Source organism: Pseudomonas sp. NFACC56-3 (genome assembly GCF_900100025.1).
GTDB lineage: Bacteria > Pseudomonadota > Gammaproteobacteria > Pseudomonadales > Pseudomonadaceae > Aquipseudomonas > Aquipseudomonas fluorescens_AA.
Genome location: NZ_FMTK01000002.1, coordinates 169751 through 285093, shown reverse-complemented (window position 1 = coordinate 285093; position 115343 = coordinate 169751). Strand labels below are relative to the sequence as shown.

94 protein-coding genes, 1 other RNA gene and 3 pseudogenes (2 of these 98 running past the window's edge) are annotated in these 115343 nt (G+C 61.6%); 48 read left to right on the top strand and 50 right to left on the bottom strand.

All coding sequences use genetic code 11. The features are described from left to right. Positions 1 to 1058, bottom strand: the 5' portion of a protein-coding gene (locus BLO80_RS04305; protein ID WP_256574109.1) for a hypothetical protein. It extends 457 nt beyond the left edge of the window; the window shows 1058 of its 1515 coding nt (coding positions 1–1058); the start codon lies at positions 1056 to 1058; the stop codon falls past the left edge of the window. 221 nt (positions 1059 to 1279) lie between these two features. Between BLO80_RS04305 and BLO80_RS04300 the strand changes: the two genes are divergently transcribed. Then, positions 1280 to 2299, top strand: coding sequence for a quinone-dependent dihydroorotate dehydrogenase (locus BLO80_RS04300; RefSeq protein ID WP_092197458.1), 1020 nt, complete (start codon positions 1280 to 1282; stop codon positions 2297 to 2299). Between the two features lie 311 nt (positions 2300 to 2610). Here BLO80_RS04300 and rmf read toward each other — a convergent pair whose 3' ends face one another. Continuing rightward, complete coding sequence (rmf, locus tag BLO80_RS04295) at positions 2611 to 2826, bottom strand: ribosome modulation factor (protein WP_003223300.1); 216 nt, start codon at positions 2824 to 2826, stop codon at positions 2611 to 2613. A 532-nt stretch (positions 2827 to 3358) separates the two neighbouring features. Here rmf and rlmKL point away from each other — a divergent pair. Together rlmKL and BLO80_RS04285 are read left to right on the top strand one after the other, a co-directional pair. Then, a complete protein-coding gene (rlmKL, locus tag BLO80_RS04290; RefSeq protein ID WP_092197456.1) occupies positions 3359 to 5629 on the top strand; it encodes a bifunctional 23S rRNA (guanine(2069)-N(7))-methyltransferase RlmK/23S rRNA (guanine(2445)-N(2))-methyltransferase RlmL in 2271 nt (756 codons plus the stop codon). A gap of 143 nt (positions 5630 to 5772) precedes the next feature. Further along, positions 5773 to 8157: a sensor domain-containing diguanylate cyclase gene (locus tag BLO80_RS04285; protein WP_092326980.1), complete on the top strand. Its 2385-nt coding sequence runs from the start codon at positions 5773 to 5775 to the stop codon at positions 8155 to 8157. Positions 8158 to 8323: 166 nt separating this feature from the next. On the opposite strand, the gene dacB is transcribed toward BLO80_RS04285, so the two are convergent. Further along, entirely contained in the window at positions 8324 to 9790 is a 1467-nt protein-coding gene (gene dacB / locus BLO80_RS04280) for a D-alanyl-D-alanine carboxypeptidase/D-alanyl-D-alanine endopeptidase (protein WP_092326979.1), read from the bottom strand. A gap of 49 nt (positions 9791 to 9839) precedes the next feature. On the opposite strand from dacB, the gene BLO80_RS28840 reads away from it, so the two are divergent. Both BLO80_RS28840 and BLO80_RS04275 read left to right on the top strand, forming a co-directional pair. Beyond that, complete coding sequence (locus BLO80_RS28840; protein ID WP_139196908.1) at positions 9840 to 10034, top strand: hypothetical protein; 195 nt, start codon at positions 9840 to 9842, stop codon at positions 10032 to 10034. After that, positions 10024 to 10368, top strand: a complete 345-nt coding sequence (locus BLO80_RS04275; RefSeq protein ID WP_092326977.1) for a YggL family protein — start codon at positions 10024 to 10026, stop codon at positions 10366 to 10368. Before BLO80_RS28840 ends, BLO80_RS04275 begins: the two co-directional genes overlap by 11 nt. A 169-nt stretch (positions 10369 to 10537) precedes the next feature. On the opposite strand, the gene BLO80_RS04270 is transcribed toward BLO80_RS04275, so the two are convergent. Continuing rightward, on the bottom strand, positions 10538 to 11728 hold the full coding sequence (locus BLO80_RS04270) for a benzoate/H(+) symporter BenE family transporter (RefSeq protein WP_092326976.1): 1191 nt from the start codon (positions 11726 to 11728) through the stop codon (positions 10538 to 10540). A 331-nt stretch (positions 11729 to 12059) separates the two neighbouring features. Between BLO80_RS04270 and BLO80_RS04265 the strand changes: the two genes are divergently transcribed. Beyond that, entirely contained in the window at positions 12060 to 12824 is a 765-nt protein-coding gene (locus BLO80_RS04265) for a GntR family transcriptional regulator (RefSeq protein WP_003183531.1), read from the top strand. A gap of 122 nt (positions 12825 to 12946) precedes the next feature. On the opposite strand, the gene guaD is transcribed toward BLO80_RS04265, so the two are convergent. The 4 genes from guaD to xdhA form a co-directional block, all read right to left on the bottom strand. Then, positions 12947 to 14251 carry a guanine deaminase gene (guaD, locus tag BLO80_RS04260; RefSeq protein WP_092326974.1) on the bottom strand — a complete coding sequence of 435 codons (1305 nt, stop codon included), beginning with the start codon at positions 14249 to 14251 and terminating at the stop codon, positions 12947 to 12949. Positions 14252 to 14270: 19 nt separating this feature from the next. Continuing rightward, complete coding sequence (gene xdhC, locus BLO80_RS04255; RefSeq protein WP_092326973.1) at positions 14271 to 15113, bottom strand: xanthine dehydrogenase accessory protein XdhC; 843 nt, start codon at positions 15111 to 15113, stop codon at positions 14271 to 14273. 124 nt (positions 15114 to 15237) lie between these two features. After that, positions 15238 to 17637, bottom strand: a complete 2400-nt coding sequence (gene xdhB / locus BLO80_RS04250; protein ID WP_092326971.1) for a xanthine dehydrogenase molybdopterin binding subunit — start codon at positions 17635 to 17637, stop codon at positions 15238 to 15240. Then, complete coding sequence (gene xdhA, locus BLO80_RS04245) at positions 17630 to 19084, bottom strand: xanthine dehydrogenase small subunit (protein WP_092326970.1); 1455 nt, start codon at positions 19082 to 19084, stop codon at positions 17630 to 17632. Before xdhA ends, xdhB begins: the two co-directional genes overlap by 8 nt. A 396-nt stretch (positions 19085 to 19480) precedes the next feature. On the opposite strand from xdhA, the gene BLO80_RS04240 reads away from it, so the two are divergent. From BLO80_RS04240 to BLO80_RS04210, 7 genes are all read left to right on the top strand, one after another. Continuing rightward, on the top strand, positions 19481 to 20140 hold the full coding sequence (locus tag BLO80_RS04240) for a GntR family transcriptional regulator (RefSeq protein ID WP_092326968.1): 660 nt from the start codon (positions 19481 to 19483) through the stop codon (positions 20138 to 20140). 1 nt (position 20141) lies between these two features. Further along, complete coding sequence (smc, locus tag BLO80_RS04235; protein WP_092326967.1) at positions 20142 to 23630, top strand: chromosome segregation protein SMC; 3489 nt, start codon at positions 20142 to 20144, stop codon at positions 23628 to 23630. A 258-nt stretch (positions 23631 to 23888) separates the two neighbouring features. Beyond that, positions 23889 to 24734 (top strand): cell division protein ZipA, encoded by an 846-nt coding sequence (gene zipA / locus BLO80_RS04230; RefSeq protein ID WP_092197434.1) that lies wholly within the window; start codon positions 23889 to 23891, stop codon positions 24732 to 24734. 135 nt (positions 24735 to 24869) lie between these two features. Further along, positions 24870 to 27233, top strand: a complete 2364-nt coding sequence (gene ligA / locus BLO80_RS04225; RefSeq protein ID WP_092326965.1) for an NAD-dependent DNA ligase LigA — start codon at positions 24870 to 24872, stop codon at positions 27231 to 27233. Between the two features lie 123 nt (positions 27234 to 27356). After that, a complete protein-coding gene (locus tag BLO80_RS04220; protein ID WP_092326964.1) occupies positions 27357 to 28517 on the top strand; it encodes a zinc-binding metallopeptidase family protein in 1161 nt (386 codons plus the stop codon). Positions 28518 to 28806: 289 nt separating this feature from the next. Further along, positions 28807 to 28903, top strand: an RNA gene (gene ffs, locus BLO80_RS04215) — signal recognition particle sRNA small type. Positions 28904 to 29217: 314 nt separating this feature from the next. Continuing rightward, a complete protein-coding gene (locus BLO80_RS04210; RefSeq protein WP_092326962.1) occupies positions 29218 to 29868 on the top strand; it encodes a Pr6Pr family membrane protein in 651 nt (216 codons plus the stop codon). A gap of 105 nt (positions 29869 to 29973) precedes the next feature. Here BLO80_RS04210 and BLO80_RS04205 read toward each other — a convergent pair whose 3' ends face one another. Beyond that, the gene (locus tag BLO80_RS04205; RefSeq protein ID WP_053120652.1) at positions 29974 to 30288 is read right to left on the bottom strand and encodes a helix-turn-helix domain-containing protein; all 315 of its coding nucleotides are present in this window, start codon (positions 30286 to 30288) and stop codon (positions 29974 to 29976) included. Positions 30289 to 30626: 338 nt separating this feature from the next. Here BLO80_RS04205 and BLO80_RS04200 point away from each other — a divergent pair, with 338 nt between their 5' ends. Then, complete coding sequence (locus BLO80_RS04200) at positions 30627 to 32375, top strand: putative bifunctional diguanylate cyclase/phosphodiesterase (RefSeq protein WP_092326961.1); 1749 nt, start codon at positions 30627 to 30629, stop codon at positions 32373 to 32375. On the opposite strand, the gene BLO80_RS04195 is transcribed toward BLO80_RS04200, so the two are convergent. Further along, on the bottom strand, positions 32321 to 33091 hold the full coding sequence (locus BLO80_RS04195) for a substrate-binding periplasmic protein (RefSeq protein ID WP_092326959.1): 771 nt from the start codon (positions 33089 to 33091) through the stop codon (positions 32321 to 32323). The genes BLO80_RS04200 and BLO80_RS04195 overlap by 55 nt on opposite strands. Positions 33092 to 33233: 142 nt before the next feature. Here BLO80_RS04195 and dnaX point away from each other — a divergent pair, with 142 nt between their 5' ends. From dnaX to recR, 4 genes are all read left to right on the top strand, one after another. Next, positions 33234 to 35309: a DNA polymerase III subunit gamma/tau gene (dnaX, locus tag BLO80_RS04190; protein ID WP_092326957.1), complete on the top strand. Its 2076-nt coding sequence runs from the start codon at positions 33234 to 33236 to the stop codon at positions 35307 to 35309. A 64-nt stretch (positions 35310 to 35373) separates the two neighbouring features. Beyond that, a complete protein-coding gene (locus BLO80_RS04185; RefSeq protein ID WP_003183512.1) occupies positions 35374 to 35712 on the top strand; it encodes a YbaB/EbfC family nucleoid-associated protein in 339 nt (112 codons plus the stop codon). A 288-nt stretch (positions 35713 to 36000) separates the two neighbouring features. After that, positions 36001 to 37035 carry an NADP-dependent oxidoreductase gene (locus tag BLO80_RS04180; RefSeq protein WP_092326956.1) on the top strand — a complete coding sequence of 345 codons (1035 nt, stop codon included), beginning with the start codon at positions 36001 to 36003 and terminating at the stop codon, positions 37033 to 37035. 66 nt (positions 37036 to 37101) lie between these two features. Further along, positions 37102 to 37704 carry a recombination mediator RecR gene (gene recR / locus BLO80_RS04175; protein ID WP_060743061.1) on the top strand — a complete coding sequence of 201 codons (603 nt, stop codon included), beginning with the start codon at positions 37102 to 37104 and terminating at the stop codon, positions 37702 to 37704. Between the two features lie 125 nt (positions 37705 to 37829). Here recR and BLO80_RS04170 read toward each other — a convergent pair whose 3' ends face one another. From BLO80_RS04170 to ccoN (BLO80_RS04085), 18 genes are all read right to left on the bottom strand, one after another. Then, positions 37830 to 38378, bottom strand: a complete 549-nt coding sequence (locus BLO80_RS04170; protein WP_003183509.1) for an adenine phosphoribosyltransferase — start codon at positions 38376 to 38378, stop codon at positions 37830 to 37832. Positions 38379 to 38454: 76 nt separating this feature from the next. Beyond that, the gene (fnr, locus tag BLO80_RS04165) at positions 38455 to 39189 is read right to left on the bottom strand and encodes a fumarate/nitrate reduction transcriptional regulator Fnr (RefSeq protein WP_072407872.1); all 735 of its coding nucleotides are present in this window, start codon (positions 39187 to 39189) and stop codon (positions 38455 to 38457) included. A gap of 94 nt (positions 39190 to 39283) precedes the next feature. Continuing rightward, on the bottom strand, positions 39284 to 40666 hold the full coding sequence (gene hemN / locus BLO80_RS04160; RefSeq protein WP_092326954.1) for an oxygen-independent coproporphyrinogen III oxidase: 1383 nt from the start codon (positions 40664 to 40666) through the stop codon (positions 39284 to 39286). 182 nt (positions 40667 to 40848) lie between these two features. Beyond that, positions 40849 to 41532 carry a sulfite exporter TauE/SafE family protein gene (locus BLO80_RS04155; RefSeq protein WP_092326952.1) on the bottom strand — a complete coding sequence of 228 codons (684 nt, stop codon included), beginning with the start codon at positions 41530 to 41532 and terminating at the stop codon, positions 40849 to 40851. Next, entirely contained in the window at positions 41525 to 41743 is a 219-nt protein-coding gene (ccoS, locus tag BLO80_RS04150) for a cbb3-type cytochrome oxidase assembly protein CcoS (RefSeq protein WP_092326950.1), read from the bottom strand. Before ccoS ends, BLO80_RS04155 begins: the two co-directional genes overlap by 8 nt. Positions 41744 to 41767: 24 nt before the next feature. Further along, positions 41768 to 44218: a heavy metal translocating P-type ATPase gene (locus BLO80_RS04145; RefSeq protein WP_092326948.1), complete on the bottom strand. Its 2451-nt coding sequence runs from the start codon at positions 44216 to 44218 to the stop codon at positions 41768 to 41770. Positions 44219 to 44387: 169 nt separating this feature from the next. Beyond that, positions 44388 to 44927: a FixH family protein gene (locus BLO80_RS04140; protein WP_092253024.1), complete on the bottom strand. Its 540-nt coding sequence runs from the start codon at positions 44925 to 44927 to the stop codon at positions 44388 to 44390. 11 nt (positions 44928 to 44938) lie between these two features. Further along, the gene (ccoG, locus tag BLO80_RS04135) at positions 44939 to 46354 is read right to left on the bottom strand and encodes a cytochrome c oxidase accessory protein CcoG (RefSeq protein WP_092252714.1); all 1416 of its coding nucleotides are present in this window, start codon (positions 46352 to 46354) and stop codon (positions 44939 to 44941) included. 205 nt (positions 46355 to 46559) lie between these two features. Next, positions 46560 to 46982, bottom strand: coding sequence for a type II toxin-antitoxin system VapC family toxin (locus BLO80_RS04130; RefSeq protein WP_092326946.1), 423 nt, complete (start codon positions 46980 to 46982; stop codon positions 46560 to 46562). Continuing rightward, complete coding sequence (locus tag BLO80_RS04125) at positions 46982 to 47236, bottom strand: type II toxin-antitoxin system Phd/YefM family antitoxin (protein ID WP_060738429.1); 255 nt, start codon at positions 47234 to 47236, stop codon at positions 46982 to 46984. The genes BLO80_RS04130 and BLO80_RS04125 overlap by 1 nt, the downstream gene beginning before the upstream one ends. Positions 47237 to 47383: 147 nt before the next feature. Next, positions 47384 to 48367 carry a cytochrome-c oxidase, cbb3-type subunit III gene (gene ccoP / locus BLO80_RS04120; protein ID WP_092197387.1) on the bottom strand — a complete coding sequence of 328 codons (984 nt, stop codon included), beginning with the start codon at positions 48365 to 48367 and terminating at the stop codon, positions 47384 to 47386. Beyond that, entirely contained in the window at positions 48364 to 48549 is a 186-nt protein-coding gene (locus BLO80_RS04115) for a CcoQ/FixQ family Cbb3-type cytochrome c oxidase assembly chaperone (protein WP_003183474.1), read from the bottom strand. The genes ccoP (BLO80_RS04120) and BLO80_RS04115 overlap by 4 nt, the downstream gene beginning before the upstream one ends. A 5-nt stretch (positions 48550 to 48554) precedes the next feature. Next, positions 48555 to 49163, bottom strand: coding sequence for a cytochrome-c oxidase, cbb3-type subunit II (ccoO, locus tag BLO80_RS04110; RefSeq protein WP_092197385.1), 609 nt, complete (start codon positions 49161 to 49163; stop codon positions 48555 to 48557). Beyond that, the gene (gene ccoN / locus BLO80_RS04105) at positions 49163 to 50605 is read right to left on the bottom strand and encodes a cytochrome-c oxidase, cbb3-type subunit I (protein ID WP_092197383.1); all 1443 of its coding nucleotides are present in this window, start codon (positions 50603 to 50605) and stop codon (positions 49163 to 49165) included. The genes ccoO (BLO80_RS04110) and ccoN (BLO80_RS04105) overlap by 1 nt, the downstream gene beginning before the upstream one ends. 481 nt (positions 50606 to 51086) lie before the next feature. Continuing rightward, positions 51087 to 52040 carry a cytochrome-c oxidase, cbb3-type subunit III gene (gene ccoP / locus BLO80_RS04100; RefSeq protein WP_092326944.1) on the bottom strand — a complete coding sequence of 318 codons (954 nt, stop codon included), beginning with the start codon at positions 52038 to 52040 and terminating at the stop codon, positions 51087 to 51089. Next, complete coding sequence (locus BLO80_RS04095; protein WP_060743060.1) at positions 52037 to 52237, bottom strand: cbb3-type cytochrome oxidase subunit 3; 201 nt, start codon at positions 52235 to 52237, stop codon at positions 52037 to 52039. The genes ccoP (BLO80_RS04100) and BLO80_RS04095 overlap by 4 nt, the downstream gene beginning before the upstream one ends. A gap of 5 nt (positions 52238 to 52242) precedes the next feature. Continuing rightward, entirely contained in the window at positions 52243 to 52851 is a 609-nt protein-coding gene (ccoO, locus tag BLO80_RS04090) for a cytochrome-c oxidase, cbb3-type subunit II (protein WP_092326942.1), read from the bottom strand. 10 nt (positions 52852 to 52861) lie between these two features. After that, complete coding sequence (ccoN, locus tag BLO80_RS04085) at positions 52862 to 54286, bottom strand: cytochrome-c oxidase, cbb3-type subunit I (RefSeq protein WP_092326940.1); 1425 nt, start codon at positions 54284 to 54286, stop codon at positions 52862 to 52864. A gap of 96 nt (positions 54287 to 54382) precedes the next feature. On the opposite strand from ccoN (BLO80_RS04085), the gene BLO80_RS04080 reads away from it, so the two are divergent. Next, positions 54383 to 55075, top strand: a complete 693-nt coding sequence (locus tag BLO80_RS04080) for an alpha/beta family hydrolase (protein ID WP_092326938.1) — start codon at positions 54383 to 54385, stop codon at positions 55073 to 55075. A gap of 161 nt (positions 55076 to 55236) precedes the next feature. Here BLO80_RS04080 and BLO80_RS04075 read toward each other — a convergent pair whose 3' ends face one another. From BLO80_RS04075 to acnA, 3 genes are all read right to left on the bottom strand, one after another. Then, entirely contained in the window at positions 55237 to 56802 is a 1566-nt protein-coding gene (locus BLO80_RS04075) for a methyl-accepting chemotaxis protein (protein ID WP_092326937.1), read from the bottom strand. Between the two features lie 78 nt (positions 56803 to 56880). Further along, the gene (locus BLO80_RS04070) at positions 56881 to 57669 is read right to left on the bottom strand and encodes a CPBP family intramembrane glutamic endopeptidase (protein ID WP_092326935.1); all 789 of its coding nucleotides are present in this window, start codon (positions 57667 to 57669) and stop codon (positions 56881 to 56883) included. Between the two features lie 327 nt (positions 57670 to 57996). Further along, a complete protein-coding gene (gene acnA / locus BLO80_RS04065) occupies positions 57997 to 60738 on the bottom strand; it encodes an aconitate hydratase AcnA (RefSeq protein ID WP_092326934.1) in 2742 nt (913 codons plus the stop codon). A 171-nt stretch (positions 60739 to 60909) separates the two neighbouring features. Here acnA and rlmM point away from each other — a divergent pair, with 171 nt between their 5' ends. Together rlmM and tusA are read left to right on the top strand one after the other, a co-directional pair. Continuing rightward, on the top strand, positions 60910 to 61983 hold the full coding sequence (rlmM, locus tag BLO80_RS04060) for a 23S rRNA (cytidine(2498)-2'-O)-methyltransferase RlmM (RefSeq protein ID WP_092326932.1): 1074 nt from the start codon (positions 60910 to 60912) through the stop codon (positions 61981 to 61983). Positions 61984 to 62170: 187 nt separating this feature from the next. After that, positions 62171 to 62422 (top strand): sulfurtransferase TusA, encoded by a 252-nt coding sequence (gene tusA, locus BLO80_RS04055; RefSeq protein ID WP_003183455.1) that lies wholly within the window; start codon positions 62171 to 62173, stop codon positions 62420 to 62422. Here tusA and BLO80_RS04050 read toward each other — a convergent pair. Further along, the gene (locus BLO80_RS04050) at positions 62419 to 63822 is read right to left on the bottom strand and encodes an MATE family efflux transporter (RefSeq protein WP_092326931.1); all 1404 of its coding nucleotides are present in this window, start codon (positions 63820 to 63822) and stop codon (positions 62419 to 62421) included. The two genes, tusA and BLO80_RS04050, sit on opposite strands and share 4 nt — an antisense overlap. Before the next feature lie 285 nt (positions 63823 to 64107). Between BLO80_RS04050 and pdxB the strand changes: the two genes are divergently transcribed. Continuing rightward, positions 64108 to 65250 carry a 4-phosphoerythronate dehydrogenase PdxB gene (gene pdxB, locus BLO80_RS04045; protein WP_092326929.1) on the top strand — a complete coding sequence of 381 codons (1143 nt, stop codon included), beginning with the start codon at positions 64108 to 64110 and terminating at the stop codon, positions 65248 to 65250. A 180-nt stretch (positions 65251 to 65430) separates the two neighbouring features. Here the strand turns inward: pdxB and BLO80_RS04040 are convergent, their stop codons facing one another. Beyond that, a complete protein-coding gene (locus BLO80_RS04040; protein WP_003199629.1) occupies positions 65431 to 65610 on the bottom strand; it encodes a PA1571 family protein in 180 nt (59 codons plus the stop codon). Positions 65611 to 65868: 258 nt separating this feature from the next. Between BLO80_RS04040 and BLO80_RS04035 the strand changes: the two genes are divergently transcribed. Further along, positions 65869 to 67641 (top strand): ABC transporter transmembrane domain-containing protein, encoded by a 1773-nt coding sequence (locus tag BLO80_RS04035; protein ID WP_092326927.1) that lies wholly within the window; start codon positions 65869 to 65871, stop codon positions 67639 to 67641. Between the two features lie 154 nt (positions 67642 to 67795). On the opposite strand, the gene BLO80_RS04030 is transcribed toward BLO80_RS04035, so the two are convergent. After that, positions 67796 to 69724, bottom strand: coding sequence for a transglycosylase SLT domain-containing protein (locus tag BLO80_RS04030; RefSeq protein ID WP_072407830.1), 1929 nt, complete (start codon positions 69722 to 69724; stop codon positions 67796 to 67798). Positions 69725 to 69937: 213 nt separating this feature from the next. On the opposite strand from BLO80_RS04030, the gene BLO80_RS04025 reads away from it, so the two are divergent. Beyond that, positions 69938 to 71854, top strand: a complete 1917-nt coding sequence (locus BLO80_RS04025; protein WP_092326926.1) for an ATP-binding cassette domain-containing protein — start codon at positions 69938 to 69940, stop codon at positions 71852 to 71854. A gap of 122 nt (positions 71855 to 71976) precedes the next feature. Here BLO80_RS04025 and BLO80_RS04020 read toward each other — a convergent pair whose 3' ends face one another. Further along, a complete protein-coding gene (locus BLO80_RS04020; protein WP_060738415.1) occupies positions 71977 to 72417 on the bottom strand; it encodes a universal stress protein in 441 nt (146 codons plus the stop codon). A gap of 101 nt (positions 72418 to 72518) precedes the next feature. Between BLO80_RS04020 and BLO80_RS04015 the strand changes: the two genes are divergently transcribed. The 7 genes from BLO80_RS04015 (at position 72519) to BLO80_RS03985 (ending at position 81061) form a co-directional block, all read left to right on the top strand. Continuing rightward, a complete protein-coding gene (locus BLO80_RS04015; RefSeq protein ID WP_092326924.1) occupies positions 72519 to 72956 on the top strand; it encodes a hypothetical protein in 438 nt (145 codons plus the stop codon). Positions 72957 to 73540: 584 nt separating this feature from the next. Then, complete coding sequence (gene fadB / locus BLO80_RS04010) at positions 73541 to 75688, top strand: fatty acid oxidation complex subunit alpha FadB (protein WP_092197357.1); 2148 nt, start codon at positions 73541 to 73543, stop codon at positions 75686 to 75688. A gap of 30 nt (positions 75689 to 75718) precedes the next feature. Further along, the gene (fadA, locus tag BLO80_RS04005; protein ID WP_024618393.1) at positions 75719 to 76894 is read left to right on the top strand and encodes an acetyl-CoA C-acyltransferase FadA; all 1176 of its coding nucleotides are present in this window, start codon (positions 75719 to 75721) and stop codon (positions 76892 to 76894) included. A gap of 108 nt (positions 76895 to 77002) precedes the next feature. Further along, entirely contained in the window at positions 77003 to 77239 is a 237-nt protein-coding gene (locus BLO80_RS04000; RefSeq protein WP_092326923.1) for a DUF1653 domain-containing protein, read from the top strand. 115 nt (positions 77240 to 77354) lie between these two features. Then, entirely contained in the window at positions 77355 to 79967 is a 2613-nt protein-coding gene (gene topA, locus BLO80_RS03995; RefSeq protein ID WP_092326921.1) for a type I DNA topoisomerase, read from the top strand. A gap of 229 nt (positions 79968 to 80196) precedes the next feature. Then, positions 80197 to 80721: a DUF6586 family protein gene (locus BLO80_RS03990; protein ID WP_092326920.1), complete on the top strand. Its 525-nt coding sequence runs from the start codon at positions 80197 to 80199 to the stop codon at positions 80719 to 80721. Positions 80722 to 80827: 106 nt separating this feature from the next. Next, on the top strand, positions 80828 to 81061 hold the full coding sequence (locus BLO80_RS03985) for a hypothetical protein (RefSeq protein ID WP_003183419.1): 234 nt from the start codon (positions 80828 to 80830) through the stop codon (positions 81059 to 81061). A 71-nt stretch (positions 81062 to 81132) separates the two neighbouring features. On the opposite strand, the gene sulA is transcribed toward BLO80_RS03985, so the two are convergent. Both sulA and lexA read right to left on the bottom strand, forming a co-directional pair. Further along, entirely contained in the window at positions 81133 to 81606 is a 474-nt protein-coding gene (sulA, locus tag BLO80_RS03980) for an SOS-induced cell division inhibitor SulA (RefSeq protein ID WP_060738408.1), read from the bottom strand. 10 nt (positions 81607 to 81616) lie between these two features. Further along, entirely contained in the window at positions 81617 to 82225 is a 609-nt protein-coding gene (lexA, locus tag BLO80_RS03975) for a transcriptional repressor LexA (RefSeq protein ID WP_003199651.1), read from the bottom strand. A gap of 241 nt (positions 82226 to 82466) precedes the next feature. On the opposite strand from lexA, the gene BLO80_RS03970 reads away from it, so the two are divergent. Then, a complete protein-coding gene (locus tag BLO80_RS03970) occupies positions 82467 to 83174 on the top strand; it encodes a TetR/AcrR family transcriptional regulator (protein ID WP_013692622.1) in 708 nt (235 codons plus the stop codon). Between the two features lie 183 nt (positions 83175 to 83357). Further along, complete coding sequence (nagZ, locus tag BLO80_RS03965) at positions 83358 to 84356, top strand: beta-N-acetylhexosaminidase (protein WP_175459450.1); 999 nt, start codon at positions 83358 to 83360, stop codon at positions 84354 to 84356. A 152-nt stretch (positions 84357 to 84508) separates the two neighbouring features. Here nagZ and BLO80_RS03960 read toward each other — a convergent pair whose 3' ends face one another. From BLO80_RS03960 to mfd, 3 genes are read right to left on the bottom strand one after another with little or no spacing between them, the layout of a single operon-like run. Next, positions 84509 to 87202 (bottom strand): DEAD/DEAH box helicase, encoded by a 2694-nt coding sequence (locus BLO80_RS03960; protein ID WP_092326917.1) that lies wholly within the window; start codon positions 87200 to 87202, stop codon positions 84509 to 84511. 11 nt (positions 87203 to 87213) lie between these two features. After that, entirely contained in the window at positions 87214 to 87780 is a 567-nt protein-coding gene (locus BLO80_RS03955; protein ID WP_092326916.1) for a CsiV family protein, read from the bottom strand. 10 nt (positions 87781 to 87790) lie between these two features. Further along, entirely contained in the window at positions 87791 to 91240 is a 3450-nt protein-coding gene (mfd, locus tag BLO80_RS03950) for a transcription-repair coupling factor (protein WP_092326915.1), read from the bottom strand. A 168-nt stretch (positions 91241 to 91408) separates the two neighbouring features. Between mfd and BLO80_RS03945 the strand changes: the two genes are divergently transcribed. Continuing rightward, positions 91409 to 92872 (top strand): glyceraldehyde-3-phosphate dehydrogenase, encoded by a 1464-nt coding sequence (locus BLO80_RS03945; protein WP_092326913.1) that lies wholly within the window; start codon positions 91409 to 91411, stop codon positions 92870 to 92872. A gap of 170 nt (positions 92873 to 93042) precedes the next feature. Here the strand turns inward: BLO80_RS03945 and BLO80_RS03940 are convergent, their stop codons facing one another. Continuing rightward, positions 93043 to 94341, bottom strand: a complete 1299-nt coding sequence (locus tag BLO80_RS03940; RefSeq protein WP_092326912.1) for an MFS transporter — start codon at positions 94339 to 94341, stop codon at positions 93043 to 93045. A 254-nt stretch (positions 94342 to 94595) separates the two neighbouring features. Here BLO80_RS03940 and BLO80_RS03935 point away from each other — a divergent pair, with 254 nt between their 5' ends. Both BLO80_RS03935 and sthA read left to right on the top strand, forming a co-directional pair. Beyond that, entirely contained in the window at positions 94596 to 95585 is a 990-nt protein-coding gene (locus BLO80_RS03935; RefSeq protein WP_092326910.1) for an FAD:protein FMN transferase, read from the top strand. Positions 95586 to 96193: 608 nt separating this feature from the next. Continuing rightward, the gene (sthA, locus tag BLO80_RS03930; protein ID WP_092197335.1) at positions 96194 to 97588 is read left to right on the top strand and encodes a Si-specific NAD(P)(+) transhydrogenase; all 1395 of its coding nucleotides are present in this window, start codon (positions 96194 to 96196) and stop codon (positions 97586 to 97588) included. A gap of 42 nt (positions 97589 to 97630) precedes the next feature. On the opposite strand, the gene BLO80_RS03925 is transcribed toward sthA, so the two are convergent. Together BLO80_RS03925 and BLO80_RS03920 are read right to left on the bottom strand one after the other, a co-directional pair. Further along, positions 97631 to 98353 (bottom strand): glycerophosphodiester phosphodiesterase, encoded by a 723-nt coding sequence (locus tag BLO80_RS03925; protein ID WP_092197333.1) that lies wholly within the window; start codon positions 98351 to 98353, stop codon positions 97631 to 97633. Continuing rightward, the gene (locus BLO80_RS03920) at positions 98350 to 98946 is read right to left on the bottom strand and encodes a PilZ domain-containing protein (protein WP_092326908.1); all 597 of its coding nucleotides are present in this window, start codon (positions 98944 to 98946) and stop codon (positions 98350 to 98352) included. The genes BLO80_RS03925 and BLO80_RS03920 overlap by 4 nt, the downstream gene beginning before the upstream one ends. 94 nt (positions 98947 to 99040) lie before the next feature. Here BLO80_RS03920 and BLO80_RS03915 point away from each other — a divergent pair, with 94 nt between their 5' ends. The 3 genes from BLO80_RS03915 (at position 99041) to BLO80_RS03905 (ending at position 102290) form a co-directional block, all read left to right on the top strand. Further along, positions 99041 to 100291, top strand: a complete 1251-nt coding sequence (locus tag BLO80_RS03915; protein WP_092166585.1) for a lipoprotein-releasing ABC transporter permease subunit — start codon at positions 99041 to 99043, stop codon at positions 100289 to 100291. A 7-nt stretch (positions 100292 to 100298) separates the two neighbouring features. Further along, on the top strand, positions 100299 to 100982 hold the full coding sequence (lolD, locus tag BLO80_RS03910; protein ID WP_175459445.1) for a lipoprotein-releasing ABC transporter ATP-binding protein LolD: 684 nt from the start codon (positions 100299 to 100301) through the stop codon (positions 100980 to 100982). 63 nt (positions 100983 to 101045) lie between these two features. Further along, positions 101046 to 102290 carry a lipoprotein-releasing ABC transporter permease subunit gene (locus tag BLO80_RS03905; RefSeq protein ID WP_092326905.1) on the top strand — a complete coding sequence of 415 codons (1245 nt, stop codon included), beginning with the start codon at positions 101046 to 101048 and terminating at the stop codon, positions 102288 to 102290. A 179-nt stretch (positions 102291 to 102469) separates the two neighbouring features. On the opposite strand, the gene BLO80_RS03900 is transcribed toward BLO80_RS03905, so the two are convergent. Further along, a complete protein-coding gene (locus BLO80_RS03900; RefSeq protein ID WP_092326903.1) occupies positions 102470 to 103822 on the bottom strand; it encodes a heavy metal sensor histidine kinase in 1353 nt (450 codons plus the stop codon). Then, positions 103819 to 104499 carry a heavy metal response regulator transcription factor gene (locus BLO80_RS03895; RefSeq protein ID WP_092326901.1) on the bottom strand — a complete coding sequence of 227 codons (681 nt, stop codon included), beginning with the start codon at positions 104497 to 104499 and terminating at the stop codon, positions 103819 to 103821. The genes BLO80_RS03900 and BLO80_RS03895 overlap by 4 nt, the downstream gene beginning before the upstream one ends. 188 nt (positions 104500 to 104687) lie before the next feature. Here BLO80_RS03895 and BLO80_RS30160 point away from each other — a divergent pair. Beyond that, positions 104688 to 104771 (top strand): annotated as a pseudogene (locus BLO80_RS30160) (copper-binding protein); the annotation flags it as partial. A gap of 100 nt (positions 104772 to 104871) precedes the next feature. Then, positions 104872 to 105702, top strand: a complete 831-nt coding sequence (queF, locus tag BLO80_RS03890) for an NADPH-dependent 7-cyano-7-deazaguanine reductase QueF (RefSeq protein WP_092326900.1) — start codon at positions 104872 to 104874, stop codon at positions 105700 to 105702. Positions 105703 to 105888: 186 nt separating this feature from the next. Here the strand turns inward: queF and BLO80_RS03885 are convergent, their stop codons facing one another. Then, the gene (locus BLO80_RS03885) at positions 105889 to 106152 is read right to left on the bottom strand and encodes a DUF4404 family protein (RefSeq protein ID WP_092326898.1); all 264 of its coding nucleotides are present in this window, start codon (positions 106150 to 106152) and stop codon (positions 105889 to 105891) included. A gap of 109 nt (positions 106153 to 106261) precedes the next feature. Then, entirely contained in the window at positions 106262 to 106882 is a 621-nt protein-coding gene (locus BLO80_RS03880; RefSeq protein WP_092326896.1) for an HAD superfamily inactivated hydrolase PcrP, read from the bottom strand. A 201-nt stretch (positions 106883 to 107083) separates the two neighbouring features. On the opposite strand from BLO80_RS03880, the gene BLO80_RS03875 reads away from it, so the two are divergent. The 3 genes from BLO80_RS03875 (at position 107084) to rssC (ending at position 109783) form a co-directional block, all read left to right on the top strand. After that, the gene (locus tag BLO80_RS03875; protein WP_092326895.1) at positions 107084 to 107773 is read left to right on the top strand and encodes an MlaA family lipoprotein; all 690 of its coding nucleotides are present in this window, start codon (positions 107084 to 107086) and stop codon (positions 107771 to 107773) included. Positions 107774 to 108119: 346 nt separating this feature from the next. After that, positions 108120 to 109301 (top strand): two-component system response regulator RssB, encoded by a 1182-nt coding sequence (gene rssB, locus BLO80_RS03870; protein WP_053120765.1) that lies wholly within the window; start codon positions 108120 to 108122, stop codon positions 109299 to 109301. Continuing rightward, a complete protein-coding gene (gene rssC, locus BLO80_RS03865) occupies positions 109301 to 109783 on the top strand; it encodes an anti-sigma factor antagonist RssC (RefSeq protein WP_025212773.1) in 483 nt (160 codons plus the stop codon). The genes rssB and rssC overlap by 1 nt, the downstream gene beginning before the upstream one ends. A gap of 206 nt (positions 109784 to 109989) precedes the next feature. On the opposite strand, the gene tal is transcribed toward rssC, so the two are convergent. Beyond that, the gene (gene tal, locus BLO80_RS03860; protein WP_072407787.1) at positions 109990 to 110916 is read right to left on the bottom strand and encodes a transaldolase; all 927 of its coding nucleotides are present in this window, start codon (positions 110914 to 110916) and stop codon (positions 109990 to 109992) included. A 177-nt stretch (positions 110917 to 111093) separates the two neighbouring features. After that, a complete protein-coding gene (dusA, locus tag BLO80_RS03855; protein ID WP_092326893.1) occupies positions 111094 to 112113 on the bottom strand; it encodes a tRNA dihydrouridine(20/20a) synthase DusA in 1020 nt (339 codons plus the stop codon). 157 nt (positions 112114 to 112270) lie between these two features. Between dusA and BLO80_RS03850 the strand changes: the two are divergent. Both BLO80_RS03850 and BLO80_RS03840 read left to right on the top strand, forming a co-directional pair. Next, positions 112271 to 113304: pseudogene (locus BLO80_RS03850) on the top strand (tyrosine-type recombinase/integrase). A gap of 324 nt (positions 113305 to 113628) precedes the next feature. Next, positions 113629 to 114078 carry a hypothetical protein gene (locus tag BLO80_RS03840; protein ID WP_092326890.1) on the top strand — a complete coding sequence of 150 codons (450 nt, stop codon included), beginning with the start codon at positions 113629 to 113631 and terminating at the stop codon, positions 114076 to 114078. Positions 114079 to 114111: 33 nt separating this feature from the next. Here the strand turns inward: BLO80_RS03840 and BLO80_RS03835 are convergent. Next, a pseudogene (locus BLO80_RS03835) lies at positions 114112 to 114373 on the bottom strand (pyocin activator PrtN family protein). Positions 114374 to 114623: 250 nt separating this feature from the next. On the opposite strand from BLO80_RS03835, the gene BLO80_RS03830 reads away from it, so the two are divergent. Beyond that, positions 114624 to 115076, top strand: coding sequence for a MarR family winged helix-turn-helix transcriptional regulator (locus BLO80_RS03830; protein ID WP_092326888.1), 453 nt, complete (start codon positions 114624 to 114626; stop codon positions 115074 to 115076). Continuing rightward, positions 115073 to 115343 carry the 5' end (the start) of an NAD-dependent epimerase/dehydratase family protein gene (locus tag BLO80_RS03825; protein WP_092197308.1) on the top strand. The gene runs 545 nt beyond the window's last position, so 271 of the gene's 816 nt are visible here — the first part of the coding sequence; its start codon is at positions 115073 to 115075; its stop codon lies off the right edge, out of view. Before BLO80_RS03830 ends, BLO80_RS03825 begins: the two co-directional genes overlap by 4 nt.

Genomic DNA, 115343 nt, shown 5'->3' with positions numbered 1-115343 from the left:
TCCGCCCAGGCCGAAAGTTGAAAGGCAAAGCTTTCCGGTTCTGAGGCCGGGGGCGTGCTGCCTTGCGCCATGACGTAACCGGGCCCGGAGTGCGGCGCGGTGTAGTTCATGCCGGTGAAGGACAGGAATTGGAACATGCCGTTCAGCGCGCCTGCTGCGGCCGTGCCGCCGGGGTTGGGTTTTGCATTGTCGCCCGTGGGAAAGAACAGGCCCACCAGGTCCTGGGCAAACGTGTAGAACGCCATTTGCGAGCTGAAGGATGCCAAGGCCGGCAGCGCGGTTGGCACGATTATGGCGGCTGTCAGGGCCAAGGCCGAGACCGCGAGGGTGATGGAGCGAGCCATGCGTGTTTCGGCGTTCGCGGTGCCATTGCACTCGTCCCTGATGGCGCCGAGGATGTTCAGCAAGGGGCCGATGCTCTGGGCAACGACGCCGATCACACTGCGGGTCAGTGGCGAAGCCGCATTGGATTGGAGGGTTTTCTCCAGGGCGAAGCCGACCAGTTGCCTGATCACTGTGAGGGTGCCGGTGACCAGGCCGGTGCGCAGGCCGGATATGGTCAGGTTGGCGGCCCAGCGCCCGAGATCGCCTTCGAATTCGTTGTTGAGCAGTTTGCCCAGTTGTTCGCCGAGGTATTTCAGGATGATTTGGCCGCGCTGTATGAACGAGTCCGAACCTGACGAGTGATTTGAGTTTTCGAAAAGCGCCAGATCAATGACCAGACAGGAATCGGCGATGGACGCTGAGTCCTCGGCCTCGCCGCTCATCTGCATTGCGATGCCGTCGACGAACTGCTGAGTGGCGTTGTCGGCGCTATTCAATTGCTCGGTAATGATTGCATTGAGCGCATCCTCGACGCTCATCAGCCCGAGCGTCGCGTCTTGTGCTGAAAGCGGGCTTCTCTGCTCGGCAGGGATGCCTTCGCAGAGCATTTCTATAAGGGTGTCGGTGTCGGTTGAGTGCCTTTCGATATCGATGACGGTGTCCGGTTTCTGAGCGCGAACGGAGTCGTTTGGCGTGTATTGAGCTACGGAGGCGCCTGAATGTAAGGCAATCATTTTTTGATCCTGCGTGACGAAAGGGCTATTGGGTTGCTGCCGTTGCAGCTGCATCGCTCTTTTGCAGGCTTTTGGCGCTTGCAACTATCAAATAACGCTCCGAGGCAAAGGGGCGCGGCGCGTCGGCGCAAAGATGACGCCCGGAATAAGCGGTTCTCGCCGCTGACGCTCCTGCTCGGTATAATCGCGTCACTTTTTATTCCCCAGAGTCAAACCCACCCATGTACACCCTGGCCCGTCAGCTACTGTTCAAACTTTCCCCGGAAACCTCCCACGATCTGTCCCTGGACCTGATCGGCGCGGGCGGACGTTTGGGCCTCAACGGTTTGCTGTGCAAGGCGCCGGCGAAATTGCCGGTGACGGTCATGGGCCTGGCGTTTCCCAACCCGGTCGGGTTGGCGGCGGGCCTGGACAAGAATGGCGCGGCCATCGACGGCTTCGCCCAGTTGGGTTTCGGTTTCGTCGAAATCGGCACCGTGACCCCACGACCACAGCCGGGCAACCCCAAGCCACGGATCTTCCGCCTGCCGCAAGCCGAGGCGATCATCAATCGCATGGGGTTCAACAACCTGGGTGTCGACCATCTGCTGGCTCGCGTCGCAGCGGCCAAGTACCAAGGCGTGCTGGGCATCAACATCGGCAAGAACTTCGACACGCCGGTGGAGCGCGCCGTCGACGATTACCTGATCTGCCTGGACAAGGTCTACGCCCACGCCAGCTATGTCACCGTCAACGTCAGCTCGCCGAACACCCCTGGGCTGCGCAGCCTGCAATTCGGCGATTCCCTCAAGCAATTGCTGGCCGACCTGGCCCGGCGTCGCGCGGAACTGGCGTTGACCCACGGCCGGCATGTGCCACTGGCGATCAAGATCGCCCCGGACATGACCGACGAGGAGACCACCCAGGTGGCCCAGGCCCTGATCGAGACGGGCATGGACGCGGTGATCGCCACCAACACGACCCTGGGGCGCGAAGGTGTCGAGGGGCTGGAACACGGTGACGAGGCGGGTGGTTTGTCTGGTGCGCCGGTGCGTGACAAGAGCACCCACACCGTGAAGGTGCTGGCCGCTGAATTGGCGGGGCGCTTGCCGATCATCGCGGCGGGCGGGATTACCGAAGGCAAGCATGCCGCCGAGAAGATCACCGCCGGGGCGAGCCTGGTGCAGATCTATTCGGGGTTCATCTATAAAGGGCCGGCGCTGATCCGTGAGTCGGTGGATGCCATTGCGGCGTTGGGTTGACTTAAGGCTGGGTGGACCCTTGTGGCGAGGGAGCTTGCTCCCGTTGGACTGCGCAGCAGTCCTGAAACCGGCTGATGCCATTTGCCTGGCTCACCGTGCAATGGCTTTTTGGGGCTGCTGCGCAGCCCAGCGGGAGCAAGCTCCCTCGCCACAAAGGTGTTCGCAGCTCAGGCAATGACATAAAAGCCCAGGCATTAAAAAGGGCTCCTCGAAGGAGCCCCCTGGGCCGTAGCCCGCCGTCCGGATGGGACGCGCGTGGTTAAATCGATATGGGTGTCAAATTGTCGAGTTCTTGAGTATTAAGCCCTGTGTCAGCCGACGGCGTGAAGTTCGTTGAGTCTGTGGATACCCGCAGTGCCGGTCATACCGTCCCAGTTGTCGCCGCGTCCTTCTCGCCAGCCATTGATCCAGGCTTGACGTACCGACGGTAGAGTAAAGGGGCAAAGCTCACGGGATTTACCACCAACACCATATTGGTAACCACGTAAAAATGCTCTTTCCAACGGATCACGCTTAAGTCTTCTCATAGGGTGTTTCCCTCACTTGTTGACTGTTACTTAGCGTCGACCTCTATCGAGGCCGGGGCAGAATCATTCTGCCGTTGGTGGCTCGTTGCCGGCGTGACGAGCCGAGGTTGTTGACGCCGTTGCGACGTCAACCTGTGTTGAGTTCTAACCAAAGCGTCACAGGGATGGAATGATCGTTTTGTCATAAGCACGTAACAATAAAGATGTTAGGGCGATAAGTAACTTCATGTTCGTTGACCGCTTTTGAGCAAGACCCCTGTATGATCGGCCTTGCGCCAAAGGGGACTGGTTTTCCTTGAATGAGAATGTCCTCCCGTTGCACTCGGGTACTATTCGACGAAAGGGTCGAGTTTTCACAATTTGTTGCACAGAATTTTTTACCTGCCTTCGCATCAAAGCTCTTTTAACCTGAGCGGCGAGGGCGGCACGGCACACATTCGTGCCACGCGGGTGCTCTTGAGAAAAGCACCTGACTGAACCCGGCCGGGCAACGCGTTGCCCGGCCCACTTAGCCAAAGGCTCTGGAAACCCCATGTCCGATCGTTTCGAACTCTTCCTCACCTGCCCCAAGGGCCTCGAAGGCTTGTTGATCGAGGAAGCCGTCGGGCTTGGCCTTGAAGAGGCGCGCGAGCACACCTCGGCCGTGCGCGGCATGGCCGACATGGAAACGGCCTATCGCCTGTGCCTGTGGTCGCGCCTGGCCAACCGCGTGTTGCTGGTGCTCAAGCGTTTCCCGATGAAGGACGCCGAAGACCTGTACCACGGTGTTCTTGATGTCGACTGGCAAGACCATATGCTGGCCGACGGCACCCTGGCGGTGGAGTTCAGCGGCCATGGTTCGGGCATCGACAACACTCACTTCGGCGCCTTGAAGGTCAAGGACGCCATCGTCGACAAGCTGCGCACCCCGACGGGCGAGCGGCCGTCCATCGACAAGCTCAACCCGGACCTGCGCATCCACCTGCGCCTGGACCGCGGCGAAGCGATCCTCTCCCTCGACCTTTCCGGCCACAGCCTGCACCAGCGCGGTTATCGCCTGCAGCAAGGCGCCGCGCCGCTGAAGGAAAACCTCGCCGCCGCGATCCTGATCCGCGCCGGTTGGCCGCGCATTGCCGCTGAAGGCGGCGCATTGGCCGACCCGATGTGCGGTGTCGGCACGTTCCTGGTGGAAGCGGGCATGATCGCCGCCGACATGGCGCCGAACCTTCGTCGCCAGCAGTGGGGCTTCACCGCCTGGCTCGGCCATGTGCCGGCGTTGTGGAAGAAACTCCACGAAGAAGCCACCGCCCGCGCCGCCGCCGGCCTGGCCAAGCCGCCGTTGTGGATACGCGGTTACGAAGCCGACCCACGGCTGATCCAGCCGGGCCGCAACAACGTCGAGCGTGCGGGCCTGAGCGAGTGGATCAAGATCTACCAGGGCGAAGTCGCCACCTTCGAACCGCGTCCAGACCAGAACCAGAAAGGCCTGGTGATTTGCAACCCGCCGTACGGCGAACGCCTGGGCGATGAAGCCAGCCTGCTCTACCTCTACCAGAACCTCGGCGAGCGTCTGCGCCAGGCCTGCCTGAACTGGGAGGCGGCGGTGTTCACCGGTGCGCCGGACCTGGGCAAGCGCATGGGCATTCGCAGCCACAAGCAGTATTCGTTCTGGAACGGCGCCTTGCCGTGCAAGCTGCTGCTGATCAAGGTCCTGCCGGATCAGTTCGTCACCGGCGAGCGTCGCACCCCGGAGCAACGCCAGGCCGAGCGCGAACAGGCCGCCTACGATCAGGCCCCTGAAGTACCGCAAGAGCGCCAGTACAACAAGAACGGCAACCCGATCAAACCGGCTCCGGCACCGGCCCCTGTGGTCGAGCAGGCGCGGTTGAGCGAAGGCGGGCAGATGTTCGCCAATCGCCTGCAAAAGAACCTCAAGTTGCTGAGTAAATGGGCCAAGCGCGAAGGTGTGGACTGCTACCGGGTCTACGATGCCGACATGCCGGAATATTCCATGGCTATCGACCTGTACCACGACTGGGTTCACGTCCAGGAGTACGTCGCGCCCAAGTCCATCGACCCGGAAAAGGCCTCGGCCCGCTTGTTCGACGCCCTGGCGGCCATTCCCCAGGCACTGAACGTCGACAAGAACCGTGTGGTGATCAAGCGCCGCGAGCGTCAGAGCGGTACCAAGCAGTACGAGCGCCAGAGCGCCCAGGGCAAGTTCACCGAGGTCAACGAAGGCGGCGTGAAGCTGCTGGTCAACCTCACCGACTACCTGGACACCGGGCTGTTTCTGGATCATCGGCCGATGCGCCTGCGGATCCAGAAAGAAGCAGCCGGCAAGCGCTTCCTCAACCTGTTCTGCTACACCGCGACCGCCAGCGTCCACGCTGCCAAGGGCGGTGCTCGGAGCACCACCAGTGTCGACCTGTCGAAAACCTACCTGGACTGGGCGCGGCGCAACCTGTCGCTCAATGGTTTTTCCGACAAGAACCGCCTGGAGCAGGGCGACGTGATGGCTTGGTTGGAAGCCAGTCGTGACGAGTACGACCTGATCTTCATCGACCCACCGACCTTCTCCAACTCCAAGCGCATGGAAGGCGTGTTCGATGTGCAGCGCGACCACGTCCAGTTGCTGGACCTGGCCATGGCGCGCCTGGCCCCGGGCGGCGTGCTGTATTTCTCCAACAACTTCCGCAAGTTCCAACTCGAGGACAATCTCGGCGAGCGCTACGCGGTGGAAGAGATCACCGCCAAGACCATTGATCCGGATTTTGCCCGCAACGGCAAGATCCACCGTGCCTGGAAGATCATGGCCCGTTGATCGAAGCCTGATTGAATCCATGAAGCCTTGTGATTCAAGGCTTCCAGCCGCATTTTAGGACTGGTCAAAGTGATGGCTAATAGCTATAACTTAGGCTGTGTCCAGGGCTGTGCCTGTGCCTGGCTCCATTCTGAGTTGTGTTTATGGCATTGCATCAGGTGCGCCCCAGGATCCTGGGCTTTATCAGCGAAGATGTATCGGCATGGCTAGTGGCTTTGCTGGTGCTGCTGGCTGGCACTTTCCTGACCGGCTTGCTGAGCTGGGCGATGACGAACCTGTTCAATCAGCAACTGCGTCAGCGCTTCGAGTTGCAAGCCGAGGAACGCTTCAGCCGCGTCGAAGAACGCTTTCAGGACGAGGAACAACGTCTCGATGGTTTGCGGCGGTTCTTTGCCAATTCGGTAGAGGTTTCCAACGCGGAATTTCACGGCTACGTCGAACCGCTGTTGCGGCGTACCCTGGCCTTCGCCTGGGCGCCCCGGGTCTCTCGGGACCTGCGACAGTCCTTCGAACAAGAGACGCGAGGCCAGGGAGACGACACCTTTGCCATCCGCGAGGCCGACGATAGCGGCGGCCTGCGGCGTGCCGCCGAGCGGGACGAGTACGTGCCGGTGCTGTACCTCCAGTGCCAGCCGCTCTCGATGTCGCCCCTGGGGTTCGATCTGCTTTCCCATCCATTGCGTCGGGCCGCGCTTGAGCGAGCGCGTTTGCTTGGCACGGTGGTGGTCTCGCAGCCGTTGGACCTGATGGGGGGCGGACCGGACTTCGCCCGAGGCGTGTTGCTGGTGGCGCCGGTCACCCGAGCGTCGGCCAAGGAACCGTACGGTTACGTGGTGGCGGGTATCAATATGCGTCAGTTGGTGGGCGATGGCTTGCCGACCGCAGGTCATGACAATCTTTCGATGCGTGTTCTGGATCAGTCCACGGACGATCGGGGGGAAGTGCTGTTCGACTCCCTCGACGCGCCGGGTGACAGTGGTTTGTCGGCGACCCGCCTGTTACGCCTGGCCGATCGCGACTACCGGGTGGAGTTGCGGCCCAGCCGGGTGTTCCTGTCGAGCAATCACTCTTCGGTCACCGGCACGGTGGTACTCGGCGGCTTGCTCAGCCTGCTGCTCAGCGCCTTGCTCTATGTGCTGGTCAGCCAGCGGCAGCGGGCCTTGAAACTGGTCGAGCAACGTACCCGTGAACTGCGCGCCCGGGAGCAGGAGCTGCGGGGGACTCATGGCCAATTGCGCGGTGTGCTGGATGCCGCGACCCAGGTCGCGATCATCGCCACTGACCTGCGCGGAGTCATCACCACCTTCAACGTCGGCGCCGAACAGATGCTCGGCTACCCGAGTTGCGAGGTGCTGCAAAGCATGACCCTGGAGAGCTTGCATGTGCCGCGGGAACTCCAGGCCCGGGCCGCCCAACTCGGCGCGCGTTTTGGCAAACCGATTCCCACCTGCCATGCGATGCTGCTCGAGGGCGGTGAACAGGGTGGGCAACAGGCGCGGGAATGGACCCTGGTACGCCGCGATGGCAGCCACCTGACCGTGAACATGCTCGCCACACCCATGCTCGATGAGCAGGGGCTGTGGGTCGGGCACCTGGCAATCTGCATCGACGTCACCGAACGCAAGCGCGTCCACGAAGCGCTGGCGGCCCGTGACCTGTTGTTGAAAAAGCTCAGTGCTCATGTGCCCGGAGGGATCTACCAGTTCAAGATGGACTTCAATGGTCGCTTCAGCGTGATCTATGCCAGCGACGGCATCCGCGACATCTATGAGTTGGAACCCGATGTACTGGTGCAGAACGCCGAGGCGATTTTCTCGCGTATTCACCCTTTGGACAGTACGCGCGTCCGCGCTTCGATCGGTGCTTCGGCCCACACCTTGAGCCCGTGGCGTGAGGAGTACCGGGTGCAATTGCCTTCGCGCGGCCTGCGTTGGGTGCGTGGCGAGGCCACGCCCGAGGAGCTGCCTGGCGGGGGCGTGTTGTGGCACGGCTATATCTCGGATATTTCCGACCTCAAGCGCGTGGAAGAAGAACTGCGGGCGTTGTCCGTGACCGACGCCCTGACCGGCATTCGCAATCGCCGCTATTTCCAGGAGCGCTTGACCTCGGAGATGGCCCGGGTCGAGCGCGGTTCCGGTGGGTTGGCGGTCATCATGCTCGACATCGATCACTTCAAGCGCATCAATGACCAATACGGCCATGCGGTGGGCGACCGGGTATTGCAGGCGGTCTGCCAGCGCATCGCCCAACGGTTGCGCCGCACCGATGTGTTCTGCCGGTTGGGTGGGGAAGAGTTCGTGGTGCTGTGCCCGGACACTGACAGCGATAGCGCCTATACCTTGGCCCTGGAACTGTGGGAAGGCTTGCGGGCTGCGCCCATCGAGGATGTGGGGGTGGTCACCGCCAGTTTCGGCATCGCCACCTGGCGCGCCGGGGAGGGCGCCGATGCGTTGCTGCTCAGGGCCGACTCGGGTGTGTACGCGGCCAAGCAGGCCGGGCGGGATCGGGTCGAGACGCAGCTGGGTTAGCTATTTTGGCTGGGTCCATGGGGCCAAAGTGGGCACAAGATTTCTGTACGACACAATTCCCCGTGGGAGCGAGCTTGCTCGCGATAGCGCCAGACCAGTCACATCCCGATCAACTGGCCGACCGAATCGCGAGCAAGCTCGCTCCCACATTGGGTTGTGCGCTGGGTCAGAGCACCGAAGCCGTCTGCGGCAGTTTCGGCTGGCGGTACAGGTCCAGCAGCACCTGGTCCAGCACCGACGAAGCGCCCCATGGCTTCGGATCGTTGAGGATCGCTACCACCGCCCACGTGTTGCCATTGATGTCGCGGCTGAAGCCGGCGATGGCGCGGACGGTATTCAGGGTTCCGGTCTTGACGTGGGCCTCGCCCGCCATGGCAGTGGTCTTCAGGCGTTTGCGCATGGTGCCATCGGTGCCGGCAATCGGCATCGAACTGATGAACTCCGCCGAATACGGGCTGCGCCAGGCGGCTTGCAGCATCGCCGCCATTTCCCGGGCGCTGACCCGTTCGGCGCGGGACAGGCCGGAGCCGTTCTCCATCACCAGGTGTGGCGCGGTGATGCCTTTCTTGGCCAGCCACTGGCGCACCACCCGTTGCGCCGCCTTGGCGTCATCACCATCGGCTTCGTTACGGAACTGCGCGCCGAGGCTCAGGAACAGTTGCTGGGCCATGGTGTTGTTACTGTATTTGTTGATGTCGCGGATGATCTCCGCCAGGTCCGGGGAGAACGCCCGGGCCAGCAACTTGGCGTTGCTCGGGGTCGCGGCCAGGCGGTCCTTGCCCTGGATGCTGCCGCCCAGTTCCTTCCAGATCGCCCGCACCGCGCCCGCGGTGTAGGTGGCATGGTCCAGCAGCGACAGGTAGGTCTGGGAGCTGCAACCGTCACCGAGCTGGCCGCCGACAGTCACCGTCACGCTGCCGTCCGCCTGTGGCACCGGGTTGTAGCGCACGCCGCCGGCGCATTGCTTGGAATTGACCGCCTTGACCTGGTTTTCGATGCGAATGCTGGCAATCGGCGGTTCCACCGACACCAGCACCCGGCCGCCGTCATTGCGGGCGACGAAGCGCAGGGCCTTGAGGTTGACCAGCAGCGAGTCGGGCTTGACCAGGAACGGCTTGTTTTCGTCGTTGCCGTCGTCGTTGAACTCGGGCAGTTGCGGCTGGATGAAGAAACTGCGGTCCAGGACCAGGTCGCCAGTGATCTGCTGCACGCCGTTGGCCCGCAGGTCGCGCATCAGCAGCCAGAGTTTTTCCATGTTCAGCTTGGGATCGCCGCCGCCCTTGAGGTACAGGTTGCCGTTGAGAATCCCGCCGCTGAGGGTGCCGTCGGTGTAGAACTCGGTTTTCCACTGATGATTGGGGCCGAGCATTTCCAGGGCCGCGTAGGTGGTCACCAGTTTCATGGTGGACGCGGGGTTGACCGAAACGTCGGCGTTGTACAGGGTCGGCGTGCCGGGGCCATTGAGCGGCACCATCACCAGGGACAGGGCGTCATCCTGCAGTTTGCTGGCCTTGAGGGCCTTTTGCACATTGGGCGACAGGGCAGTGTTGATCGTGGCGGCGTGGGCGGTGACAGGGAGGGCCAGGGGAAGAAGAAGGCTGGCCAGAAGCAGTGGACGCAAAGATTTGATCATTTGAAATAGAACCCTGCGGGCGAGGGGGGGAAAAAACGAGGACATGAAAATGAACGTCCTCAACGGTCATGAAAGTGTCGGCATTATGCCCCAAGCCGCGACGGCTTGGGCCGTGCCCGAGCCCTTCGGCTGCTATTTTTTACCGACGGTAGGTCGATACGCCCGATCAATCGGGCAATCGACGCATCAAACTGGTAAAGTGCCGGCCGTTATTACTTATGAGGATTGTTCCAATGGCGACTAACCGTTCCCAGCGTCTGCGCAAAAAACTGTGCGTGGATGAATTTCAAGAGCTGGGTTTCGAACTGAACCTGGATTTCAAAGAAGATCTGGCCGATAAGGCTATTGACGCTTTCCTCGACGCGTTCCTGAAAGAAGCCATGGAAGCCAACGGCCTGGGCTACGTCGGCGGCGACGACTACGGTCTGGTTTGCCTGCAGAAGCGTGGCTCGGTCACCGAAGCGCAGCGCGCTGCCGTTGAAGCCTGGCTCAAGGCCCGTCCTGAGCTGACCAGCGTGGAAGTCAGCCCGCTGATGGACGTCTGGTACCCGGAAAAGCCGATCAATCCGGTCGCTTGATGGTTCGATGATGTTCCGAAACCGGCTGCCCGTCTGGGGGCCGGTTTTTTTGTGCCTGTCTGTTGGGTATTGAGTGACCTTCAGGCCGCTATCGCGAGCAAGCTCGCTCCCACAAGGGGCGCATGAACACCCCAAATCCCCTGTGGGAGCGAGCTTGCTCGCGATGCTTCTAAGCGCTGCGCCAGTTCAGAATCACCAGGGTCAACACCCCCGCCACAATCCCCCAGAACGCCGAACCGATGGAGAACAGCGTCATCCCCGACGCCGTGACCATGAAGGTGATCAGCGCCGCTTCTCGTTCCTTCACTTCGCTCATGGCGATGCTCAAGCCATTGATGATCGAGCCGAACAGTGCCAAGGCCGCGATGGACAGCACCAGTTCCTTGGGCAGTGCCGCGAACAACGCGGCCAGCGTCGCGCCGAACACCCCGGCAATCCCGTAGAAAATCCCGCACCAGAGCGCCGCGGTGTAGCGCTTGTTGCGATCTTCGTGAGCGTGGGGGCCGGTGCAGATGGCCGCGCTGATGGCGGCCAGGTTGATGCCGTGGGAGCCGAACGGCGCCAGCAGCAGCGAGGCAATGCCGGTGCTGGTGATCAGTGGCGAGGCCGGTACGTTGTAGCCGTCGGCCCGCAGTACGGCGATGCCGGGCATGTTCTGCGAAGTCATCGCCACCACGAACAACGGAATGCCGATGCTGATGGTGGCCGCCAGGGAAAAGTGCGGTGTGGTCCACACCGGCGTCGCGACTTCCAGGGCGAAGCCGCTGAAGTCCAGCAGCCCCAGCAGCCCGGACAGTACCGTGCCGATCAGCAGCGCCGCCAACACCGCGTAGCGAGGGGACAGGCGCTTGACGATCAGGTAAGTGAAAAACATCCCCAGCACCAGGCCGGTGCGATGCTGGGTGGCGACGAAGATCTCGCTGCCGATCTTGAACAGGATGCCCGCCAGCAACGCCGCCGCCAGCGAGGCCGGAATGCGCTTGACCAGGCGCTCGAAACTGCCGGTCAGGCCGCAGATCGTCACCAGGACCGCGCAGGTCATATAGGCACCGATGGCCTCGCCATAACTCACGCCGCCCAGGCTGGTGATCAGCAGCGCCGCGCCGGGTGTCGACCAGGCGATGGTGATCGGCGTGCGATAACGCAGCGACAGCCCGATGGAGCACACGGCCATGCCAATGGAAATCGCCCAGATCCACGAGGAAATCTGCCCGCTGGTCAGGCCGGCCGCCTGCCCGGCCTGGAACATCAGCACCAGGGAACTGGTGTAGCCGGTCATCATCGCGATGAACCCGGCGACGATGGCCGAAGGCGAGGTATCGGCTAATGGGCGAAGTGGCGTGGTCGTGACTTCGGTCATGGTGGGTGATGTTCCTTGTTATAAATTGGCAGAATCTGGAGCAGCTCTGTGGCGAGGGAGCTTGCTCCCGCTGGACTGCGAAGCAGGCCCAATTGCGGCTGCTACGAACCGAGCGGGAGCAAGCTCCCTCGCCACAGGGTTTCGGTTTTAAGCCTAAACTCAACCCAACTGCCGATTGCAATACAGCCATACCCGCAAACAGCCGTACAGTCGTGTTGCCATCAGAGGTTGTGTACAATCGAGCTGTTTTTTACGCGATACTTGCCAGCGACCCGCTGTGCCGTATTACAGTCACGGTCAATTCGCCGCAGTTTTCCCGACTCGAGTGCCCATGAACGAACAGTTGCAGCCCCTCAAGAAACAACCGCGAGCTGGTAAAGCCGGCCGCAGCGGAACCCAGGACGATATTGTCTATGCGCATATCTTCGAGGCCATCCTCGAACAACGCCTGGCGCCCGGTACCAAGTTGAGCGAAGAGGCGCTGGGGGAAATTTTCGGGGTCAGCCGCACGATCATCCGCCGGGCGTTGTCACGCCTGGCCCACGAAGGCGTGGTGTTGCTGCGGCCCAATCGCGGTGCCGTGGTGGCGAGCCCCAGTGTCGAAGAGGCCCGCCAGGTGTTCATGGCCCGGCGGCTGGTGGAGCGGGCGATCACCGAACTGGCGGTGCAGCATGCCACGGCCGAACAACTGGCTGAGCTGCGGCAGATGGTCAGCGATGAGCGCGACAGTTTTTCCCGTGGCGACCGCGGCGCCGGCATCCGCTTGTCGGGCGAGTTCCACCTCAAGCTGGCCGAAGCGGCGAAGAACGCCCCGCTGATCAGTTTCCAGCGCAGCCTCGTGTCCCAGACGTCGCTGATCATCGCCCAGTACGAAAGCGGCAACCGCTCCCACTGTTCCTACGACGAACACACCCAGCTGATCGACGCCATCGAGGCGCGTGATGCGACTTTGGCGGTGGACCTGATGATGCATCACATGGACCACATCGACAGCAAACTCAACCTCGACGAAGAAAGTGCGTCGGATGACTTGCACGCGGTGTTCTCGCATTTGTTGCAGAGCAAGAAGCCGGGGCGGTCGACGGCCAAGCTCTGAGGGTTGAATCAGCCATATCGTCAATCGCGAGCAAGCTCGCTCCCACAGTGGATTTGTGTTGTTCACATAACCCTTGTGGGAGCGAGCTTGCTCGCGATAGCGATCCAACAGGCGCTGAAACTTTAGCGCTGATGCACCAATTTACCGGCCGCATAAGTCTGCGCCACCGTCCGGTCATCCCCCAGCGTCATCAACACGAACAACCGCTCGGCAATGTCCTTGGCCTGCTTGAGGCGATAGCTCAGCAGCGGCGTGGCGTTGTAGTCCAAAACCAGGAAATCCGCGTCCGTCCCCGGCTGCAATGTGCCGATCTTGTCCTCCAGGCGCAGGGCCCGGGCGCCGCCGAGGGTGGCCAGGTACAGCGACTTGAACGGACTCAGCCGCGCGCCCTGCAATTGCATCACCTTGTAGGCTTCGTTCAGGGTGTGCAGCAGCGAAAAACTGGTGCCGCCACCGACGTCCGTGCCCAACCCTACGTTCACCTTGTGCTTCTCGGCCATCGGCAGGTTGAACAGGCCGCTGCCGAGGAAAAAGTTCGAGGTCGGGCAGAAGGCGATGGCCGAACCGGTCTCGGCCAGGCGCGCGCATTCGTCGTCGCACAGGTGCACGCCGTGGGCGAACACCGAGCGCTCGCCGAGCAATTGGTAGTGATCGTAGACGTCCAGGTAACCCTTGCGCTCCGGGAACAGTTCCTTGACCCACTGCACTTCCTGCAGGTTCTCGCTGATGTGGGTCTGCATGTACAAGTCGGGGTATTCCCCCAGCAACTGCCCGGCCAGGGCCAGTTGTTCCGGGGTGCTGGTGGGGGCGAAGCGTGGGGTCACGGCGTAGTGCAGCCGGCCCTTGCCGTGCCAGCGTTCGATCAGCGCCTTGCTCTCGGTATAACTGGATTCGGCGGTGTCGGTCAGGTAGTCCGGGGCGTTGCGGTCCATCATCACCTTGCCGGCGATCATCCGCAGGTCGAGCTTCTGGGCCACTTCGAAAAACGCATTCACCGACTGCGGATGCACGCTGCCGAACACCAGCGCGGTGGTGGTGCCGTTGCGCAGCAATTCCTTGACGAAAATATCCGCCACCGCGTCGGCGTGGGCCTTGTCGGCGAACTGGCTTTCGCAGGGGAAGGTGTAGGTGTTGAGCCAGTCCAACAGTTGCTCGCCATAGGCGCCGACCATGCCGGTTTGCGGCAGATGGATGTGGGTGTCGATCAAACCTGGCGTGATCAGCGCGTCCGGGTAATGGGCGATTTCGATATCCGCCGCCAGGGTCGGTAGCAGGTCATGGGCGTGGCCGACGGCACTGATCTGGCCGTTCTCCACCACCAGCAAACCGTCTTCGAAATATTCGTAGGACGCCTCGATACCCACTTCGGCCGGGTCGGCGAGGCTGTGGAGCAGGGCGGCGCGGTAAGCTTTGCGTGTCAGGGGCATGGGGATTCTCAACGAGTGTTCAACGGTTCGCCTGGCTGCGGCGCGAGGCCGGCAGCAGCTTGGCAATCGGTTCGGCGCGCACGGTGTGCTGGCCGAAATCGGCGTTATAGGTGGCGATGATTTCGCCGGCGATGGAGATGGCGATTTCTACAGGCAACTTGCCTTTGACTTCGTCGATGCCCATCGGGCAACGCATGCGTTGCAAGGTGGCGCTGTCGAAACCACGATCGCGCAGGCGATGTTCGAACTTGACCCGTTTGGTCTTAGAGCCGATCAGGCCGAAGTAGGCGAAATCGTTGCGCTTGAGGATCGCGGCGCTCAGTTCCAGGTCGAGTTGATGGTTGTGGGTCATGACGATGCAGTAGCTGCCGGCGGGCAATGCGTCGACTTCATCCAGTGGCTCTTCGCTGACGATCTTGTGCACGCCGTGGGGCAAGTGTTCGGGGAATTCCGCCTCCCGCGAATCGATCCAGCGCACCTTGCAGGGCAGGCTCGCCAGCAGTGGCACCAGGGCGCGGCCGACATGGCCGGCGCCGAATACGGCGATCTGCGCCTGGACCTGGCCCATGGGTTCGAACAGCAACACGGTGACGCCGCCGCAGCACTGACCCAGGCCCGCACCGAGGCTGAAGCGCTCCAGATGGGTATTCTGCTGGCCGCTGGCGAGCATGTTCCGGGCGATTTCCATGGCCTTGTATTCCAGGTGCCCGCCACCGATGGTGTCGAACGTCTGGCTGGCGCTGATGACCATCTTCGAACCGGCGTTGCGCGGGGTGGAGCCGAGTTCTTCGATGATCGTCACCAGCACACAGGGTTCGCCGCGGGTTTGCAGGTCGGCGAGGGCGCTGATCCAGTTGTACATATTCACCTCGACATCTTTGTTGTCTGTTCGGGCCTCATCGCGAGCAAGCTCGGCTCCCACAGGGGATGTGCGAACACCGACCCGATGTGGGAGCGAGCTTGCTCGCGATCGGCCGCGCCGCGGTCTAGAGCGAAGCCACTTCGACTTCAGCTTCCTCAGCCTTGACCGCCTTCAACCCTCGCATCTGCTCACACCCCCACAACACCCGCTCCGGCGTGGCCGGGGCGTCGATGTTCGGTTGATGCCGGTAATCCCCCAGGCTCGCCACGGCGTCCTTGATGGCGCACCACGCGGCGATGCCGAGCATGAACGGCGGTTCGCCCACGGCCTTGGAGTGAAACACCGTGTCTTCAGGGTTCTTGCGGTTTTCCACCAGCTTGACCCGCAGGTCCAGCGGCATGTCGGCCACGGCGGGGATCTTGTAGCTGGCCGGGCCATTGGTCATCAGCTTGCCCTTGTCGTTCCACACCAGCTCTTCCATGGTCAGCCAGCCCATGCCCTGGATGAAACCACCCTCGACCTGGCCGATGTCGATGGCCGGGTTCAGCGAGGCGCCGACGTCGTGGAGGATGTCGGTGCGCAACATCTTGTACTCGCCGGTGAGGGTGTCGATGATCACCTCGGCACAGGCTGCGCCATAGGCGTAATAGTAGAAGGGGCGGCCACGGGCCTGGCTGCGGTCGTAGTAGATTTTCGGGGTCTTGTAGAAGCCGGTGCTCGACAGCGAGACCTGGGCGAAATACGCCTGCTGCACCAGCGCCTCGAAGCTCAGGATGTGATCGCGCACCCGCACATGGCCGTTGTGGAATGCCACGTCCTCTTCGCTGACCTTGTACTGCCGCGCGGCGAACTCCACCAGGCGCCGCTTGATGGTTTCGGCGGCGTTCTGCGCCGCCTTGCCGTTCAGGTCGGCGCCGCTGGAGGCCGCGGTGGGCGAGGTGTTCGGCACTTTGTCGGTGTTGGTCGCGGTGATTTGCACGCGGTCCATTTCCACCTGGAACACCTCGGCCACCACCTGGGCGACCTTGGTATTCAGGCCCTGGCCCATTTCGGTGCCGCCATGGTTGAGGTGGATGCTGCCGTCGGTATAGACGTGGATCAAGGCGCCGGCCTGGTTGAGGAAGCTGGCGGTGAACGAAATGCCGAATTTCACCGGGGTCAGCGCCAGGCCTTTTTTCAGGATCGGGCTGTTGGCGTTGTAGCGGCGGATCGCTTCACGGCGCTCGGCGTACTGGCTGCTTTCTTCAAGCTCGGCGGTCATTTCCTCGAGCATGTTGTGCTCGACGGTCTGGTAGTAGTGGGTGACGTTGCGTTCGGTCTTGCCGTAATAGTTGGCCTTGCGCACGGCCAGTGGGTCCAGACCCAGGTGCCGGGCGATGGCATCCATCACCTCTTCGATGGCGACCATGCCTTGGGGCCCGCCGAAACCACGGTAGGCGGTGTTCGAGGCGGTGTTGGTCTTGCAGCGGTGGCCGTTGATGGTCGCATCGCCCAGGTAATAGGCATTGTCGGCATGGAACATCGCCCGGTCGACAATCGATGCCGACAGGTCCGGTGAGCAACCGCAATTACCCGCCAGTTCCAACGCAATGCCGTGCAGACGCCCGCGGCTGTCGAAGCCCACGTCGTATTCGATATAGAAGGGGTGGCGCTTGCCGGTCATCAGCATGTCTTCGACCCGAGGCAGGCGCATCTTGGTTGGCTGGCCCGTAAGGTGGGCGATGACCGCGCACAGGCACGCCGGGCTGGCGGCCTGGGTTTCCTTGCCGCCGAATCCGCCGCCCATGCGACGCATGTCCACCACGACCTTGTTCATCGACACGCCCAGCACTTCGGCCACCAGTTTCTGCACTTCGGTGGGGTTCTGGGTCGAGCAGTAGACGATCATGCCGCCGTCCTCGGTGGGCATCACCGAGGAGATCTGGGTTTCCAGGTAAAAATGCTCTTGGCCGCCGATGTGCAGCGAGCCCTGGATGCGATGTTCGGCGCTCGCCAGCGCCGTGGCCGAATCGCCACGTTGGTGGGTGTGGCTGTCGAGCACGAAATGCCGTTTGCGCAGGGCTTCGACCACATCCAGTACCGGTTCCAGGTCTTCGTATTCGACGATGGCCGCCATCGCCGCCTTGCGGGCGGTTTCCAGGTCTCTGGCGGCGACGGCCAGCACCGGTTGGCCGACGAACTGCACGTCGTCGATGGCCAGCAGCGGGTCGCCGGGCAGCAGCGGGCCGATGTCCTTCAGCCCTGGAATGTCGGCATGGGTAATGGCGATGCGTACGCCTTCGAAGGCGTAGCAAGGCGCGGTATCGATGCGGATGATCCGGGCGTGGGCGCGGTCCGACAGTCGGGCGTAGACGTGCAACTGGTTCGGGAATTCCAGGCGGTCATCGATGTACTGCGCTTCGCCGGACACATGCTTGGCGGCACTGTCATGCTTGACGCTGCGGCCCACGCCAGTGGTCAGGTCACGGGCGAACAGCTCGGCCAGTTCGGCCTGGGTCTTTTCTACGGCGTGATGGTTAGACATAAGCGGTCACCCGAGTCTCGATGTGCGGCGTTTGCAGTTCGATGAAGTATTTGCGCAACAGGTTGCGAGCGCTGAGCAGGCGGTATTCCTTGCTGGCGCGGAAGTCCGACAGCGGCGTGAAGTCCTCGGCCAGGGCCGCGCAGGCGCGTTCGACGGTGCTGTCGGTCCACGGCGCACCGATCAATGCCGCTTCACAATGCTTGGCGCGCTTGGGTGTGGCGGCCATGCCGCCGAAGGCGACGCGGGCGTCGCGGACCACGCCGTTGTCGATGCGCAGGTTGAACGCCGCGCACACCGCGGAAATATCATCGTCCAGGCGTTTGGACACCTTGTAGGCGCGGAACGCTTGTTCGGCGCTGGCCCGGGGCACGATGATCTTCTCGATGAATTCGCTTTCCTGGCGCGCAGTGACCCGGTAGTCGATGAAATAGTCTTCCAGGGCCAGGGTGCGCCGGGTCTGGCCCTTGCACAGCACGATTTGCGCGCCGAGGGCGATCAGCAGGGGCGGCGAGTCGCCAATCGGCGAGGCGTTGCCGATGTTGCCGCCGAGGGTGCCCTGGTTGCGGATCTGCAGCGAGGCGAAGCGTTGCAGCAGTTCGCCAAAGTCCGGGTATTCAGCTTTCAGGGCTTCGTAGCAATCGGAGAGGGCGGTGGCGGCGCCGATCTCCAGGCGATCGTCGAAACGCTCGATGCGCTTGAGTCCGGCGACGTTGCCCACGTAGATCATCACCGGCAGGGTGCGGTGAAATTGCGTGACTTCCAGGGCCAGGTCCGTGCCGCCGGCCAGCAGGCGCGCCTGGGGATAGGCGTCGTAGAGATCGGCCAGGTCGGCCACGGTCAGCGGCACCAGGCAACGTTTGTCGCCGCTGTTGAGCTCGCCGGTCCCGGTCGGTGCGATGGCTTTGAGGCGGGCGATGGTCTCGGCCTCGCGGGCGTCGAACTGATCCGGTTGCTGGCCGCAACAGGCTTGCTCGGCGGCGGCCAGGATCGGCCGGTAGCCGGTGCAACGGCAGAGGTTGCCGGCCAGGGCTTCGTGGGCTTTGTGGGCGTCGGGCTGCTCGCTGTTTTTTTGCAGGGCGAACAGTGACATGACGAAGCCTGGCGTGCAGAAACCGCACTGCGAACCGTGGCAATCGACCATCGCCTGCTGGACGCTGTGCAGCTGGCCCTGGTGCTTGAGGTCTTCGACGCTGATCAACTGCTTGCCGTGCAGGGACGAGACGAAGGTCAGGCACGAATTGAGGCTGCGGTAGCGAATGCGTTCGCGGCCATTCGCGTCCGTTTCCAATTCGCCCACCACCACAGTGCACGCACCACAGTCGCCGCTGGCGCAGCCTTCTTTGGTGCCCGGTTTACCAACATGTTCGCGCAAGTAGTTGAGCACGGTCAGGTTCGGGTCCAGGGCGTGCTCGCTACGGAGTTCCTGGTTGAGTAAAAACTGGATCACGGAAGGCCTCGCAGACTCATTATTGTTGTATCGACATGGGCCTGAATTTATCAGGTCTGACTTTTCGGTCAATGATTTTCTGACTTAAAGGTCAGGAAAATTCATTTGGTCGATAAACAACGGTTTCGGGTATTGATCCTCGAGGGGATGCCCTATACCCATCAGTTAAGCGCAAATCCCTGTGGGAGCGGGCTTGCTCGCGAAGACGGCGTTTCTGTCGGTAGATTTCTTGCGGACGGACTGGCCTCTTCGCGAGCAAGCCCGCTCCCACAGGGGCCGGACCACTGAAAAAATTGCTTATATCGTGCCAAAAACCCACTGCAGGCCCTGCGCCATGACGTATCGAGTGCGCTACACTGCGCCGCTTGTGCAAATCGAAGAGTTTGAAGGACAACCATGACGTTCAAGGCCCCGGACAGCCTCGCCGAGCAAATCGCCCACCATCTCGCCGAACGCATCATTCGCGGCGAAATGAAGCCGGGAGAGCGCATCCAGGAACAGAAGGTCACGCTGGCGCTCAACGTCAGCCGCGGCTCGGTCCGCGAGGCCTTGCTGATCCTGGAACGACGCCATTTGATCGCGATCCTGCCGCGCCGCGGCGCCCACGTTACCGAACTCACCGAGCACAAGGTGCGCAGCCTCTGCGCGCTGATGAGCGAGCTGTACATCCTGCTGGGCAACGCCGTGGCCCATGGCTGGAAAGAACAGGCCGACATGGCGCCGTTCGTGGCGATCCAGCAGCGCCTCCAGGACGCCTACGCGCGCCAGGACATCCGCACCTTCGTCGATGAAAGCTTCAGTGTGATGCGCGCGGCCTATCCCTTTGCCAACAACCCGTACTTGCAGGAAACCGTCGAGAACCTGCAGCCGGCCATGAGCCGTGCCTATTTCCTGGCTCTGGAGCAGCGCAAGGCGGAAATGAGCGAATTCCTCGACCTGTTCCAGCGCTTGCTCGCCGCCGTGCTGGCCCGTGATCTGCCGCAGATCCGCATCGTGCTCACGGCCTACGCCCAGCGCAGTTGCGATCTGGTGGTTTTTGCCCTGACGGCGGCCTGACGTGCGGCTCAAGTGCATCAAGTTGGCGGGGTTCAAGTCCTTCGTCGACCCGACCACGGTGAACTTCCCCAGTAACATGGCGGCGGTGGTCGGACCCAACGGTTGCGGCAAGTCGAACATCATCGACGCCGTGCGCTGGGTGATGGGCGAGAGCTCAGCCAAGAACCTGCGCGGCGAGTCGATGACCGATGTCATCTTCAACGGCTCCACCAGCCGCAAACCGGTCAGCCAGGCGAGCATCGAGCTGGTGTTCGACAACTCCGACGGCACCCTGGTTGGCGAGTATGCGGCTTATGCGGAGATTTCCATTCGTCGCAAAGTGACCCGCGACAGCCAGAACAGCTATTTCCTCAACGGCACCAAGTGCCGGCGTCGCGACATCACCGATATTTTCCTCGGCACCGGCCTGGGCCCGCGCAGCTACTCGATCATCGAACAGGGCATGATCTCCAAGCTGATCGAAGCCAAGCCCGAGGACCTGCGCAATTTCATCGAAGAGGCTGCGGGGATCTCCAAATACAAGGAACGGCGGCGCGAGACCGAAAACCGCATTCGTCGTACCCACGAAAACCTGGCGCGCCTGACCGACCTGCGCGAAGAGCTCGAACGTCAGCTCGAACGTCTGCACCGCCAGGCCGAGGCCGCGAAGAAATACCAGGAATACAAGGGCGAGGAGCGCCAGCTCAAGGCCCAGCTTTCGGCCCTGCGCTGGCAGGCGTTGAACGAGCAGGTCGGCCAGCGTGAAGCGATCATCGGCAACCAGGAAGTCAGCTTCGAAGCCCTGGTGGCCGAGCAGCGTAATGCGGACGCCGCCATCGAGCGCCTGCGCGACGGCCATCATGACCTGTCCGAGCGCTTCAATCTGGTGCAAGGACGCTTCTATTCCGTGGGGGGTGACATCGCCCGGGTCGAGCAGAGCATCCAGCATGGGCAGCAACGGCTGCGGCAGTTGCAGGATGATTTGAAGGAAGCCGAGCGGGCGCGCCTGGAAACCGAATCGCACCTGGGCCACGACCGTACCTTGCTGCTGACCCTCGGCGAAGAGCTGGACAGGCTCACGCCGGAGCAGGAAATCACCAGTGCCGCCGCCGAAGAGGCCGCCGCGGCCCTGGAAGAAGCCGAACTGACCATGCATGGCTGGCAAGAGCAGTGGGACAGTTTCAACCTGGCCTCGGCCGAGCCGCGGCGCCAGGCTGAAGTCCAGCAGTCGCGCATCCAGCAGTTGGAAACCAGTATGGAGCGCCTGGCCGAACGTCAGCGCCGCCTGTCCGAAGAGCGCGCCTTGCTCGCGGCGGACCCGGAAGATGCAGCGATTCTGGAGTTGAGCGAACAACTGGCGACCAGCGAAGCCACCCTCGAAGACCTGCAGGCCAGCGAAGACGCCCAGGTCGAACGCCTTGAGCAACTGCGCCAGGCCTTGCAATTGGCCTTGCAGAACCAGCAGCAGGGCCAGGGTGAGTTGCAGCGGCTCAATGGGCGCCTGGCTTCGCTGGAGGCCTTGCAGCAAGCGGCGCTGGACCCAGGCACCGGCACCGCCGAATGGCTGCGCGACCAGCACCTGGCCGAGCGTCCGCGGCTGGCCGAGGGGCTGAAGGTCGATGCCGGTTGGGAGCTGGCGGTGGAAACCGTGCTGGGGGCCGACCTGCAAGCGGTACTGGTGGATGACTTCGGCGGCTTCGACCTGTCGAGTTTTACCCAGGGCGACCTGCGCCTGCTCAGCCCGGCTGGCGACGGCGTGCGAATTCCCGGCAGCTTGCTGGACAAGGTCGAGGCCCAGGTGGACCTGTCGCCCTGGCTGGGACAGGTCAAGCCGGTGGACAGCCTTGAGCAGGCCTTGGCCCTGCGCGGGCAATTGGCGGCCGGCGAAAGCCTGATCAGTCGTGACGGGTATTGGGTCGGCCGGCATTTCCTGCGGGTGCGCCGGACCAGCGAAGCCGAGAGCGGCATGCTCGCCCGTGGCCAGGAAATCCAGCGCCTGGACGCCGAGCGCGAAGAGCGCGAGGCCAGCGTCGAAGCCCTGGAAACCGAATTGCAAAACCTGCGGGCGCAACAGCGTCAACAGGAAAACGGCCGCGAACACCTGCGGCGGCTGTTGCAGGATGAGGCGCGCCAGCAAGGCGAGCTCAAGGCGCAGTTGTCGGCCGGCAAGGCCAAGGTCGAGCAACTGGCGCTGCGTCGCACCCGCCTGGAAGAAGAAATCGCCGAACTGGGCGAGCAGCGGGCGCTGGAGCACGAACAGATCGGCGAGGCGCGCTTGCAACTGCAAGAGGCCCTCGATGCCATGGCACTGGACACCGAGCAGCGTGAACTGCTGCTGGCCCAGCGTGACAGCTTGCGTGAGCGCCTGGATCGGGTGCGCCAGGAAGCACGCCAGCACAAGGACCACGCCCATCAGTTGGCGGTGCGCCTGGGCTCGCTCAAGGCGCAATACGATTCCACGCGCCAGGCCTTGGAACGGCTGGAAATGCAGTCCGAACGCCTGACCGAAAAACGCGAGCAGTTGAGCCTCAATCTGGAAGAGGGCGAGGCGCCTTTGGAAGAGCTGCGCCTCAAACTCGAAGAGTTGCTCGACAAGCGCATGAGTGTCGACGAGGAACTCAAGACGGCGCAGATCGCCTTGGAGGACGCCGACCGCGAACTGCGCGACGCCGAGAAGCGCCGCAGCCAGGCCGAGCAGCAATCCCAACTGATCCGCGGGCAGATGGAACAGCAGCGCATGGAGTGGCAGGCCCTGACGGTGCGGCGCAAAGCCTTGCAGGACCAATTGCTGGAAGACGGCTACGACCTCGACGGCGTGCTCGCCACCCTGGTGGCCGGGGCGAACGAGAAAGACGCCGAGGAAGAACTGGAGCGCATTGCCCAGCGTATCCAGCGCCTGGGGGCAATCAACCTGGCGGCCATCGACGAGTACCAGCAGCAGTCCGAGCGCAAGCGCTACCTGGACGCCCAGAACGATGACCTGGTGGAAGCGCTGGAGACCCTGGAAAACGTCATCCGCAAGATCGACAAGGAAACCCGCAACCGCTTCAAGGACACCTTTGATCAGATCAACGGCGGTTTGCAGGCCCTTTTCCCAAAAGTTTTCGGTGGCGGCAGCGCCTATTTGGAACTGACGGGCGAAGATTTACTCGATACAGGGGTGACAATCATGGCGCGTCCTCCTGGCAAGAAGAACAGCACCATCCATTTGCTCTCTGGTGGCGAAAAGGCGCTGACCGCGTTGGCCCTGGTCTTTGCCATTTTCAAATTGAACCCGGCGCCGTTCTGCATGCTCGACGAGGTCGACGCGCCATTGGACGACGCCAACGTAGGCCGTTACGCACGGCTGGTGAAGGAGATGTCTGAAACGGTGCAGTTCATCTACATCACCCACAACAAGATCGCCATGGAAATGGCCGATCAGTTGATGGGGGTGACCATGCATGAGCCCGGCTGTTCGCGACTGGTGGCAGTGGATGTGGAGGAGGCCATGGCCATGGTGGATGCCTGAACAACCGGTTGTAGGGCTTCTACTTCGAACGCTGTAGGTATTTTTTACCCAGGGGGTTGATGTTCAATTCACAGATTGGGCACAAGCCTGTGCGACAGACGGTGTAAAGTTATCTTTGGTCGTGCTAGTTTAATGTCAATTTTTCGTATGCGTGGGCAAAACGCCATTCAGAACATAGAGTTGGCGCCACGTTTTAAAGCGGTTTGCAAATAGCTAAGCCCCTTATTTTTCAGCATTTTTATAGAGGCACGGGATTACATGGAAATCGGTCTGCGCGAGTGGCTGATCGTCATCGGCATCATTGTCATTGCCGGTATTCTTTTCGACGGCTGGCGTCGCATGCGCGGCGGCAAGGGGAAACTGAAGTTTCGCCTTGATCGCAGCCTGTCGAACCTGCCCGATGAGGATGACAGCGCCGAACTGCTGGGTCCGCCGCGGGTGCTGGACACCCACAAGGAGCCGCAACTGGACGAGCACGACTTGCCGTCGATGAGTGCCCCTGTCCGCGAGCCACGGGAGTCGGGATCCAAGCGCGGCAAGCGCAACAGCGAGCCGTCCCAGGGGGATTTGAACCTTAACCTCGACCTGGATGGTGGGCCGAGCTTCAGCAGTCGCGACGGCGACTTCCCGGACGAGACCAAGACCCCGAGCGTCGACAAGGACCAGGCCCAGGCTGAAGAAGTGCTGGTGATCAGCGTGATCTGCCGCGACCCGGCCGGCTTCAAGGGCCCGGCGTTGCTGCAGAACATCCTCGAAAGCGGCCTGCGTTTCGGCGAGATGGACATTTTCCACCGCCACGAAAGCATGGCCGGCAACGGCGAGGTGCTGTTCTCCATGGCCAACGCGGTCAAGCCCGGTGTGTTCGACCTCGACGACATCGATCATTTCAGCACGCCGGCGGTGAGCTTCTTCCTCGGCCTGCCGGGCCCGCGTCATCCCAAGCAGGCCTTCGACGTGATGGTGGCCGCGGCTCGCAAGCTGTCCCAGGAACTCAATGGCGAGCTCAAGGATGACCAGCGCAGTGTGCTGACCGCCCAGACCATCGAGCACTACCGCCAGCGCATCGTCGAATTCGAGCGCCGGGCGCTGACCCAGAAGCGCTGAGCGATGGATGGCTCTCCTGTCCAGAGAGCTTTATGTGGCGAGGGAGCTGGCTCCCGCTGGGGTGCGAAGAGCACCCCCACGTATCAAGAAAATCGAGCAGCCTAGGCTGCTCTTTTGCTTTATGAGAGAACACCCATGAACGCCGTCGAAACCCGCATCCAACAGCTGCGCACAGAGTTGGACCAGCACAACTACCGCTACCACGTCCTCGATGAGCCAAGCATCCCCGATGCCGAGTACGACCGCCTGTTCCACGAGCTCAAGGCCCTGGAAGAGCAGCATCCGGACCTGGTCACCAGCGACTCCCCGACCCAACGGGTCGGCAGCGTGGCGCTGTCGGCGTTCAGCCAGGTGCGCCACGAGATCCCGATGCTCAGCCTGGGCAACGCCTTCGACGAAACCACAATGCGTGAATTCGACCGGCGGGTGACCGAAGGTCTCGACCTGCCCATGGGCGACTTGCTGGGCGGTGGCGCGGCGGTGGAGTACAGCTGCGAGCCGAAGCTCGATGGCCTGGCGGTCAGCCTGTTGTACCAGGACGGCATGCTGGTGCGTGGCGCCACACGCGGTGACGGCACCACGGGCGAGGACATCAGCGTCAATGTGCGCACCGTGCGCAACATTCCCCTCAAGTTGCAGGGCACTGGCTGGCCACCGCTGCTGGAAGTGCGCGGCGAGGTGTACATGTCCAAGGCTGGCTTCGAGCGTCTCAACGCTACGCAGCTGGAGGTGGGCGGCAAGACGTTTGCCAACCCGCGCAACGCGGCGGCCGGCAGCCTGCGTCAGCTCGATTCCAGGATCACGGCCAACCGTCCCCTGGAGTTCTGTTGCTACGGCATCGGCCAGGTGACGTCGGACATCGCCGACACCCACATCGGTAACCTCAAGCAACTCAAGGCCTGGGGCCTGCCCATCAGCCGTGAGTTGAAGCTGGCCCACGGTATCGATGAATGCCTGGATTACTACCGTGACATCGGCGAGCGGCGCAACGCGTTGCCCTACGAGATCGACGGCGTGGTGTTCAAGGTCAACAGCATCGCTTCCCAGCGCGAACTCGGTTTCCGCGCCCGGGAACCGCGTTGGGCCATCGCCCATAAGTTTCCCGCCACTGAAGAGCTCACCGAGCTGCTGGACGTCGAGTTCCAGGTCGGCCGCACGGGCGCGGTGACTCCGGTGGCCCGTCTCAAGCCGGTGAAAGTCGCCGGCGTGACCGTGGCCAACGCCACCCTGCACAACATGGACGAAGTGGCGCGCCTGGGCGTGATGATCGGCGACACCGTGATCATCCGGCGTGCCGGGGATGTGATCCCACAGGTGGTGCAGGTCGTCACCGAGCGCCGTCCGGAAAACGCCCGCCCGGTGGAGGTGCCCCAGCAATGTCCCGTCTGCGGCTCCCACGTCGAGCGCACGCAATTGATCAAGCGCAACAAGGGCCGCGAAACCGTCAGCGAAGGCGCGGTGTACCGCTGTGTCGGTCGCCTGGCTTGTGGCGCCCAACTCAAGCAGGCGATCATTCATTTCGTCTCGCGTCGGGCCATGGACATCGAGGGCCTGGGCGAGAAGAGCGTCGAGCAACTGGTGGATGAGGGACTGGTGGGTTCGCCTGCCGATCTGTATGCCTTGACCTTCGAACAGGTGGTCGACCTGGAAGGCTTCGCCGAGCTGTCGAGCAAGAACCTGCTGGCTGCCATCGTCGACAGCAAAAAGCCGAGCCTGGCGCGTTTCATCTATGCCCTTGGCATCCCGGACGTGGGCGAGGAGACCGCCAAGGTCCTGGCCCGCTCCCTCGGTTCGCTGGAGCGCGTGCAGGCGGCCTTGCCCCAGGTACTCACGTATTTGCCGGACGTCGGTCTGGAAGTCGCCCACGAGATCCACAGCTTCTTTGAAGACCCGCACAACCGCCAGGTGATCAAGGACCTGCTGCGCCATGGCCTCGAGATCCAGGACCAGGGCGAGTTGGGCGCCGAGTTCTCCGCCAGCACCACCCTGGGTGGCTTTCTCGACAAGCTGCACATTCCTTCGGTGGGGCCGGGTGGGGCGCAGAAACTGGCGGACAAGTTCGGCTCGCTCGAAGGGGTGATGAGCGCCGATTGGCTGGACATGCGCCAGGCGCTGCCGGAAAAGCAGGCCAACGCCGTACGCGAGTTCTTCGCCATCGCCGCCAACCGTCAGCAGGCCGAAGCGGCGGAACAACAATTGCGCGATTTCGGTATGCACTGGCAGAGCGAGAAGAAAGTCGTCGAAGGCTTGCCCGAGGCTGGGCACACCTGGGTGCTGACCGGTTCGCTGGAACTGATGAGTCGTGATGTTGCCAAGGACAAGCTGGAGAGTCTGGGGGCCAAGGTCGCCGGTTCCGTGTCGGCGAAAACCCATTGCGTGGTGGCCGGGCCGGGGGCGGGTTCGAAATTGACCAAGGCAAACGAGCTGGGCCTCAAGGTGCTCGACGAAGCGGCGTTCGTGGCTTTTTTGAGTCAGCATGGCATCACGGTTCAATCGTGAGGCACCTCTGTGGCGAGGGAACAAGCTCCCTCGCCACGGTTTATTCGGTGTTGTGACGCAGTGCGGGGGAACGATCCGACACGGAGCATGATCTAGTCTTGCAGGCTCCAGGGAGAGATCGCCATGTACCGCTTCTTCGAACAATTGAGTTCACGCATCGCCGCACCGTTCATGGGCGACCGGTCGCGCAACAGCAAGGTGTGGCCGTGTCGTTGCGGCCAGTCCCTGTTTTTTCGCAACAGCCAATGCCTGGCCTGCCTGGCGGCCCTGGGGTATCAGCCCGAGCAGAGTCGCCTGTCGTCCTTGCAACCCGCTGAGCAGCCCGGCACCTGGACGCTGGATGCCGACCCGCAAGCCGGGCTGTTCCGGCGCTGCGCCAATCTCGACACTCCGGCGGCCTGCAATTGGCTGCTGCCGGACAATGGGCGCGATACCCTGTGCATCGCCTGCAGCTTGAATCGCACCATCCCCGACCTGTCGATTCCGGAAAACCCTGAGCGCTGGCGCAAGGTCGAGACCGCCAAGCGTCGGCTGGTCGCGCAACTGATTACCTTTGGCTTGCCGGTCATCCCGAAAACCGTCGACGAAAATATCGGCCTGGCCTTCGACTTCATCGGCATCGACCCCGACGGCAAATCGCCGATGACCGGCCATGCCAGCGGGTTGATCACCCTCGATATCAAAGAGGCGGACGATGCCCATCGTGAGTACGTGCGCCAGCAGATGCGCGAGCCGTATCGCACCTTGCTCGGGCATTTTCGTCATGAGGTGGGGCATTACTACTGGGATCGGCTGATTGCCAACAGCCACTGGCTCGAGGCGTTTCGCGAGTTGTTCGGCGATGAGCGCGCCAGTTATGCCGAAGCCCTGGAACGCCACTACCAGCAAGGCGCGCCACAGGATTGGCAAACCCATTACGTCAGTGCCTACGCCACCATGCACCCATGGGAAGACTGGGCGGAAACCTGGGCCCATTACCTGCACATGATGGACGCGGTAGACACCGCCCTGGGCTTCGGCATGAGTGCCCGAGAGATGGATTTCGACTACCAGCCGTTCCTGCCCGAGACCTTGTACGACGCCGAACACGCAGGCGGTGCGGCTTTCCTCTCGTTCGTCAACGCCTGGATCGAACTGGCCGGTATGCTCAACGAATTGTCCCGCAGCATGGGCCAGCCGGATTTCTACCCGTTCGTCGTACCGGCGGCGGTGATCACCAAACTGCATTTCATCCATCTGGTGATCCAGGAAGAGGGCGGTCGGGCGGATGAGGTGTTGTTGTAGTTTTCTGTGGAGGCAGCTTGCAACCCTGTTGAATGTACCGACGCCTTCGCGAGCAAGCTCGCTCCCACACGAAGCGCAGATCCCCTTGTGGGAGCGAGCTTGCTCGCGATAGCGCCAGGTCAGCTTGCAATCAAGCCGGATATGCCGACTTCATCGCAGACGCGCTTTGTTCCCACAGCAAGTGCTTGAACATCTTCAGTTTTTTAATGCACCGCGAACGGTTGTAACTTCTTGCCAGATAGGTACAATGGCGCGGCTCGCCGTCAGGCGGGCGTCGTTATGGTGACCCCATCGGTCCCCCCGCAACGATTACCCGTGAACCTGGTCAGATCCGGAAGGAAGCAGCCACAGCGGGAACATTGTGTGCCGGGGTGTGGCTGGTGGGGTTGCCTCCATAACGCCGAGCCTTCATTCGCAAGGTTCATCATAACTTCCTTATTCTTTTTGATTGCTGATCGATATCGATCGTTATCTTCTGCTGTCCGAATTTCCTGCAGTCGACATGGCCTTGAGGTTCGTGTCGTCTCGGCGTGGGAAATCATGGATGCCTAGCGAGGGCCCGTTGGTCGGGACTGTCAGATCTGACAGTAGAGTCTCAGAGCGCTCTGTTCTAGGTTCCAGTTCTACAAGCAACCTGCTTGAGAGGTCACCGTTTCGAGGGCCTGGGAATTGCAGGTATCGCGTAGCCAGGGAGCCAGTCATGAGCAATGAAATGGCATTAACGCAAGGCGGAAATGGTATTGCGATTAAGGTTGCGGCAGCGCTGGGGTGGTTTGCGTTACTTCTCCAGCTCTATTTGATTCTCGCTTCGCGCTGGCAGGCCGGGAAAACTCTGCTGGGCGGGGTGGATATCTACTTCAGTTACTTCACGATCTTGACCAATATCCTGGTAGCGATCGTGTTGACCTACGCAGCGACAACCGGAAGCTCGGCGATACGGCGTTTTTTCCTTCGCCCCTCCACACAGGGCGGTGTGGCTGCTGCCATCGTGCTGGTTGGGCTGGCTTACAACCTGCTATTACGTGATGTTTGGGACCCGCAGGGTTTGCAGTGGGTAGCCGATGAGTTACTCCATGACGTGATGCCGGTCGTGTTTCTGATTTACTGGTGGTTCTGCGTACCCCGGGGGTTGCGTTGGTCCGATGCATGGCGATGGCTGATCTACCCCCTGGTCTATTTCATTTACGCCCTGACGCGCGGCCATCTGGTCGGTTCGTACCCTTACCCCTTCATCGAGGTGGACAGGCTGGGTTACGTTCAAGTCTTTAGCAACGCGTTGATGATACTGCTGGGGTTCGTGGTGGTCTCCCTGTTGGTGATCGCTGTTGACCGGGTAAAAAAACCGAGCTGACGGTCCGTCATGCTGCTCGGCATCGAAGATTGCCATCTTCGGCGGTGGACAAGGGTGTCAAAGACGGGTCGGTCCGATCTGCAGACAGACCCACCCTCTGGCTCGTCAAGGCTTGGACAAGGCCTGGTCGACCGCTGCGATCAGCTTTCCCAGGTCCTTCGGGGTGGCTTTGTGTATGACACCGAACAGGTACGCCCGCTGTTCGTCCTCATCGGCCATATCGGCAAAAAAGGCCTTCAGTTGCACATCCAGCACATTGGCAAGCAGGAACAAGGCTTCGACGCTGGGGGTGTAGGTGCCGGTTTCGAAGCGGCTGATGGTTTTAGGATCAAAACCGGTTTTTTCGCCAAGTTCAGCCTGAGTAAGCCCCGCTACTTTGCGGTAGCGTCTGATGGCCGGACCCAAACTTGAAATTTGCATCGCTTAATTCCCATTTAGAATCAAGAACTTAACGATAGATTTTCGCATTAGGCAACCGCGTGATCCATCACCTTGCTTTGCAAAATGTGATGTGTTTCGTAGAATCGGCCTTTGGCACGGGTATTTGGTGACCTGCTTTTCGAAGCCGAGGTGTGTGCAGGAGCCGGGCCTTGTGTTCTTGTCACGATACAAGGCAAGGGCTGAAGCTCTCCCTCGGTATCACCAGGGCTCGCGCTCCAGCTTCTCTCAGAGTGTTTGAGCCTAGTTGATTTTCGCCTGTCTTGAAGGCGGTGCAACCGCGCGCGACAAATGAGCCTGACTCATGGATGACTGCTTCGATGGATAAGAAGTACCGCAGGGCCGTTGACGCCGCCGCGATTTTTTCCGAGACCGATCTGAGCGGGTGCATCACCTACGTCAACGATCAATTTTGCAGCCTTTTCGGTTACCGGCGCGATGAACTGCTGGGCGCGAACCATCGCCTGCTCAATTCCGGCCAGCACCCTGGCGAGTTCTTCAGCGCCATGTGGCGCACCATTGCCCTGGGCCAGGTCTGGAAAGGGGAAATCTGCAATCGGGCCAAGGACGGTACGCTGCACTGGGTCGACACCACCCTGGTGCCGGTGATCGACGACCAGACAGGCCAGATCGAGCGCTACCTGGCGATTCGCTTCGACGTCAGCGAAAAGCGTCGCCTGCTGCATTCGTTGCAATGGCGGGTCGGTCACGATGTGCTGACCGGTCTGCCCAATCGTACTTATCTGTCGGATCTGCTGGACCAGGCCCTGGAGTTTTCCCGAGCGGAAAACCTGCCCCTGGCGGTGTGCATGCTCGACCTCGATGGCTTCAAGGCGGTCAATGATGGCTATGGTCACGCCAGCGGCGATCGACTGTTGGTGGAGGTCGCCAGGCGCCTGCGCAGCATTGTGCGTGGCGAGGACGTGGTGGCGCGGCTGGGCGGTGACGAGTTCGTGCTGGTATTGCGCCATGTACGTGGGATGGAAGAGCTGCATGCCGCGTTGAACCGGGTGTTGATCGCCGTCTCGATGCCGTATGCCATTGACGGCAAGGACATCAAGGTCTTCGCCAGCATTGGCGTCACGTTGTTCCCGTGGGACAACGAAGACGCCGAGACGTTGTTGCGTCACGCCGACCAGGCGATGTACGTGGTCAAGCAAAGCGGTCGCAATCGTTTCCACTTGTTCGATGTGTCCCGGGACAAGGAGGTGCGGGCCACTTACCAGACGGTCGAGCGGGTCCGCCAGGCACTGGCCGATAACGAACTGCGGCTGCATTTCCAGCCCAAGGTCAATATGCGTCATGGCACCGTGGTCGGCCTGGAGGCGCTGCTGCGCTGGAAGCATCCGCAACGTGGCCTGGTGCCGCCTCGGGAATTCTTGCCCCTGGCGGAGGAGACTGACCTGATCGTCGAGATCGGCGAATGGGTCATGGAACAGGTCTTGACCCAGTTGCAACAATGGCAGCAAGCGGGGCAGGGCTGGCCGGTGAGTATCAATATCTCGGCGCGGCATTTCCAGCGGGCGGATTTTGTCGAGCGGCTGCGACAGGTGTTGGAGCGGCATTCGACGGTGCCGCCACGGCTGTTGGATCTGCAGATTGTCGAGTCCGTCGCGGTGGAGAACCTGGCCCACGTCAGCGCCTGCCTCCAGGCATGCCAGGCTCTGGGCGTGGGCTTTTCCCTGGGCGGTTTCGGCACCGGCTACTGCTCGCTCAACGACCTCAAGCACCTGCGCACGCAAACCATCAAGATCGACAAGACCTTCGTGCGCGACATTCTCGATGACCGCGACGACCTGGCGCTGACCGAAGCGGTGATCGGCCTGGCTCGGGCGTTTGGCCGCGAGGTGGTCGCCGAAGGGCTGGACAGCCTGGAGCATGGCCAACTGCTGCTGAGCCTGGGCTGCGAGGTGGCACAAGGTTATTTCATCGCCCGGCCCATGCCGCCCGAACAGATACCCGGCTGGGTGCAGGGGTTCGTCCCGCCGTCGCAATGGCGGCAGCGGCCAGGCGATCAGGGTGAGGACGCTTCGCTCTCGGCCCGCGATGCTTCACTGCGGCCGGTGTAGAGCTGGATGATCGCGTCGATTTCCCCGGACGTCTTCATGTTCAGCAATGTCCTCAGAATGCGTTGTGCGGGAATGTTCGGATCGTTGCGCACATAACAGCTCAACGCCTGTTCCTGCAGGACAGCCACCTCAAAGAGTTGACGATCAGCGGTATGACGTTGATTGAACCAATCCAGCGCCCATTGGTTACTGATCCCATAGCGATAACGCCCGGCCAGCAGTTTCGCCAGCACTTGTTCCTGGCTGCGGGCATCGTCGCGACGCAGTTGACCGGCGTCGAACAAGGGTTGCAAGGTCGGGTAGCTATAGCCGAGCACCGTGCCGATGGGTTGGGGCGACAGCGTTATTGGCGTTACCGTCGCTGATGCGCTTGCCGTGGCGACGAGCAGGTCACGTTGGAAAAACAACGGGATGCTCCACAGATAATCACTGTTGTCCTTCACCCAGTCAGGGCTGACATAGCAACGCATGTCGATCTCGCCGTGTTGCATGGCACCGTCGAGCCGGGCGCGGGAGAGGACGTGGAATTGCGCCGGCTTTCCTATCTGGGTCGCCAGGCTGGTCATGATGTCGGGAATGATGCCCTGGGTCGGGCGGCCTCGTTCGATCTGCACCATGGGCATCGACCAGCCGTCGGTAATGGCGAAACGCAAGGGGCTTTCCTCGGCAAGACAACCGGTACTCAACAACAGCAAAGCCCCCATGGCTGAGCGCATAAACTCTCCTGACTGTGTAAAAACCGTGTCGACAACGAGCCCCTGGCCTAGCTTAGTCACATTAGACGAGCGCACCGGATGCAATTTCGCCCCTGCTCCGCTAGCATTAGCCGCTTATGTTCCTTCGTTGCGACGGTTTTCGATGAGTTATCAGGTTCTTGCACGTAAATGGCGTCCGCGCTCGTTCCGCGAAATGGTCGGCCAGACCCATGTGCTCAAGGCTCTGATCAATGCCTTGGACAGCCAGCGGCTGCACCACGCCTACCTGTTCACCGGTACCCGGGGCGTGGGCAAGACCACCATCGCGCGGATCATTGCCAAGTGCCTGAACTGTGAAACCGGTATCACTTCGACGCCTTGTGGCGAGTGTTCGGTCTGCCGGGAAATCGACGAGGGCCGCTTCGTCGACCTGATCGAGATCGACGCCGCCAGCCGCACCAAGGTCGAAGACACCCGCGAACTGCTCGACAACGTGCAGTACGCCCCGAGCCGTGGGCGCTTCAAGGTCTACCTGATCGACGAAGTGCACATGCTCTCCAGCCATTCCTTCAATGCGCTGCTCAAGACCCTCGAAGAACCGCCGCCCTACGTCAAGTTCATCCTGGCGACCACCGACCCGCAGAAACTTCCTGCAACGATTCTGTCGCGATGCCTGCAGTTCTCCCTGAAAAACATGACGCCGGAGCGGGTGGTCGAGCACCTGACCCACGTATTGAGCGTCGAGAACGTACCATTCGAAGACGACGCGTTGTGGCTGCTGGGTCGCGCCGCCGATGGTTCGATGCGCGATGCCATGAGCCTGACCGACCAGGCCATCGCTTTCGGTGAAGGCAAGGTGATGGCCGCCGATGTCCGGGCCATGCTCGGCACCCTTGATCACGGCCAGGTCTATGACGTCCTGCATGCACTGATCGAAGGCGATGCCAAGGCGCTGCTTGAGGCGGTGCGTCACCTGGCCGAGCAGGGGCCCGACTGGAATGGCGTACTCTCGGAAATTCTCAACGTGCTGCACCGCGTCGCCATTGCCCAGGCCCTGCCCGAAGGCGTCGACAACGGCCATGGCGACCGTGATCGCGTACTGGCCCTGGCTCAGGCGCTGCCGGCCGAAGACGTGCAGTTCTATTACCAGATGGGCCTGATCGGCCGTCGTGACTTGCCCCTGGCACCGGATCCGCGAGGCGGCTTCGAAATGGTCCTGTTGCGAATGCTGGCGTTCCGGCCAGCCGACACGGCGGACGCCCCGAGGCAAACGCTAAAGCCAGTGGGGATCAGCCAGGCCACAGCTGATTCCGCCAAGCCAGTGGCTGCCGCGCCCGTCGTTGCGCCGGCAGTGGCTTCGGCTCCGGCAGCGGTGGCACCTGTAGCCCAGCCGGTGCCGGCGCCTGTTGTCGCGACGCCCGAGCCGGAACCCGAGCCGGTCGTCGAGGCGCTGCCCGAGCCTGTCGCCGAAGAAGTCGTCGACCTGCCTTGGAACGACCCGGTCGAGCAGCAAGTGGTCCAGCAGCCGGTCGTCGAGCCCGTGTTGGAAACCGTCGCCGAGCAGCCCGAGTTGCCGCCGATGCCCCTGCCGACGCCCGACAGCGTGGTGCCCGATGCGCCGGAATGGGTCGCAGCGCCCGTGCCCGAGCCGACGGTGGCCGACGTCGATATCGCCACGCCGGGCATCGACCTGGACGACGAGCCGCCGCTGGATGAGGATTACATCGAGCCGGACATGGATTCGGCGTACAGCTACCTGGACGACCTGGCCAGCGAGCACGCCGCTGAGCCGACCCCGGAGCCCGAGCCGGAACCGGCGGCGATGCCGGCCACCGGGCTGGCGCTGCAATGGCTGGAACTGTTCCCTAAACTGCCGATCAGCGGCATGACCGGCAGCATCGCCGCCAACTGCACGCTGATGGCCGTGGAAGGCGACCACTGGCTGCTGCACCTGGACCCGGCCCACAGCGCACTGTTCAACGCGACCCAGCAACGACGCCTCAACGATGCACTGAACCAGTACCACCAGCGCACCCTGACGCTGACCATCGAGCTGATCAAGCCCGAGCAGGAGACGCCGGCCCAGGCCGCGTCCCGCCGCCGTGCCGACCGTCAGCGCGAAGCCGAGGAGTCGATCCACGGTGATCCATTCATCCAGCAGATGATGCAACAGTTCGGCGCCGTGGTCCGTCACGATACTATCGAACCTGTCGAGGCCCCGGTCACCCAGGGCTCATAACTGAAGGCGCCGGGCCGAACGGGCCGGGCGTGTTGTTTATCCAAGTACTTTCGAGGTGATTCCCATGATGAAAGGTGGCATGGCCGGCCTGATGAAGCAGGCGCAGCAGATGCAGGAAAAAATGGCCAAGATGCAGGAAGAACTGGCCAACGCCGAAGTCACCGGCAAATCCGGTGGCGACATGGTGACCGTGGTCATGACCGGTCGTCACGACATCAAGCGTGTCAGCATCGACCCAAGCGTGGTCGAAGGCCTGAGTGAAGATGACAAGGAAATGCTCGAAGCCCTGTTCGCCGCCGCCGTCAATGACGCGGTGCGCAAGATCGAAGCCAACAGCCAGGACAAGATGTCCGGCATGACCGCTGGCATGCAACTGCCACCGGGCATGAAACTGCCGTTCTGATTCGCCATCCCGGTCGGGATGGGCTACACACAATGCCAGGCATCGCGCCTGGCATTTTTATTTCTGGCCCAGATACAGCGTTGGATGTCCGGCCGCTATCGCGAGCAAGCTCGCTCCCACACTGGATTGAAGTGTTCCTCAATTGTGAGGTTCGTCGCAGGTCCTACGTGGGAGCGAGCTTGCTCGCGATGCGACCCCTGCGGTCCAACCGAACAAACATCGAACGCCGCCCCCTCGGCCATGGTCTGCTCCCTATACGTGCCACTCAACGATCAAGGAGACGCTTCCATGTCACAAGCATCGACCACCAGCCAGCGCATCGTCCTGGCCTCTCGCCCCCACGGCGCCCCGACCCCGGAGAATTTCCGCCTGGAGCAGGTGACCCTGCCGGACCTGGCGCAAGGGCAGATCCTGCTCAAGACGCTGTTTCTGTCCCTGGACCCCTACATGCGTGGGCGAATGAGCGATGCACCTTCCTACGCCGCGCCGGTGGAAATCGATGAGGTGATGACCGGCGGCGCTGTCAGCCGCGTGGAGCGTTCGATGCACCCGAAATTCCAGGAGGGTGATCTGGTGGTGGGCGCCACGGGTTGGCAGAGCCACAGCATCAGCGACGGGCGCAACGTGATGCCCATTCCCTCCGGGCTGCCCAGCCCCTCGATGGCCTTGGGGGTACTGGGCATGCCGGGCATGACCGCTTACATGGGGCTGATGGACATTGGCCAGCCCAAGGCCGGGGAAACCCTGGTGGTCGCGGCCGCCTCGGGTGCCGTGGGCTCGGTGGTCGGCCAGGTGGCGAAGATCAAGGGCCTGCATGTTGTCGGGGTCGCGGGCGGCAGCGAGAAATGCAAGTACGTGGTCGATGAGCTGGGTTTTGATGCCTGTGTCGATCACAAGAGCGCCAATTTTGCCGAGGAACTGGCGCGGGCCTGTGACAAGGGCATCGATATCTATTACGAAAACGTCGGCGGCAAGGTCTTCGATGCCGTCGTGCCGTTGCTCAACGCCAAGGCGAGGATCCCGCTCTGTGGCCTGATCGCCTCCTACAACGATCATCAAGCACCGAGCGGCCCGGATCGCTTGCCGCAGCTGCAGCGCACCTTGCTGACCAAGCGCGTGCGGATCCAGGGGTTTATCGTGTTTGACGACTACGGTGACCGTCAGCCGGAGTTCATCAGTGCCATGGCCCCTTGGGTGCGCGATGGCAAGGTCAAGTTCCGCGAGGACGTGGTCGATGGGTTGGAGAATGCGCCACAGGCGTTTATCGGCCTGTTGGAAGGGCGCAACTTCGGCAAGTTGGTGGTGCGGGTCGCGCAGGATTGAGTATTTGACGCTAACCGGAGGCGCGGGTATAAACCGCGTCTCGTTGTTATGTCGGACATTTCCTCCATGAGCTTCAGCCCTTTGATTCGCCAACTGATCGATGCCCTGCGAACGTTGCCGGGTGTGGGTCAGAAAACTGCCCAGCGCATGGCGTTGCAATTGCTCGAGCGTGATCGCAGCGGCGGTTCACGCCTGGCCCAGGCCCTGAGCCAGGCCATGGAAGGCGTAGGACATTGCCGCTTATGCCGCACCCTCACCGAAGACGACCTCTGCCCGCAATGTGCCGACCCGCGTCGGGACGACACCTTGCTCTGCGTAGTGGAGGGGCCGATGGATGTGTATGCGGTGGAGCAGACCGGTTTTCGTGGCCGTTATTTCGTGCTCAAGGGCCATTTGTCCCCGCTCGACGGCCTGGGGCCGGAAGCTATCGGCATTCCACAGTTGATCGCGCGGATCGAAGAGGCGGGCACGTTCACCGAAGTCATCCTCGCCACCAACCCGACGGTCGAAGGCGAAGCCACCGCCCATTACATCGCCCAACTGCTGAACAACAAAGGCCTGGTCGCCTCCCGCATCGCCCACGGCGTGCCTTTGGGCGGCGAGCTGGAACTGGTTGATGGCGGGACGCTGGCGCATTCGTTTGCGGGGCGTAAGCCGATCGCGCTGTAGCCGCTACCCCATACCCTGTGGGAGCGAGCTTGCTCGCGAAAGCGGGGTGTCAGTCAACATAAGGGCTAACTGATACGCCGCTTTCGCGAGCAAGCCCGCTCCCACATTAGGTTTCGTAGTGAGCGTTATTTTTCGCTGAGGGAGAACTGCGTCAGGCAGAACGTCGGGATCCCCATGTCTTCCAGGCGCTGGGAACCGAGCAGTTCCGGCAAGTCAATGATCGCTGCGGCCTCGTGCACCTTGGCGCCCATGCGGCGGATCAGGTTGGCGGCGGCGATCAGCGTGCCACCGGTGGCGATCAGGTCATCGAACATCACCACCGAATCCCCCTCGCACAGGCTGTCGGCATGCACTTCAAGGAAGGCTTCGCCGTATTCGGTCTGGTATCCCTCGGCCAGTACGTCGGCCGGCAGCTTGCCTTGCTTGCGGAACAAGACCAGCGGTTTGTTCAACTGATAGGCCAGGATCGAACCGATCAGGAAACCGCGGGCATCCATCGCGCCAATGTGCGTGAACTCGGCCTCGACATAGCGGTGGGCGAAACTGTCCATGACCAGGCGCAGGGCGGTCGGGGATTGGAACAGTGGGGTAATGTCGCGAAAGATCACGCCGGGTTTGGGGAAATCGATCACGGGGCGGATCAGGGATTTGATGTCGAAGGAGTCAAAGACCATCGTGGAGGTGTCCTGGCAGGGCTGCAAACGCGGCAGTATAGCGCGGCGGGGCAAATCCCTCAGCCGCACTCGTCCATCAGCCGTCGATCGAGCCGCCGGCCAGGGCGCAGAGCTGGATCGGGTCGAGGATGTGAATTTCCTTGCCTTCGGCGGCAATCAATTCGTTCTGCTGGAAACGGGTGAACACCCGGGACACGGTTTCCACCGCCAGGCCCAGGTAATTGCCGATTTCATTGCGCGACATGCTCAGGCGGAACTGGTTGGCCGAGAACCCGCGGGCGCGGAAGCGTGCCGAGAGGTTGACCAGGAACGTGGCGATGCGCTCGTCGGCGGTTTTTTTCGAGAGCAGCAGCATCATCTGCTGATCGTCACGGATTTCCCGGCTCATGACCCGCATCAACTGGCGACGCAGTTGCGGCAACTGTATGGCCAGCTCGTCCAGGCGGTCGAAGGGGATTTCGCACACCGAGGTGGTTTCCAGCGCCTGGGCCGAGACGGGATGGCTCTCGGTGTCCATGCCGGACAGGCCCACCAGTTCGCTGGGTAGGTGGAAGCCGGTGAGCTGCTCTTCGCCGCCATCGCTCAGGTTAAAGGTTTTCAAGGCGCCCGAGCGCACCGCGTAGACGGAATCGAAGGTGTCACCCTGGCGGAACAGGAATTCACCTTTTTTCAACGGACGGCCCCGTTTAACGATTTCGTCCAGCGCCTCCATGTCCTCCAGATTCAATGAAAGTGGCAGGCACAGGGGAGCCAGGCTGCAATCCTTGCAGTGGGCCTGGTTGTGGGCGCGCAGTTTGACTGGCTCGGACATTTCTTCAATCCTTGTGGGAAAACACACATAAGCCGTAAGGGTACCCCAGCGTAGACACTCCGGCCAGTGCGGTTTCGTCGTCAAATTGTCGCGCTCAGATAACCCGAGAGAAGCGCTGCCGGTTGTGCTGCTCCAGATAGGCATCGAAGACCATGCACACGGATCGCACCAGCAGGCGCCCGGCAGGCAGGACTTTGATGTGCGTGTTGTCGAGCTCGATCAGACCGTCCTTGGCCATGGCCTGCAATTGCGGCCACAGCGGCGCAAAATATCCGCCAAAATCGATATTGAAGGTTTGCTCGATCTCGGCGAAGACCAGGTTGAAATGACAAATCAATTGCTGGATCACCGCACGCCGCAGCCGGTCGTCGGCGTTGCATACCCAGCCGCGACTGGTCGCCAGTTGCCCGTCGGCGAGGGTGTTCTGGTAATGGTTCAGGTCGCTGCTGTTCTGGCAGTATAGGTCGCCGATCTGGCTGATGGCCGATACGCCGAGGCCGATCAGGTCGCAATGGCCATGGGTGGTGTAGCCCTGGAAGTTGCGCTGCAACGTGGCCTCTTCCTGGGCAATGGCCAACTCGTCGTCGGGCAGGGCGAAGTGGTCCATGCCCACGTAGCGGTAGCCGGCGGCGGTCAGTTGTTCGATGGTGCCCTGCAGCATCGCCAGTTTCTGCTCCGGGTTCGGCAAGTCCTGGCTGTTGATGCGGCGCTGGGGCATGAAGCGCTCCGGCAAGTGGGCGTAATTGAACACCGAGAGCCGGTCCGGTTGCAGGCGGATGACCTCCTCGACGGTGCGGGCGAAGTTGTCCGGAGTCTGCTTGGGCAGTCCGTAGATCAGGTCAATGTTGATCGAACGGAACTGCAAAGTTCGGGCAGCTTCGACCACTGCGCGGGTTTCTTCCAGGCTTTGTGGGCGATTGACGGCACGCTGCACCGCCGGGTCAAGGTCTTGCAGGCCGATGCTGACCCGATTGAACCCCAGCTCACGCAAGAGCCCCATGGTCGACCAGTCGGCCTCCCGGGGATCGATCTCGATGCCGTAGTCGCCGGAATCGTCGTCCAGCAGGTTGAGGTGCTTGCGCAGCGTGGCCATCAGTTGGCGCAGCTCGTCGTGGCTGAGGAATGTCGGGGTGCCGCCACCAAAGTGCAACTGTTCCACGGGCTGGGCAGGGTCCAGGTGGCAGCCGATCAGCTGGATTTCCTGTTCCAGGCGTTGCAGATAGGCGTGGGCGCGGCCACGGTCCTTGGTGATGATCTTGTTGCAGGCGCAGTAGTAGCAGATGTTCGCGCAGAACGGCACGTGCACATACACCGACAGTGGCCGTCGCGCCTTGCGGCTGTCACGCAGGGCATGGAGCAGGTCGAAGGTGCCCACCTGGCCGCCGAACTGCGCCGCAGTCGGGTACGAGGTGTAGCGTGGTCCCGCCAGGTCGTAGTGGCGGATCAGGTCTGAGTCCCAACGGATGGCGTCGAGCATGCGGGTGTTCCCCGGGTAGGCTGGCATGGGGCGAGTCTAGGGGTGTAGGCGCGGGGTGGTCTTGATTTGTGTCAACAGGGCATAGGTGTTGTCGATGATGACCTCATCGCGAGCAAGCTCGCTCCCACATTTGCTCGGCGGTGCCTGTGGGAGCGAGCTTGCTCGCGATGGGGGGAATTCGGTCAATGGCCCATGAGCCAATGCTGATGTGGCCCCGGCAGTGTCCAGATCCCGAAAACAATCACCAACAGCCCACCGGCCATGCGCACGCTGCGTTTGCGCAGCAGGGCGGTGACGCGCTCGGCGGCCAGGCCAGTGGCGAGCAGCACCGGCCAGGTGCCCAGGCCGAAGGCGAGCATCAGCAGGGCGCTGTCCAGGGCATTGCCCTGGCTGGCGGACCATAGCAGGGTGCTGTAGACCAACCCGCACGGCAGCCAGCCCCACAGAGCACCGAGCAGCAAGGCCCGGGGCAGGCTCGACACCGGCAGCAAGCGGTTGGCGACAGGTTGGATGTGCCGCCACAAGCCACGCCCCACGCTTTCGATGCGGGTCAGGCCGCTCCACCAACCCGCCAGGTACAGGCCCATGGCAATCAACAGCAAGCCGGCCAGCACCCGCATGATCATCGCTGCAGGACTGTTGGACACGGCCCAACCGGCCAGGCCGATCAGCAGGCCGGCGGTGGCATAGCTCAGGATTCGCCCCAGGTTGTACGCCAGCAGCAACCGAAAGCGGCGGCTGCGCTGGTCCTTGGGAATCGCCAGGGTCAAGGCGCCCATCAGGCCGCCGCACATGCCCAGGCAATGACCGCCGCCCAGCAGGCCAAGGATAACGGCCGAAACCAGCAGTGGCGCCAGGTCAAGCATGGGGTGGGGCCTTGTCGTCCGGCTTGCGGACCTCGCCACTGGCTTCGTCCACCGCCGCCTTGTGGTTCGGGTCCTGATCGTCGAACAGGATGCTATGGGCTGGACCGTCGAGGTCGTCGTACTGTCCGCTGTCCACGGCCCAGAAGAAAATGTACACGGCGATGGCCACGATCAGCAGCGCGGCCGGGATCATCACGTAAAGAGCTGGCATGTTGGCACTCCATGCCCGCGCGGCTCAGGCCGGTAGCGGGCGGGTATCGGGCGTGGCGGTGAAAACCTGCGCCTTGGGCTGACGCGTCAGCCTCAGGGCATTCAACACCACGGTCAACGAACTGATGGACATGCCGACCGCGGCCCACACCGGTGTAATCCAGCCGAGGGCGGCGAACGGCAACATGAGGCCATTGTACAGTCCTGCCCACACCAGGTTCTCGACGATCACCCGGCGAGTGCGCCGGGCCAGGTCGAAGGCGTGTATCAGGGCGTCGAGGCGGTTGGACAGCAGCACGGCGTCGGCGCTGGTCTTGGCCAGATCGGTGGCCGAGCCCATGGCGACACTGATGTCCGCCGCCGCCAGCACGGGCACGTCGTTCACGCCATCGCCGAGCATCAGCACCTTGCGGCCCTGTTGGTGCAACTGCTGCAACACCGCCAGTTTGTCGTCCGGGCGCAGGCCGCCCCGGGCCTCATCGATACCCAGTTCGGCGGCGACGCTGGCAACCATCGGCGAACTGTCGCCCGACAGCAGCAGCGTTCGCCAGCCCCGCGCCTTGCAGGCCGCCAGCAGCGCCGGGGCGTCGGCGCGCAAGCGGTCATCGAGGACGAACCAGGCCAGTGGCCCGAGCTCATCGCCCAGCAACAGCCATTGCCCGGCTTCGTCCGGCATCTGCGGTATGGCGGCGCCACTCAGTTCGCAGACAAAACCGGGCTGGCCGATGCGCAGGCGTTGTTCGGCCACGAGGCCTTCCAGCCCCAGCCCCGGGGTGCTGTGCACCTGCTCGGCGGCCATTGGGGCGCGGCCAAAAGCACGGGCGATGGGGTGTTCCGAACGGTTTTCCAAAGCCGCCGCCAAGCCCAGGCAGTGATCGCTGTCGAGGGCCGCCAGTGGCCGAATGGCGCGCAACGCCAGGCGGCCTTCGGTGAGGGTGCCGGTCTTGTCGAAAATGACCGTGTCGATCTGGTTCAGGCCCTCCAGTACATGGCCGCGCGTGAGCAGCAGGCCAAGTTTGTGCAAGGTGCCGGTGGCTGCGGTGAGGGCGGTCGGCGTGGCGAGGGACAATGCACAGGGGCAAGTGGCGACCAGCATCGCCAGGACGATCCAGAAGGCCCGCGAGGCGTCCAGTTGCCACCACAACAGGCCGATGGCCGCCGCCGCGACCAGGGAGAACAGCAGGAACCACTGGGCGGCGTGATCGGCAATCTCCGCCAATCGCGGTTTCTCGGCCTGGGCTCGTTCCAGCAGGCGAACGATGGCCGACAACCGGGTGTCTTGCCCGAGGGCCAGCACCTCGACGGTCAAGGCGCCTTCGACGTTCAGTGTGCCTGCGGTGACCGCATCGCCCGCCTGCCGAGGTTGGGGCAGGTATTCACCGGTCAGCAGGGATTCGTCGATGCTGGACTGCCCCTCGAGGATTCTGCCGTCAGCCGGCAGGACCGCCCCGGGATGCACCAGCACCCGGTCACCGGTGCGCAATTCGCTGAGCAGGATGCGTTCGCTCTGGCCATCGTCCGCCAGGCGCAGGCACGAGGCCGGTAACAGATTGACCAGTTGGGCGGTGGCGGCGGCCGTGCGCTCCCGGGCCCGGCGTTCCAGGTAACGGCCGGCCAGCAGGAAAAGGGCGAACATGCCCACGGCATCGAAGTACAACTCGCCAACGCCAGTGATCGACGTCCAGATCCCGGCAATGTAGGCGCTGCCAATGGCCAGGGACACCGAAACGTCCATGGTCAGGTGACGGGTGCGCAGGTCGCGCATGGCACCTTTGAAGAACGGCGCGCAGCTGTAGAACACGATGGGCGTGGTGAGAAACAAGGCGACCCAGCGCAGGATGGTGTGCATCTCCGGGCTCAGGTCGATGTTGAATTCCGGCCAGGTGGCCATCGTCGCCATCATCGCCTGGAACCACAACAGACCGGCCACGCCCAACTGGCGCAGGGCCAGGCGGTTTTGTGCGGCGAGCTGTTCGCACGCCTGGTCGGCCTGGTACGGGTGGGCGACGTAGCCGATCTGGCGCAACTCGGCGAGCAGCGTGCTCAGCGGCAACTGGGCGTCGGCCCAGCGCACATGCAGGCGATGATTGGACAGGTTCAACCGCGCCTCGGCCACGGCTGGCAGGCTGCGCAACTGTTTTTCGATCAACCAGCCGCAGGCTGCGCAACTGATGCCTTCCATCAACAGGGTGGTTTCGGCCAATTCGCCCTCATGACGCACGAACGACTGCTGCACGTCCGGGCGATCGTACAGCGCCAGTTCATCGATCAACTGGACGGGCAGGGTCTCGGGATTGGCCGACGCTTCACTGCGATGCAGGTAATAGCTTTCCAGGCCACCGGCGACAATGGCCTCGGCCACCGCCTGGCAGCCCGGGCAGCACAGCTCGCGGGGTTCACCGAGGACAACGGCGGTGAAGCGACTGCCAGGGGGGACGGGCAGGGCGCAGTGGTAGCAGGGCTGTGGAGTGGTCATGGTTGTCGCATGAAGGCCTTTTTGTTGCTGGTTTATGGTCGCTGTTGTGGCGAGGGAGCTTGCTCCCGTTCGGCTGCGTAGCAGTCGTAATCGGGTGAGCCGGCCACACGAAGAACGGGGCCGCTTCGCGACCCAGCGGGAGCAAGCGCCCTCGCCACAGAGAAGCGATTTACTTCTTCAGGTCTTCAGCGCCTTGCAGCGGTTCATCACCGAGCAGGATGGCCTGGTCATGGTTGATCTGTTCTTCTTCGAACAGGCGCCAGGTCTTGTCGTTCTCCACCCCCAGCAATTCGACAAAGCGCCGGCCTTCGACCTTGTCCGTCAACTGGCCGATGTAGCGCCCCGGTTCGCTGTCGTTGCGGGTCAGGACGATCTTGCGGTCCTTCTCCGGCTGGGTCGGCGAGATCAGGCTCAGTTCCAGGGTCTGGGGGCGGCTGTTGCCGTTCAGGCGCAGGTTTACTTCGCCGGTCACGTCATCCAGTTGCACGTTGGCATGCAGTTGCAGGGTCTGAGCCAGCAGTTCGCGCTCCAGCGAGCGGTTGATGCCCTTGCCGGCTTCGTAATAGTTGTCGTTGACCAGGTTGTCCGGGTTCTTCACCGCAATGGTCACCATCGTCAGGCTCAGTGTCACCGAACAGCTCAGGATCGCGATGATGATCCACGGCCAGAGGTGCTTGTACCAAGGGCTGGTGGCGGTTGCTGCAGGCATGTTCATTTCTCTCAACGAGTTTGTGGGCCGATGAACCGGCTCTTGGCTTCGACATGTACGCTTTCGTCATCGGCGTCCTTGAGGATGAACGTCACCTCGTTGGTGCTCGATGGCAGTTGCTCCGGCGCGCTGGACAGTTCGAACGGCTGGCTGTAGATCTCGCCGGCCGCGACCTTGATTTCCCGACGGCCTTGCAGCTTGAGGTCGGGCAGGCCGGCGGCGTCCAGGACGTACGTATGGTCGCGCTGGTCCTTGTTCATGATCTTCAGGCTGTAGACGTTCTCGATCCGGCCCTCGGCGTTTTCGCGATACAGCACGCGGTCCTTGCTGACATCGAAACCCACCAGCGAGCGCATGAAGAACGCCGTCACCAACAGGCTGATCATGGCCAGTAGCACCAGGGCATAGCCGATCAGGCGCGGACGCAGTTTATGGGTTTTCTGCCCCGAGAGGTTGTGTTCGGTGGTGTAGCTGATCAGGCCGCGCGGGTAGTCCATCTTGTCCATGATGCTGTCGCAGGCGTCGATGCAGGCTGCGCAGCCGATGCATTCGATCTGCAGGCCGTCGCGGATGTCGATGCCGGTCGGGCAGACCTGGACGCACATGGTGCAATCGATGCAGTCCCCCAGGCCCAGGGCCTTGTAGTCCACACCTTTCTTGCGCGGGCCACGGCTTTCGCCACGACGCGGGTCGTAGGACACGATCAAGGTGTCCTTGTCGAACATCACGCTTTGGAAGCGCGCGTAAGGGCACATGTAGATGCACACCTGCTCACGCAGCCAGCCGGCATTGCCGTAGGTGGCCAGGGTGAAGAAACCGACCCAGAAATACGACCAGCCATCGGCCTGGCCGGTAAAGAACTCGAACACCAGTTCACGGATCGGCGTGAAGTAACCGACGAAGGTCATGCCGGTGACGAAGCCGATCAGCAACCACAGGCTGTGCTTGGCGAACTTGCGCAGGAATTTGTTGGCGCCCATGGGGGCCTTGTCGAGCTTGATGCGCTGGTTGCGGTCGCCTTCGGTGACTTTTTCGCACCACATGAAGATCCAGGTCCACACGCTTTGTGGGCAGGTGTAGCCGCACCACACCCGTCCGGCATAGACCGTGATGAAGAACAGGCCAAATGCTGCAATGATCAACATCCCCGACAGCAGGATGAAATCCTGGGGCCAGAACGTCGCACCGAAAATGAAGAACTTGCGTTCCGGCAGGTTCCACCAGACGGCCTGGTGGCCGCCCCAGTTCAACCAGACCGTACCGAAATACAGCAGGAACAGGAACGCTCCGCCCAGCATCCGCAGGTTACGGAACAGGCCGGTGAAGGCGCGGGTGTAGATTTTTTCCCGAGAGGCATACAGGTCGACGCTTTTGTTCGCGTCCTTGGCAGGCGGGGTAACGTCATGTACCGGAATCTGGTTGCTCATCAATTGCATCCCACGGCAGTGGAAAAGTGCCGGGGCCAGTGCGTGCCAACCTCGGTCAGAAAGGGTATTGCAGTGGCGCAATGATACGCCTGTCGCTCTGGCTCAAGGGTGCGACCTTTGGTCGCGTTGGGCGTCTGCACAGAATGGTGTAGCGGATGTAACAAGTCATGACCCAGATCAATTGACTATTGTAGGAGCTGCCGTCTCAAGCGGGTGGATTGGATGACCAGGGGTTGAGCACCGCCACGCCGCTGCTCTGGAAATCACTCACGTTGCGGGTCACCACGGTCAGGCCATGGACCAGGGCGGTGGCAGCAATCAGTGCATCGCATTCATTGCTGCGATCCGGAACGTGCAGGCGCGCGCAGCGCAGCGCGACGGCGCGGTCGACCGCCAGGATTCTTCCGGCGAAGGCGGGCATGACATGGTTGTCCAGCCATGCGCGCAGGCGGCTGCCTTGCACCGGGTCCTCGCGTTCGAAGCGCAACACGCCGGTTTCCAATTCCAATACGGTAATCGCCGAGAGGTAAAGGCTGGGGGCGGGCACGCCACGCGCCCAGGCCTGTACGTTCTTATCGGCTTGAGGCTTGCGCAGTTCCGAGATGACGTTAGTGTCGAGCAGGTACATCAGGACAGGTCCACCGGTCGAGGAGAGATGACGGCACGTTCGGTATCGAAATCAATATCCGGCGTGTCGGGCATGACCAGCAGCTCGACAATGCTGGTGCCGATGCCGGTCAGTTTCTGGTACTCCTCAATGCTTAGCAGCACATGGGCCGGCTTGCCACGGTCGGTAATGATGACCGGCCCCTGGCGGGTGGCTTTTTTGGCACCACTTGTGTCGTGGTTGAATTCGCGGCTGGAAATAGTGGTGATGGACATGGCGGCGTCCTCGATAGAGCTGAATGTAGGCACGTTACTACCACTGCTGTTTGCGGGCAAGATAAAACAATGTCGTCCTCGCACCGGCAAACAAAAAGGCCCCGTCAACGCTGGTTGACGGGGCCTTGGGTACATCAGGTGTTGGCTTTACTGGGCGTCAGCCGCAGGTGCCTTTTCGCCGTGAGACAGGCTGTAGACATAGGCGGCCAGCAGGTGGACCTTGTCGTTGCCTTGCAGGTCGGCCTGGGCAGGCATCTGGCCCTGGCGACCGTAGCGGATGGTCTGCTGCAGTTGGGCGAAACTCGAACCGTAGATGAACGCCCCTGGATGCGTCAGGTCAGGTGCGCCCATGGCGGGCGTGCCCTTGCCGGCAGGACCGTGGCAGGCCACGCAGTTGGCCGCGAACAGTTTCTGGCCGTTGGCCGGGTCGGCCTTGGCGCCTTCCGGCAGCTTGCGACCGTGCAGGCTGGTCACCAGGTAGGAAGCCACGTCGGCCACGCCTTGTTCGCCCACCACGGCAGCCCAGCCCGGCATCACGGCGTGACGGCCGCCCATGATGGTGGTCTTGATGGTTTCCGGCTCACCGCCCCAGCGCCAGTCGGCGTCGGTCAGGTTGGGGAAGCCATAGGCACCCTTGGCATCGGAACCGTGGCAGACCGAGCAGTTGGAGGCGAACAGGCGGCCACCCATCTTCAGGGCTTGCGGGTCCTTGGCGACTTCTTCGATCGGCATGGAGGCGAACTTGGCGAAGATCGGACCGAACTTGGCGTCCGAGCGAGCCATTTCCTTTTCCCACTCGTGAACGCCTGTCCAGCCGGTCTGGCCGTTGGCGAAGGCGGTCTGCTTTTCGTTGTCCAGGTAGTTATAGCCTGGCAGCAGGCCTTTCCAGTTGCCCAGGCCAGGGTAGAGCGCGAGGTAACCGAGGGCGAACACGATGGTGCCCACGAACAACATGAACCACCATTTCGGCAGCGGGTTGTCGTACTCTTCGATGCCGTCGAAGGAGTGGCCAACCGTCTCTTCGGTGGCTTCGCTGCGCTGGCCCTTGCGGGTCGACAGCAGCAGCCAGGTCAGGGCGAAGATCGTACCCAGACTGAGGACTGTGACGTACAGACTCCAGAACGTAGTCATTCTTTGTTACTCCTAGAAGCTTGCTCGACGTGCTTGATGGCCTCGGGATCATCCGCGAACGGCAGCAAGGTCGCGTCGTCAAACTCCGACTTGCGCTTGGGGCTGAACACCCACAAGGCCAGGCCGATAAAGGCCACCATCACGACGACGGTGCCCAGGCCACGAATCATCCCGATATCCATCCAGATCACCGTTTGCTTTTGATGATGGTGCCCAGGCCTTGCAGATAGGCCACCAGCGCGTCCATTTCAGTCTTGCCCTTGACGGCATCCCTGGCACCGGCGATGTCTTCGTCGGTGTAAGGCACGCCCAAGGCCCGCAGGACTTCCATTTTCTTGGCGGTGTCTTTGCCGTCGAGCTTGTTTTCTACGAGGAACGGGTAGGCCGGCATTTTCGACTCAGGCACAACGTTGCGCGGGTTGTACAAGTGCGCCCGGTGCCAGTCGTCGGAGTAGCGGCCGCCAACGCGGGCCAGGTCCGGACCGGTACGCTTGGAGCCCCACAGGAACGGGTGGTCCCAGACGCTTTCACCGGCGACCGAATAGTGGCCGTAGCGTTCGGTCTCGGCACGGAACGGGCGGATCATCTGCGAGTGGCAGCCCACACAGCCGTTGGCGATGTAGATGTCTCGGCCTTCCAGTTCAAGGGCGGTACGCGGCTTCATGCCTTCGACCGGCTTGTTGGTCACGTCCTGGAAGAACAATGGAACGATCTGGGTCAGGCCGCCGATGCTCACGGCGATGACCATGAAGAAGGCCAGCAGGCCGATATTCTTCTCTACTGCTTCGTGCTTCATCAGTGAGCTCCAACTACGGCGATCTTGGCGGCGGCTTCAGCTTCAGCCGGGTCAGAGGCACGAACGGTGCGGTACACGTTGTAGGCCATGAGCAGCATGCCGCTGGCGAAGAACGCACCGCCCAGGGCTCGGACGATATAGCCCGGATGGCTGGCTTGCAGCGCTTCGACGAACGAGTAGGTCAGGGTGCCGTCGTCGTTGATCGCACGCCACATCAGGCCTTGGGTAATGCCGTTGACCCACATCGAGGCGATGTAGAGCACGGTGCCGATGGTCGCGAGCCAGAAGTGCGCGTTGATCAGGCCGGTGCTGTGCATCTGCGCACGACCGAACAATTTCGGGATCATGTGGTAGATGGCGCCGATGGAAATCATCGCCACCCAGCCGAGTGCACCGGCGTGTACGTGGCCGATGGTCCAGTCGGTGTAGTGGCTCAGGGAGTTGACGGTCTTGATGGCCATCATCGGGCCTTCGAAGGTCGACATGCCGTAGAACGCCAGCGACACCACCAGAAAGCGCAGGATCGGGTCGGTGCGCAGCTTATGCCAGGCACCCGAGAGGGTCATCATGCCGTTGATCATGCCGCCCCAGCTTGGCGCCAGCAGGATGATCGACATCGCCATGCCCAGGGACTGTGCCCAGTCCGGCAGTGCGGTGTAGTGCAAGTGGTGCGGACCGGCCCAGATGTACAGGGTGATCAGCGCCCAGAAGTGGACGATGGACAGGCGATAGGAATAGATCGGACGCTCGGCCTGTTTCGGCACGAAGTAGTACATCATCCCCAGAAAGCCGGTGGTCAGGAAGAAACCCACGGCGTTGTGGCCGTACCACCACTGGATCATCGCGTCGGTCGCGCCCGAGTAGGCCGAGTACGACTTGAAGAAGCTGACCGGCAGGGAGGCGTGGTTGACGATGTGCAGCATGGCGGTCACGACGATGAAGGCACCGTAGAACCAGTTACCGACGTAGATGTGCTTGGTCTTGCGCTTGACGATGGTGCCGAAGAACACCAAACCGTAGGTCACCCAGACGATGGCCAGCAGGATAGCCAGGGGCCATTCCAGTTCCGCGTATTCCTTGGTGGTGGTGAAACCCATCGGCAAGGTCACGATCGCACCGACGATGACCGCTTGCCAGCCCCAGAAGGTGAAGGCGGCGAGGCTGTCGGAGATCAGTCGCGTTTGGCAGGTTCGCTGCACGACGTAGTAAGAAGTGGCAAACAACGCACAACCACCGAAGGCGAAGATCACCAGGTTGGTGTGCAGCGGGCGCAGGCGTCCAAATGTCGTCCATGGCAGATCGAAGTTCAACTCCGGCCAGACCAGTTGCGAGGCGATGAAGACACCGAGCCCCATGCCAAGGATCCCCCAGACCACCGTCATGATGGCGAACTGGCGGACTACCTTATAGTTATAAGCAGTCGGACTGATTGCTGTGCTCATTCTAAGGTTCCACGGTTTGGGTGTTTTATTAGGATAAAAATCGGTCGCAAGTATGGAGAAAGCGGGGGGTCATTGCAACGCGCCATGACCTGGGTCAATGCTTTCAAAAGCTGATTCTGCGGCCTTTCCATATGCTGAGTAGGGACAAAATTGGCCCTCGGCAAAATGCCGCAACAAAGGAAAGAGGCGAGGGGGTCAGGTCGGTTGTAACGGGGTGTGTTCGAACACGGCGTTCGGGTGATGCCAGGCAACTGTCGCAACAGCCGGTATTCACCTGCCTTTGCGGCCTTTTTGTCGAACGATTGTCGAACGCATCGGGTCGGGTCGACCTGAAACCGGCAGTCGCCAGCGCACGCAGAGGCAAGCTTAGACCCGATTCCGGGGAACCGAAAGGAAGACGATGGGAGGGTGCGACAATGCGTCGCGCAGGGGCACGAAACAGCCGTATCCAGACGAATGCGACTGTTCGTGCGGTCAGGATTTATTCGCTTTTGTGTTCCGCTTGCAGGCGCTCGGTGCGGGCCTCTTGGGACAGGCTGTAGACGTAAGCCGCGAGCAGTTGCACCTTGTCATTGCCCAGCAACTCATTCTGCGCCGGCATGTGGCCCTGGCGACCATGGCGGATGGTCTGCTGCAACTGGGCCAGGCTGGTGCCGTAGATGAAACCGGCCGGTTGCGTCAGGTTCGGCGCGCCCATGGCTTCGGTCCCTTGGCCATTGGCGCCGTGGCAGGCGACGCAGGTGGTGTTGAAGGCTTGCTGGCCGGCTTGCAGATCGGCACCGCTGTCTGCCGGCAAAGGCAGGCCGGCCAAGTCGTGGCGTACGTACGCGGCCACGTTCTTGACCCCGGCGTCCCCCAGCACTTCGCCCCAGGCCGGCATCGCCGCCATGCGGCCGCCCATGATGGTCGCCTTGATGGTGTCGGCGGCGCCACCCCAGCGCCAGTTGCTGTCAGTCAGGTTCGGGAAGCCGAAGGCACCCTTGGCGTCCGAGCCGTGGCAGACCGAGCAGTTGGAGGCGAACAGGCGCCCACCCATCTTCAAGGCCTGCGGGTCCTTGGCCACTTCTTCCACGGGCATGGCGGCGAACTTGGCGAAGATCGGTCCGAACCTGGCGTCGGCCTTGGCCATTTCCTTTTCCCATTCATGGGCGCCGGTCCAACCGTTCTCGTAGCCGGGCAGGATGCCTTTCCAGTTGCCCAGGCCCGGATACAGGACCAGGTAACCGACGGAAAACACCAGGGTGCCGGCGAACAGCAGGAACCACCACTGCGGCAGCGGGTTGTCGTACTCCTCGATGCCGTCGAAGCTGTGGCCCATGGTCTGGTCGACGCTGCCCTTGGTCTCGCCCTTGCGGGTGCCGATCAGCAGCCAGATCAGGCCGATCAGGCTGCCGATGGTCAGTACGCAGATCCACGTACTCCAGAAGGTGGTCATGGCCGGGTACTCCTTGTCGCAGGGTCTTGGGGGGTGATGTCGGCGGGCGGTTCGTCGGCGAACGGCAGCAGGCGCGCCTGGGCGAATTCCGGGCCGCGCTTGCTGCTGAATACCCACAGGGTCAGGCCGATGAAGGCGATGAACACCACGACGGTGCCCAGGCCACGGATCATTCCAGTGCTCATTTCAAAGAACATCAGGCTCACCTCTTGCTCTTGATGGCAGTGCCGAGCACTTGCAGGTAGGCCACCAGCGCGTCCATTTCGGTCTTGCCCTTGAGCGAGGCCACGCTGCCGGCGATGTCGTCGTCGGTGTACGGCACGCCGAGGGTGCGCATGGCGCGCAGCTTGCTTTCGGTGTGGCTGCTATCCACCGCCTGGGCTACCAGCCATGGGTAGGCCGGCATTTTCGACTCGGGCACGACGTTGCGGGGGTTGTACAGGTGGGCGCGGTGCCAGTCATCGGAGTAGCGCGCGCCGACCCGTGCCAGGTCCGGCCCGGTACGCTTGGAGCCCCACAGGAATGGGTGGTCCCAGACGCTTTCGCCTGCGACGGAGTAGTGGCCGTAGCGCTCGGTCTCGGCGCGGAACGGACGGATCATTTGCGAGTGGCAGCCGACGCAGCCTTCACGGATGTAAATGTCGCGGCCTTCCAGTTGCAGGGCGGTGTAGGGCTTCATGCCGTCCACCGGCTTGTTGGTCACGTCCTGGAAGAACAGCGGCACGATCTGGGTCAGGCCACCAATGCTCACGGCCAGGACCATCAGCAGCATCAGCAGGCCGACGTTTTTTTCGATTGTTTCGTGTTTCATGGTGGACTCCTCAGGCCATCTGCGCGGCAACGGCGGCTTCGGCAGGCTGGTAGGCCCGCACGGTGCGCCAGGTGTTGTAGGCCATCAGCAGCATGCCGAGCAGGAAGATCGACCCGCCCGCCAGCCGCACGACGAAGCCTGGGTGGCTGGCCACCAGGGTTTCGACGAAGGAGTAGGTGAGCGTGCCGTCTTCGTTCACCGCGCGCCACATCAGGCCCTGGGCGATGCCGTTGACCCACATCGAGGCGATGTACAGCACCGTGCCGATGGTCGCGAGCCAGAAGTGCGCGTTGATCAGGCCGATGCTGTGCATCTGTGGCCGGCCGAAGACTTTCGGGATCATGTGGTACAGCGCACCGATGGAAATCATCGCCACCCAGCCGAGCGCACCGGCATGCACGTGGCCGATGGTCCAGTCGGTGTAGTGGGAAAGGGCGTTGACGGTCTTGATCGCCATCATCGGCCCTTCGAAGGTCGACATGCCGTAGAACGCCAGCGATACCACCAAAAAGCGCAGGATCGGGTCGCTGCGCAACTTATGCCAGGCACCCGAGAGGGTCATCATGCCGTTGATCATGCCGCCCCAGCTGGGTGCCAGCAGGATCAACGACATCACCATGCCCAGGGACTGTGCCCAGTCCGGCAGCGCGGTGTAGTGCAGGTGGTGCGGACCGGCCCAGATGTACAGGGTGATCAGCGCCCAGAAGTGCACGATGGACAGGCGATAGGAATACACCGGGCGCTCGGCCTGCTTGGGCACGAAGTAGTACATCATCCCCAGGAAGCCCGCAGTGAGGAAAAAGCCTACGGCGTTGTGGCCATACCACCATTGCACCATCGCATCCGTGGCCCCGGCGTACACCGAGTAGGATTTGGTGAAGCTCACCGGCAGTTCCAGGTTGTTGACGATGTGCAGGATCGCCACGGTGAGGATGAACGCGCCGAAGAACCAGTTACCGACGTAGATGTGCTTGGTGTTGCGCTTGGCCACGGTGCCGAAGAACACGATGGCGTAGGCCACCCAGACGATGGTGATCAGGATGTCGATCGGCCATTCCAGTTCGGCGTATTCCTTGGAACTGGTGTAGCCCAGTGGCAGGCTGATGGCCGCCAAAAGAATCACCAGTTGCCAGCCCCAGAAGCAGAACGCGGCGATTTTTGGCGCGAACAGCTGGGTCTGGCAGGTGCGTTGCACCGAATAAAACGAGCTGGCGAACAGGGCACAGCCCCCAAAAGCGAAGATCACCGCGTTGGTGTGCAGCGGGCGCAGGCGGCCGAAGCTGGTCCAGGGCAAGTCGAAATTGAGCTGAGGCCAGACCAATTGGGCGGCGAGAAAAACCCCGAGCCCCATGCCGACGATGCCCCACACCACCGTCATAATGGCGAATTGGCGGACCACCTTGTAGTTGTAGGCGGTACTGATAGAAGTGTTCATGGTTCCCCATCCACGGTTCAGCCGAAGTGAGCGCCTGCGCAAGGCAGTGCGGCGTTCTTCGCCTGGAGTTATAGGCAGACTAAAAGCGAGGCAAGCATGGACAAACAGCACAAGGCCAGTATTGACGGGGATCAATGGGCGCGGTGCGTGGCCGAACACGGTTGGCTATGGACGGCCGCGCAACCGGGTATTGTTGACGCGCCCCCGACCCTCATCCTGGCCCATGGTGCCGGCGCGCCGATGGACAGTGGCTTCATGGAGGAAATGGCCGCGCGCCTTGCCGCACATGGGGTCAACGTGTTGCGCTTCGAGTTTCCCTACATGGCGCAACGGCGCCTGGACGGTGGAAAACGCCCACCCAATCCAGCTCCCAGGTTGCTGGAATGCTGGCGTGAGGTGTACGCCACGGTGCGGCCTTATGTCGCTGGGCGGCTGGCCATTGGCGGCAAGTCCATGGGCGGGCGCATGGCGAGTTTGCTGGCCGATGAATTGGGCGCTGACGCGTTGGTATGCCTGGGCTATCCCTTCTATGCGGTGGGCAAGCCGGAGAAACCGAGGGTCGAGCACTTGGCGACATTGAAGACTCGGACCTTGATCGTTCAGGGCGAGCGCGATGCGTTAGGCAATCGGGAGGCGGTGCGGGGCTACACCTTGTCACCGAGCATTGAGGTGTCGTGGTTGGTGGCGGGGGATCATGACCTCAAGCCGCTGAAGGCGTCGGGGTTCAGCCATGAGCAGCATCTGGAGGCGGCGGCGGACAAGGTGGCGGCGTTTCTTCTTCAGGATTGATAGCGCTTGTCCCGGCCTCTTCGCGAGCAAGCTCGCTCCCACAAGGGGTTGTGAACGCCACAAATCCACTGTGGGAGCGAGCTTGCTCGCGATGGCGGCTGCTCAGGCAATAAAAAAACCGGAAGCGTTCACTGTCCGGGTTTTTACATTGCCAATTGCAGTCAGCGGTTGAACCGCTCCACCAACGAATACTGCGAATTCGCCGTGCGGGTCAGTTCCTCGCTCAGCAGCGCCGAGCTGTGGGCTTGGCCGGAGGTCTGGTCGGCCAGGTCCGAGATGTTGCTGATGTTGCGGCTGATCTCCTCGGCCACCGAGCTTTGTTCCTCGGTGGCGGCGGCGATCTGGGTGGTCATGTCGGTGATGTTGGCCACCGCTTCGCTGATGCCCACCAATGCCTGGTCCGCTTCCATCACCCGTGCCACGCCTTCTTCGGCCTGGCGGTGGCCGGCCTCCATGGTTTGCACGGCATTGTTGGCGGTTTGCTGGAGCTTGGCGATCAGGGCATGGATCTGCCCGGTGGATTCGCTGGTGCGTTGCGCCAGTTGCCGGACTTCGTCGGCCACCACGGCGAAGCCGCGGCCCATCTCACCGGCACGGGCCGCTTCAATGGCGGCGTTGAGGGCCAGCAGGTTGGTCTGGTCGGCGATGCCTTTGATCACGTCGACCACGCCACCGATCTCGTCGCTGTCCTTGGCCAGCTGAGTCACGGTGTTGCCGGTCTCGCCGACCACCACCGACAGCCGCTCGATGGCTTCGCGGGTTTCCCCGGCGATGTCGCGGCCGCGGCTGGTCAGGCGATTGGCTTCCTGGGTGGCATCGGCGGTGCGCTGCACGTGACTGGCGACTTCCTGGGTCGTTGCCGCCATCTGGTTGACGGCTGTGGCGACTTGTTCGGTTTCCACCCGCTGGCGCTCAAGGCCGCTGGAGCTGTCATGGGCCAGCGTGTTGGACTGGCGGGCCTGGTCGTTAAGGTGCTCGGCGGTGTCCTGCAGGCGCGTCAGGCAGGTTTTCAGGCGCGCTTGCTGGCTGAGGATCGACATTTCCAGGCGAGCCTGGACGCCGCGGCTGTCGGTGTACATCCGGGCGATCAGCGGGTCGGAGGTGGTTTGCTCGGCCAGGCGCAGCAGGCGCTTGATCCCGCGTTGTTGCCATTGCAGGCCCATCAGCCCCAAGGGCACCGACAGCAGGGCGGCCAGGGCAAAGCCCCAGTGGGAGTTCAGGAAGGCGCCGACGACGAAACTGAGTTGGCTGACCAGGATAAACGGCAGCCAGTCCTGCAGCATCGGCAACCATTTGTCGCTGGCCGGAACCGCGGATTTACCCTGGTTGATGCGCTGATACAGGGCTTCGGCCCGGGCGATCTGTTCTGCAGAAGGTTTGACCCGCACCGACTCGTAGCCGACCACCTGATTGCCCTCGAACACGGGCGTGACATAGGCGTTGACCCAGTAATGGTCACCGCTCTTGCAGCGATTCTTGACGATGCCCATCCATGGCAAGCCTTGTTTCAGCGTACCCCACATGTGCGCGAACACGGCGGATGGCACATCGGGATGGCGCACGAGATTGTGCGGCGAACGGATCAGTTCTTCCTTTGAAAACCCACTGATTTCAACGAAAGCGTCGTTGCAATAGGTGATGACGCCCTTGGCGTCGGTGGTAGAAATCAATCGTTGCTGGGCCGGAAAGGTCCTTTCGCGTTGTGTGACGGGTTGGTTGTTACGCATGGTGGTGTAGATCCGCAAGGCTTTGAAAGGTTGTCGGCGCCGTCAGGTTTTAGTTGAAGTTATTTTTGCCTGTCGCTATCACGCCAGCATCGGGTAGGTAAAGAGGGCGAAATGAAGCAGGTTGAGCAGGAAGTGCGTGGCAATCGCCGCGCCCAGGCCGCCAAATCGATAAGCGAGACCGTAGCCAACCCCCGCCAGGCCGGACAGCAGCACCCATTGCCAGCCCGCGCCCGCGTGTACAAGGCCGAACAGCAACGAAGCCAGGAGCAACGCCAGGTTGTCGCCCTGGCGCAGGTGTTTGAAGCGTCGGCTCAAGCCACCCTGAATGTAGCCACGAAACAGCGCTTCCTCCACCAGCGTTACCAATAAAAGATTATTCAGCACCCACAGCCAGGCATGATCCGGCCATTTCGGCGCCCACTGGACCATGCCCAGTAGCAGCGCCCCGCCGAGGGCCAGTACCGTACTCAGCGCCAAGCCCAGTGCCGTGGCCTGGACCGACAGACGCAACGAGCGTCGGCCGACGATCCAGGGGCAGGCCAGCAGCAACCAGAAGCCGATCAATGGCTTGTCCTGGTTCAGGTACATGGCGAAACGCGCCGCATCATCGGTCAAGCGTTGCGCCGGGATGGCCCGGCCGTTGAAGAAGCCTGGCATCCAGTGCATCGCCAGGGCCAAGGCCATCACCAGAAACAGGACGTGCCCGAGAAACCGGCCCACCGGCATTTCCCGCTGGCGCACCGCGTAACCGGCAAATAGCAGCAGCGCGACGGAAATACTGGCCGTCCAGGCCAGTTGGCCGTAAGCCAGGGCCAGGCCATAGCCGATGGAAAGAAGGGCCAGGTAAGGCCAGGGCAGAGCGGGCATATAACATCCTTTTAGGCTGTGAAGCTTTGGGCGAACGTAGCCGCCGCGTCTACGACGCCGCTATGTCGCGTAAAGAGCACATTTTGTATCTGTGCAGATTCATGCGCGGGGAAAAGGTGCACGGGTGGCTGGCTCGGTTCCTTGAGCGCCAGGGGGGGGATTATAGGCGGGACGATGCGAAAACGGCGACTGATCGGGTGATTGATACCATTGGCGAAGATCGGTCTGTGGGAGCGGGCTTGCTCGCGAAAGCGGTGTGTCAGTCACTATTTCAGCAACAGACCGATCGCCTTCGCGAGCAAGCCCGCTCCCACAGGGATTGCGTTTTTATTCTGCAATCAATTGCCGTAGGACATAGTGAAGAATCCCGCCTGCCTTGAAATACTCCACTTCATTCAAGGTATCGATCCGACACAACACTTCAATCCGCTCCTGGCGACCGTCCTCTCGAGTGATCACCAGCGGCAGGTTCATGCGCGGCGTCAGTTCGACGTCATTAAGCCCGAGGATGTCCAAGGTTTCCCTGCCCGTGAGGTTCAGGCTCTTGCGGTTCTGGTCGAGCTTGAACTGCAACGGCAGCACGCCCATCCCTACCAGGTTGGAGCGATGGATGCGCTCGAAACTTTCCGCGATCACCGCCTTGACCCCCAGCAGGTTGGTGCCCTTGGCCGCCCAGTCCCGGCTCGAGCCCGTGCCATATTCCTGGCCCGCGATCACCACCAGCGGCGTGCCCGTGGCCTGGTAGAGCATGGCAGCATCGTAGATCGGCATTCGTTCGCCACTGGGGATGTAGATCGTGTTGCCGCCTTCTTCGCCGTCGAGCATTTCGTTGCGGATGCGGATATTGGCGAAGGTGCCGCGCATCATGACTTGATGGTTGCCGCGCCGGGAACCGTAGGAGTTGAAATCCCGTGGCTCCACGCCCTGTTCGCGCAGGTAGCGACCGGCCGGGCTGTCGGCCTTGATGTTGCCGGCCGGGGAGATGTGGTCGGTGGTCACCGAGTCTCCCAGCAGGGCCAGGACCCGGGCGCCCTCGACGTTCCTGACGGCCGGTGGCGGCCCGCCGATGTTGTCGAAGAACGGTGGGTGCTGGATGTAGGTCGAGTCATCCTGCCAGACGTAAGTCGCCGCTTGCGGCACTTCGATGGCCTGCCATTGCTCGTCACCGGCAAACACGGCGGCGTATTCCTTGTGGAACATGCTGGTGTTGACCTGGGCCACGGCGGCGGCCACTTCCTGGCTGCTGGGCCAGATGTCCCGCAGGTACACCGGCTTGCCGTCCCGGTCGTTGCCCAGCGGCTCGCTGCTGATGTCGATGCGCACCGTGCCGGCCAGGGCATAGGCGACCACCAGCGGCGGTGAGGCCAGCCAGTTGGTTTTCACCAGCGGATGCACCCGGCCTTCGAAGTTGCGGTTGCCCGACAACACCGAGGCCACGGTCAGGTCGGCTTTCTGGATGGCTTTTTCGATGGGGTCCGGCAACGGCCCGGAGTTGCCGATACAGGTCGTGCAACCATAGCCCACCAAGTCGAAACCGAGTTTATCCAGGTACTCGGTCAGGCCGGCCGCGTTGTAGTAATCGGTGACCACCTTGGAGCCCGGCGCCAGGGAGCTCTTGACCCAAGGCTTGCGGACCAGGCCTTTTTCCACGGCTTTTTTCGCCAGCAGCCCGGCGGCCATCATGACGCTGGGGTTGGAGGTGTTGGTGCACGAGGTGATGGCGGCAATCACCACCGCGCCGTTTTTCAGGCGATGGGTGTGCCCTTCGAATTCGTACTCGGCTTCGCCCATCTGGTCGGCATTGCCCACCGCGACGCCACCGCCGCCTTCACTTTCCAGGCGACCTTCTTCTTTACTGGTGGGTTTGACCTGCAACCCCAGGAAGTCGCTGAAAGCCTGGCCGACATTCGGCAGCGAAACCCGGTCCTGAGGGCGTTTGGGCCCGGCGAGACTGGCCTCGACGCTGCCCATGTCCAGCTCCAGGGTGTCGGTGAACACCGGCTCCTGGCCGGGCAGGCGCCACAGGCCCTGGGCCTTGCAATAGGCCTCCACCAGTTTCACGGTTTCGGCCGGACGTCCGGACAGGCGCAGGTAGTCCAGGGTCACCTCGTCCACCGGGAAGAAACCGCAGGTGGCGCCGTATTCCGGGGCCATGTTGGCGATGGTGGCGCGGTCGGCCAGGGGCAGGTCAGCCAGACCGTCGCCATAGAACTCGACGAATTTGCCCACCACACCTTTCTTGCGCAGCATCTGCGTGACGGTCAGCACCAGGTCGGTGGCGGTGATGCCTTCGCGCAGCTTGCCGATGAGTTTGAAACCGATGACCTCGGGAATCAGCATCGACACTGGCTGGCCGAGCATGGCCGCTTCCGCCTCGATCCCGCCGACGCCCCAGCCCAGTACGCCGAGGCCGTTGATCATGGTGGTGTGGGAGTCGGTGCCCACCAGGGTATCGGGGAAGGCGTAGGTGCGGCCGTCTTCTTCTTTGGTCCACACGGTGCGGCCCAGGTATTCCAGGTTGACCTGGTGGCAGATGCCGGTGCCTGGCGGTACCACGCTGAAGTTATCGAAGGCGCTCTGGCCCCAGCGCAGGAAGGCGTAGCGTTCGCCGTTGCGCTGCATTTCGATGTCGACGTTCTGCTCGAACGCCTGGCTGCTGGCGAACTTGTCCACCATCACCGAATGGTCAATCACCAGGTCCACCGGTGACAACGGGTTGATCCGCTGGGGATCGCCGCCGGCCTTTTCCACGGCGGCGCGCATGGCGGCCAGATCGACCACGGCGGGGACGCCGGTGAAATCCTGCATCAGCACCCGTGCCGGGCGGTATTGAATCTCGCGGTCGGAGCGGCGCTCCTTGAGCCACCCGGCCAGGGCCTTGAGGTCGGCGCCGGTGACGGTTTTTTCATCTTCCCAGCGCAACAGGTTTTCCAGTAGCACCTTCAAGGACATGGGCAGCTTGTCCAGGTCACCCAGGCTTCGGGCGGCATCCGGCAGGCTGAAGTAGTGGTAGGTCCTGGCGTCGACTTGCAGTGTTTTAAGGGTTTTCAGGCTATCGAGGGACGGCATTGAAATCACTCCTTTGAGTCCGCACGGCTACGGACTGAGGGACGGACAGAGCCTTTAACCTAGCCCTGTTTTGAGCGTATGACTAATAACTGGACTCTATAGCAAGGTTCGCGGTTCCGAACTCCGCTATCATGCGGCGGTTTTCGTGACAGGCTTTGCTACGGAGTTTCAATGAACACGCTTTTTATGCACTGCCGGCCAGGCTTCGAAGGCGAGGTCTGTTCCGAGATCGCCGAACACGCGGCCCGGCTCAACGTGGCTGGCTACGCCAAGGCCAAACCGGCCAGTGCCTGTGCCGAATTTGTCTGTACTGAAGAGGACGGTGCCGAGCGGCTGATGCGCGGGCAGCGTTTTGCCGAGCTGATTTTTCCGCGCCAGTGGGCGCGGGGCACATTCATTGAATTGCCGGAAACCGACCGTATCAGCGTGATCCTGGCCCACATGTCGGCGTTTCCGACCTGCGGCAGCCTGTGGCTGGAGGTGGTCGACACCAATGACGGCAAGGAGCTGTCGAACTTCTGCAAGAAATTCGAAGGCCCGTTGCGCAAAGCGCTGAGCGGAGCCGGCAAGCTGGTGGACGACCCGCACAAGCCGCGCCTGCTGCTGACGTTCAAGAGTGGCCGCGAAGTGTTCCTGGGCCTGGCGGACGCGGATAATTCGGCGATGTGGCCCATGGGCATCCCGCGCCTGAAGTTCCCCCGGGAAGCGCCGAGTCGCTCCACACTCAAGCTCGAAGAGGCCTGGCACCATTTCATCCCTCGGGACCAGTGGGACGAGCGCCTGCACAGTGACATGACCGGCGTGGACCTCGGTGCCGCGCCAGGCGGCTGGACTTGGCAACTGGTCAACCGTGGGATGCTGGTGACGGCCATCGACAACGGTCCGATGGCCGAAAGCCTGATGGACACCGGCCTGGTGCAGCACCTGATGGCGGACGGTTTCACGTTCAAGCCCAAGCAGCCGGTGGACTGGATGGTCTGCGACATCGTCGAAAAGCCCGCGCGCAACGCGGCGATGCTGGAAGAGTGGATTGGCGAAGGCCATTGCCGCGAGGCCGTGGTCAATCTCAAACTGCCGATGAAACAGCGTTATGCCGAGGTGAAGCGCCTGCTCGAGCGTATCGCTGATGGCTTCAAGGCCCGGGGCATCAAGGTCGAGATCGGTTGCAAGCAGCTGTACCACGACCGCGAGGAAGTGACGTGCCATCTGCGGCGGTTGGACACGAAAAAGCCGAAGTCCCGCTAGCTCTCGGAACTGATGGAGTTCCCTGTGGGAGCGAGCTCGCTCGCGATGACGTCGCTACATTCAACATGGATGCAAGCTGACCCACCGCTATCGCGAGCAAGCTCGCTCCCACAGGAGGCAGTGTGAAACCAGGGGTGACCGAGCGCTGACATTGCGCGACAATGCCGGCCAGTTTCAGGAGTAGAACATGAGTGAAATGAACGACACGCCGGTCGACGGCACGCTGGATGCCACCGGCCTCAATTGCCCGGAACCGGTGATGATGCTGCACCAGCACATCCGCGACCTGGCCCCCGGTGGCCTGCTGAAAGTCATTGCCACCGACCCCTCGACCCGCCGCGACATCCCCAAGTTTTGCGTGTTCCTGGACCACGAACTGGTGGCCCAGCAGGAAGAGGCGGGCACCTACCTCTACTGGATCCGCAAGAAACTCGCTTAACCCGTCGAGCGGCTGAGACGGATCTGCTTGCGCGCGCTACGTGCCAGACGGATCGACAGCATCAATGCCGCGCAGCTCAAGCCCACGATCAGGCCTTGCCACAATCCGCTCGGGCCGCTGGCCGCGCCGAGCCAGTCGGTCAGGCCCAGGGCGTAACCCACCGGCAGGCCGATGCCCCAATAGGCGAACAGGGTCAGGATCATCGTCACCCGGGTGTCCTGGTAGCCGCGCAATGCACCTGCCGCCGTGACCTGGATCGCATCGGAAAACTGAAACAGCGCCGCGTAGACGATCAGCATCGATGCCACCTCGATCACCACCGGGTCGGCGGTATAGATCGCCGCGATAGGCCCGCGCAGGGCGAACATCAGGCTCGCCGACAGGCAAGCGTAGGCCAGGGCCGTGCCCATGCCCACCCCGGCGGCGAAGCGCGCTTCGCGAGGCTGCTGCCGCCCCAGGGCCTGGCCGACCCGCACCGTGACGGCCATGCCCAGGGAGTAGGGGATCATGAACACCAGGGAGCTGAAGTTCAGTGCGATCTGGTGCCCGGCCACCACGGTGGCGCCGAGGCTGCCGATCAGCAGGGCGATCACCGCGAAAATACTCGACTCGGCGAACACCGCAATGCCGATCGGCAAGCCGATGCCCAGCAGGCGCTTGATGACCGCCCATTGCGGCCAGTCGAAACGGCTGAACAACCGGCTCGACTGATAGGCCGGTGCCCACCGTGCCCAAGCGGCCATCCCCAGGGCCATGACCCACATCACGATGGCCGTGGCCCAGCCGCAACCGACGCCGCCCATGGCGGGCACGCCCAGGTGCCCATAGATGAAGATGTAATTGAGCGGAATGTTCAGCGCCAGCCCGCACAGCCCCAGCACCATCGCCGGTCGCGTACGACCCAGGCCGTCGCTGAAGCAGCGCAGTACGTGATACAGCGCCACGGCCGGCAGGCCCGTGCCGATGCCCCGCAGGTATTCCATGCACGGGCCGATCAATTCGGGATCGACTTTCATGATGTGCAGGATCGGCTCGGCGCTGAACAGTGCCAGCGTCGCGATCAACCCCACCACCAGGGCCAGCCACAGCGCCTGGCGTACCAGCGGCCCGATCTCGTCGAACGTGCCGGCCCCGAAGCGCTGGGCAACTTTCGGGGTGGTCGCCAGCAGGGTGCCAGTCATCAACAGGAACACCGGCACCCAGATCGAGTTGCCCAGGGCCACGGCCGCCAGGTCCCGTGGACCGACCCGACCGGCCATCACCGCATCGACGAAGCCCATGGCGGTGGTCGCCAGTTGCGCCACCATGATCGGCAAGGCCAGGGCCAGCAACGTCTTGAATTCAAGGCGTACCCGGGCCGGGCGGGAAAGGGGAGTGGGGATGTCGATGACAGGATTCACAAGGCAAGCGTCCGAAAGGGTTAAGCGCGAGGCGGCGAATTCTACGCCTTGACGCGGTGGTCAGGAAAAAACCTGTGTTGTGGATTTGTAAGCGTTCCAGCCTTTACCCGTGGCGAGGGAGCTTGCTCCCGCTGGACTGCGCAGCAGGCCCAAGGAGACTGGCGGCTGCTGCGCACCCGAGCGGGAGCAAGCTCCCTCGCCACACCATTCGTTCACTGAAGTAATGCGCTGGCCCATTGAGGCGAGGAACGCCTACACTGCCCATCCCGCCAAAGGAGCTCTGCCATGCTGATCGTCGCCGACGAAAACATCCCCCTGCTTGATGCGTTTTTCCAAGGATTCGGCGAAATCCGCCGGGTACCGGGCCGGGGGATCGACCGGACGATGGTCGAGCACGCCGATGTATTGCTGGTGCGTTCGGTCAGCCAGGTCAATCGGGCTCTGCTGGAAGGCAGCAAGGTACGCTTCGTCGGCACTTGCACCATCGGCACCGACCACCTGGACCTGGATTATCTTGCCGAGGCGGGGATCCGCTGGGCCAGCGCACCCGGCTGCAATGCCCGTGGCGTGGTGGACTACGTGCTGGGCAGTCTGATGACCCTGGCAGAAATCGAAGGTGCGGCGCTGGACCAGCGGACCTTCGGCGTGGTCGGCGCGGGCCAGGTGGGCGGGCGGTTGATCGAGGTGCTCAAGGGGCTGGGCTGGGCCGTGAAAGTCTGCGATCCACCGCGTCAGGCCGCCGAGGGCGGCGACTATGTGAGCCTGGAGCAGATCATCGAGCAGTGCGATGTGATCAGCCTGCACACCCCGTTGACCCGCGACGGCGAGCACCCGACCTGGCACCTGTTCGACGAAGCGCGTCTGAACCAGCTCAAGCCCGGGACCTGGCTGATCAATGCGGCTCGAGGGCCGGTGATCGATAACGCCGCGCTGCGCGAGGTGTTGCTGGAGCGCGAAGACCTGCAAGCGGTGCTGGATGTCTGGGAGCAGGAGCCCACCGTGGATGTGGACCTGGCCGATTTGTGCGTGATCGCCACCCCGCACATTGCTGGTTACAGCCTCGATGGTCGCCAGCGTGGCACGGCTCAGATCTACCAGGCCTTGTGCGTGTTCCTGGAGCGACCGGTTGAAGTCAGCCTCAGCGACCTGTTGCCCCGGCCCTGGCTGGGTGGCATCACCCTGGATGCCGAAACCGACCCGGCCTGGGCCTTGGCGGCGCTGTGCCGGAGCGTGTACGACCCCCGTCGCGACGACGCGGATTTTCGCCGCAGCCTGGTGGGCACCGTCGATGAGCAACGCCGCGCGTTCGATGCCTTGCGCAAGCATTATCCGCCACGCCGGGAGATCCATAGTTTGAAGGTTCGCATCGAAGGACAATCGGCGGCTTTGGAACAGATCGTGACGGCGCTGGGTGCCACGCTGGTTTAGCCAAGGCTGTTGTGGCGAGGGAGCTTGCTCCCGCTCGGCTGCGCAGCAGTCGTCGCTTTTAGAGCCCAAGGATAGGGTTGCTTCGCAACCCAGCGGGAGCAGCTCCCTCGCCACAGGTTTCCGTCTGGCAGACATAAAAAACCCGACATCACCGTCGGGTTCAATTGAAGACGGGCTGTATCACTTTTGTTCGGCAGGCTTGACCAGTCGTTTTTCCAGCTCGCTGCAGGCTTTCTGAATCATGTCTTCGGTGATCGGTACTTCGCGCCCTTGGGCATCGATGAACGAGCAGCCCAGAGACTGGTCCGGTTGCGTGCGGATTACTTGAATCTTGTCGTCGCTGCTGTGTTGCAAGGACATGGCCTGTCTCCTCATCAGGTTGTGTGCCTATTTTAATGTCGCCAGGTGACCGAGCCATGACACTCCGTGTAGGTTCATGGCGACGCCTCCACTCAATCAGAAACACAGTTTCGTTTCCACCCAGACTTTAGACCGATAACATCTAGCCGCTAGCCGTAGTGGTCATATTTAACCTGACTCATTGCGATTCAACTTGGTTCCGCTGCGTTTCGGCGTCGCGAGCTGGCCTTTTTCCTGCTGCATTATCGGACGCCTTTGATGCTTTCTTCCCGACATCGCCGTGCCATACGCCTGGCCAGCGGCTTCATCGCCCCTTATCGCAAACAGGTCGTCGGCGCTTTGCTGGCTTTGATTGTCACCGCCGGCATTACCTTGTCCATGGGCCAAGGCATCCGCTTGCTGGTGGACCAAGGCTTCATGACTCGCTCGCCGCACCTGCTCAACCAATCCATCGGCTTGTTCATGGTGCTGGTGGTGGGGTTGGCGATCGGTACGTTTTCGCGTTTTTACCTGGTGTCCTGGATCGGTGAGCGGGTGGTGGCGGATATCCGACGGCAGGTGTTCAACCATCTAGTGTACTTGCACCCGGGTTTCTACGAAAACAACCGCAGTTCGGAAATCCAGTCACGGCTGACCACTGATACGACCTTGCTGCAATCGGTGATCGGTTCGTCGCTGTCGTTGTTTTTGCGCAATGTCTTGATGGTGGTGGGCGGTATCGTGCTGCTGTTCATCACCAATCCCAAGCTGACCAGTATCGTGGTGATTGCCCTGCCGCTGGTATTGGTCCCGATCCTGCTTTTCGGGCGTCGAGTGCGCAGCTTGTCGCGCCAGAGCCAGGACCGCGTTGCCGACGTCGGCAGCTATGTCTCCGAAACCCTCGGCCAGATCAAGACCGTGCAGGCCTACAACCATCAGGTCCAGGACGAACAGCGTTTTTCCGTGACGGTGGAGCAGGCCTTCGACACCGCTCGCAAGCGCATTGTCCAGCGGGCCTGGTTGATCACCATGGTGATCGTGCTGGTGTTGGGGGCGGTGGGGGTGATGCTCTGGGTCGGTGGCATGGATGTGATCGCCGGGCGGATTTCCGGTGGCGAGCTGGCGGCGTTCGTGTTCTACAGCCTGATCGTCGGCAGTGCCTTCGGGACCTTGAGCGAAGTGATTGGCGAGCTGCAGCGGGCGGCCGGTGCGGCAGAGCGTATTGCCGAGCTGCTGCGTTCGGAAAACATCATCCAGCCGCCGGCTTCGGGCCTCGTGACCTTGCCGGCGCGAGTTCGCGGCGATTTGCGTCTCGAAGGCGTGCGTTTTTCCTATCCGTCCCGGCCGGACAGTTATGCGGTCGATGGCCTCGACCTGAGTATCAAGGCCGGTGAGACCCTGGCCCTGGTCGGGCCCTCCGGCGCAGGCAAGTCGACGGTCTACGATTTGCTGCTGCGTTTCTATGATCCCGTGCAAGGGCGGATCCTGATCGACGATGTGCCGTTGACTCAACTTGATCCGCTGGACCTGCGGCGGCATTTCGCCCTGGTTTCACAAAGCCCGGCGCTGTTTTTCGGCACGGTCGAAGAGAACATCCGCTATGGCAACCCGCAGGCGACGTCGGAGCAGGTGCGCGAGGCCGCGCAGATCGCCCACGCCCACGACTTCATCGAAAAAATGCCCGACGGCTACCAGACTCACCTGGGCGACGGCGGCCTAGGGTTATCCGGCGGCCAGCGCCAACGCTTGGCCATCGCCCGAGCGTTGCTCGTGGATGCCCCGATCCTGCTGCTGGACGAAGCCACCAGCGCCCTCGATGCGCAAAGCGAACACCTGATCCAGCAAGCCCTGCCCAGCCTGATGAAAAACCGCACGACGTTGGTGATAGCCCATCGCCTGGCCACGGTGAAAAACGCCGATCGGATCGCGGTAATGGACCAGGGCAAGGTGGTTGCCGTGGGCACGCACCAGGAGCTTGTCGCCAGCAATGCGCTGTATGCGCGATTGGCGGCGTTGCAGTTCAATGTGGGGGCGGAGGCGGCAACCGACTGATACCGCGTCCACAGGGGATGTAGTGTTTGATGCAGGCCCTGTGGGAGCGAGCTTGCTCGCGATAGCGGTGAGCCAGCTTGCATTCATGTTGCAGGTGCCGACGCCATCGCGAGCAAGCTCGCTCCCACAGAAGAGGGCTTTGTGGGGGTGTTAATCACTGATCATCGAAATACCGCTCATGCCAGTCCACCAGCGGTTGCGGCGAGTTGAGCTTCTGGCCGTAGATCACCGAATAAGACAACACGTTCTGCACGTATTGGCGGGTTTCGTCGAACGGGATGCTCTCGACCCAGACGTCGAAGCTCAAGTGGTCGGCCCCGCGCAGCCATTGGCGCACGCGACCGGGGCCGGCGTTGTAGGCCGCCGAAGCCAGGACGCGGTTGCCGTTGAACTGGCTATGAACCTGGCTCAGGTAGGCCGCACCCAACTGGATGTTCTTGTCCGGGTTCAACACTTGTTGGGGCGAGGCCAGGGGAATGCTGAACTTGCGCGCGGTTTCCTTGGCGGTACCAGGCATCAATTGCATCAGGCCGGCGGCGCCGACGCTGGAGCGGGCATCATCCATGAACGCACTTTCCTGGCGGGTAATGGCGAACGCCCAACTTGGATGCAAGCCGCGGATCTTGGCTTCGCGCACCAGGGTCTCGCGGTGGGCCATCGGGAAACGGATGTCCAGGTCGTCCCAGTACTTGGCCTGGCTGATGGTGCGGATGGCCGGGAAATACCATTTCAGGTCGTAAGCCAGCTTCGCCTGGGCGACCATTTCGTCCCGGTTGAAATGACGGCTGACGTGATACCACTCGCGGCGTCCGTCGACGATGTCCCCACGGGCATGAAATTCCAGCGCCCGGCGCACGCCAGGCGTATTGCGCACCTTGTTGATCAGCGCCTGGCTCATCACCAGTGGCTTGTTGACGAGCGAATAGGGGGACTGGGACCGGTCAGCGGCCAGGAAGCCATAGAAGTCCCGCTCACGGGCCAGGTGCTTGTAGAGCGTCAGGGCTTCCGGGTTCTGCGGTTGCGCCAGTTCCAGCGTGCGGGCTTGCCAGTACCGCCAGCGGTTGGTGCTGGCCAGCGACTCGGGCAGGCGGCGGGTCAACTGATAGGCATCGTCCCAACGAGCGAGGCGCAACAGCAGGCGCAAGCGCCATTCCGAAACGGTGTCATCGCGCAACTCCGGGTCGTATTTCGTCATTACGTCCAGGGCGCGGCTGTCGAAGCGCTTGGCCAGGGTCAGGCCGATCTCTCGGGCGATCGCGACTTTTTCATCCCGGGAAAAATGCATGGTGCTGGCGTAGCCATCCAGCAGCGCCATGGCTTTTTCCGGGTCCTGGCGGGCCAGGCGACGCAGGCCGAGGCTGACGATATCGGACATCGGTTCATCGGCTGGAACGAAGCGCGAGGGCTGGTTGAGCAGCTCGGGCTTTTGCGCCACATCCACCAGCAAGTTGCCACGGGGAGCGAGGGTGGTCAGGCCGCTGACCAGGCTGTTGGCCAGCGGGTAGTTGCGCGCCTGGGCGGCCAGCTTGGCGCGCTCCCAGCGCTTCTGCTCGGTCAACTGGCCCTGGGAGGCCCACAGGCCGAACAACGCATCGCACGCCTGGGGCTGGGACTTGCCGGTGAGCCACAGCTTTTCGGTGTTGGCATAGCCCTCGGCCTTCAGGCCATGGCTGAGTTGGTACTGAGCGTTGAGGCAATCCAGCTCGGTGAAATTGAGCTTGGGGTCGTAATACTTGACGAAGGTCTCCCAGTCGCCGCGCTCGGTCAGCCAACGCAGCCAGCGCAGCTTCATCCAGTTGGCCTGGGGCAGGTCACCGTGCTCGGCGAGGAATTTCTCGATTTCGGCGTTGCTGGCGCTCTTGAGGCGAGCGGTCAATTCGTCGTAGGCCAGGTACGGCTCCAGCGGGTAATCGCGCAGGGCCTGGCTGTAGCGAAAGTAGGGGCCGGAATCACCCTTGGCCAAGGCACGCTTGGCCTCGTCGTAGTATTGGCGCTGAGTGGAGATATCCACCGCCTGAGCGGATTGAACGGCAGTGGCACATACAAAAAGACACGATAAAACACTGAAAAGGCGACTGCGCATGAGACGTCCGGGCAGAAAAAACATGACAAGCCCAAGGGTTAACCCAGGGTAACTGTCTGTAGCTTAGCCTTTTGCCAGCAGCCGGCGAAAGCTTTGCGGAGCCGTCGGTGCAAGTTCGCAACATTTGTTATGCAGAGTGCTTCAGTGGCGAAATTGGCGGACCCTTGAGGCCTCATCTCAGGTAGAATGCGCGCCCGGTTTTTGGAGAAGCTCATGACCCTGCTCAAATTCAGCGATGTGTCCCTTGCGTTCGGCGCTATGCCGTTGTTGGACAAGGTGTCCTGGCAGATCGCCCGTGGTGAGCGGGTGTGCATCATCGGCCGAAACGGCACTGGCAAGTCCAGCATGATGAAGCTGGTCAAGGGTGATCAAAAGCCCGACGACGGCTCGGTCTGGCGTGCGCCAGGCCTGAAAATCGGCGAATTGCCCCAGGAACTGCCGGTGGCCGACGAGCGGACCGTGTTCGATGTGGTCGCCGAAGGCCTGGACGGTGTCGGCGCACTGTTGGCCGAGTATCACCACCTGAGCCAGAACATCGTCACCGATGCCGACCTGGACAAGTTGATGCACGTGCAGCACGACCTCGAAGCCCGAGACGGCTGGCGCCTGCAGCAATTGGTCGACAGCACCCTGAGCCGCCTGCAATTGCCGGCCGACAAGACCCTCGCCGAGTTGTCCGGCGGTTGGCGTCGCCGCGTCCTGCTGGCCCAGGCCCTGGTCTCCGAGCCGGACCTGCTGCTGCTCGACGAACCGACCAACCACTTGGACATCGGCGCCATCGCCTGGCTTGAAGAAGCCCTGAAAGACTTCCAGGGGGCGGTGCTGTTCATCACCCACGACCGTTCCTTCCTGCAGAACCTGGCGACGCGCATCCTTGAACTGGACCGCGGCGGCCTGATCGACTGGAACGGCGACTACGCCAGCTTCCTGGTGCACAAGGAAGCGGCGTTGGCAGCGGAAGAAACCGCTAACGCGCTGTTCGATAAGAAGCTGGCCCAGGAAGAAGTCTGGATTCGCCAGGGTATCAAGGCGCGTCGCACCCGCAACGAAGGCCGTGTGCGCGCGCTCAAGGCTTTGCGCATGGAGCGCAGTGAGCGTCGCGAGCGCACCGGCAAGGCCAACATTCAGTTGGACACCGCTGACAAGTCCGGCAAGCAGGTGATGGTGCTTGAGAACGTGAGTTTCGCCCACCCTGGCGGCCCGTTCCTGATCAAGGACTTTTCCATGGTGCTGCAGCGTGGCGATCGCATCGGCCTGCTGGGCGCCAACGGCACTGGCAAGACCACCTTGCTCAAGCTGATGCTCGGCGGCCTGGTGCCCACCAGCGGCAAGGTGGAAGAGGGCACGAAGATCGACGTCGCCTACTTTGACCAGTTGCGTCATCAACTGGACCTGGAAAAGACCGTGATCGACAACGTGGCCGAAGGCCGCGATTTCATCGACATCGATGGTCAGAGCCGCCATGTGCTGAGCTACCTCGGCGATTTCCTGTTCAGCCCCCAGCGTGCCCGTACGCCGGTCAAGGCGTTGTCGGGTGGTGAGCGCGCCCGCCTGTTGCTGGCCAAGTTGTTCAGCAAGCCGGCGAACCTGCTGGTGCTCGACGAGCCCACCAACGACCTGGACGTGGAAACCCTGGAATTGCTGGAAGAGGTGCTGCTGACCTTCAACGGCACCGTTCTGATGGTCAGTCACGACCGGGCATTCCTCGATAACGTGGTCACCAGCACCCTGGTGTTCGAAGGCGAAGGCCTGGTTCGCGAATACGTCGGTGGCTATCAGGACTGGCTGCGCCAGGGCGGCTCGCCGCGTCTGCTGGGGGTCACCGAGAGCAAGTCCGGCAAGGCCGACCTGAACTCGGCCGTGGTCAAGGCCGAGCCTGCGCCGGTTGCCGCAGTAGCTCCGGCCCCAGCGAAGAAAAAGCTCAGCTACAAGCTGCAGCGCGAGCTGGAAGCCTTGCCGGGTGATATCGACGCGAAGGAGCAGCAGATCGCAGCGGTAGAAGCCGAAATGGCCGAGGCCGGGTTCTACCAGCGTCCTGCTGCCGAAACCGCCAAGGTGATTGCGCACCTGGAGCAACTGCAGGCCGAGCTGGATGCATTGGTCGAGCGCTGGGCCGAGCTGGACGCTTGAGCCATTGAGATGGAAATCCCACCCTGTGGGAGCGAGCTTGCTCGCGATAGCGGTAGATCGGCAGCATTGATGCTGACTGTCACACCGCTATCGCGAGCAAGCTCGCTCCCACAGGTTTAGGTTTATGTGCGCTTGACCAGGTGTACTGCCAATACATCGCAAGGCGCGCCATGCAGCACATCGTTGGCGGTCGAGCCCAGCAGCAGCGCCAAGCCGTGGCGACCATGGCTGCCGACGACAATCAGGTCGCAACCCTGTTCCTTGGCCAGGTGATGGATCTCCTGGCGCGGCTGGCCGTAGGTCAGGTGGCTGAACTCCTTCTTCAGGGCCGGGTATTTCACGATCAGTCGGTCAAGGCGTTCCTTGGCCTGGTCGAATTGCTGCTGCTGCAACTGGGAAAGGTCCATCGGCACGTCGCCGCCGAAGGCCATGGCCATCGGTTCGACGATATGCACCAGTGACAGCTGGGTGTCTCGGCCTTCGCAGAGGGCGAGGGCGCGCTTGACGACCGGATCGCATTCTTCAGTGAGGTCAACGGCGACCAGAACGTGGTTGTAGTACATGGAAGGCACTCCAGAGAATTGCGATACGGTAAGTATGGCTGGTTTCAAGCGCATTGACGCCACCTGGGTCAATGGGCTCATCAGAATCGGGGAGTACGAATATGACGGTCTGGATAGTGCTGTCAATCCTGTTGGTGGTGTTAAGTCCGCTGGCATGGTTGCGTCCGTCCCGTGTACAGAGCGGTCGCATGGCCCTGCGCATGGAAGCGCGACGCCTGGGCCTGGCCATGCAACTGGCGCCACAGGAGTGGCCGCACTGGCTCGGCCAACAGCCGCCAAACCCCTGTGCCCAGTATTATCGGCCTCGCCGCGGCAGCCAGCCGGCCTGCTGGAGCTACTGGCAAACTGCGCCGGGCGTCTGGGCCAATCAGTGGCGGGAAGTCTGCCTGGATGAGTCCCTGCTCAATCATTTCGAAAAATTGCCAGCCAACGTCTACAAAATTGAAGCCGACCGGCAAATGATCGCTTTGTATTGGGGCGAGAAAGGCGAGGCGAGTGTTTTGCAGGAGATTTCCTCGGTGCTGAAGGCGCTGGCCTGAAACGCTGCAGGAGCTGTCTAGCGCAGCGAGGCTGCGATCTTCCAGACCCAATTGAATCTTGAGTGACAGATCAAAAGGATCGCAGCCCCTGCATCGGGCATAAAAAAGCCCGACAGTCTCATCGGGCGGGTTGGCCAGGCAGGCCGGTAATCCATTTCGTGTCAGGACGTGCGTTCGCAGCGCCCTTCATTCCGCAAAATTCAAATCGCACCCGTACAGCGTAGTCGGCTGGATCCGATCTGTCTGGAATTAGGGCGACTTTTCTAATTATTGATTCTATGAATGGCTGCTCATGCGGCGCCGTGTTGCGGATCCGTAGGGTACGGAAATGACCGTAAAGTCGCGTTCACGCCGGTGTTTAGGGCGATTGACAATTGTCGGAAATTCCGTGAAGGTGACGTACCCAAATCAAACGGGCGTATGAATTGAGCGTTTGTATTTTCAGACGGCTCCTACAGACCCCGACTATCGCGTTGACGGGTGTGCCTGGCGGATTGGCGTAGCATCGACGGTAACGTCAGTGTCGAACCAGTGGTCAGCGTCCAACGTGTACTGTTCAGCTTCCATATCGTGGAGATCAGTTGATGATTTACGAAGGTAAAGCCATCACGGTTAAGGCTCTTGAAAGTGGCATCGTCGAACTGAAATTCGACCTCAAGGGTGAGTCCGTCAACAAGTTCAACCGTCTAACCCTGAATGAATTGCGTCAGGCCGTAGACACTATCAAGGCAGATGCTTCGATCAAGGGTGTGATCGTCAGCAGCGGCAAGGACGTGTTCATCGTTGGTGCCGACATCACCGAATTCGTCGACAACTTCAAGCTGCCCGATGCCGAACTGATCGCTGGCAACCTCGAAGCCAACCGTATTTTCAGCGATTTCGAAGACCTCAACGTACCAACCGTCGCGGCGATCAACGGCATCGCCCTGGGTGGCGGCCTGGAGATGTGCCTGGCGGCGGATTACCGCGTCATGGCCACCACGGCCAAGATCGGCCTGCCGGAAGTCAAGCTGGGCATCTACCCGGGCTTTGGCGGCACCGTGCGCCTGCCGCGCCTGATCGGTGCCGACAACGCTATCGAGTGGATTGCCGCTGGCAAGGAAAACCGTGCCGAAGACGCGCTGAAAGTCGGTGCCGTGGATGCCGTGGTCGAACCTGGCAAGCTCCAGGAAGCGGCCCTTGAAACCATCAAGCGTGCCATCAGCGGCGAGTTCGACTACAAGGCCAAGCGCCAGCCGAAGCTGGAGAAGCTCAAGCTCAACGCCATCGAACAAATGATGGCCTTCGAAACCGCCAAGGGTTTCGTGGCCGGTCAGGCAGGCCCGAATTACCCGGCACCGGTCGAAGCGATCAAGACCATCCAGAAAGCCGCGAACTTCGGTCGCGACAAGGCCTTGGAAGTCGAGGCCGCCGGCTTCGTCAAGCTGGCCAAGACCTCGGCCGCGCAAAGCCTGATCGGTCTGTTCCTCAACGACCAGGAACTGAAGAAAAAGGCCAAGGCCTACGACGAAATCGCCCGTGACGTGAAGCAGGCGGCCGTGCTCGGCGCCGGTATCATGGGCGGCGGCATCGCCTACCAGTCGGCGTCCAAAGGCACGCCGATCCTGATGAAGGACATCAACGAACACGGGATCGAGCAGGGCCTGGCCGAGGCCGCCAAGCTGCTGGTCGGCCGCGTCGACAAAGGCCGCATGACCGCCGCGAAGATGGCCGAAGTGCTCAACGGCATTCGTCCGACCCTGTCCTATGGCGATTTCGGCCATGTCGACCTGGTGGTCGAAGCGGTTGTCGAGAACCCGAAGGTCAAGCAGGCGGTACTGGCTGAAGTCGAAGACAAAGTCAAAGAGGACACCATCCTCGCCTCGAACACCTCGACCATCTCCATTTCGCTGCTGGCCAAGGCTCTCAAGCGTCCTGAAAACTTCGTCGGCATGCACTTCTTCAACCCGGTGCACATGATGCCGCTGGTGGAAGTGATCCGTGGCGAGAAGTCCAGCGAACTGGCCGTAGCCACCACCGTGGCCTACGCCAAGAAAATGGGCAAGAACCCGATCGTCGTCAACGACTGCCCGGGCTTTTTGGTCAACCGCGTGCTGTTTCCGTACTTCGGCGGTTTCGCCAAGCTGGTCAGCGCCGGTGTGGACTTCGTGCGCATCGACAAGATCATGGAAAAATTCGGCTGGCCGATGGGCCCGGCGTACCTGATGGACGTGGTCGGCATCGACACCGGCCACCACGGTCGCGATGTCATGGCTGAAGGCTTCCCGGACCGTATGAAGGACGACCGTCGTTCGGCCGTCGACGTGCTCTACGAAGCCAAGCGCCTGGGCCAGAAGAACGGCAAGGGCTTCTACGCCTACGAGACCGACAAGCGCGGCAAGCAGAAGAAAGTCGCCGACTCGTCGGTGCTGGAAGTGCTCAAGCCGATCGTCTACGAACAGCGCGAAGTCACCGACGAGGACATCATCAACTGGATGATGATCCCGCTGTGCCTCGAAACCGTGCGCTGCCTGGAAGACGGCATTGTCGAAACCGCCGCCGAAGCCGACATGGGTCTGGTCTACGGTATCGGTTTCCCTCCATTCCGTGGCGGTGCGCTGCGTTACATCGATTCGATCGGTGTGGCCGAGTTCGTTGCCCTGGCTGACCAGTACGCTGATCTGGGCGCGCTGTACCACCCGACCGCGAAGCTGCGTGAGATGGCCAAGAACGGCCAGCGTTTCTTCGGTTAAGCGCCCAACGACTAGAGCGAGAGAACATTTATGAGCTTGAATCCTAGAGACGTCGTGATTGTCGACTTCGGTCGTACGCCGATGGGCCGCTCCAAGGGCGGCATGCACCGCAACACCCGCGCCGAAGACATGTCGGCGCACCTGATCAGCAAGCTGCTGGAGCGCAACGTCAAGGTCGACCCCAACGAAGTCGAAGACGTGATCTGGGGCTGTGTGAACCAGACCCTGGAGCAGGGCTGGAACATCGCCCGCATGGCCTCGCTGATGACCCAGATTCCTCACACCGCGGCGGGCCAGACTGTCAGCCGCCTGTGCGGTTCGTCCATGAGCGCACTGCACACCGCCGCCCAGGCGATCATGACCGGCAACGGTGATGTGTTCGTCGTCGGTGGTGTCGAGCACATGGGCCACGTGAGCATGATGCACGGCGTCGATCCGAACCCGCACATGTCGCTGTACGCGGCAAAAGCCTCGGGCATGATGGGCCTGACTGCGGAAATGCTGGGCAAAATGCACGGCATCACCCGCGAACAGCAGGACGCCTTCGGCGTGCGCTCCCACCAGCTCGCCCACAAGGCCACCGTTGAGGGCAAGTTCAAGGATGAGATCATCCCGATGCAGGGCTACGACGAGAACGGTTTCCTGAAACTGTTCGACTACGACGAAACCATTCGTCCGGAAACCACCCTGGAAAGCCTGGCGGCCCTCAAGCCGGCCTTCAATCCGAAGGGCGGCACCGTGACAGCCGGGACTTCGTCGCAGATCACCGACGGTGCCTCGTGCATGATCGTGATGTCGGCCCAGCGTGCCCAGGACCTGGGGATCCAGCCGATGGCGGTGATTCGTTCGATGGCCGTGGCGGGTGTGGACCCGGCGATCATGGGCTATGGTCCAGTACCGGCCACGCAGAAAGCCTTGAAGCGCGCAGGCCTGGGTATTGCCGATATCGACTTCTTCGAGCTCAACGAAGCTTTCGCTGCACAGGCCCTGCCCGTGCTGAAAGATTTGAAAGTGCTCGACAAGATGAACGAGAAGGTTAACCTGCACGGCGGCGCGATCGCCCTGGGTCACCCGTTCGGTTGCTCCGGTGCGCGTATCTCCGGCACGCTGCTCAACGTCATGAAGCAGAATGGCGGCACCTTCGGTGTGTCCACCATGTGCATTGGCCTCGGCCAGGGCATCGCCACTGTCTTCGAACGCGTCTAAGCGTTGCGTCGATGGAAGCCGGGGCCAAGTGCCCCGGTTTTTGTTTTTTCCGGGTTTAGTAGAAAAATTTTGTTTTTATTTTGAAAAGATTTGAGTGAGGGCCAAGACATGCCGATACAACCTGGGCTCTACCAGCATTACAAAGGTCCGCAGTACCGCGTATTCAGCATCGCGCGGCATTCCGAGAGCGAAGAAGAAGTGGTGTTCTATCAAGCCCTGTATGGCGATTACGGCTTTTGGGTGCGTCCCTTGAGCATGTTCCAGGAGTCCGTCGAGGTTGACGGCGAACAGGTGCCACGCTTTGCTTTGGTGCAGGCCGAGGAGAGCATTTTTTCCAAGCCTTGAGGCCAACCTGCGGGTCACCCTGCGCTTGACCTCACCTTGCAGCCACTATATATAGCGGTGCCGCGTCAGGCGCCAACCGCCTTTCACTTTTTAGAATTCAGGAATTTTCTGATCCATGGGCAAATCGCTGGTCATTGTGGAATCCCCGGCTAAGGCCAAGACCATCAACAAGTATCTGGGCAACCAATACGTGGTGAAGTCGAGTATCGGCCATATCCGAGACCTGCCCACCAGCGGTTCGGCTAGCGCCAGCAAGGAGCCAGCCGCCAAGCGCGGCAAGGCTGCTGCCGGTGAAGCGCCGGCGCTGTCGCCCAAGGACAAGGCGCGCAAGCAGCTGGTCTCACGCATGGGGGTCGATCCGGAGCACGGCTGGAAAGCCAAGTACGAGATCCTCCCGGGCAAGGAAAAGGTCATCGAAGAGCTGCGCCGGCTCGCCAAGGATGCCGACACCATCTATCTCGCGACGGACTTGGACCGCGAAGGGGAAGCCATTGCCTGGCACCTGCGCGAAGCCATCGGTGGGGATGACAGCCGCTACAAGCGCGTGGTGTTCAACGAAATTACCAAGAAGGCCATCCAGGAAGCCTTCTCCCAGCCAGGCGAGCTGGATATCGATCGGGTCAACGCCCAGCAGGCGCGTCGTTTCCTCGACCGCGTGGTGGGCTACATGGTCTCGCCGCTGCTGTGGGCCAAGATCGCCCGTGGCCTGTCGGCTGGTCGCGTACAGTCGGTCGCCGTGAAGCTGGTGGTGGAGCGCGAGCGCGAGATCCGCGCGTTCATCCCTGAAGAGTACTGGGAAGTCCACGCCGACCTCGGCACCACCAAGGGCGCGACCGTGCGCTTCGACGTGGCCCGCGAGAAGGGCGAGGCCTTCAAGCCGCTCAACGAAGCCCAGGCCATGGCGGCGCTGGAGAAGCTCAAGGCTTCCAGCTACAGCATCGTCAAGCGCGAAGACAAGCCGACCAGCAGCAAGCCGTCGGCGCCGTTCATCACCTCCACGCTGCAACAGGCCGCAAGCAACCGCCTGGGCTTTGGCGTGAAGAAAACCATGATGATGGCCCAGCGTCTGTACGAAGCCGGCTACATCACCTATATGCGTACCGACTCGACCAACCTGTCGGCCGATGCCGTGGCGATGGCGCGCACTTATATAGAAAGCGAGTTCGGCAAGAAGTACCTGCCGGACACGCCGAACGTCTACAGCAGCAAGGAAGGCGCGCAGGAGGCTCACGAAGCGATTCGTCCGTCCGATGCCAACACTGAGCCAAGCAAGCTGTCGGGCATGGAGCGCGATGCCGAGCGTCTCTACGAGCTGATCTGGCGCCAGTTCCTGGCTTGCCAGATGCTGCCGGCGCAATACCTGTCGACCACGGTCAGCGTCGGTGCCGGTGACTTCGAGTTGCGTGCCAAGGGCCGCATCCTGAAGTTCGACGGCTACACCCGCGTCATGCCGCAAATCACCAAGCCTGGGGATGACGACGTCCTGCCGGACATGACCCAGGGCGACGTGATGAAGCTGATCAAGCTCGATCCGACCCAGCACTTCACCAAGCCGCCGGCCCGTTACTCCGAAGCCAGCCTGGTCAAGGAAATGGAAAAGCGTGGCATCGGTCGTCCTTCGACCTACGCCGCCATCATTTCCACCATCCAGGACCGCGGTTATGTGGCGCTGCACAACCGTCGTTTCTATTCGGAAAAGATGGGTGACATCGTCACCGAGCGTTTGTCCGAGAGCTTCTCGAACCTGATGGACTACGGCTTCACCGCCGGCATGGAAGAGAACCTCGACGATGTGGCCCAGGGCGAGCGGGACTGGAAAAACGTTCTCGACGAGTTCTACGGCGACTTCAAGAAAAAACTTGAAGTGGCGGAGAGCCCGGACAACGGCATGCGGGCCAACCAGCCGGTCATGACCGACATCCCGTGCCTGACCTGCGGCCGCCCGATGCAAATCCGTACCGCCTCGACCGGTGTCTTCCTCGGCTGCTCGGGCTACAGCCTGCCGCCCAAGGAACGCTGCAAGGCGACGGTCAACCTGGTGCCGGGCGATGAAATCGCCGCGGACGACGAGGGCGAATCGGAATCCCTGGTGCTGCGTGGCAAGCATCGCTGCCCGATCTGCAGCACCGCGATGGATGCCTACCTGCTGGATGAGAAGCGCAAGCTGCACATCTGCGGTAACAATCCGGACTGTGCCGGCTACGAGATTGAAGAGGGCACTTATCGCATCAAGGGTTACGAAGGCCCGAGCCTGGAATGCGACAAGTGTGGCAGCGAGATGCAGCTCAAGACCGGCCGTTTCGGCAAGTTCTTCGGCTGCACCAACCCGACCTGCAAAAACACGCGCAAACTGCTCAAGAGCGGTGATGCGGCGCCGCCGAAGATGGACCCGGTGAAAATGCCGGAGCTCAAGTGCGAGAAGGTCAACGACACCTATATCTTGCGTGACGGCGCTTCCGGCCTGTTCCTGGCAGCCAGCCAGTTCCCGAAAAACCGCGAGACCCGTGCACCGTTGGTGATGGAAATCCTCCCGCACAAGGATGAGATCGATCCGAAGTACCATTTCCTCTGTGAGGCACCGCAGAAGGATCCGGACGGGCGCCCTGCGGTCATTCGCTACAGCCGCAAGACCAAGGAGCAGTACGTGCAGACCGAAGTCGACGGCAAGCCGACCGGTTGGAAGGCGTACTACGATGGCGGTAAATGGACCGTTGAAGACAAGCGCTGATCGCCAGGGCTTGTCTGGAGGGGGGGCGCTTGTGGCGAGGGAGCTTGCTCCCGCTGGCGGCGCAGCCGCCCTCTACAATCGCTAAATCCGCATGGACCTGACAAAAAGGCCGCATGACAACCCATAGGTTTTCATGCGGCCTTTTTGTTTTTGGCTTGCAGTGGCCGCGGTTGATCCACGACACTGTCGCACTTGCGTGAAGCTTTCATTTCGTTGGGGAGATGCCGCCATGGCCCACGAACTCTATACCCGCACCAATCAGAAAATCTATTTCGCCGGCCTGTCGCTCGAAGCACTCACCAGGGCCGAGGACGGGCGTACGATGAATTCCCCGGCGCTGCTCCAGGCAGGACGTGAGTCCGCGCTGTTTCACCTGTACGGTGCGTTGTTGGGGCTGTGCCATGAAATCGCCGGTTTCTATCTCCTGCCACAAGCGAATGCCCCGCGGGCCGAGCTGCTGTTGACCCGCGAAGTGCTGGAAACCATCGCGATTCCGGAACTGGCCGAAATGGTCGAACTGGCGCATAACCCGGAAACCTGGCTTGCGAAGCTATTGGCGGCCCATGCGGCGCTGTTCGAGCCGCCCCGGGCCCCGCGCAAGCCCAAGGGGGACGTGACCCAACCGTTGATCGTGGCGGTCAATCTGGATGAGCAAGACCCGGAGCAGGAGCTGAGCCGGGAGGAACTGGAGAGCTGGCGCCAGAACCTCAAGAGCCTGGCGATACGCTTTCGTGAAGGGTTGAACGAGTGCTGAGTTTCCCCTCGGCCCGTTACGTTCGTTGATAACGCTTGGTCAAGATCCCGAGCGGAGCCTGGCCGATGACTATATAATCCTCGCCTTTCGTGGAGAACAGACTTTTATGCCTACGTCCTTTCTAGAAATTGTCGAACTTCCTGATGGCCGCATCGAGCTGCGCAGGGCCGAGGACGAGGGTTCTCTGGTTACCTTGAACTTCTCCGAAGACGCCAAGGTTTTCCTCCAGGGCCAACACGTCGAAGTCGCCAAGGCGATGCTGAGCGTGGGCGTCCAGATGGCAGGTCGCCTGGTTGAAGGCGAATTCAACAAGGAAGAGGGGCCGCGGGTTCTTCACTGATCCCGTCTGTCGGCTTTTTTGAATAGTGTGGCTGGTCGGCTTCTCTACTTTGGAGAAGCCCCGCGTTTGTCTTAGCCCAATCGAATATTCAGGCTTTGTGCGTCCCCGGTGCGGGCGGCGCTGATCAACTGTTGCCGTGCGGCCGTGGTCAATGGGTTGAGCCAGCTGACCACGGTGTGGCTACGGCCCAGGCGCAAGGCCTCGCAAGTCAACTGTTGGGCGCTTTGGGTGCCGCGTGGTTGCAGCAACAGGATGCGCTCACGGTTCAGGCCGGCGTCCCGCAGCCAGGCCTGGGTAACGCTGGCCGGTGGGGCGATCAGCGTCAACCAGCGAGCATCCTGGTCCTGGCTGAGTTCTCGCAGAATCGGCGCCAGCAGGTTCAGGCAGTTTCCGGCCGCACCACGTAACGACAGTTCGCTGAAGGCCTCGGGTTCGACGCCCCAGGGCGATTCGATGACCTCTTTCAGGACTGGAACCAGCGGTTGGGCCATGAATGCCTCGAACAGCGGAAGTTGTGTGTGTTGTGGTGTGTGAGGGAACTGCATAAAGCCTCCTTTAGCGGCGAATGACGCCGACGCTCAAGCCTTCGATGACCAGGTCCTGATCTTTCAGGTTCACTTCGATGGGGGCGAACTCCGGGTTCTCGGCAATGAGCCAGACCTTGCTGCCGTCGCGCTTGAAGCGCTTGACGGTCACCTCGTCGCCGATTCGCGCCACCACGATCTGGCCATTGCGGGCTTCGCGGGTGGTGTGGACGGCCAGGAGGTCACCGTCGAAGATGCCGATGTCCTTCATGCTCATGCCGTGTACACGGAGCAGGTAATCGGCCCGGGGATGAAAGAACGAAGGGTTGATGTTGCAGGACTCTTCGACGTGCTGCTGGGCAAGGATCGGTGCGCCCGCCGCGACCCGGCCGATGATCGGCAGGGTGGTTTCGTCGGCCTTGGCTTCGAAGCCGGGGATACGAATGCCACGGGATGCGCCCGGGGTCATTTCGATTGCGCCCTTGCGCGCCAGCGCCTTGAGGTGTTCTTCAGCGGCGTTGGGCGACTTGAAACCCAGTTCCTGGGCGATTTCCGCACGGGTCGGCGGGTAGCCGTTGTCTTCGAGGCAGCGTTTGATGAAGGCCAGAATCTCTGCTTGGCGTGGCGTCAGCTTTAGCATATTGATCGCTCTGTCTTTTTATACAGTGACTGGGATTATATACAGTGAACGCCACTTGGCAATCCTCCTTTTTCCACAGGCCGCTGGACGGTCGGTCGGGTTGTTGGATGGGGCAGGGCTACCCCCTGTGAAAAGGTGTGGTTAAATACGTGACCGGGCGTTCGCAAAACGCCCCGGCAGGCTTGACAACCCCTAGGCTGAAACGTATGTTTCAAACAAGTGTTTGTCAGGCGGAGTAACCATGGCCCAGTCGGAAACCGTTGAACGCATTCTCGATGCCGCCGAGCAATTGTTCGCGGAAAAAGGTTTCGCCGAAACCTCATTGCGTCTGATCACCAGCAAGGCCGGGGTCAACCTGGCGGCGGTGAACTATCACTTCGGCTCGAAAAAGGCTTTGATCCAAGCGGTCTTCTCGCGCTTCCTCGGGCCTTTCTGCCTCAGCCTCGATCGTGAGCTGGAGCGGCGCCAGGCCAAGCCTGACGTCAAGCCTACCCTGGAAGAGCTGCTGGAAATCCTGGTCGAGCAAGCCCTCGTCGTGCAGCCGCGCAGCGGTAACGACCTGTCCATTTTCATGCGCCTGCTGGGCCTGGCCTTCAGCCAGAGCCAGGGCCACCTGCGGCGTTACCTGGAAGACATGTACGGCAAGGTGTTCCGTCGCTACATGCTGTTGGTCAACGAAGCCGCACCGCGCATCCCTCCCATCGAGTTGTTCTGGCGGGTGCACTTCATGCTCGGCGCCGCCGCGTTCAGCATGTCCGGGATCAAGGCACTGCGGGCCATCGCTGAAACCGATTTTGGCGTGAACACCTCGATCGAGCAGGTGATGCGCCTGATGGTGCCGTTCCTGGCGGCCGGCATGCGTGCCGAAAGCGGCGTCACCGATGAGGCCATGGCGGCCGCGCAACTGCGTCCACGCAGCAAATCGACGCCGGCGCTGGCCAAGGCTTGAGTGCACGGGTGGGCGCGGCTGCCCACATCCGCTAAGCTAGCCGCCCATGCCGACTCTCGTTTCGAACCCGTTCCATTCTTTAGTGCATGACCGCGACCTGCCGGGCCCTGGGCCTGGCAGTTTGCTCATGTCTGTGTCACCGCGCGGGTTCATCGTTATTAAGGAAATGCTATGACTGCTGGCCTGCAAGGCTCGTTGATGGTGGACGTCGCCGGTACCTGGCTGACGGCCGAAGATCGCCACCTGTTGCGCCAGCCAGAAGTAGGCGGCCTGATCATTTTTGCTCGCAATATCGAGCATCCGCGGCAAGTGCGTGAACTGAGCGCGTCGATCCGCGCCATCCGTCCCGACCTTTTACTGGCGGTGGACCAGGAAGGTGGCCGCGTTCAGCGGCTGCGCCAGGGCTTTGTGCGGTTGCCGGCGATGCGGGCGATAGCCGACAACCCGAACGCCGAATACCTGGCCGAGCGGTGCGGCTGGATCATGGCCACCGAAGTGCTGGCGGTCGGTCTCGACTTGAGTTTTGCCCCGGTGCTGGATCTCGACTATCAGCGCAGCGCTGTCGTCGGCAGTCGTTCCTTCGAAGGCGACCCCGAGCGTGCGGCGTTGCTGGCCGGTGCCTTCATCCGTGGCATGCGCGCCGCCGGCATGGCAGCCACCGGCAAACACTTCCCGGGGCATGGCTGGGCCGAGGCCGATTCCCATGTGGCGATTCCGACCGATGAGCGCAGCCTCGAACAGATTCGGGCCAACGACCTGGTACCGTTTGCCAGGCTGAGCAAGCAACTGGCCGCCGTGATGCCGGCCCATGTCATCTATCCGCAGGTTGACGCCAATCCAGCCGGTTTTTCCCGCCGCTGGTTGCAGGACATTCTGCGCGGCGAGTTGCAATTCGAGGGCGTGATCTTCAGTGATGACCTGTCGATGGCCGGCGCGCATGTGGTCGGTGATGCCGCCAGTCGTATCGAGGCGGCGTTGACGGCGGGTTGCGACATGGGGCTGGTGTGTAATGATCGCGCCGCCGCGGAGTTGGCCTTGGGCGCCGCTCAACGCCTGAAGGTCAAGCCTTCGGCGCGGATCGCCCGTATGCGCGGCCAGGCCTATGCTTCCACGGAATACCGCCAGGACCCTCGCTGGTTGGCGGCGCTCGGCGCGCTGAGGGCAGCCCAGCTGATTGATTAGGGCTGAGCAATGTAGTGGACCCAGGTAATGTGGGCACCACAACGCCCTGTGGGAGCCGAGCTTGCTCGCGATGACGGCAGCACAGTCGACATCTGCGCCCATTGAACCACCGCTATCGCGAGCAAGCTCGCTCCCACAAGAATTGAAGGGGGTCAGCGCTTTTCCAGTTTGTCCGGCAGCGGCGCGAACAACGCCTCGATATCGTCGCTCTGCAATTTCCAATCTCCGGCCACGCGTCCGTCCAGCACGCCGGCCGCGAGGTCGGACTTTTCCTTTTGCAGCAGTTGGATCTTCTCTTCCACCGTGCCTCGGGCTATCAGCTTGTAGACGAACACCGGCTTTTCCTGGCCGATGCGGTAGGCACGGTCGGTAGCCTGGTTTTCGGTGGCCGGGTTCCACCACGGGTCGTAGTGAATCACCGTGTCGGCCTCGGTCAGGTTCAGGCCTACGCCACCGGCCTTCAGGCTGATCAGAAAGATCTGACGCTTGCCACTCTGGAATTCCTTGACGGGCGTGCGACGGTCCCGGGTCTGGCCGGTCAGGATGGCGTAATCGACGCCGCGTTTCTTCAGCTCATCTTCAATCAGCGCCAACATGGACGTGAACTGGGAAAACAGCAGCACCCGACGGCCTTCTTCAAACAGCTCGTCGAGCATTTCCATCAGGCTGTCGAGCTTGCCCGAGGTACTGCCTCGGGCGGGCAGGGTGGTGTCGTTGATCAGGCGCAGGTCGCAACACACCTGGCGCAGCTTAAGCAGCGCCTCGAGAATGATGATCTGGCTGCGGGCCACGCCTTTGCGAGTGATCTCGTCGCGGACCTTCTTGTCCATCGCCAGGCGCATGGTTTCGTAGACGTCCCGCTGGGCGTCGCTGAGTTCGACCCAATGGATGATCTCGGTCTTGGGCGGCAGTTCTGTCGCCACTTGTTCCTTGGTCCGGCGCAGCAGGAAGGGTTTTATCCGACCGTTGAGGTGCTGCAGTCGTACATCGCTGCCGCGCTTTTCGATCGGTACGCGGTAATCGCGGTTGAAACTCTTGACGTCCCCGAGCCAGCCCGGCAGCAGGAAGTGAAACAATGACCACAGTTCGCCCAGGTGGTTTTCCAGGGGGGTACCGGACAGGCACAGCCGCTGGCGGGCGTTCAGCTCGCGGGCGGCCTGGGCGGCTTTGCTGGTGGGGTTCTTGATGTACTGGGCTTCATCGAGGATCAGCACGTGCAATGGCTGCGCGGCCAGGCGCTCGACATCCTTGGGTAGCAGGGCATAGGTGGTGAGGACCAGGTCGTAATCGGCCAGTCGTTCGAAATGCTTTTTGCGCCCGGCGCCATACAGGGCCAGTACCTTGAGTTGCGGCGTGAAGTGAGCGGCCTCGTCGAGCCAGTTGGGGATCAGGCTGGTGGGCATCACCACCATGCACGGGCGATCGAGGCGCCCGGCGTTCTTTTCGCTGAGAATGTGCGCCAGGGTCTGTAGGGTTTTACCCAGGCCCATGTCGTCCGCGAGGATGCCGCCGACTTCCAGCTGCCGCAGTGACTGCATCCAGCTCAAGCCTTCGAGTTGATAAGGCCGTAGCGTCGCGTTTAGCCCTTCCGGCGCGGTGGTGGTGTAATCCTTGATGTCCCGCAGGCGCTGGGCCAGGCCGCGAATGTGTTCGCCACCTTCCCAGGTCAGTGGCATGTCCTGCAGCGGGTTCAGGCGCAAGGCGTCCGCGCTGTTGAGGCGCAGTTTGGTGGTGCCGGGCTCTTGCAGGTAGAACTCGCCCAGGGTCGCCAGCACCGGTTTCAGCCGGCCATAGGGCAGGGCCACCTGCTGCGGGCCGAACTCCGAGTTTGGACGGTTGGGCAGGTTGACCAGAATCAGTTCATCGTCCCGGCGCCTGGCCAGGCGTTCCGGGTTGAACAACTCGATGTGCGAGCGCATCAGGTTCAACAGGATCGGCAGCAGGCTCAGGCGCTCGCCGTTGACGATAATCCCCAGTTCCAGGTCGAACCAATCCCGTTCCGGTGTTTCCTCGACCGTGGCGTACCACTCGTCCACGGCCGTCAGGTCGAAGCCGAAGTCCTCGTCGATCTGCAATTCCCAGCCCTGGGTGCGCAGTTTCGGCAGGTCGTTGAGGGTGAACGTCAGCCAGGCACTGTCGTTGACCATTTCGTACAGTTCGCCAGCGCTTTCCGGCAGGGCCTTGCTTTGTCGGGTCGCGACCTTGAAGCCGAGGATTCGCAGCTGTTCGCGGTAGGACTGTTCCACATCGGTGTGGCGTTTTATCCGCAACGTCTGGGTTTCCTGGCGAATCAGCACGTCGGTGTTGCGCTGGCCGCTGACGTACTCGTCCAGATAGCTGAAGGACAAGGCGGCGCGGTGCTGGATGTAGCGTTGCATCTTGCCGTTGCGTGGCTCGAAGGCGCTGAACTCGATACTGGCCAGCCACAGGCGTGGCACCGGTTGTACGTTGTCCACCAGCACTTGCGGTGGGGCCTTGGGGCTGCGGTTGTCCAGCACGGCCTGGAGTTTTTCCAGCAATTGCGCGTCTTTTTCGGCGGCCGGGTAGGCCAGGGTTTCCTGGACTTGCAGCAACACCGCCGCGCAGTGCTTGCAGTTGATGCGCACCGGGCAGGAGCACGCGGCTTCGAGCAGAATCAACGCGCCCTTGGCTGACTCTTTAAGGCGAATGGTCTGACGGTAGACGTTGCCGCCAGAGCCTTCGCAACTGGCGGTGATGGTGCTGTCGCCGGCCTCGACGATCCTGACGCGGTTTTCCAGCGCATAACGGCGCCCGCGCTCCAAGCTCTGTTCCTTGAATCGATTGACCCAGGAAGGTGCCAGGGGTTTGCTCAGGGGCGAGGGCATAGGCGCGCCAATCAGTCCGGAATGACTTCAGGTGCCTGCCGTGGCGCGGGCGCGGTCAGCGAGGTGATCTTGATCAGCAGGCCGAGGTGACCGTTATCGAGGAAATTCAGTTGGCCATTTTTGGTATGGCTCTGCTGTTTGAGGCGCTCGCTGGCGGTGACCAGGCCATTGGCGTCGATCTGGTTGATCCAGAAATCGGCATCCACGTCGGTGAAGCGGCCCAGTTTCAGTTCCAGGGTGCCCTCGATGGGGAATTGTCCGAACTGTTCGACACCGTCGCTGATGGCGACTTTACGGCCCTGTTCACCGAGCGTCTGCTGCCAGGCCTTGTGCATCAATACCGTGTATTGGCCGCTGGCGCTGAGTTTCTCGACGATGTTGCCCAGGGCTGGCGTGCGCTGGCTGTCCGCGCCGAGGCGTTGCGCACCGGCGTCCCAGTCTTCCGGCGCGGCGCGGCTGACAATCGCCGGCTCCGCGTTCTGCCGGACCAGAATCATTTCAACCTGATACAGGTCGTCGGCAAACGCCAGGGGAGCGACCAGGGTCAACAACAAGGTCAGTGAGCGAAACAGGCGCATGGGGCGTCCTTCAAGCAGTGGTCGGAGTGAGGCGCTCGAACAGCGCCTCTACGGTGTTGAAACGCTCTTCCGCGCGTTCCATGGGCACCATGAATTTGAACATCGTGGCCCCTTCGAATTTGTAGCGTTTGGGCTGGCCCTGGATCAACTTGATCAGCACCAGCGGGTCGACCGGGGTCTGGGCTTCGAACTCGATCCGGCCGCCGTTGGGGCCGCCATCGACTTTCTTGATGCCCAGTTGCTCGGCCTTGAGCTTGAGCAGCGTAGTGCGCACCAGGTTTTTGGTCGGCTCCGGCAGCAGGCCGAAGCGGTCGATCATCTCCACCTGCAGGTCCTTGAGGCCTTCCTCGTCGCTGGCCGAGGCGATGCGTTTGTAGAGAATCAGTCGTGCGTGGACGTCCGGCAGGTAGTCTTCCGGGATCAACGCTGGCACTCGCAGATTGATTTCCGGCCCGCCGCCCAGGGGTTGATCGAGGTTCGGCTGTTCGCCCTTGCGGATCGACTTGACCGCCCGTTCGAGCATTTCCATGTACAGGGTGAAGCCGACGGCCTGGATCTGGCCACTCTGGCCGTCGCCGAGCAATTCGCCGGCGCCACGGATTTCCAGGTCGTTGGTGGCCAGCACGAAACCGGCGCCGAGGTCCTGGGTGTTAGCGATGGCTTCCAGGCGCTTTTCCGCATCCGGGGTGATCTGCTGGCGCGGTGGCGTCAACAGGTAGGCATAGGCCTGGTGGTGGCTACGACCGACCCGGCCGCGCAACTGGTGCAGCTGGGCCAGGCCGAATTTGTCGGCGCGCTCGATGATGATGGTGTTGGCGCTCGGCACGTCGATGCCGGTCTCGATGATGGTCGAGGCGATCAGCACGTTGAAGCGCTTGTGGTAGAAGTCGCTCATCACCTGTTCGAGTTCACGTTCGCGCATCTGCCCGTGGCCGATGCCGATGCGCGCTTCCGGCACCAGTTCGGCCAGGTCGGCGGCGCATTTCTCGATGGTCTTCACGTCGTTGTGCAGGTAATAGACCTGACCACCACGCAGCAGCTCACGCAGCAGGGCTTCCTTGACGGTGCTTTTGTTCTGCTCCATGACAAAGGTGCGCACCGACAGGCGCCGGGCCGGCGGCGTGGCGATGATCGACAGGTCGCGCATGCCCGACACCGCCATGTTCAGCGTGCGGGGGATCGGCGTGGCGGTCAGGGTCAGGATGTCGACTTCGCTGCGCAGGGCCTTGAGCTGTTCTTTCTGGCGCACGCCAAAACGGTGTTCTTCGTCGATGATCACCAGCCCCAGGTTCTTGATCTTCACGTCGTCCTGCAGCAGCTTGTGCGTGCCGATGACGATGTCGATCTTGCCCTCGGCCAGTTCGGCCACGGCGGCGTTCACTTCCTTGGTGGATTTGAAGCGGCTCATCACTTCCACGGTCACCGGCCAGTCGGCGAAGCGGTCGCGGAAACTGTTGTAGTGCTGCTGGGCGAGCAGGGTGGTCGGGACCAGGATCGCCACCTGCTTGCCACCGTGCACGGCAATGAACGCGGCGCGCATCGCCACTTCGGTCTTGCCGAAGCCCACGTCGCCGCATACCAGCCGGTCCATGGGCTTGGGCGCGAGCATGTCGGCGCGCACGGCTTCGATGGTGGTCTGCTGGTCGACGGTTTCTTCGAACGGGAAACCGGCGCTGAAGGTCTCGTAGTCGGCTTTCGGATCGGCGAAGGCGTAGCCCTCGCGGGCGGCGCGACGGGCGTAAATGTCCAGCAGTTCGGCGGCCACGTCGCGCACCTGTTCGGCCGCCTTGCGCTTGGCTTTCTGCCAGGTTTCCGAGCCCAGGCGATGCAGCGGGGCGAGGGCGTCGTCGCTGCCGGTGTAGCGGGCGATCAGGTGCAGGTTCGCCACCGGCACGTAGAGCTTGGCGCCCTCGGCGTATTCCAGGGTCAGGAACTCGGCGGCCTGGTTGTCGATTTCCAGGGTCGCCAGGCCCAGGTAGCGGCCCACGCCGTGGTCGATATGCACCACCGGCGCGCCTTCGCGCAGTTCGGTGAGGTTCTTGATGACGGCGTCGTTGGCGGCGTCGGCGCGTTTCTCGCGACGGCGGCGCTGCATGACGCGCTGGCCGAACAAAGGACTTTCCGCCACCAGTGCCAGGGCCGGGTCATCCAGGACCAGGCCGTCGTTCAACGGCGCGATGGTGATCGCCAGGCGATCCTTGCCGGCGACGAAGTCCGGCCAGCTGTCCACCGTCTTCGGCCGCAGCTTCAGGCGTTCGAGCAGTTCCAACAGCACTTCGCGACGCCCCGCGGACTCAGCGGTGAACAGGACGCGACCGGGGAATGCGTCGAGAAAGCCCGCCAGTGCCGCCAGTGGTTGCGTGGCCTTGGCTTCGATGGCCAGGTCCGGCAATGCTCTGGCCGGGAAGCGCTCACGGCCAACGCCGGTTTCCACGTCCTGCTGACTCGCCACCACCCGTGGCCAACTCTTGAGGCGGGCAAAGCAGTCTTCCACCGGCAGGAATAGCTCGGCCGGTGGCAATAAAGGACGGGCAGGATCGACGCGACGCTCTTCGTAGCGGTTGCGCACGTCGTTCCAGAAGTTTTCCGCCGCCTGCTCGATGCCCGGCAGGGAAAACACCTGGGTGTCCTGGGGCAGGTAATCGAACAGGGTGGAGGTTTCTTCGAAAAACAGCGGCAGGTAGTACTCGATGCCGGCGGGGGTGATTCCGCTGCTCAGGTCCTGGAAGATCGGGCAGCGGCGGAAATCCACATCGAAGCGCTCGCGAAAGCGCGCCTTGAAACGGGTCACGGCGTCTTTCTGCAGCGGGAATTCCTTGGCCGGCAACAGGCGGATCGACTGCACTTTGTCGATGGAGCGCTGGTTTTCCGGGTCGAAGGTGCGCAGGGTCTCGATTTCGTCATCGAACAGGTCGATGCGATACGGCAGTTTGCTGCCCATCGGGAACAGGTCGATCAAGGCGCCACGCACCGCGAACTCGCCGTGCTCGTACACCGTGTCGACACAACGATAGCCACTAGCCTCGAGGCGGGTGCGCATTTGCTCGACGTCGAGCTTCTGGCCGATGTCCAGCACCAGGCTGCTGCCGAGCAGGAATTGGGTCGGGGCCAGGCGATGTAGGGCCGTGGTGATCGGCACTACCAAAACGCCATGACTGAGCTCCGGCAGCCGATAAAGGCTGGCTATTCGCTGGGAAATGATGTCCTGGTGCGGTGAAAACAGATCGTAGGGCAGGGTTTCCCAGTCCGGGAAATGCAAGACCGGCAAATCCGGAGCGAAAAAACTCAGCTCCTGTTCCAACCGTTCGGCGCTTTGGCTGTCGGCGGTCAGCAGCAGGGTAAAACGCTTTGCAGCGCTGGCAGCCTCGGCGATGGCCAGGCTCAGGGCGGCACCGGGCAGGTTGCCCCAGTGCTGTTTACCTGCCGCGGCAGGGAGAAGCGGAAGACGCAGAACGGGCACGGAAGATTGAGCTCCAGCATTGCGACAAAGTCGACAATTGTAGCGGGGGAAGGGGGCTGCTGTCAGTCGCAGACTACCCAGGTCGGCAGGAAAACCACGGCGCGACGGGTGCGCATTGCTCCGCCGAGGACTCGGCGGCATAATGTAGCCCCTTTTTTCAGCCCCTACATGTGGAAGGTTACCGTGACTCAGAAGCCCGACCAGTGTCTTGGTGAATGGATTGATCGTGAAGCGCTCGCCGAAGCGATGATCCCCCTCATCGGTCAGCTCTACCGCAATAACAACGTGGTGAGCTCGATCTATGGCCGCAGCCTGATCAACCAGTCTGTCATCGCGATCCTCAAAGCCCACCGCTTTGCTCGCCACCGTTCTTCCGACGACAGCGAACTCTCCGTCCACGAAACATTCCCTCTGCTCAAGGCCATGAGCGAGCTCAAGCTCGGCGCGGCGTCGGTGGACTTGGGCAAACTGGCGTTCAAATTCCGCAACGAAGGCAATGGCCGTAGCGCCGAGCAGTTCGTGCGTGAAGAGATGGCTGATGTGGTTGGCCAGCAGAACGTTTCGGCTCGCAAAGGCACTGACGTGGTCCTGTACGGCTTCGGCCGTATCGGCCGCCTGCTGGCGCGCATCCTGATCGAAAAAACCGGTGGTGGCGACGGCCTGCGCCTGCGGGCCATCGTGGTGCGCAAGGGTGCCGAGAACGACCTGACCAAGCGTGCCAGCCTGCTGCGCCGTGACTCGGTCCATGGTTCGTTCAACGGCACCATCACCATCGACGAAGAAAACAACACCATCACCGCCAACGGCAACCTGATCCAGGTGATCTACGCGAAGAACCCGACCGAGGTGGACTACACCCAGTACGGTATCAAGGATGCGCTGCTGGTGGACAACACCGGTGTATGGCGTGACGCCGACGGCCTGGGCCAGCACCTGGCCTGCCCGGGTGTCGATCGCGTTGTCCTGACCGCGCCAGGCAAGGGCAAGCTGAAGAACATCGTTCACGGCATCAACCACGGCGACATCACCGCTGACGACAAGATCGTCTCCGCCGCCTCTTGCACCACCAACGCCATCGTGCCGGTGCTCAAGGCCGTGAACGACAAGTTCGGCATCGTCAACGGTCACGTCGAAACGGTTCACTCGTACACCAACGACCAGAACCTGATCGACAACTTCCACAAGGGCGATCGCCGTGGCCGCAGCGCCGCGCTGAACATGGTCATCACCGAGACCGGTGCCGCCACCGCCGCCGCCAAGGCCCTGCCTGAACTGGCCGGCAAGCTGACCGGCAACGCGATCCGCGTGCCGACGCCGAACGTGTCGATGGCCATTCTCAACCTGAACCTCGAGAAAGCCGCCACCCGTGAAGAGATGAACGAGTACCTGCGCTACATGGCGCTGCACTCCGAACTGCATAAGCAGATCGACTTCGTCAATTCCCAGGAAGTGGTGTCCACCGACTTCGTGGGCTCGCGCCACGCCGGTGTCGTGGATGCCGAGGCCACCATCAGCCAAGACAACCGCGTTGTCCTGTACGTCTGGTACGACAACGAATTCGGTTACAGCTGCCAGGTGGTTCGCGTGATGGAAGACATGGCCGGGGTAAACCCGCCAGCGTTCCCGCGCTAAGCCTTAGCCGCTTGTAAAAACGCCCCGACTTGTCGGGGCGTTTTTTTATCTAGAGGTTTTGTGTTGAGTGTCCCGGCCTCTTCGCGAGCAAGCCCGCTCCCACAGTTGACCGAGTTGTTGCTGATGTATGCGTTCCAATGTGGGAGCGGGCTTGCTCGCGAAGGAGTCTATCAGGCGCCGCTCGCCATCGAAGCCTGCGCAGTCCGCAGTTCATGCCGATTGCCCTTGAACAACACCAGGGTCGCAATCAACCCCAGCACCGCCGCCCCACTGAGCCATATCCCCGGTGCAGCCTTGTTGTCGAGCGCATGGATCAGGTAGGTACAGGCCGCCGGAGTAAATCCGCCGAACGTCGCTGTCGCCAGGCTGTAGGCCAGGGAGAAACCGGTGGTGCGCACTTCAACCGGCATGATTTCCGTCAAGGCCACCACCATGGCACCGTTGTAGGATCCGTACAGGAACGACAGCCATAGTTCGACGATCAGCAAGTGGCTGAAACTGGGATTCGCCACCAGCCAGGCCAGCGCCGGATAGGCGGTCAGGATTGCCAGGATCGTCGCACCGAGGAGCAGGGGTTTGCGTCCGATCTTGTCGGAAAACGCCCCCATCACAGGCAGCCAGAAGAAGTTCGACAAGCCGATGCACACCGTGACCAGCAGCGCATCCAGGTCCGACAGGTTCAACTCGGCCTTGCCGAAGGTCGGTGTGTAGGCGGTGATCAGGTAGAACGACACGGTGGTCATCACCACCAGCGCCATGCCGGCCAAGACAATGCCGAAGTTCTGGCCGATGGAGCGGACAATTTCCGACAGGGTTGGGCGGTGTTTTCTTGCTTGGAATTCAGGTGTTTCTTCCAGCGAGCGACGAATCATGAAGATGGCCGGGACAATCATGCACCCCACCAGGAACGGTACGCGCCAGCCCCAATCGCCCATCTCCTGGGGGCTCAGCCAGTGATTGAGGCCAACCCCCAGCAAGCCGGCAAACACCACCGCCGCCTGTTGGCTGGCGGATTGCCAACTGACAAAGAAGCCTTTGCGCCCCGGCGTGGAGATTTCCGCCAGGTAGACCGACACGCCACCCAGCTCCACGCCTGCGGAGAAGCCTTGCAGCAATCGGCCCAGCAGCACTAGCAAAGGGGCCGTCACGCCGAGGGTCGCGTAGCCTGGCACGCAGGCGATCAGTAGGGTGCCCATGGCCATCAGCACCAGGGTGATGATCAAGCCTTTGCGACGGCCATGGCGGTCGATGTAGGCACCAAGAAAAATCGCCCCCAGGGGACGCATCAGGAATCCGGCACCGAACGTGGCCAGGGACAGCATCAGCGAGGCGAACGCACTGTCGGCGGGGAAGAACGTCTTGGCGATGGCCGTGGCGTAGAAGCCGTAGACCATGAAGTCGAACATCTCCAGGAAGTTGCCGCTGACAACGCGAAAAATCGCCTTGCCGTTGCTCGTGGTGGAAGACATTTTGGGTACTCACTCTGGCAAATCTTGTATGAAGGCGCTGCACGCTGTGGGGGGGGCGGCCTGTGGGGAAAAGCTTGCTTGCGATGAACGATAACGCAGCCTTGTAGCTGGACCGTGTCGCACGCATCGCGAGCAAGCTTTGCTCCCACAGGTCTGATCCCACAGGTTCGCGCACGCACGCGCTGAAGCCCATAATGGCGGGCGCGGTTTTGAGGGGAGATGAAGAATTGTTAACTGGACGATGGCGGATACTTGTGATCTTGGCCGGTGTTTTGTCCGGCTGCGGTAATGGCGACACCCTCGAGCGCTTCGCCGGTCCGACCATGGGCAGCCATTATTCCATTCAGTACGTCAGGCATTCCGCCGGGCCCGCTCCGAAAACGGTGCAGGCCGAGGTGGAAAACATCCTTGCCGAAGTGGATCGGCAATTCTCGACCTATCGCGGCGATTCGGACGTTGAGCGCTTCAACGCATTGCCGGCCAACAGTTGCCAGGTCATGCCTGGGCCGGTCCTGGCGTTGATCCGCGTGGGCGAGCAGTTGTCGATTCAAAGCGAGGGCGCCTTCGATCTGACCGTAGAACCGCTGCTGAACCTGTGGGGCTTCGGGCCCCAGTCCCGGGAAGAGAAAGTGCCGGCTGCAGAAACCTTGACCTTGGTGCGCCAGCGCGTCGGTCATGGTCATTTGCGTATTGAGGGCGACCGGTTGTGCAAGGACGCCGCGGTGGAAGTCGATTTCAACAGTATCGCCGCCGGTTATGCCGTCGACCGCATCGCCGCGAGGCTCCAGGCCCTGGGCATCGACAGTTACCTGGCCGAAGCCACCGGGGAACTCAAGGCCGTCGGGCGCAAACCCGATGGTTCGGCCTGGCGCATCGCCCTGGAAGAGCCCCGGGATGACCGGCAAGTGGCGGAGCGTGTCATCGAGGTCAACGGCTACGGGGTTTCCACCTCGGGTGACTACCGTCATTACTTCGAACAGGGCGGTCAGCGTTATTCCCACACCTTCGATGCACGCACTGGTGCGCCGGTCCTACATAACCTGGCGTCAGTCACGGTGATTCATCCTTCGGCGCTGATGGCCGATGGACTATCGACGCTGTTGCTGATTCTTGGCCCTGAACGGGGTTGGGACTATGCCGAAAAACATGGCATCGGGGTATTTTTCGTGCTCCGGGACGGCAATGGCTTTGTCACCCGTACCAACGATGCGTTTGAACGGATCAGCGGCGGGAAAACCCAATGATGACAGTCTTCAGGATGTAGGCGACCTGTGGCGAGGGAGCTTGCTCCCGCTGGGCTGCGTAGCAGACCCATTTTTGTGAGCGCTTCGCACTCAAGCGGGAGCAAGCTCCCTCGCCACGGTGATTTGGGCAAGCACCGACAGCGTTTTGAAAGCTTGCCTGTGGCGAAATAGCGCAGGCAAAGGGGGCGTTCTCAATTAGTTTCCCCACCGCGCCGGGTCTGCTGTTGTGCAGGGCAAGGCGCGAGAAGCGTGGTTTGGTCATTCCAAATAAGCTTCGAGCAACGCAGCCCTGCACAACAGCAGGCCCGGCCCTCCGGGTTGCGCCTTAAAGCGGGCCATGCTGCGTTGCAGGCCTTGGAAAGGGAACACCATTCCCAGCGGCCTGCGCCTTGTCTGGCCCGCTTTAAGGCACAACGCGGTGGGGAAACTAATTGAGAACGCCCCCTAGCCTACGACGCGACCAAGGGGTAATGTGCGCGGCGTTGACGCTTCTATAGACTGTGGCCGGGCTCGTGAACCGGCCCCAAATTGTTCCTTCATGCCGCAGGCCGGCATGATTTAGCCGTCGATGCCTAGTGAGGCGTCGCGGCCTGTTCTGAGGAGTACGCATGGCTGTCTACAACTACGACGTGGTGGTACTGGGCTCCGGCCCGGCGGGGGAAGGCGCGGCGATGAACGCGGCCAAGGCAGGGCGCAAGGTGGCGATGGTCGACAGCCGTCGGCAGGTCGGCGGCAACTGCACCCACTTGGGTACCATCCCGTCCAAGGCCTTGCGTCACTCGGTCCGGCAGATCATGCAGTTCAACACCAACCCGATGTTCCGGGCCATCGGCGAGCCGCGCTGGTTCTCCTTCCCTGACGTGCTCAAGAGCGCCGAGAAGGTGATCTCCAAGCAAGTGGCCTCGCGCACCGGCTACTACGCCCGCAACCGCGTGGACGTGTTCTTCGGCACGGGCAGCTTTGCCGACGAGCAGACGGTCGAAGTGGTGTGCGGCAATGGCGTGGTCGAGAAGCTGGTGGCCAAGCACATCATCATCGCCACCGGTTCGCGCCCGTATCGCCCGGCCGACATCGATTTCAACCATGCGCGGATCTACGATAGCGACACCATCCTGAGCCTGGGCCACACCCCGCGTAAGCTCATCGTCTACGGTGCCGGCGTGATCGGTTGCGAATACGCCTCGATCTTCAGTGGCCTGGGCGTGCTGGTGGAACTGGTGGATAACCGCGGCCAGTTGTTGAGCTTCCTCGACTCGGAAATTTCCCAGGCCCTGAGCTATCACTTCAGCAACAACAACATCACCGTGCGCCACAACGAAGAATACGAGCGTGTCGAAGGCGTCGACAACGGCGTGATCCTGCACCTCAAGTCCGGCAAGAAGATCAAGGCCGATGCCTTGCTCTGGTGCAACGGTCGTACCGGCAACACCGACACCCTGGGCCTGGAAAACATCGGCGTGAAGGTCAACAGCCGCGGCCAGATCGAAGTCGACGAGAACTACCGCACCTGCGTGCCGAACATCTATGGTGCCGGTGACGTGATCGGTTGGCCGAGCCTGGCCAGTGCCGCCCACGACCAGGGCCGTTCGGCCGCCGGCAGCATTGTCGACAACGGCAGCTGGCGCTTCGTCAACGACGTGCCGACCGGCATCTACACCATTCCGGAGATCAGCTCGATCGGCAAGAACGAGCAGGAGTTGACCCAGGCCAAGGTGCCGTACGAAGTCGGCAAGGCGTTCTTCAAGAGCATGGCGCGCGCGCAGATCGCCGGCGAGCCGCAAGGCATGCTGAAGATCCTGTTCCATCGCGAGACCCTGGAAGTGCTGGGCGTGCACTGCTTCGGTTACCAGGCGTCGGAGATCGTGCACATCGGCCAGGCGATCATGAACCAGCCGGGCGAGCTGAACACGCTGAAGTACTTCGTCAACACCACGTTCAACTACCCGACCATGGCCGAAGCCTATCGGGTAGCGGCCTATGACGGGCTCAACCGGCTTTTTTGAGCGGCTCCGGCCGGTGGCCTGAGCCGGCCGGGGAGACCGATTTCAGCCCTTCCCGAGGGTGGCGGTGGCCAAACCGGGAAAGTCTGTAATCAGGCTGTCAGCGCCAAAGTCGGCGAGCCTGCGCATCAGCGCGGGCTCGTTGACGGTCCACACCGACACATGCAGGCCCTGGCGTTGGGCCTTGATCAGGCGCTCCGGCGTGCACAGGGTCCAGTTCAACGCCAGAATCTCGCAGCCGTAGCTCTGGGCGACCTTCAACGGGTCGAGCCAGGCGTATTCGGCCACCAGCCCTCGGGAGATGTCCGGGGTCAGGTCCAGGGCCGCCTTGAGCACTTCCCGGGAACTGGACGTGATGGTGATCTTGTCCAGCAGCCCGAAACGCTGGGCCATTTCGCGGATGCCCAATACCGTGGCCGCGGCGCGGGTGCGCGAGGCACTCTTGACCTCCAGTTGCCAGTGCTCGAAATCACACTTCTCGAACAGCTCTTCCAGGCGCGGAATCGGGCACGGCTTGATCCAGCCCGGGCCGCCCTTGCGCGCATCGTAGGTCACCAGCTCGGCGGCGGAGTGTTCCACCACCTTGCCGCGGCGGTCCGTGGTGCGCTTGAGGGTCGGGTCGTGGATGACCATCAACTCGCCGTCCATCGAAAGATGCAGGTCCAGCTCGCAACGGCGTACGCCGTGCTTGAGGCACTCCTGAAAACCGGTCAGGGTGTTTTCCGGCGCTTCGCCCTTGGCGCCGCGGTGGCCATAAATGAGGGTCACGGTTCTTCCTTATTGATACCTGATTCGTTCAGTTCCCGGGCCAGGCGCCGTTCTTGCGCCTGTTTCTGCAGGATGTAGCGGGCCAGCAACTGGCGCTGGGCGTCGGTCGGGCGTTCGAACTCGGTGCCCACGTCGTAGCCGTCGCCCTTGGGGTCACAGTGGGTGACCCGCGCCCGCAGCAGCAAGCCGAGAGCCTGGGGCATCAGCACCAGCTTGATGGATAAGTGGGCGCCGACGGCGATTGGCGTGGGGTATTGGAAGTCCACACCGCCTTCGGAAATGATCACCGGCTGCGGCTCGCCGATTTCGCCGAGCACCGTCAGGGCAATGACCTGGCTGAGCAGGTCGATGCGTTTGTTCATTGCCTTGAGGTACGCCGTGATGCTGCGTTCGCGCTCGCTGATCTGGCGCAGCAGGTGCTGTGACTCGAATTCGCTCAGGTGCAGTTCACTGAGCAGGTTGAACAATGGAGAAGCATCCTGCAACACTTCCTGGCCAGCAGCTTCAGGAATGGAGAGGGGCCGAATTTCCAGTGCGATCGTGTCCTCGATACGGTAGTATTCGCGGCGATCTTCTTCATCTAATGTCGACATGGCGAACCCATGGTAGCGGCGGTGGTCTGAGTGTAAAGCTGGTTTGTGACCCCCGCCACAAGGACGTTCCTTTTCCCTCCGAACAAGCCCCGACATGTTCAGACCTCTCTTCGTATTTATCGGCACGCGTTATACCCGTGCAAAGCGTCGCAATCATTTCGTATCGTTCATTTCCCTGACATCCATCATCGGACTGGCCCTTGGCGTGGTCGTGATGATCGTCGTGCTCTCGGTGATGAATGGCTTCGACCATGAGATGCGCACTCGCGTGCTGGGCATGGTGCCCCACGCGACCCTGGAAACCGGCGAAGCCATCAGCGATTGGCCGAGCCTGGCCGCCAAGGTCAAGCAGAACCCGCAGGTGCTGGCCGTGGCGCCATTCATCCAGATGCAGGGGTTGCTGACCAACGATGGCAAGGTGTCCAAGGTGTTGCTCAATGGCATCGACCCCGGGCTCGAGCGGCAGGTGTCGATCATCGATAACTTCATGCAGCAGGGCAAACTCGACGACCTGGCGCCCGGCAGCTTCGGTATCGTCATCGGCGACAAGGCCGCGGCCAAGCTCGGCGTGGCCATCGGCGACAAGCTGACCTTCGTCGCCCCGGAGGTTACCGTGACCCCGGGCGGCATGTTCCCGCGCATGAAACGCTTTACCGTGGTCGGCATCTTCCATGTCGGCGCCGGCGAGCTGGACGGTTACCTGGGGGTCACCAACCTCCAGGACCTGGCCCGCCTGCATCGCTGGAAACCGGATCAGGTCCAGGGCCTGCGGTTGAAGTTCGATGACCTGTTCCAGGCCCCGCGTGTGGCCTGGACCATCGCCCAGCAGCTTGGCGAGGACCGTTATTACGCCCGGGACTGGACCCGGACCCACGGCAACCTGTACCAGGCGATCCGCATGGAAAAAGCCATGATCGGCCTGTTGCTGTTGCTGATTGTCGCCGTGGCGGCGTTCAACATCATTTCCACGCTGGTGATGGTGGTGAACGACAAGAAGGGCGACATCGCGATCTTGCGCACCCTCGGTGCCACGCCAGGGCAGATCATGCGGATCTTCATGGTCCAGGGCACGGTCATCGGCGTGATCGGTACGTTCGTGGGGGCCCTGGTCGGGATGTTCGCCGCACTGAATGTCAGCGCCGCGATCGCCGCCCTCGAGGGCCTGATCGGGCACAAGTTTCTCAACGCCGACGTGTACTTCATCGACTACCTGCCATCGCAGTTGCAGTCCGATGACGTGTTGATGGTCTGCGGCGCCGCGTTGGTCCTGAGTTTCCTCGCCACCCTGTATCCTGCCTGGCGTGCCGCGCGCACCCAGCCTGCGGAGGCGTTACGTTATGAGTGAGTCGGGCATGAGTGAAAAAGCGATCTTGAGCTGCCGCAATCTGGGCAAATCCTACGAGGAAGGCCCGGAGTCGGTGGTGGTGTTGTCGGGCCTGCAACTGGAACTGCACCCGGGCGAGCGCGTGGCGATTGTCGGCACCTCCGGGTCCGGCAAAAGTACCTTGCTCAATCTGCTGGGCGGCCTGGATACGCCGACCACCGGCAGCGTCTGGCTGGCCGGCGAAGAACTGTCGGCGCTGAACGAGAAGGCCCGTGGCCTGCTGCGCAACCGTTCCCTGGGTTTCGTCTACCAGTTCCACCATTTGCTGCCCGAGTTCACCGCGCTGGAAAACGTCTGCATGCCGCTGTTGATCGGCCGCACGGCGATTCCCGAGGCCCGTCAGCGCGCCACGGCGTTGCTGGAGCGGGTAGGGCTGGGGCATCGCCTGGAACACAAGCCGGCCGAACTGTCCGGTGGCGAGCGCCAGCGCGTGGCGATCGCACGGGCCCTGGTCAACAAGCCAGGTCTGGTGATGCTTGATGAGCCGACCGGCAACCTCGACTCCCACACCGCCCAAGGCATCCAGGACTTGATGCTGGAGCTCAGCACCTCGATGCGCACGGCGTTCCTGGTGGTGACCCACGACATGAACCTGGCCCGGCAGATGGACCGCGTCCTGCACTTGCAGGAAGGTTGCCTGACGCCCATCTGACCGACCGAAACCCGACACTTGAAACCAGTGCCGGGTCTTTTATTTTCATACGGTGCCCCGCGAATGTTCAGACCGTTATCGATCTTTATCGGCACGCGCTATACCCGCGCCAAGCGCCGCAATCGCTTTGTTTCGTTCATCTCCATGACCTCGATGATCGGCCTCGCCCTGGGTGTGCTGGCGATGATCGTGGTGCTGTCGGTGATGAACGGCTTCCAGCGCGAGATGAGCTCGCGCATCCTCGGCATGGTGCCCCACGCCACGATCGTCGGGGTGAATCCGATCGACGACTGGCAGCCGGTGGCCGCTGCGGCGCTGAAGAATCCTGAAGTGACCGCCGCCGTGCCGTTTACCGAGATGGAAGGCATGCTGAGCCATAAAGGTTCGATGCAGCCGATCCAGATCAGCGGCATCGATCCGGCCCAGGAAGGCAAGGTGTCCATCGTTGCCCAGCATATCGTCCAGGGCCGTCTCGATGACTTGAAGCCGGGCGAATACGGTGTGGTCATCGGCGAGATCACGGCCCGGCGTTTCCGTTTGAATGTCGGCGACAAACTGACGTTGATCGTGCCGGAAGTCAGCACCGCGCCGGGGGGGATCACGCCGCGGATGCAGCGCTTGAACGTCGTGGGTGTGTTCAAGGTCGGCGCCGAGCTGGACGGCTCCATGGCGCTGATCCACTTGGCCGACGCCGCGCAGATGCAGCATTGGCAGCCGAACCAGGTGCAAAGCGTGCGCCTGGCGGTGAAAGACTTGTACGCAGCGCCGAAGGTCTCCGGTGACATCGCCACCGGCCTTGGCGCGGATTACAAGGCTGACGACTGGACTCATACCCAGGGCAGCCTGTTCAGCGCCATGAAAATGGAAAAAACCATGATTGGCTTGCTGTTGCTGATGATCGTCGCGGTGGCGGCGTTCAACATCATCGCCACGCTGATCATGGTGGTGAACGACAAGGGCGCGGACATTGCGATCCTGCGTACCATCGGCGCCACGCCGCGGCAGATCATGGCGATCTTCATGGTCCAGGGCACGGTGATCGGTGTCGTCGGCACGCTCATCGGTGGCGTGCTGGGGGTGATCGCGGCGTTGAACGTCAGTGCGCTGGTGGGCTGGCTGGAACGGGTCAGCGGCCAGCACATCTTCAGTTCCGATGTGTATTTCGTCAGCAACCTGCCGTCGGAGCTGCAGCGTGGCGACGTCGTGCTGATCTGCTCGGCCGGGTTCATCCTGAGCTTCCTCGCCACCGTCTACCCGGCATGGCGCGCGGCGAAGATCGAACCGGCGCAGGCGTTGCGGTATTCCTGATACCCCGTAGATCTGGACGCTTGCCAGGCCTGTGGCGAGGGAGCTTGCTCCCGCTGGGCTGCGCAGCAGCCCCAAACGCTGCGGGCTTACCCATGATGATAGGCAGGCCTCCGGCTTTTTTTGGGAGCGCTTCGCGCTCCAGCGGGAGCAAGCTCCCTCGCCACAGGGGGGCGTCGGGCTTAATCCCCCTTCGGCAACTCGATCAGGAACCGCGTCCAGCCATCGGCCGATTCGCAACGGATCTGCCCGCCATGGGCGCGAATGATCGAGCGGGTGATGGCCAGTCCAAGCCCCGCGTGTTCGCTGCTGCCTTCCTGGCGGGCCGGGTCGGCGCGGTAGAACCGGTCGAACAGGCGCGGCAGCAAGTCCGCTGGAATTCCCTCGCCACTGTTCTCCACGCTGACCCTCACGCCTTGAGTTCCATCGACCATTCGCACCCGCACTTCACCGTCGACAGGGGTGAAGCGCAGGGCGTTGTCCAGCAGGTTGGAGAGCGCCCGGCGCAACATGTTGCGATCACCCTCGATGCGGCCGTCGCCCTCGCGTCTCAAACGGACCTTGGCGTCTTCGGCCAGGGGTGCGAAAAATTCCAGCAGCACGTCCACTTCCTCGCCCAATTGCAGCGGTTCGCGATTGAGCGCCAGCAGGCCATGGTCGGCCTTGGCCAGGTACAGCATGTCGTTGACCAGTTGCGCCATCCATTGCAGTTCTTCGAGATTGCTGTGCAACGCCTCGCGGTAGTCCTCCAGCGAGCGTTCGCGGGTGAGGGTGACCTGGGTGTGGGTCAGCAGGTTCGACAGCGGCGTGCGCAACTCATGGGCGATGTCGGCAGAGAACGCCGAGAGCCGCTGAAACGCATCGTCGAGGCGTCCGAGCATGGCGTTGATGCTGTGGGCCAATTCCGCCAGTTCGGCGGGCATTTGCTCTTCGGGCAGGCGGGCGTTTAGGGAACGGGCCGAGACGTTGCTGGCGATGGCGCCCATGCGTCGCAGCGGCCGCAAGGCCCGCCGGGCGATCCAGGCACCGAGCAGGGCGGTGGCCAGGGCCGAAAGGCCGACGGTCAGCCAGATCAGCCTTTGCATGCGTTGCAGGAAGTGCTGGTGATGGGTGATGTCCAGCAACAGGGTCAGTTGCGGTGAATCGGCTCGGTCGGGATACAGCGGCGCATTCAATACCCGGTAATCGTTGTCGGCATCGCTGAGGGTCGACAGGCCGGGCCGCTCCGGCAACTGAGCCGGAATCCGGATCGAACTGTCGTACCAACGCACGCCATCGCTGCCTTTGATGCGCAGCGCCAGGTCGGCCTGACGGCTCAGCTCATCTTCCAGTCGGCGCTGGGTCTGCTCGGCGTCAAGGTCTTGCAGGGCTCGGCGCAGGCCGATCAGCTTGCCTTCGAGCAGTTGCTGGTCCAGCTCGATGAAGTGTGCCTCGCTGCCACGGCTGAACAGCACGCCGGCAAACAACGACACCACGGCCGCGCAGGCGGCGAACAGCAGCGCCAGGCGGCTGCTCAGCGACCATCGGCCCCTCACAGGCTTCGCTCTTCAAGCACATAGCCCATGCCCCGCACGGTGTGGATGAGCTTATTGGGGAACTCATCGTCGATCTTGATGCGCAGGCGCCGGATGGCGACTTCGATGACGTTGGTGTCGCTGTCGAAGTTCATGTCCCAGACCTGGGACGCGATCAGCGATTTGGGCAACACTTCACCCTGGCGGCGCAAGAGCATTTCCAGCAAGGCGAACTCCTTGGCGGTGAGGTCGATGCGCCGACCGCTGCGTTCGACGCGACGGCGGATCAGGTCCAGGCGCAAGTCGGCCAGTTGCAGGCTGGTTTCCTGCTGCGTCGAACTGCCCCGGCGCAACAGGCTGCGCACCCGCGCCAGCAACTCGGAAAAAGCAAAGGGCTTGACCAGATAATCATCGGCGCCCAGTTCCAGCCCATGGACCCGATCCTGTACCGCGTCCCGCGCGGTGAGGAACAGCACCGGGGTATCCAGGCCGGCCCCGCGGACGGCTTGCAGGATCTGCCAGCCATCGCGGCCGGGCAACATCACGTCGAGGATCAGCAAGGCGTATTCACCGCTCAAGGCCAGTTGCTGGCCGGTGACGCCGTCGGCCACCAGGTCGGCGTTGAACCCGGCTTCGCCCAGGCCTTGGCGCAGGTATTGGCCGGTTTTGGTTTGGTCTTCGACGATCAGCAGTTTCATGGGGCGGCTCAAGGCAGAGGTGGGACGAGGGCGTTATACCGTGGCAGGCGGGTACGTGGCGCAACCTGACAAAGTTGTAATCGAACTGTCAGCCGACTGGCAGGCCTGCAGCGATAGAGTTTCCCATACGCTGATCCGATTGGAGTATGGACATGTTGATGGGAACCCGCTTGATTGCAGGGGGGGGAAAGCCGGGCCAGACCGCCGAGCCGACCTGGACCTTAAGAAAGGCCACGCGCCTGGAGTTTGCCTGCCATATTCCCGGCCACTAGCAGACCGGGATGAAGGGCGACCTGACAGTCAGTCAGTAAGCACTCAAAGGCTGCGGCAAAGGCTGATAGAATCCGCTGATTCTTCAGTCAGGTTTCCGTCATGCATCCCGCAGCCGAACACTCGCCGCTGGGCAAGTCCAGCGAATACATCGCCACGTACACGCCGTCACTGCTGTTCCCGATCCCGCGCACCGCGAAATGGGCGGAACTGGGCCTGACGGCCGAGACCCTGCCATACAAGGGCGTGGATTTCTGGAACTGTTTCGAGCTGTCGTGGCTGTTGCCGTCCGGCAAGCCGGTGGTGGCCATCGGTGAGTTCGCGATTCCGGCGGATTCGCCGAATATCATCGAATCCAAATCCTTCAAGCTGTACCTCAACTCCTTGAACCAGACCCCGTTCGCCGACACCGCGAGCCTGGAAGCCACCCTGCGCCAGGACCTGTCGGCTGCAGCCGGCAAGGCGGTGGGTGTGCGCATCCGCAGCCTCAAGGACGTGGAGCGTGAAGGCATCGTCGCGCTGCCCGGTACCTGCATCGACGATCTGGACATCAGCGTCGACTCCTACGCGCACCCGCGCCCGGAGCTGCTGCGCTGCGATGCTTCACGCACCGTCGAGCAAAGCCTGCACAGCCACCTGCTCAAATCCAACTGCCCGGTGACCAGCCAGCCAGACTGGGGCAGCGTGGCGGTGGAATATCGCGGCGCTGCCCTGGACCCGGCCAGCCTGCTGGCCTACATCGTCAGCTTCCGCCAGCATTCGGATTTCCATGAGCAATGCGTGGAACGAATCTTTCTCGACCTGCAGCGCTTGCTCAAACCGGAGAAATTGACGGTGTATGCGCGGTATGTACGGCGTGGTGGGCTGGATATCAACCCGTACCGCAGTACTGAAGACGTCCAACTGCCGAACCACCGCCTGGTCCGCCAATAAACTTTCCTTGCGAAAGTGAACTGTTGTGGGAGCGAGCTTGCTTGCGATGAGGGCAGCACCTCCAACATTGAGGTTGGCTGACACACCGCTATCGCGAGCAAGCTCGCTCCCACCGGGGGATTGCATTGCAGGCATGTGAAACTAAAAAGCCCTGCTAGATAGCAGGGCTTTTTGCATGCTAAGGGTTCAGATCCCCATGCTGCCCAAGGCTTGCACGATGTTGCGCAAGGTCCCGGCCAGCGTGGGGTGCTCCAGCTCGAAGCGTTCGACGGCCAGGTTCACATTGTCCGCGAGGTTGGTGTCCGGTGTTTGGGTTTCCAACTCAAGCTCAAGTTCGATCTGTTGCATCAGCGCGTGCAGGTCATCGCGCTCGACTTCGGTAAGCGGTGGATTCTGTTCCAATTGCTCGCGCAGTGTATTGAGCTGTTCTTGCAATTCGCGGGCAGGCATTGGCGTACTCCCTTTATTGATAGGCACAGCCATGGACCGCGACGCTGCGTCAAAAGTCCATGGCCTGCCTTAAGAGTAATCCACACTCACGCGCCCTGCATGATCCCGGTCAGGGCTTCTCGCCTTTGATGCGGCGCAGGCAGATATCGGCCAGGCAAGTGTCGAGTTCGCCCAAGTGATCGATCACTGAATGCACCCCGAGGCCGAACAATTGCACGGTGGCCTTGGCGCGTTTGGTTTCCCGCGCCTGTTGACTCAATGCCTGCCACTCGGCGGGCGCCAGGCCACACAAAGAGCCGCAGGATGCCAGTCCGATGGTCCACAAACCTGCGTTGAGTCCCGACTGCAACAACCGTGGTTCGCCACTGACCAACACACAGCCGTCCAACTGCTGGACGTTCAACGCCATCAACGCTTGCCAGCAGGCATGCGGCGCTGGCCATGGATAATTTGTTGCAGGAAGTTGCGGCGCTTTGATGGAGGAGGGCAATGACGCCGCCAGGCTATGGCTGATGGCGGGAGGCAATTCGTCGAGCCAGGCGCAGGGAATATTCAGCTGTTGCAAGCGTTGCAGGCTTTCCAAGGCGCCGGGTGTCGGCTGGGCGTGATCCGCTGGCGTTGCCCCTGGCTGACGAATGCGCGCCCCGAAATCCACCAGGCATCCGCTGAGGCCAAACAGTACGGCGGTCAGGCTGGGGGCGGGGAGAGGCAGGGCTTCGGCGCGGGGCATGGGAACGTCCTTGAAATAACCAGCAGCCTAATGGGCTCCGATGACAGTCCGGTGACAGTGAGGTGAAGGGGGGCAGTCGCGGAAAAGTCCTACGGCCTGGGTGTTTTTCGGTGCTGCCTATCCACGCGTTCCGTCTTATACTAGCCAGCTTACCGCCTGGGCTCGGCGCCCTTGCCTGAATAATCCAAGGAGTTCTTCCCTATGCGCTGGAGCCATCGTCTAGCTCAGCTGTGTCTTTCCGCTTGTGTCCTGCTGGTTCCGTACGCCACTCAGGCCGCGACGGAAGAGGATCCTTGGGAAAGCGTCAACCGTCCAATCTTCACCTTCAACGACACCCTCGATACCTATGCGCTCAAGCCACTGGCCCAGGGTTATCAATACGTGACGCCGCAGTTCCTCGAAGACGGCATCCACAACATGTTCCGTAACATCGGCGACGTCGGCAACCTGGCCAACAACGTGCTGCAGGCCAAGCCGGCCGCCGCCGGGGTCGACACTGCCCGGTTGATCTTCAACACCACCTTCGGCCTGCTGGGCTTCTTTGACGTGGGCACCCAGATGGGCCTGCAGCGCAGTGACGAAGATTTCGGCCAGACCCTTGGCTACTGGGGCCTGGGCAGTGGCCCGTATGTGATGCTGCCGCTGCTGGGGCCAAGCACCCTGCGTGACGCGCCGGCCAAGCTGGTCGATGACTACACCGCGCCTTATCGTTATATCGATAACGTCTCGGTGCGTAACTCCATTCACGGCCTGAACATCGTCGATACCCGCGCCAGCCTGTTGTCGGCCGAGAAGATGGTGAGTGGCGACAAATACATCTTCATCCGCAATGCCTACCTGCAGAACCGCGAATTCAAAGTCAAGGACGGCCAGGTCGAAGACGATTTTTGATTTCGACCCGTAAAATCACGAAGGCGGCCCAAAAGGCCGCCTTCTGTGCTTTGGCGTCGTGTTTGAGCGGGTTTGATCCTTCCATTTGAGTTACGCTTCGCTCGGTTCTTATAACTCTCTGTGCTTTGACAAATAAAGACGGCAAGCGGCTATCTGCATGAGCTTGAAACGCCCCGCGGATGGGAGTACCGTCTGCGCCTTAGAAGGGCACCTCTGATGTAAGGGCGTGTAGGGCAAAGGCCTGAAACCGGTACGACAGAGAGGCTAGAAAGCGAATCCAGTAGTGCGTGCCAGGCCAGACCGCCCAGCCCGCTACGCCAACCTAATTCTGGCGCCGTTTGCCCACATGCCAAAAACCAGTGCCACGCTGCTGATAATCGATGATGACGAAGTGGTGCGAGCCAGTCTCGCAGCCTACTTGGAAGACAGTGGTTTCAGCGTCCTGCAGGCCAGCAATGGTCAACAGGGTCTTCAGGTATTCGAGCAAGACAAGCCCGACCTGGTCATCTGCGACCTGCGCATGCCGCAGATGGGCGGACTCGAACTCATTCGCCAGGTAACCGAGATTTCCTCGCAGACCCCGGTGATCGTGGTGTCGGGCGCGGGCGTGATGAACGATGCGGTCGAGGCATTGCGCCTGGGCGCGGCGGATTACCTGATCAAGCCCCTTGAAGACCTCGCGGTGCTTGAGCACTCGGTGCGCCGGGCCTTGGACCGTTCGCGCCTGTTGGTGGAAAACCAGCGCTACCGCGAGAAGCTGGAAACTGCCAACCGCGAGCTGGAAGCCAGCCTGAACCTGTTGCAGGAAGACCAGAACGCCGGGCGCCAGGTGCAGATGAACATGCTGCCGGTCAGCCCCTGGACCGTCGACGATTTCCGTTTTGCCCACCAGATCATCCCGTCGTTGTACCTGTCGGGCGATTTCGTGGACTATTTCCGCGTCGATGAGCGGCGAGTGGCGTTCTACCTGGCGGACGTTTCCGGCCATGGCGCGTCCTCGGCCTTCGTGACGGTGCTGTTGAAGTTCATGACCACGCGGCTGCTGTTCGAATCCAAGCGTAATGGCACGTTGCCAGAGTTCAAGCCGTCGGAAGTCCTTGGGCATATCAACCGAGGCCTGATCAGTTGTAAGCTGGGCAAACACGTCACGATGGTCGGTGGAGTCATCGACGAGGAGACGGGTTTGTTGACCTATAGCATCGGCGGTCACCTGCCGTTGCCTGTGTTGTATACGCCAGACAGTGTTCGTTACCTGGAAGGGCGTGGTTTGCCGGTGGGCCTGTTCAACGAGGCCACCTACGAAGACCACGTGCTGGAATTGCCACCGACATTCAGCCTGACGCTGATGTCTGATGGCATTTTGGACCTTTTGACGGAACCTACACTCAAAGAGAAAGAAGCGGCCTTGCCTGAACGGGTAAGCGCAGCGGGCGGTAGCCTGGAAGGCTTGCGTCAAGTGTTTGGATTAGCCACGCTCGGGGAGATGCCGGATGATATCGCCCTGTTAGTGTTGAGCAGGAACCTTTGATGAGTACCGGTAGAATCCAGTTCGCCGAGCAGGACGGCACCTTCGTCCTGAAGTTTGTCGGTGAAGTGCGCCTGACCCTGTGTTCGGCGCTGGATGCGACTATTGAGCGGATCTTCACCGCGCTGAACTTCAGCGCCATCGTGATCGACCTGACCGAAACCCGCAGCATCGACAGCACCACATTGGGCCTGTTGGCCAAGCTGTCGATCCTGTCGCGGCAAAAGGTCGGCCTGCTGCCGACCGTCGTCACCACCCACAACGACATCACCCGTCTGCTGCAATCGATGGGCTTCGACCAGGTGTTCAACATCGTGGGCGACCCCGTGCCGTGTCCGGAATGCCTGGACGACCTGCCTGATCAGGATCAGTCCGAAGAGGAAGTGCGGATCAAGGTGCTTGAAGCCCACAAGATCCTCATGGGGCTCAACGATTCCAATCGTGAAGCGTTCCATGATCTGGTGAATGCGCTGGAGCGGCCTTGACCTTGAGCCTTGGGCTTTGTGTAGGCTGTACCGGCTTCATCGCGAGCAAGCTCGCTCCCACAGGTTTTGTGGCGTTCTGACATCCTTTGTGGGAGCGAGCTTGCTCGCGATGGCGTTTGCCGACCCGCCATATCCCTTAAGCCAAGCCGCATAAAAAAGGGCGAACCCAACCAGGTTCGCCCTTTTTGCATGCCGGCTGGATCAGCTCAAAGCTTGGCTTGCAGCAATGCCTCCAGCTTCTCCTGGTCTCGGGCGAACTGACGGATACCTTCGGCCAGTTTCTCGGTCGCCATGGCGTCCTCGTTGGACAACCAGCGGAACTGCGCTTCGTTGAGGATCAAGCGTGCTTCCCCGGCTTGCCCTGGCGCCAGCTTGCGCTCCAGCTTGCCTTCGTCGGCGGCGAGTTTTTCCAGCAGGTCCGGGCTGACGGTCAAGCGGTCGCACCCGGCCAGTTGCTCGATCTGGTTGAGATTGCGGAAGCTCGCGCCCATGACCACGGTCTTGTAGTCATTGGCCTTGTAGTAGTTGTAGATGCGCGTCACCGACTGCACGCCCGGATCATCCGCGCCGGTGTAGTCGTTGCCATTGGCTTTCTTGTACCAGTCGTAGATACGGCCCACGAACGGCGAGATCAGGAACACCCCGGCATCGGCACAGGCCGCGGCCTGGGCGAAGGAGAACAGCAGCGTCAGGTTGCACTGGATGCCTTCACGCTCCAACTGCTCGGCAGCACGAATGCCTTCCCAGGTGGAAGCAATCTTGATCAACACCCGATCCCGGCCAATACCGGCCTTTTCGTAGAGGTCGATCAGACGATGCGCACGCTTCAACATGGCCTCGGTATCGAACGACAGGCGCGCGTCCACTTCAGTGGAAATACGCCCCGGGATCACTTTCAGGATTTCTTGCCCGACCGCTACGGCAAAGCGGTCGCTGGCCAAGCCCACATCGCCCTTGCAGTCTGCCACGCAGGCGTTCAGTTGCTCGGCATAGCCCTGAATGGCCGACGCCTTGAGCAGCAGGGAAGGGTTGGTGGTGGCGTCCACGGGTTTGACGCGGGCGATGGCCTCGAAGTCGCCGGTATCGGCCACGACGGTGGTGAATTGTTTGAGTTGTTCCAGCTTGGAAGTCATGAGCGTGCTCTGTCCTATGGGTCCGTTGACATTACCCGAGGGCCGGCAGCCACTCAAGGGCGTGAAGAGGTATCGACGGCCCCAGCGGCAACAACCTGAAAACGGCTGTTTGAAAGGCCGGGGCGGTATCGGTAGATACGATGCCAAAACAGCGCGCAGGTTCAAAGCAAGTGACGGTTAACGCCCTTCCAGCAATTGCCCCGCCTGATCCAGCAACGCCAGCGGATCCTTGGTTTTGTGGATGTCCACCGACAACAACTGCCGAAACCGCCGCGCCCCCGGGAACCCGGTGCCCAGCCCTAACACGTGACGGGTGATGTGATGCATCGCCCCGCCAGCGGCCAGATGATCGGCGATATAAGGCCGCAATTGCGCCAGCGCCTCGGCCCGGGTGATGATCGGCGCGGTGCTGCCAAACAACTGCTGATCCACTTCGGCCAGCAGATACGGGTTGTGATAGGCCTCGCGCCCCAGCATCACACCGTCGAACGTCTGCAGATGCTCGTGGCAGGCCTCCAGCGTCTTGATTCCACCGTTGAGCACAATCTCCAACTGCGGAAAATCCGCCTTCAACCGCGCGGCCACCTCATAACGCAGCGGCGGGATGTCGCGATTCTCCTTCGGCGACAGCCCCTCCAGAATCGCAATCCGCGCATGCACGGTAAAACTCGTGCAACCGGCCTCGCGCACCGTCCCGACAAACTCACACAACTGCTCGTAACTGTCCCGCCCATTGATCCCGATGCGATGCTTGACCGTCACCGGAATCGACACCGCATCACGCATCGCCTTCACACAATCGGCCACCAACCCCGGATGCCCCATCAGGCACGCGCCGATCATATTGTTCTGCACCCGGTCGCTGGGGCAGCCGACGTTGAGGTTCACCTCGTCGTAACCGTGCTCCTGGGCCATACGGGCGCAGGCGGCCAGGTCGGCAGGCACGCTGCCACCCAGTTGCAGAGCCAGGGGATGTTCGGATGGGTGATGGCGCAGGAAGCGTTCGTGGTCACCGTTGAGCAGCGCGCCGGTGGTGACCATTTCGGTGTAGAGCAGGGCGTGTTTGGAGAGGATGCGTAGGAAGAAGCGGCAGTGGGCGTCGGTCCAGTCCATCATGGGGGCCACGCTGAAGCGGCGGGACGGCTCTGAACGGGGGGGACCAGTATTTACGGGCGATTCAGTTTTTTCTAAATTCATTGATACGGATCTTTTATACAGCGGTTTTTACCCATTTTCCCTGTTTTGAAAGGCGGTTGCTACGTTGTAGCATCCGGTTTCAGCAATTTAGCAACTGGATACGGGTACGATCACATCACGCTAGCGTAGGGACAATTCGACGGCCTACACGGCGCAGATACGGATCAATCGGGACGGGAAGACAGTTTATCAGGAAAGCCAAACCTTCGACCGCAAGCAGGTGGCTCAGGCATGGATCAAGCGTCGGGAGACGGAGCTGGCCGCGCCAGGTGCTATCGAACGTGCGAACCGGAAGGGTGTGACGATCAGGAAGATGATCGATCAGTACCTGGACGAGTACGAGAAGATCCGACCGCTGGGGAAGACTAAACGAGCAACCCTGATGGCGATCAAGGAGACGTGGCTGGGTGAGGTCGAAGATTCGGCATTGAACAGCCAGAAGCTCGTGGATTTTGCTCAGTGGCGTATATGCAAGGAGGGTGGCGGTGTCCAAGCGCAAACGGTGGGCAACGATTTGTCGCATTTGGGAGCGGTGCTATCCGTGGCGCGTCCGGCCTGGGGTTATGAGGTCGACCCGCATGCAATGCCTGATGCTCGTAGGGTGTTGTGCAGAATCGGGATGGTCTAAGAGCAAAGAGCGTAACCGCCGGCCAACCTTGGAGGAGCTGGACCAGTTAATGGAGTACTTTTTCGAACGGGAGGCCAGGGGTAAATAGCTCTATCCCGATGCCAAAGATCATTGCATTTGCCTTTTCTCGACGCGCCGGCAGGAAGAGATAACGCGTATCTATTGGGACGATCTGGACGAGTCACGGCAGGCTGTATTGGTGCGGGATATGAAGAATCCTGGGCAGCAAATTGGTAACGATGTGTGGTGCCATTTGCCAGACGAGGCCTGGGCAATCCTCCAGGCAATGCCTAAGGTAAAGAAAGAAATTTTCCCCTACAACGGCAGATCAATCTCGGCTGCACTCACTCGACCTGCCCTATTATGGGGATCGAGGATCTTTATTTTCATGACCTGCGGCATGAGGGGGTGAGTCGGCTTTTTGAAATGGACTGGGACATTCCTAGAGTGTCGAGTGTTTCTGGATACGCGATTGGAATACTCTACGTCGGTATACACATTTACGAGTCCGAGGCGATACTTTCAAAAACTGGCCTTGGCTCAGGGCGTGTTTGGACATGTAAGTCAAATAGGGAAAAGCGCTAACTAGTGGGAGGGGAAAATGGCTGCAAGGAGTGATATGAAAATATGGGTGGCAGCTGCACTGACATCCATGGGTGGAGTAGGGTGGCCAAGGGATGTGGCCAAATACATTTGGGATAATTACGAAGTTGAAATCAAGCGGTCAGGTTCGCTTCTTTATACGTGGCAATATGATGCTCGTTGGGCTGCTACAGAAATGAGGAAGGAAGGGGTTTTAAAGGCTGTACTCGGAAGAAATGATAAGCCTTGGGAGCTGGTTTAGAGCTATTGCGCATAGCTATCAGAAATTTACTAGTGGAAGATTTATGGCTGCTGAACTTGTTCCAAAACTTACGGATATGAAGAGTCTTCAAGACTTAGCTAAGATCTTTGCCCTGCCTATGCTAGCCGTTGCATACATAATGCAGACCGGGTTGGTTGTGTCTATTGATGATACCATTTGGTTTAGCGTGAACTGGGAAGGTAAACAGGCAGCCGCTTGGCTAATGGTTTTTTTCATTGTCATACTTAAAACGCTCTGGATGGCTTTTTGCGGAATGTTTGTCCACGGTATAATTGGATTGCTACATACCCAGATTAACGAGCTTGTGTATCCTGTTTCTGCGATGTGTTTGTTTACGCTGGGGTTATTGGGTTTGTTTCCGCCAGAAGATCTTGCCGCAAGGGTTGTATCGGTGAGCAGCTTTTGGTTTTATGCATGTTTTGTCTGGGGGTTCTTCTTCATCGCGATGGACCGGCAGGTGAGTGGGGATTAAATATAGTGGGGCGCTGAGCGCCCCTTTTTTTACTTACGCCGCTTTCCTGCTCATCAATTGATTCTGTTCTTTAGCGGCTTTTGCATGCTGCCGATCAATATAGTCGGCGAGATCCTTGAAATGTATTCCCAAAGCTGCTTTTTGTATACCAGTCGCCGAGGCGAACTACAGGAATGTCAATTTTGCCGTCTAGTCTTTTTAGTCTTTTTCGTTTGAATTTTTCCACAGTCAGATGCATGTAATCGGCGCACACTCGATCAAGCGGAATGATAGCTTGACCATCGTATTGGGCCATTAGTAAAAACAACGCACAGGCCTCGCTCGTCGAGCTGGCGCCTATTTAGCAGTCCAATGGCCAGTAGCCTATAGGGCACGCCGAAAAACAAGTTTTGATTACGCACAGAAAGGCTACGCATGGCTTTCTACGCCAACGGCGAGTTGCCGCAGTTCGTCAGTTCAATGCCCCGAATGCCGTGAGGAGGGCTTGCAATCCGTTCGGACCCGAACTATTGTGGTTCGGCACCGAACTATCTGGGCAATGTCGAATGGACCATCTCAAACAACACGCCGCCGCAACGTGGATCAAGCGCTACTACATCGCCAGCCGCGCCATCATGGAAGCAACGCTGCGCCCCTACGATCTAGGGTCGACACAGTGGTACATCCTTTGGCAGTTGGCAAATAACGGGCCGACCGTACAGCGCGAGTTTCTAAAAATATTGCAGGTCGAGAAGCCGTCGCTCAGTGAAATGGTAGGTGCCCTGGTGCGCAAAGGGTTCATTGAGCAGACGCCGACCGAACAGGATCAACGTCAACGGCTGCTCACCATCACGCCCAGCGGGCTCGCGTTGTGGCAACAATTGCCTGATCCCATCGACCTCGTCCTGAAGGTCTCCTTTGACAAAGTAGAAGCAACCGAGCTGGCAACGCTCGTTCGAGTGCTTGAAGGCGCAACGGCAAGACTGACACATCTTCTGACTGAAGGAGGCAAACCATGACAATTCTAGTGACCGGGGGTACGGGCCTGGTAGGCGAGCGCCTCCTCAAGAGGCTTGTGCAAGCAGGCATCGAGTGCCGTGGATTGGTTCGAGCGGGCAAGCAACTTCCCGACGGTGTGGAGCCCATCGAGGGCGACATACTTGACCCCGACTCGTTGACCGAGGCGGTACGAGGCGTATCGGCCATCGTTCATCTTGCCGCGGTTTTTCGCACCCAAGACATTGACCTCATCTGGAAGAGCAACCTTGAAGGCACACGTTGCCTCA

Coding starts and splice junctions, on each gene's coding strand:
- BLO80_RS04265 (WP_003183531.1), top strand. CDS start 12,060: ATGAACGAACAGTTGCAGCCCCTCAAGAAACAACCGCGAGCTGGTAAA.
- rssC (WP_025212773.1), top strand. CDS start 109,301: ATGAGTACCGGTAGAATCCAGTTCGCCGAGCAGGACGGCACCTTCGTC.
- BLO80_RS04205 (WP_053120652.1), bottom strand. CDS start 30,288: ATGCAAATTTCAAGTTTGGGTCCGGCCATCAGACGCTACCGCAAAGTA.
- lexA (WP_003199651.1), bottom strand. CDS start 82,225: ATGCTAAAGCTGACGCCACGCCAAGCAGAGATTCTGGCCTTCATCAAA.
- BLO80_RS04025 (WP_092326926.1), top strand. CDS start 69,938: ATGACCCTGCTCAAATTCAGCGATGTGTCCCTTGCGTTCGGCGCTATG.
- BLO80_RS04145 (WP_092326948.1), bottom strand. CDS start 44,218: ATGACCACTCCACAGCCCTGCTACCACTGCGCCCTGCCCGTCCCCCCT.
- sulA (WP_060738408.1), bottom strand. CDS start 81,606: ATGCAGTTCCCTCACACACCACAACACACACAACTTCCGCTGTTCGAG.
- BLO80_RS04200 (WP_092326961.1), top strand. CDS start 30,627: ATGGATAAGAAGTACCGCAGGGCCGTTGACGCCGCCGCGATTTTTTCC.
- BLO80_RS04185 (WP_003183512.1), top strand. CDS start 35,374: ATGATGAAAGGTGGCATGGCCGGCCTGATGAAGCAGGCGCAGCAGATG.
- xdhC (WP_092326973.1), bottom strand. CDS start 15,113: ATGTACAACTGGATCAGCGCCCTCGCCGACCTGCAAACCCGCGGCGAA.
- BLO80_RS03840 (WP_092326890.1), top strand. CDS start 113,629: ATGGCTGCTGAACTTGTTCCAAAACTTACGGATATGAAGAGTCTTCAA.
- BLO80_RS04125 (WP_060738429.1), bottom strand. CDS start 47,236: ATGTCCATCACCACTATTTCCAGCCGCGAATTCAACCACGACACAAGT.
- BLO80_RS04240 (WP_092326968.1), top strand. CDS start 19,481: ATGACGTTCAAGGCCCCGGACAGCCTCGCCGAGCAAATCGCCCACCAT.
- ccoO (WP_092326942.1), bottom strand. CDS start 52,851: ATGAAACACGAAACAATCGAAAAAAACGTCGGCCTGCTGATGCTGCTG.
- BLO80_RS04040 (WP_003199629.1), bottom strand. CDS start 65,610: ATGTCCTTGCAACACAGCAGCGACGACAAGATTCAAGTAATCCGCACG.
- ligA (WP_092326965.1), top strand. CDS start 24,870: ATGAACGCCGTCGAAACCCGCATCCAACAGCTGCGCACAGAGTTGGAC.
- rssB (WP_053120765.1), top strand. CDS start 108,120: ATGCCAAAAACCAGTGCCACGCTGCTGATAATCGATGATGACGAAGTG.
- BLO80_RS04115 (WP_003183474.1), bottom strand. CDS start 48,549: ATGGATATCGGGATGATTCGTGGCCTGGGCACCGTCGTCGTGATGGTG.
- lolD (WP_175459445.1), top strand. CDS start 100,299: ATGAGTGAAAAAGCGATCTTGAGCTGCCGCAATCTGGGCAAATCCTAC.
- BLO80_RS04035 (WP_092326927.1), top strand. CDS start 65,869: ATGCTTTCTTCCCGACATCGCCGTGCCATACGCCTGGCCAGCGGCTTC.
- sthA (WP_092197335.1), top strand. CDS start 96,194: ATGGCTGTCTACAACTACGACGTGGTGGTACTGGGCTCCGGCCCGGCG.
- BLO80_RS03905 (WP_092326905.1), top strand. CDS start 101,046: ATGTTCAGACCGTTATCGATCTTTATCGGCACGCGCTATACCCGCGCC.
- BLO80_RS03875 (WP_092326895.1), top strand. CDS start 107,084: ATGCGCTGGAGCCATCGTCTAGCTCAGCTGTGTCTTTCCGCTTGTGTC.
- topA (WP_092326921.1), top strand. CDS start 77,355: ATGGGCAAATCGCTGGTCATTGTGGAATCCCCGGCTAAGGCCAAGACC.
- dusA (WP_092326893.1), bottom strand. CDS start 112,113: ATGAATTTAGAAAAAACTGAATCGCCCGTAAATACTGGTCCCCCCCGT.
- BLO80_RS04095 (WP_060743060.1), bottom strand. CDS start 52,237: ATGTTCTTTGAAATGAGCACTGGAATGATCCGTGGCCTGGGCACCGTC.
- BLO80_RS04210 (WP_092326962.1), top strand. CDS start 29,218: ATGAGCAATGAAATGGCATTAACGCAAGGCGGAAATGGTATTGCGATT.
- BLO80_RS04300 (WP_092197458.1), top strand. CDS start 1,280: ATGTACACCCTGGCCCGTCAGCTACTGTTCAAACTTTCCCCGGAAACC.
- BLO80_RS03940 (WP_092326912.1), bottom strand. CDS start 94,341: ATGTCTTCCACCACGAGCAACGGCAAGGCGATTTTTCGCGTTGTCAGC.
- BLO80_RS04220 (WP_092326964.1), top strand. CDS start 27,357: ATGTACCGCTTCTTCGAACAATTGAGTTCACGCATCGCCGCACCGTTC.
- recR (WP_060743061.1), top strand. CDS start 37,102: ATGAGCTTCAGCCCTTTGATTCGCCAACTGATCGATGCCCTGCGAACG.
- fnr (WP_072407872.1), bottom strand. CDS start 39,189: ATGTCCGAGCCAGTCAAACTGCGCGCCCACAACCAGGCCCACTGCAAG.
- BLO80_RS04020 (WP_060738415.1), bottom strand. CDS start 72,417: ATGTACTACAACCACGTTCTGGTCGCCGTTGACCTCACTGAAGAATGC.
- dnaX (WP_092326957.1), top strand. CDS start 33,234: ATGAGTTATCAGGTTCTTGCACGTAAATGGCGTCCGCGCTCGTTCCGC.
- BLO80_RS28840 (WP_139196908.1), top strand. CDS start 9,840: ATGAACGTCCTCAACGGTCATGAAAGTGTCGGCATTATGCCCCAAGCC.
- BLO80_RS03990 (WP_092326920.1), top strand. CDS start 80,197: ATGGCCCACGAACTCTATACCCGCACCAATCAGAAAATCTATTTCGCC.
- tal (WP_072407787.1), bottom strand. CDS start 110,916: ATGACTTCCAAGCTGGAACAACTCAAACAATTCACCACCGTCGTGGCC.
- BLO80_RS04015 (WP_092326924.1), top strand. CDS start 72,519: ATGACGGTCTGGATAGTGCTGTCAATCCTGTTGGTGGTGTTAAGTCCG.
- BLO80_RS03895 (WP_092326901.1), bottom strand. CDS start 104,499: ATGAAACTGCTGATCGTCGAAGACCAAACCAAAACCGGCCAATACCTG.
- BLO80_RS04285 (WP_092326980.1), top strand. CDS start 5,773: ATGGCATTGCATCAGGTGCGCCCCAGGATCCTGGGCTTTATCAGCGAA.
- pdxB (WP_092326929.1), top strand. CDS start 64,108: ATGCTGATCGTCGCCGACGAAAACATCCCCCTGCTTGATGCGTTTTTC.
- xdhB (WP_092326971.1), bottom strand. CDS start 17,637: ATGTCTAACCATCACGCCGTAGAAAAGACCCAGGCCGAACTGGCCGAG.
- BLO80_RS04030 (WP_072407830.1), bottom strand. CDS start 69,724: ATGCGCAGTCGCCTTTTCAGTGTTTTATCGTGTCTTTTTGTATGTGCC.
- queF (WP_092326900.1), top strand. CDS start 104,872: ATGCATCCCGCAGCCGAACACTCGCCGCTGGGCAAGTCCAGCGAATAC.
- BLO80_RS03920 (WP_092326908.1), bottom strand. CDS start 98,946: ATGTCGACATTAGATGAAGAAGATCGCCGCGAATACTACCGTATCGAG.
- BLO80_RS04075 (WP_092326937.1), bottom strand. CDS start 56,802: ATGCGTAACAACCAACCCGTCACACAACGCGAAAGGACCTTTCCGGCC.
- dacB (WP_092326979.1), bottom strand. CDS start 9,790: ATGATCAAATCTTTGCGTCCACTGCTTCTGGCCAGCCTTCTTCTTCCC.
- BLO80_RS04130 (WP_092326946.1), bottom strand. CDS start 46,982: ATGTACCTGCTCGACACTAACGTCATCTCGGAACTGCGCAAGCCTCAA.
- BLO80_RS03955 (WP_092326916.1), bottom strand. CDS start 87,780: ATGCGCCTGTTTCGCTCACTGACCTTGTTGTTGACCCTGGTCGCTCCC.
- BLO80_RS03885 (WP_092326898.1), bottom strand. CDS start 106,152: ATGCCTGCCCGCGAATTGCAAGAACAGCTCAATACACTGCGCGAGCAA.
- rlmKL (WP_092197456.1), top strand. CDS start 3,359: ATGTCCGATCGTTTCGAACTCTTCCTCACCTGCCCCAAGGGCCTCGAA.
- ccoP (WP_092197387.1), bottom strand. CDS start 48,367: ATGACTACGTTCTGGAGTCTGTACGTCACAGTCCTCAGTCTGGGTACG.
- BLO80_RS03960 (WP_092326917.1), bottom strand. CDS start 87,202: ATGCCCTCGCCCCTGAGCAAACCCCTGGCACCTTCCTGGGTCAATCGA.
- fadA (WP_024618393.1), top strand. CDS start 75,719: ATGAGCTTGAATCCTAGAGACGTCGTGATTGTCGACTTCGGTCGTACG.
- rmf (WP_003223300.1), bottom strand. CDS start 2,826: ATGAGAAGACTTAAGCGTGATCCGTTGGAAAGAGCATTTTTACGTGGT.
- BLO80_RS03985 (WP_003183419.1), top strand. CDS start 80,828: ATGCCTACGTCCTTTCTAGAAATTGTCGAACTTCCTGATGGCCGCATC.
- BLO80_RS04180 (WP_092326956.1), top strand. CDS start 36,001: ATGTCACAAGCATCGACCACCAGCCAGCGCATCGTCCTGGCCTCTCGC.
- BLO80_RS04195 (WP_092326959.1), bottom strand. CDS start 33,091: ATGCGCTCAGCCATGGGGGCTTTGCTGTTGTTGAGTACCGGTTGTCTT.
- ccoP (WP_092326944.1), bottom strand. CDS start 52,040: ATGACCACCTTCTGGAGTACGTGGATCTGCGTACTGACCATCGGCAGC.
- acnA (WP_092326934.1), bottom strand. CDS start 60,738: ATGCCGTCCCTCGATAGCCTGAAAACCCTTAAAACACTGCAAGTCGAC.
- ccoN (WP_092197383.1), bottom strand. CDS start 50,605: ATGAGCACAGCAATCAGTCCGACTGCTTATAACTATAAGGTAGTCCGC.
- BLO80_RS03880 (WP_092326896.1), bottom strand. CDS start 106,882: ATGCCCCGCGCCGAAGCCCTGCCTCTCCCCGCCCCCAGCCTGACCGCC.
- BLO80_RS04270 (WP_092326976.1), bottom strand. CDS start 11,728: ATGACCGAAGTCACGACCACGCCACTTCGCCCATTAGCCGATACCTCG.
- BLO80_RS04070 (WP_092326935.1), bottom strand. CDS start 57,669: ATGCCCGCTCTGCCCTGGCCTTACCTGGCCCTTCTTTCCATCGGCTAT.
- BLO80_RS04140 (WP_092253024.1), bottom strand. CDS start 44,927: ATGCCTGCAGCAACCGCCACCAGCCCTTGGTACAAGCACCTCTGGCCG.
- BLO80_RS03945 (WP_092326913.1), top strand. CDS start 91,409: ATGTGGAAGGTTACCGTGACTCAGAAGCCCGACCAGTGTCTTGGTGAA.
- hemN (WP_092326954.1), bottom strand. CDS start 40,666: ATGCTCGACGCCATCCGTTGGGACTCAGACCTGATCCGCCACTACGAC.
- BLO80_RS04170 (WP_003183509.1), bottom strand. CDS start 38,378: ATGGTCTTTGACTCCTTCGACATCAAATCCCTGATCCGCCCCGTGATC.
- BLO80_RS04080 (WP_092326938.1), top strand. CDS start 54,383: ATGGACAAACAGCACAAGGCCAGTATTGACGGGGATCAATGGGCGCGG.
- BLO80_RS03830 (WP_092326888.1), top strand. CDS start 114,624: ATGGACCATCTCAAACAACACGCCGCCGCAACGTGGATCAAGCGCTAC.
- ccoG (WP_092252714.1), bottom strand. CDS start 46,354: ATGAGCAACCAGATTCCGGTACATGACGTTACCCCGCCTGCCAAGGAC.
- ccoS (WP_092326950.1), bottom strand. CDS start 41,743: ATGCCAGCTCTTTACGTGATGATCCCGGCCGCGCTGCTGATCGTGGCC.
- ccoN (WP_092326940.1), bottom strand. CDS start 54,286: ATGAACACTTCTATCAGTACCGCCTACAACTACAAGGTGGTCCGCCAA.
- ccoO (WP_092197385.1), bottom strand. CDS start 49,163: ATGAAGCACGAAGCAGTAGAGAAGAATATCGGCCTGCTGGCCTTCTTC.
- fadB (WP_092197357.1), top strand. CDS start 73,541: ATGATTTACGAAGGTAAAGCCATCACGGTTAAGGCTCTTGAAAGTGGC.
- guaD (WP_092326974.1), bottom strand. CDS start 14,251: ATGCCCCTGACACGCAAAGCTTACCGCGCCGCCCTGCTCCACAGCCTC.
- BLO80_RS04155 (WP_092326952.1), bottom strand. CDS start 41,532: ATGCTTGACCTGGCGCCACTGCTGGTTTCGGCCGTTATCCTTGGCCTG.
- rlmM (WP_092326932.1), top strand. CDS start 60,910: ATGAACACGCTTTTTATGCACTGCCGGCCAGGCTTCGAAGGCGAGGTC.
- zipA (WP_092197434.1), top strand. CDS start 23,889: ATGGAAATCGGTCTGCGCGAGTGGCTGATCGTCATCGGCATCATTGTC.
- BLO80_RS04275 (WP_092326977.1), top strand. CDS start 10,024: ATGGCGACTAACCGTTCCCAGCGTCTGCGCAAAAAACTGTGCGTGGAT.
- tusA (WP_003183455.1), top strand. CDS start 62,171: ATGAGTGAAATGAACGACACGCCGGTCGACGGCACGCTGGATGCCACC.
- BLO80_RS03970 (WP_013692622.1), top strand. CDS start 82,467: ATGGCCCAGTCGGAAACCGTTGAACGCATTCTCGATGCCGCCGAGCAA.
- BLO80_RS03915 (WP_092166585.1), top strand. CDS start 99,041: ATGTTCAGACCTCTCTTCGTATTTATCGGCACGCGTTATACCCGTGCA.
- BLO80_RS04000 (WP_092326923.1), top strand. CDS start 77,003: ATGCCGATACAACCTGGGCTCTACCAGCATTACAAAGGTCCGCAGTAC.